General features: G+C 33.4%; 98 protein-coding genes and 2 tRNA genes (2 of these 100 cut by a window edge). 40 read left to right on the plus strand and 60 right to left on the minus strand.

The features are described from left to right. Window positions 1–78: the start of a bacillithiol biosynthesis cysteine-adding enzyme BshC gene (bshC, locus tag EDB96_RS06375; RefSeq protein WP_134139776.1), read on the minus strand. The gene continues 1,512 nt to the left of window position 1, outside the view; only the first 78 of its 1,590 coding nucleotides appear in the window; its start codon is at window positions 76–78; its stop codon lies beyond the left edge, outside the window. 271 nt (window positions 79–349) lie between these two features. Between bshC and EDB96_RS06380 the strand changes: the two genes are divergently transcribed. Next, window positions 350–1,627 carry an MFS transporter gene (locus EDB96_RS06380; RefSeq protein ID WP_134139778.1) on the plus strand — a complete coding sequence of 426 codons (1,278 nt, stop codon included), beginning with the start codon at window positions 350–352 and terminating at the stop codon, window positions 1,625–1,627. A gap of 71 nt (window positions 1,628–1,698) precedes the next feature. Here the strand turns inward: EDB96_RS06380 and EDB96_RS06385 are convergent, their stop codons facing one another. After that, window positions 1,699–3,768 (minus strand): T9SS type B sorting domain-containing protein, encoded by a 2,070-nt coding sequence (locus EDB96_RS06385; protein WP_134139779.1) that lies wholly within the window; start codon window positions 3,766–3,768, stop codon window positions 1,699–1,701. 135 nt (window positions 3,769–3,903) lie between these two features. On the opposite strand from EDB96_RS06385, the gene EDB96_RS06390 reads away from it, so the two are divergent. Then, entirely contained in the window at window positions 3,904–6,129 is a 2,226-nt protein-coding gene (locus EDB96_RS06390) for a B12-binding domain-containing radical SAM protein (RefSeq protein WP_134139781.1), read from the plus strand. Here EDB96_RS06390 and EDB96_RS06395 read toward each other — a convergent pair. Further along, on the minus strand, window positions 6,126–6,890 hold the full coding sequence (locus EDB96_RS06395; RefSeq protein WP_057116862.1) for an MBL fold metallo-hydrolase: 765 nt from the start codon (window positions 6,888–6,890) through the stop codon (window positions 6,126–6,128). The genes EDB96_RS06390 and EDB96_RS06395 overlap by 4 nt on opposite strands. A gap of 94 nt (window positions 6,891–6,984) precedes the next feature. On the opposite strand from EDB96_RS06395, the gene EDB96_RS06400 reads away from it, so the two are divergent. After that, entirely contained in the window at window positions 6,985–7,290 is a 306-nt protein-coding gene (locus EDB96_RS06400) for a GIY-YIG nuclease family protein (RefSeq protein WP_134139782.1), read from the plus strand. Window positions 7,291–7,574: 284 nt separating this feature from the next. Here EDB96_RS06400 and EDB96_RS06405 read toward each other — a convergent pair whose 3' ends face one another. Both EDB96_RS06405 and EDB96_RS06410 read right to left on the minus strand, forming a co-directional pair. Beyond that, window positions 7,575–8,261, minus strand: a complete 687-nt coding sequence (locus EDB96_RS06405; RefSeq protein ID WP_057116860.1) for a response regulator transcription factor — start codon at window positions 8,259–8,261, stop codon at window positions 7,575–7,577. Next, window positions 8,258–9,523: a sensor histidine kinase gene (locus EDB96_RS06410; protein WP_134139783.1), complete on the minus strand. Its 1,266-nt coding sequence runs from the start codon at window positions 9,521–9,523 to the stop codon at window positions 8,258–8,260. The genes EDB96_RS06405 and EDB96_RS06410 overlap by 4 nt, the downstream gene beginning before the upstream one ends. A 165-nt stretch (window positions 9,524–9,688) precedes the next feature. Here EDB96_RS06410 and EDB96_RS06415 point away from each other — a divergent pair, with 165 nt between their 5' ends. Together EDB96_RS06415 and EDB96_RS06420 are read left to right on the plus strand one after the other, a co-directional pair. Continuing rightward, window positions 9,689–10,105, plus strand: coding sequence for a DUF1573 domain-containing protein (locus tag EDB96_RS06415; protein ID WP_134139785.1), 417 nt, complete (start codon window positions 9,689–9,691; stop codon window positions 10,103–10,105). Window positions 10,106–10,271: 166 nt separating this feature from the next. Further along, entirely contained in the window at window positions 10,272–11,852 is a 1,581-nt protein-coding gene (locus EDB96_RS06420; RefSeq protein ID WP_134139787.1) for a murein L,D-transpeptidase, read from the plus strand. 162 nt (window positions 11,853–12,014) lie between these two features. Here EDB96_RS06420 and EDB96_RS06425 read toward each other — a convergent pair whose 3' ends face one another. Further along, window positions 12,015–12,524 carry a C40 family peptidase gene (locus EDB96_RS06425; RefSeq protein WP_134139789.1) on the minus strand — a complete coding sequence of 170 codons (510 nt, stop codon included), beginning with the start codon at window positions 12,522–12,524 and terminating at the stop codon, window positions 12,015–12,017. Window positions 12,525–12,740: 216 nt separating this feature from the next. On the opposite strand from EDB96_RS06425, the gene EDB96_RS06430 reads away from it, so the two are divergent. The 4 genes from EDB96_RS06430 to EDB96_RS06445 all read left to right on the plus strand — a co-directional run bounded on the left by EDB96_RS06430 (window position 12,741) and on the right by EDB96_RS06445 (window position 19,199). Further along, entirely contained in the window at window positions 12,741–13,841 is a 1,101-nt protein-coding gene (locus EDB96_RS06430; RefSeq protein WP_134139791.1) for an SGNH/GDSL hydrolase family protein, read from the plus strand. Beyond that, window positions 13,831–15,213: a sialate O-acetylesterase gene (locus EDB96_RS06435; protein ID WP_134139793.1), complete on the plus strand. Its 1,383-nt coding sequence runs from the start codon at window positions 13,831–13,833 to the stop codon at window positions 15,211–15,213. The genes EDB96_RS06430 and EDB96_RS06435 overlap by 11 nt, the downstream gene beginning before the upstream one ends. Window positions 15,214–15,571: 358 nt before the next feature. Further along, window positions 15,572–17,869, plus strand: coding sequence for a beta-glucosidase BglX (gene bglX, locus EDB96_RS06440; RefSeq protein ID WP_134139795.1), 2,298 nt, complete (start codon window positions 15,572–15,574; stop codon window positions 17,867–17,869). 373 nt (window positions 17,870–18,242) lie between these two features. Beyond that, the gene (locus EDB96_RS06445) at window positions 18,243–19,199 is read left to right on the plus strand and encodes an aldo/keto reductase (RefSeq protein WP_134139796.1); all 957 of its coding nucleotides are present in this window, start codon (window positions 18,243–18,245) and stop codon (window positions 19,197–19,199) included. Window positions 19,200–19,250: 51 nt separating this feature from the next. Here EDB96_RS06445 and EDB96_RS06450 read toward each other — a convergent pair whose 3' ends face one another. From EDB96_RS06450 to EDB96_RS06480, 7 genes are all read right to left on the minus strand, one after another. Beyond that, the gene (locus EDB96_RS06450) at window positions 19,251–21,233 is read right to left on the minus strand and encodes a glycoside hydrolase family 97 protein (RefSeq protein ID WP_134139798.1); all 1,983 of its coding nucleotides are present in this window, start codon (window positions 21,231–21,233) and stop codon (window positions 19,251–19,253) included. 129 nt (window positions 21,234–21,362) lie between these two features. Then, window positions 21,363–22,649 (minus strand): glycoside hydrolase 5 family protein, encoded by a 1,287-nt coding sequence (locus EDB96_RS06455; protein ID WP_134139800.1) that lies wholly within the window; start codon window positions 22,647–22,649, stop codon window positions 21,363–21,365. A 128-nt stretch (window positions 22,650–22,777) separates the two neighbouring features. Continuing rightward, the gene (locus EDB96_RS06460; protein WP_134139802.1) at window positions 22,778–23,284 is read right to left on the minus strand and encodes a hypothetical protein; all 507 of its coding nucleotides are present in this window, start codon (window positions 23,282–23,284) and stop codon (window positions 22,778–22,780) included. Window positions 23,285–23,351: 67 nt separating this feature from the next. After that, window positions 23,352–24,542, minus strand: a complete 1,191-nt coding sequence (locus EDB96_RS06465) for an AGE family epimerase/isomerase (protein ID WP_134139803.1) — start codon at window positions 24,540–24,542, stop codon at window positions 23,352–23,354. A 6-nt stretch (window positions 24,543–24,548) separates the two neighbouring features. Then, a complete protein-coding gene (locus EDB96_RS06470) occupies window positions 24,549–25,739 on the minus strand; it encodes a glycosidase (RefSeq protein ID WP_134139805.1) in 1,191 nt (396 codons plus the stop codon). Between the two features lie 28 nt (window positions 25,740–25,767). Continuing rightward, complete coding sequence (locus EDB96_RS06475; protein ID WP_134139806.1) at window positions 25,768–27,156, minus strand: MFS transporter; 1,389 nt, start codon at window positions 27,154–27,156, stop codon at window positions 25,768–25,770. Between the two features lie 38 nt (window positions 27,157–27,194). After that, window positions 27,195–28,331, minus strand: a complete 1,137-nt coding sequence (locus tag EDB96_RS06480; protein ID WP_134139808.1) for a glycoside hydrolase family 26 protein — start codon at window positions 28,329–28,331, stop codon at window positions 27,195–27,197. A 305-nt stretch (window positions 28,332–28,636) separates the two neighbouring features. On the opposite strand from EDB96_RS06480, the gene EDB96_RS06485 reads away from it, so the two are divergent. The 7 genes from EDB96_RS06485 (at window position 28,637) to EDB96_RS06515 (ending at window position 39,700) form a co-directional block, all read left to right on the plus strand. Next, the gene (locus EDB96_RS06485; RefSeq protein ID WP_134139809.1) at window positions 28,637–29,515 is read left to right on the plus strand and encodes a helix-turn-helix domain-containing protein; all 879 of its coding nucleotides are present in this window, start codon (window positions 28,637–28,639) and stop codon (window positions 29,513–29,515) included. Window positions 29,516–29,832: 317 nt separating this feature from the next. Further along, window positions 29,833–33,024, plus strand: a complete 3,192-nt coding sequence (locus EDB96_RS06490) for a SusC/RagA family TonB-linked outer membrane protein (protein WP_134139810.1) — start codon at window positions 29,833–29,835, stop codon at window positions 33,022–33,024. An 11-nt stretch (window positions 33,025–33,035) separates the two neighbouring features. Continuing rightward, a complete protein-coding gene (locus tag EDB96_RS06495; RefSeq protein ID WP_057116844.1) occupies window positions 33,036–34,634 on the plus strand; it encodes a RagB/SusD family nutrient uptake outer membrane protein in 1,599 nt (532 codons plus the stop codon). 17 nt (window positions 34,635–34,651) lie between these two features. Further along, window positions 34,652–35,707 carry a hypothetical protein gene (locus EDB96_RS06500; RefSeq protein WP_134139811.1) on the plus strand — a complete coding sequence of 352 codons (1,056 nt, stop codon included), beginning with the start codon at window positions 34,652–34,654 and terminating at the stop codon, window positions 35,705–35,707. An 88-nt stretch (window positions 35,708–35,795) separates the two neighbouring features. Further along, on the plus strand, window positions 35,796–37,028 hold the full coding sequence (locus EDB96_RS06505; protein WP_134139812.1) for a glycoside hydrolase family 27 protein: 1,233 nt from the start codon (window positions 35,796–35,798) through the stop codon (window positions 37,026–37,028). Between the two features lie 11 nt (window positions 37,029–37,039). Continuing rightward, window positions 37,040–38,005, plus strand: a complete 966-nt coding sequence (locus EDB96_RS06510; protein ID WP_134139813.1) for a glycoside hydrolase family 5 protein — start codon at window positions 37,040–37,042, stop codon at window positions 38,003–38,005. A 603-nt stretch (window positions 38,006–38,608) separates the two neighbouring features. After that, the gene (locus EDB96_RS06515) at window positions 38,609–39,700 is read left to right on the plus strand and encodes an outer membrane beta-barrel protein (RefSeq protein WP_134139814.1); all 1,092 of its coding nucleotides are present in this window, start codon (window positions 38,609–38,611) and stop codon (window positions 39,698–39,700) included. A gap of 340 nt (window positions 39,701–40,040) precedes the next feature. On the opposite strand, the gene EDB96_RS06520 is transcribed toward EDB96_RS06515, so the two are convergent. From EDB96_RS06520 to EDB96_RS06540, 5 genes are all read right to left on the minus strand, one after another. After that, window positions 40,041–40,943, minus strand: a complete 903-nt coding sequence (locus EDB96_RS06520) for an N-acetylmuramoyl-L-alanine amidase (RefSeq protein ID WP_134139816.1) — start codon at window positions 40,941–40,943, stop codon at window positions 40,041–40,043. Between the two features lie 26 nt (window positions 40,944–40,969). Further along, the gene (locus tag EDB96_RS06525) at window positions 40,970–41,530 is read right to left on the minus strand and encodes a hypothetical protein (RefSeq protein ID WP_057116838.1); all 561 of its coding nucleotides are present in this window, start codon (window positions 41,528–41,530) and stop codon (window positions 40,970–40,972) included. Window positions 41,531–41,573: 43 nt separating this feature from the next. Further along, window positions 41,574–42,887 carry a 30S ribosomal protein S12 methylthiotransferase RimO gene (gene rimO, locus EDB96_RS06530; protein WP_057116837.1) on the minus strand — a complete coding sequence of 438 codons (1,314 nt, stop codon included), beginning with the start codon at window positions 42,885–42,887 and terminating at the stop codon, window positions 41,574–41,576. Between the two features lie 205 nt (window positions 42,888–43,092). After that, complete coding sequence (locus tag EDB96_RS06535) at window positions 43,093–44,595, minus strand: OmpP1/FadL family transporter (protein WP_134139817.1); 1,503 nt, start codon at window positions 44,593–44,595, stop codon at window positions 43,093–43,095. 41 nt (window positions 44,596–44,636) lie between these two features. Beyond that, entirely contained in the window at window positions 44,637–45,629 is a 993-nt protein-coding gene (locus tag EDB96_RS06540) for a hypothetical protein (RefSeq protein WP_134139819.1), read from the minus strand. Window positions 45,630–45,730: 101 nt separating this feature from the next. Here EDB96_RS06540 and proS point away from each other — a divergent pair, with 101 nt between their 5' ends. The 4 genes from proS (at window position 45,731) to rpsT (ending at window position 47,882) form a co-directional block, all read left to right on the plus strand. After that, entirely contained in the window at window positions 45,731–47,209 is a 1,479-nt protein-coding gene (gene proS, locus EDB96_RS06545) for a proline--tRNA ligase (protein WP_134139820.1), read from the plus strand. A 78-nt stretch (window positions 47,210–47,287) separates the two neighbouring features. Continuing rightward, window positions 47,288–47,359 (plus strand) — tRNA-Glu (locus EDB96_RS06550). Between the two features lie 46 nt (window positions 47,360–47,405). Beyond that, window positions 47,406–47,477, plus strand: a tRNA-Glu gene (locus EDB96_RS06555). Window positions 47,478–47,630: 153 nt separating this feature from the next. Further along, on the plus strand, window positions 47,631–47,882 hold the full coding sequence (gene rpsT / locus EDB96_RS06560; RefSeq protein WP_012026903.1) for a 30S ribosomal protein S20: 252 nt from the start codon (window positions 47,631–47,633) through the stop codon (window positions 47,880–47,882). Between the two features lie 169 nt (window positions 47,883–48,051). Here the strand turns inward: rpsT and EDB96_RS06565 are convergent, their stop codons facing one another. Continuing rightward, the gene (locus EDB96_RS06565) at window positions 48,052–48,459 is read right to left on the minus strand and encodes a response regulator (protein WP_057116833.1); all 408 of its coding nucleotides are present in this window, start codon (window positions 48,457–48,459) and stop codon (window positions 48,052–48,054) included. A 4-nt stretch (window positions 48,460–48,463) separates the two neighbouring features. Further along, window positions 48,464–50,173: a PAS domain-containing protein gene (locus EDB96_RS06570; protein ID WP_057116832.1), complete on the minus strand. Its 1,710-nt coding sequence runs from the start codon at window positions 50,171–50,173 to the stop codon at window positions 48,464–48,466. Between the two features lie 168 nt (window positions 50,174–50,341). On the opposite strand from EDB96_RS06570, the gene typA reads away from it, so the two are divergent. After that, on the plus strand, window positions 50,342–52,138 hold the full coding sequence (gene typA, locus EDB96_RS06575; RefSeq protein WP_057116831.1) for a translational GTPase TypA: 1,797 nt from the start codon (window positions 50,342–50,344) through the stop codon (window positions 52,136–52,138). Window positions 52,139–52,224: 86 nt separating this feature from the next. Here typA and EDB96_RS06580 read toward each other — a convergent pair whose 3' ends face one another. The 4 genes from EDB96_RS06580 to EDB96_RS06595 all read right to left on the minus strand — a co-directional run bounded on the left by EDB96_RS06580 (window position 52,225) and on the right by EDB96_RS06595 (window position 58,900). Further along, window positions 52,225–54,672 carry a T9SS type B sorting domain-containing protein gene (locus EDB96_RS06580; RefSeq protein WP_134139822.1) on the minus strand — a complete coding sequence of 816 codons (2,448 nt, stop codon included), beginning with the start codon at window positions 54,670–54,672 and terminating at the stop codon, window positions 52,225–52,227. Between the two features lie 111 nt (window positions 54,673–54,783). Then, window positions 54,784–57,132 carry a T9SS type B sorting domain-containing protein gene (locus EDB96_RS06585; protein ID WP_166669275.1) on the minus strand — a complete coding sequence of 783 codons (2,349 nt, stop codon included), beginning with the start codon at window positions 57,130–57,132 and terminating at the stop codon, window positions 54,784–54,786. A gap of 15 nt (window positions 57,133–57,147) precedes the next feature. Continuing rightward, entirely contained in the window at window positions 57,148–57,984 is an 837-nt protein-coding gene (locus EDB96_RS06590; RefSeq protein WP_057116828.1) for an ABC transporter permease, read from the minus strand. A 7-nt stretch (window positions 57,985–57,991) separates the two neighbouring features. Further along, window positions 57,992–58,900, minus strand: a complete 909-nt coding sequence (locus EDB96_RS06595) for an ABC transporter ATP-binding protein (RefSeq protein WP_134139824.1) — start codon at window positions 58,898–58,900, stop codon at window positions 57,992–57,994. A gap of 105 nt (window positions 58,901–59,005) precedes the next feature. Between EDB96_RS06595 and EDB96_RS06600 the strand changes: the two genes are divergently transcribed. Together EDB96_RS06600 and EDB96_RS06605 are read left to right on the plus strand one after the other, a co-directional pair. Beyond that, window positions 59,006–60,058 (plus strand): hypothetical protein, encoded by a 1,053-nt coding sequence (locus EDB96_RS06600; protein ID WP_057116826.1) that lies wholly within the window; start codon window positions 59,006–59,008, stop codon window positions 60,056–60,058. Window positions 60,059–60,142: 84 nt separating this feature from the next. Next, on the plus strand, window positions 60,143–61,003 hold the full coding sequence (locus tag EDB96_RS06605; RefSeq protein ID WP_134139826.1) for a hypothetical protein: 861 nt from the start codon (window positions 60,143–60,145) through the stop codon (window positions 61,001–61,003). A 189-nt stretch (window positions 61,004–61,192) separates the two neighbouring features. On the opposite strand, the gene EDB96_RS06610 is transcribed toward EDB96_RS06605, so the two are convergent. Then, window positions 61,193–64,924, minus strand: coding sequence for a metallophosphoesterase (locus EDB96_RS06610; protein WP_134139827.1), 3,732 nt, complete (start codon window positions 64,922–64,924; stop codon window positions 61,193–61,195). Window positions 64,925–64,950: 26 nt separating this feature from the next. Between EDB96_RS06610 and EDB96_RS06615 the strand changes: the two genes are divergently transcribed. Next, entirely contained in the window at window positions 64,951–66,129 is a 1,179-nt protein-coding gene (locus EDB96_RS06615) for a Pycsar system effector family protein (protein ID WP_134139829.1), read from the plus strand. Between the two features lie 155 nt (window positions 66,130–66,284). On the opposite strand, the gene EDB96_RS06620 is transcribed toward EDB96_RS06615, so the two are convergent. The 10 genes from EDB96_RS06620 to EDB96_RS06665 all read right to left on the minus strand — a co-directional run bounded on the left by EDB96_RS06620 (window position 66,285) and on the right by EDB96_RS06665 (window position 75,345). Next, entirely contained in the window at window positions 66,285–68,654 is a 2,370-nt protein-coding gene (locus EDB96_RS06620; protein WP_134139830.1) for a GAF domain-containing protein, read from the minus strand. Window positions 68,655–68,815: 161 nt separating this feature from the next. Beyond that, complete coding sequence (locus tag EDB96_RS06625) at window positions 68,816–69,874, minus strand: nucleoid-associated protein (RefSeq protein ID WP_057116821.1); 1,059 nt, start codon at window positions 69,872–69,874, stop codon at window positions 68,816–68,818. A 44-nt stretch (window positions 69,875–69,918) separates the two neighbouring features. Then, the gene (locus tag EDB96_RS06630; protein WP_134139831.1) at window positions 69,919–70,278 is read right to left on the minus strand and encodes a four helix bundle protein; all 360 of its coding nucleotides are present in this window, start codon (window positions 70,276–70,278) and stop codon (window positions 69,919–69,921) included. Between the two features lie 95 nt (window positions 70,279–70,373). Then, window positions 70,374–70,913, minus strand: coding sequence for an IS1096 element passenger TnpR family protein (locus EDB96_RS06635; RefSeq protein ID WP_113679699.1), 540 nt, complete (start codon window positions 70,911–70,913; stop codon window positions 70,374–70,376). A gap of 212 nt (window positions 70,914–71,125) precedes the next feature. After that, window positions 71,126–71,725 (minus strand): HPP family protein, encoded by a 600-nt coding sequence (locus EDB96_RS06640; protein ID WP_057116818.1) that lies wholly within the window; start codon window positions 71,723–71,725, stop codon window positions 71,126–71,128. 105 nt (window positions 71,726–71,830) lie between these two features. Further along, window positions 71,831–73,105, minus strand: coding sequence for a chloride channel protein (locus tag EDB96_RS06645; protein ID WP_134139832.1), 1,275 nt, complete (start codon window positions 73,103–73,105; stop codon window positions 71,831–71,833). A 299-nt stretch (window positions 73,106–73,404) separates the two neighbouring features. Further along, a complete protein-coding gene (locus EDB96_RS06650) occupies window positions 73,405–73,794 on the minus strand; it encodes a VOC family protein (protein WP_134139834.1) in 390 nt (129 codons plus the stop codon). Next, window positions 73,794–74,369, minus strand: a complete 576-nt coding sequence (locus EDB96_RS06655; RefSeq protein ID WP_134139836.1) for a sugar O-acetyltransferase — start codon at window positions 74,367–74,369, stop codon at window positions 73,794–73,796. Before EDB96_RS06655 ends, EDB96_RS06650 begins: the two co-directional genes overlap by 1 nt. Window positions 74,370–74,372: 3 nt before the next feature. After that, on the minus strand, window positions 74,373–74,831 hold the full coding sequence (locus EDB96_RS06660; protein WP_057116814.1) for a YciI family protein: 459 nt from the start codon (window positions 74,829–74,831) through the stop codon (window positions 74,373–74,375). A 55-nt stretch (window positions 74,832–74,886) separates the two neighbouring features. After that, the gene (locus tag EDB96_RS06665) at window positions 74,887–75,345 is read right to left on the minus strand and encodes a DinB family protein (protein ID WP_057116813.1); all 459 of its coding nucleotides are present in this window, start codon (window positions 75,343–75,345) and stop codon (window positions 74,887–74,889) included. A 140-nt stretch (window positions 75,346–75,485) separates the two neighbouring features. Between EDB96_RS06665 and EDB96_RS06670 the strand changes: the two genes are divergently transcribed. From EDB96_RS06670 to EDB96_RS06705, 8 genes are all read left to right on the plus strand, one after another. Further along, window positions 75,486–77,651, plus strand: coding sequence for a TonB-dependent receptor domain-containing protein (locus EDB96_RS06670; RefSeq protein WP_134139837.1), 2,166 nt, complete (start codon window positions 75,486–75,488; stop codon window positions 77,649–77,651). 353 nt (window positions 77,652–78,004) lie between these two features. Continuing rightward, window positions 78,005–78,625 carry a hypothetical protein gene (locus EDB96_RS06675; protein WP_057116811.1) on the plus strand — a complete coding sequence of 207 codons (621 nt, stop codon included), beginning with the start codon at window positions 78,005–78,007 and terminating at the stop codon, window positions 78,623–78,625. A 26-nt stretch (window positions 78,626–78,651) separates the two neighbouring features. After that, window positions 78,652–80,010 carry a histidine kinase gene (locus EDB96_RS06680; protein WP_057116810.1) on the plus strand — a complete coding sequence of 453 codons (1,359 nt, stop codon included), beginning with the start codon at window positions 78,652–78,654 and terminating at the stop codon, window positions 80,008–80,010. A 2-nt stretch (window positions 80,011–80,012) separates the two neighbouring features. After that, entirely contained in the window at window positions 80,013–80,315 is a 303-nt protein-coding gene (locus EDB96_RS06685) for a 2TM domain-containing protein (protein ID WP_057116809.1), read from the plus strand. 1 nt (window position 80,316) lies between these two features. Beyond that, on the plus strand, window positions 80,317–80,646 hold the full coding sequence (locus tag EDB96_RS06690; protein WP_134139839.1) for a 2TM domain-containing protein: 330 nt from the start codon (window positions 80,317–80,319) through the stop codon (window positions 80,644–80,646). Beyond that, window positions 80,637–80,954, plus strand: coding sequence for a 2TM domain-containing protein (locus EDB96_RS06695; protein ID WP_057116807.1), 318 nt, complete (start codon window positions 80,637–80,639; stop codon window positions 80,952–80,954). The genes EDB96_RS06690 and EDB96_RS06695 overlap by 10 nt, the downstream gene beginning before the upstream one ends. Before the next feature lie 18 nt (window positions 80,955–80,972). Beyond that, window positions 80,973–81,341, plus strand: coding sequence for a 2TM domain-containing protein (locus EDB96_RS06700; RefSeq protein WP_057117014.1), 369 nt, complete (start codon window positions 80,973–80,975; stop codon window positions 81,339–81,341). Window positions 81,342–81,379: 38 nt separating this feature from the next. Further along, window positions 81,380–82,144, plus strand: coding sequence for a LytR/AlgR family response regulator transcription factor (locus EDB96_RS06705; protein WP_134139840.1), 765 nt, complete (start codon window positions 81,380–81,382; stop codon window positions 82,142–82,144). Between the two features lie 107 nt (window positions 82,145–82,251). Here the strand turns inward: EDB96_RS06705 and EDB96_RS06710 are convergent, their stop codons facing one another. Beyond that, window positions 82,252–83,277 (minus strand): COX15/CtaA family protein, encoded by a 1,026-nt coding sequence (locus EDB96_RS06710; protein ID WP_134139841.1) that lies wholly within the window; start codon window positions 83,275–83,277, stop codon window positions 82,252–82,254. A 14-nt stretch (window positions 83,278–83,291) separates the two neighbouring features. After that, the gene (locus EDB96_RS06715; RefSeq protein ID WP_134139842.1) at window positions 83,292–84,725 is read right to left on the minus strand and encodes a CCA tRNA nucleotidyltransferase; all 1,434 of its coding nucleotides are present in this window, start codon (window positions 84,723–84,725) and stop codon (window positions 83,292–83,294) included. Between the two features lie 564 nt (window positions 84,726–85,289). On the opposite strand from EDB96_RS06715, the gene yaaA reads away from it, so the two are divergent. Continuing rightward, window positions 85,290–86,048 carry a peroxide stress protein YaaA gene (yaaA, locus tag EDB96_RS06720; RefSeq protein WP_057116803.1) on the plus strand — a complete coding sequence of 253 codons (759 nt, stop codon included), beginning with the start codon at window positions 85,290–85,292 and terminating at the stop codon, window positions 86,046–86,048. A 166-nt stretch (window positions 86,049–86,214) separates the two neighbouring features. On the opposite strand, the gene EDB96_RS06725 is transcribed toward yaaA, so the two are convergent. From EDB96_RS06725 to EDB96_RS06825, 21 genes are all read right to left on the minus strand, one after another. Continuing rightward, entirely contained in the window at window positions 86,215–87,804 is a 1,590-nt protein-coding gene (locus EDB96_RS06725; RefSeq protein WP_057116802.1) for an MDR family MFS transporter, read from the minus strand. Window positions 87,805–87,808: 4 nt separating this feature from the next. Next, entirely contained in the window at window positions 87,809–88,888 is a 1,080-nt protein-coding gene (locus EDB96_RS06730; RefSeq protein ID WP_057116801.1) for an HlyD family secretion protein, read from the minus strand. 12 nt (window positions 88,889–88,900) lie between these two features. After that, window positions 88,901–90,220 (minus strand): TolC family protein, encoded by a 1,320-nt coding sequence (locus tag EDB96_RS06735; protein WP_057116800.1) that lies wholly within the window; start codon window positions 90,218–90,220, stop codon window positions 88,901–88,903. Further along, complete coding sequence (locus tag EDB96_RS06740; RefSeq protein WP_057116799.1) at window positions 90,210–90,839, minus strand: TetR/AcrR family transcriptional regulator; 630 nt, start codon at window positions 90,837–90,839, stop codon at window positions 90,210–90,212. Before EDB96_RS06740 ends, EDB96_RS06735 begins: the two co-directional genes overlap by 11 nt. A 279-nt stretch (window positions 90,840–91,118) precedes the next feature. Further along, the gene (gene trpA, locus EDB96_RS06745; RefSeq protein WP_134139844.1) at window positions 91,119–91,880 is read right to left on the minus strand and encodes a tryptophan synthase subunit alpha; all 762 of its coding nucleotides are present in this window, start codon (window positions 91,878–91,880) and stop codon (window positions 91,119–91,121) included. A gap of 70 nt (window positions 91,881–91,950) precedes the next feature. After that, complete coding sequence (locus tag EDB96_RS06750; RefSeq protein ID WP_057116797.1) at window positions 91,951–92,271, minus strand: gamma-glutamylcyclotransferase family protein; 321 nt, start codon at window positions 92,269–92,271, stop codon at window positions 91,951–91,953. A gap of 69 nt (window positions 92,272–92,340) precedes the next feature. Continuing rightward, the gene (gene trpB, locus EDB96_RS06755) at window positions 92,341–93,522 is read right to left on the minus strand and encodes a tryptophan synthase subunit beta (protein WP_057116796.1); all 1,182 of its coding nucleotides are present in this window, start codon (window positions 93,520–93,522) and stop codon (window positions 92,341–92,343) included. A gap of 12 nt (window positions 93,523–93,534) precedes the next feature. Next, window positions 93,535–94,146: a phosphoribosylanthranilate isomerase gene (locus EDB96_RS06760; RefSeq protein ID WP_243839313.1), complete on the minus strand. Its 612-nt coding sequence runs from the start codon at window positions 94,144–94,146 to the stop codon at window positions 93,535–93,537. A 182-nt stretch (window positions 94,147–94,328) separates the two neighbouring features. Next, on the minus strand, window positions 94,329–95,114 hold the full coding sequence (trpC, locus tag EDB96_RS06765) for an indole-3-glycerol phosphate synthase TrpC (RefSeq protein ID WP_134139847.1): 786 nt from the start codon (window positions 95,112–95,114) through the stop codon (window positions 94,329–94,331). Between the two features lie 20 nt (window positions 95,115–95,134). Then, window positions 95,135–96,127: an anthranilate phosphoribosyltransferase gene (trpD, locus tag EDB96_RS06770; RefSeq protein WP_134139849.1), complete on the minus strand. Its 993-nt coding sequence runs from the start codon at window positions 96,125–96,127 to the stop codon at window positions 95,135–95,137. A 76-nt stretch (window positions 96,128–96,203) separates the two neighbouring features. After that, a complete protein-coding gene (locus EDB96_RS06775; RefSeq protein ID WP_057116792.1) occupies window positions 96,204–96,770 on the minus strand; it encodes an anthranilate synthase component II in 567 nt (188 codons plus the stop codon). Window positions 96,771–96,853: 83 nt separating this feature from the next. Next, complete coding sequence (locus tag EDB96_RS06780; RefSeq protein WP_134139850.1) at window positions 96,854–97,297, minus strand: hypothetical protein; 444 nt, start codon at window positions 97,295–97,297, stop codon at window positions 96,854–96,856. Window positions 97,298–97,388: 91 nt separating this feature from the next. After that, a complete protein-coding gene (locus EDB96_RS06785; protein WP_134139851.1) occupies window positions 97,389–98,789 on the minus strand; it encodes an anthranilate synthase component I family protein in 1,401 nt (466 codons plus the stop codon). Between the two features lie 299 nt (window positions 98,790–99,088). After that, window positions 99,089–100,369 carry a hypothetical protein gene (locus tag EDB96_RS06790; RefSeq protein WP_134139853.1) on the minus strand — a complete coding sequence of 427 codons (1,281 nt, stop codon included), beginning with the start codon at window positions 100,367–100,369 and terminating at the stop codon, window positions 99,089–99,091. A 202-nt stretch (window positions 100,370–100,571) separates the two neighbouring features. Continuing rightward, window positions 100,572–101,138 carry a YceI family protein gene (locus EDB96_RS06795; protein ID WP_057116788.1) on the minus strand — a complete coding sequence of 189 codons (567 nt, stop codon included), beginning with the start codon at window positions 101,136–101,138 and terminating at the stop codon, window positions 100,572–100,574. Between the two features lie 39 nt (window positions 101,139–101,177). Beyond that, a complete protein-coding gene (locus EDB96_RS06800; protein ID WP_057116787.1) occupies window positions 101,178–101,810 on the minus strand; it encodes an NAD(P)H-dependent oxidoreductase in 633 nt (210 codons plus the stop codon). Window positions 101,811–101,819: 9 nt separating this feature from the next. Next, complete coding sequence (locus EDB96_RS06805) at window positions 101,820–102,278, minus strand: MarR family winged helix-turn-helix transcriptional regulator (RefSeq protein WP_057116786.1); 459 nt, start codon at window positions 102,276–102,278, stop codon at window positions 101,820–101,822. 288 nt (window positions 102,279–102,566) lie between these two features. Then, window positions 102,567–104,144, minus strand: a complete 1,578-nt coding sequence (locus EDB96_RS06810; RefSeq protein WP_134139854.1) for a glycerol-3-phosphate dehydrogenase/oxidase — start codon at window positions 104,142–104,144, stop codon at window positions 102,567–102,569. Window positions 104,145–104,635: 491 nt separating this feature from the next. Further along, entirely contained in the window at window positions 104,636–105,115 is a 480-nt protein-coding gene (locus tag EDB96_RS06815; RefSeq protein WP_134139856.1) for a DUF6691 family protein, read from the minus strand. Window positions 105,116–105,125: 10 nt separating this feature from the next. After that, complete coding sequence (locus tag EDB96_RS06820) at window positions 105,126–105,689, minus strand: YeeE/YedE family protein (RefSeq protein ID WP_057116783.1); 564 nt, start codon at window positions 105,687–105,689, stop codon at window positions 105,126–105,128. 93 nt (window positions 105,690–105,782) lie between these two features. Further along, the gene (locus EDB96_RS06825; protein ID WP_134139857.1) at window positions 105,783–107,198 is read right to left on the minus strand and encodes an MBL fold metallo-hydrolase; all 1,416 of its coding nucleotides are present in this window, start codon (window positions 107,196–107,198) and stop codon (window positions 105,783–105,785) included. Between the two features lie 212 nt (window positions 107,199–107,410). On the opposite strand from EDB96_RS06825, the gene EDB96_RS06830 reads away from it, so the two are divergent. The 5 genes from EDB96_RS06830 to EDB96_RS06850 all read left to right on the plus strand — a co-directional run bounded on the left by EDB96_RS06830 (window position 107,411) and on the right by EDB96_RS06850 (window position 112,187). After that, window positions 107,411–108,001, plus strand: coding sequence for an HD domain-containing protein (locus tag EDB96_RS06830; RefSeq protein WP_134139858.1), 591 nt, complete (start codon window positions 107,411–107,413; stop codon window positions 107,999–108,001). 224 nt (window positions 108,002–108,225) lie between these two features. Then, the gene (locus EDB96_RS06835) at window positions 108,226–109,572 is read left to right on the plus strand and encodes a cytochrome ubiquinol oxidase subunit I (protein WP_134139860.1); all 1,347 of its coding nucleotides are present in this window, start codon (window positions 108,226–108,228) and stop codon (window positions 109,570–109,572) included. Window positions 109,573–109,574: 2 nt separating this feature from the next. Next, window positions 109,575–110,651 carry a cytochrome d ubiquinol oxidase subunit II gene (gene cydB, locus EDB96_RS06840; protein WP_057116779.1) on the plus strand — a complete coding sequence of 359 codons (1,077 nt, stop codon included), beginning with the start codon at window positions 109,575–109,577 and terminating at the stop codon, window positions 110,649–110,651. Window positions 110,652–111,164: 513 nt separating this feature from the next. After that, on the plus strand, window positions 111,165–111,569 hold the full coding sequence (locus EDB96_RS06845) for a hypothetical protein (protein WP_057116778.1): 405 nt from the start codon (window positions 111,165–111,167) through the stop codon (window positions 111,567–111,569). Window positions 111,570–111,800: 231 nt separating this feature from the next. Further along, window positions 111,801–112,187 (plus strand): helix-turn-helix transcriptional regulator, encoded by a 387-nt coding sequence (locus EDB96_RS06850; protein WP_134139862.1) that lies wholly within the window; start codon window positions 111,801–111,803, stop codon window positions 112,185–112,187. Window positions 112,188–112,312: 125 nt separating this feature from the next. Here the strand turns inward: EDB96_RS06850 and EDB96_RS06855 are convergent, their stop codons facing one another. Continuing rightward, entirely contained in the window at window positions 112,313–113,104 is a 792-nt protein-coding gene (locus tag EDB96_RS06855) for a sulfite exporter TauE/SafE family protein (protein ID WP_134139864.1), read from the minus strand. Between the two features lie 314 nt (window positions 113,105–113,418). After that, the gene (locus tag EDB96_RS06860; RefSeq protein ID WP_134139865.1) at window positions 113,419–114,060 is read right to left on the minus strand and encodes a Crp/Fnr family transcriptional regulator; all 642 of its coding nucleotides are present in this window, start codon (window positions 114,058–114,060) and stop codon (window positions 113,419–113,421) included. Between the two features lie 375 nt (window positions 114,061–114,435). On the opposite strand from EDB96_RS06860, the gene EDB96_RS06865 reads away from it, so the two are divergent. Beyond that, window positions 114,436–114,747: a rhodanese-like domain-containing protein gene (locus EDB96_RS06865; RefSeq protein ID WP_057116775.1), complete on the plus strand. Its 312-nt coding sequence runs from the start codon at window positions 114,436–114,438 to the stop codon at window positions 114,745–114,747. A gap of 74 nt (window positions 114,748–114,821) precedes the next feature. Beyond that, window positions 114,822–115,343, plus strand: the start of a protein-coding gene (locus tag EDB96_RS06870) for an NADP-dependent glyceraldehyde-3-phosphate dehydrogenase (RefSeq protein WP_134139867.1). 1,059 nt of this gene lie beyond the right edge of the window; 522 of the gene's 1,581 nt are visible here — the first part of the coding sequence; its start codon is at window positions 114,822–114,824; the stop codon falls past the right edge of the window.

The raw sequence follows: 115,343 nt of genomic DNA on the forward strand, positions 1-115,343 counted from the left end.
TGTTTTTTGATCTAAATAATCTTGCATCAATTTAGAAAAATATCCAGAAGATTGAAAGCTGATACAGTCGGTAGGCATAATTTTAAATTTATTTTTGACAGCTGTAAATTTAATGAAAATATACAGTTAAAAACTCTTTTAACGATTGCTTAAGATTTGATTTTTGATTTTTCTTTTAAAGTTCCAGTAATCAAGATTTTAAAAACAGATCAAATGCTTATTTTTAAAATGTAAAATACATGAAATTTGTTAAAAAGCATAAGTGTTCTAAAACTAATTCTATTAAAGATGAATTATTGGTAATGAAACTATATTTTTGTAATCAAAAAAAAAGTTATATCTATTTTACATGAAAACGAACCCGAATCAAAAGAACTCCCTAAAACATGTTCTTTTTGGAAGCCTTATTGGCACGACAATCGAATTTTTTGATTTTTATATTTATGCCAACGCCGCGGTGTTGGTTTTCCCTCAGTTATTTTTTCCAAGTTCAGATTCTACAATGGCGACATTAGAATCTTTAGCTACTTTTTCAATTGCATTTTTATCCCGTCCGTTAGGTTCTGCTTTTTTTGGACATTATGGAGATAAAATCGGTCGTAAATTTACTTTGGTTGCAGCTTTGCTGACTATGGGAATTTCGACAGTTACAATCGGATTTTTGCCAAGTTACGCCAGTATTGGTGTTGCCGCTCCATTATTATTGATGCTATGCCGTTTCGGGCAGGGCGTTGGTTTAGGAGGCGAATGGGGAGGAGCTGTTTTATTAGCGATTGAGAATGCACCGCCAAATAAACGTGCTTGGTACGGAATGTTTCCACAATTGGGCGCTCCAATAGGTTTGTTACTCTCTGGTGGAACTTTTCTACTATTAACGGATTCTATGAGCAATGAGGATTTTATGGATTATGGGTGGAGAATTCCGTTTATTGCCAGTTCGCTTTTGGTAATAGTAGGGTTTTATATTAGAACCAAAATTACGGAAACCCCTTCTTTTGAAAATTCTAAAAAAGAACACGAAGAAGTAAAAGTCCCATTTTTAGAATTAGTTAAATCATACAAAAATCAACTTATTTTTGGAACCTTTGCAGCGATTACAACCTTTTTAGTTTTTTACTTAATGACAGTTTTTACATTAAGCTGGGCAACTTCGGACTTAGGAATTGTAAAAAGAGATGGTTTATTAATACAATTATTTTCGGTATTGTTTTTTGCTATTTTTATTCCAGTTTCGGCTGTAGTGGCTGATAGAATCGGACGTCGTAAAATGCTTATTATTGCGACGGCGGCAATCGCAATTTTCGGCTTTTTCTTTTCTTACTTTTTAAGCTCAGGAAATATTGTTTTAGTGACCACATTTGCCTGCATCGGAATGGCTTTAATGGGATTTACTTACGGCCCGCTTGGAACTTTTCTATCTGAGTTATTTCCAACAAACGTTCGTTATTCAGGTGCTTCACTAACTTTTAATATGGCAGGAATTCTAGGCGCTGCTTTCGCACCTATGATTGCGATTTGGCTGGCTTCAACTTACAGTGTGAGTTACGTAGGTTTGTATTTAACAGCTGCTGCGTTTATTTCTTTAATTTCATTTTTGGTAATTAGTAAAGACGAGCATAAATTTTAATTTATACCTAGACAATAAGATTTAAGCAAAGTCCGCAACGTATTAATTTACCTTGCGGACTTTCTGTTTATTTATCTTTTTAAACTAAAATGACCCCTAAATTCTGTTCCATTTAATCTTTTTACAATAAACCAATAATCTGCGACAGGTTCTTGATGACCGAGATAGGTTCCGTCCCAAGAAGCGCTTGGAGCTAATTCTTTAATGAATTTTCCATATCTGTCAAAAATTTTAATTCCTGTATTTGGTGCTAAATAATCTGGATCAATTGTCCAAAGGTCATTAAAGCCATCACCATTTGGAGTGAAAAATTTCGGAAAAGGAAGTTGCTCAACTAAATTGATACAATCACCAGTTGTTGCTTCTAAAATATTTATTGTAATTGGAATTCTATTACTTTCGCAATTGCTTATGGTTTGAGAAGCATAATAGGTAATTCCATTTTCTAGGAATATTTCTTCAGATAAAGTATTATTTGAGGAAGTACTTTCATACCATTTTATATTTTGTCCAATAATTTCAATATCATTAATGGTAGCATTTTTTTGAATGCAAAATTGCTGTGGAGAATTAGCAATTGGATTTGGTGTATCTTGAATTTTTACAGTAATTGCTAATCTTTCGCTTTCGCAGTTGTTTAGAGTTTGCGAAACATAATAAGTTCTATCGTTTTCCAGTACAGTTGTACTTGGTAAAGAATATGCGGAAAAGCCGGTGTCGTACCATTTTATATTTTGTCCAATAATTTGAACATCACTTAAAGTTGCATTTTGTTGTGTGCAGAAAGATTGTGAGAGATCGGCAATTGGTTCTGCGGTATTGCAAACATTAAATTTAAGAATCCAAAAATCTTGCAGACCACTTTTGTTTTCAGTTTTGTCTCCAGAAATATCAGATTGTGACCAGCCGGCAATAACATAAGAACCATCATTAGATTGAACTATAGACTGGGTCTGATCAACACTAGAACCTCCAAAAGCCTTATCCCATTCCAATATATTATTTGAATCTAGTTTTATAATCCAATAATCGCGGTTACCTTGAGAAGCTTCTGTTTTCATTCCAGAAATTCCTGAGTAAGACATTATTCCTAGAACCAAACCATTATCAGATGTTAATCTCATATTAGAAAAAATTTCAGTATCATCGCCTCCAAAATTCTTCTGCCAAATTAATTGTCCATTGTTATTTAATTTTACAAGCCAGACATCATTAGAGTTATTTATAGTGTTTTCTGTTTTATCACCTGATATTTTAGAAGAAGAATCTCCACCAATAAAATAGTTTCCATCAGCTGTTGCTATTATTGATTTTGCATAATCTCCATTATTTCCGCCAATAGTATTTTGCCAAATGATGGATCCGTCAAGATCAAGTTTTAAAATCCAGTAATCAAAAATTCCTTTGGAATTTTGAGTTTTGTCACCAGATATATTAGAACTTGAAGATGAGACTACAACATACTTATGATCATTTGTTTTACTGATAGATGAAATTAAATCGGCAGCATTTCCTCCAATTGTTTTTTGCCAGACTATTGTCCCTAGATTATCTATCTTGATAACCCAGATGTCAATACTGCCTTTCGAGTTTTCATTTTTATCGCCAGAAATATTAGAATCAGATTCTCCACCAATTAAATAACCTCCGTCTTCAGTTTCAATTATACATGTTAATCTATCTGTACCAGTTCCTCCATATGTTTTGTCCCAAACGATATTTCTATTAGAATCAAGCTTTACAACCCAATAGTCGTCACCTCCTTTAGTATTTTGAGTTTTTTCGCCAGAAATTCCAGACGAGCTATATCCGCCTAATATGTAACCTCCATCTGTGGTTTCTTTCGCAGAAACTAAGTGGTCGTTGCTAGTACCGCCAATAGTTTTTTGCCATAACAAATTACCAGTTAAATCATCAAGTTTAAAAAACCAAAAATCATTTTGTCCTCTTGAGTTTTCATTTTTATCTCCAGAAATATTTGAGTATGAATATCCTCCAGAAATGTAATTTCCGTCACTTGTTTTTTCTATGAAGTCACACCAATCATAATCATTACCACCAATAGTATTTTGCCATTGAATATTTTGTGCTGTAATTGATGCTGTGAAGAATATGAAATATAAAAGTAAAGTTTGTTTCATTTGATTATTTTGGATGTCGACAAATGTAGTTAAATATCCTACAATACAAAATCAGAAACTTAAAACAGAGCGGCTAAAAATCTTTAACTTAAAAGTCTCCAAATATCTCGTATTTTTGCAAAAAAATAATTCCTCTTGAAAACAAAACTTTTTGTAATTACGCCTCCATTTACCCAACTGAATACTCCGTATCCGGCAACGGCTTATATAAAAGGTTTTCTAAATACCAAAAATATCGAATCGGCTCAGGCTGATTTGGGGATTGATGTGATTTTAGAATTGTTTTCGAAAAAAGGATTAATTGATTTGTTTCAAGTTTCAAGTTTCAGATTTGAAGTTACAAATATTGAAGTTTCAGATAATTCCAAAAGAATTTTTGCTTTACAAGACGAATACATCAAGACGATTGATTCTGTAATCCAGTTTTTGCAGGGAAAAAATCCAACTTTGGCATTGCAGATTTGTCAGGAAGATTTTCTGCCAGAAGCTTCTCGTTTTGCACAGTTAGAAGAACTCGATTGGGCTTTTGGAACAATGGGAACACAGGATAAAGCCAAACACTTAGCAACTTTATACCTCGAAGACATTTCAGATTTTATTGTCGAATGTGTCGACGATAATTTTGGTTTCAGCAGATATGCCGAACGTTTAGGCCGAAGTGCAAATTCTTTTGATGAATTGTACGAAGCACTTCAACAGAAACCAACTTATATTGATTCGATTTTGATTTCGCTTTTGAAAGCAAAAATTGAAGCTGTAAAACCAACTTTGTTTTTAATTTCAGTTCCTTTTCCTGGAAATTTATACAGTGCTTTTCGTTGCGCACAATGGGTAAAACAGAATCATCCCGAAATTAAAATTTCGATGGGAGGTGGTTTCCCAAATACAGAATTACGCTCACTTTCTGATAAACGCGTTTTTGAATTTTTCGATTTTATTACGCTAGATGATGGAGAAGTTCCAATTGAAGAATTAATTTTCAACTTACAAAATCCAAATACTGTCACTTCGAGCGAAGTCGAGAAGCGATACAAAAGAACATTTTTATTAGAAAACGGAGAAGTTGTCTATAAAAATAATTCACTAAAACACGACTACAAACAAGCTTACGTAGGAACTCCGGATTATTCAGATCTGCCTTTGGATAAATATATTTCAGTAATTGAAATTGTAAATCCGATGCATAGAATGTGGAGTGACGGACGTTGGAATAAGCTTACAATGGCGCACGGCTGTTATTGGGGAAAATGTACATTCTGCGATATTTCATTAGATTATATAAAAGTCTACGAACCCGTTGCAGCAAGTCTGCTTTGTGATCGAATGGAAGAATTGATCGAACAAACTGGACAAAACGGATTCCATTTTGTTGATGAAGCTGCACCGCCGGCTTTAATGCGTGCTTTGGCGCTTGAAATTCTAAAAAGAAAACTGGCCGTAACCTGGTGGACGAATATTCGCTTTGAAAAAAGTTTTTCAAAAGATTTATGTTTATTGCTAAAAGCTTCTGGTTGTATTGCTGTTTCTGGTGGTTTGGAAGTAGCCTCAGATCGATTATTAAAATTAATTGATAAAGGTGTAACTGTAGAACAGGTCGCGAAAGTGACTCGAAATTTTACTGAAGCCGGAATTATGGTTCATGCGTATTTAATGTACGGATATCCAACGCAGACCATTCAGGAAACAGTTGACAGTCTCGAAATGGTGCGTCAATTGTTTGAAGCAGGAGTTTTACAATCTGGATTTTGGCATCAATTTGCTTTAACAGCTCATAGTCCTGTCGGATTATATCCTGAAAAATTTGGCGTAACCAAAAAAACAGAAGCAATTGGAACTTTTGCCAATAACGATATTGATTACACAGATTCTACAGGAATTAATCATGATAAATTCAGTTTCGGATTAAAGAAATCACTTTTTAATTTCATGCACGGAATCTGTTTTGATTATGAATTGCAAGACTGGTTTGATTTTAAAATTCCGAAAACCAAAATTCATCCCGATTTTATTTTTGATGCACTTCAGGAACAAAATGATTTCAATACAAAACCAAATGCAAAAGTGGTTTGGCTTGGCGGAAAACCATCTGCTGAAATTTTTATAAAATCGAAAAAAGGAAGAAGCTGGGAAATGATGTCTTTAACCTTTCACGATAAAAAAGAAAGTTTCAATATTCAAACCAGCAAAGAAGAAGGGGAGTGGCTGATTTCAATCTTGTCTAAAATTTCAATTTCAAGTGCTAAAAATTATACCTTTCAAGAAGTGAAAAATGATTTCGAAACTTCATTAGAAGATTTCGAATTATTTTGGTATTCTAAACCTATAAATACGCTTCGTGAATTTGGATTATTAGTGCTTTAATACTCCAAACATTCACCATCTTTAGGAATAGACGTTTTTGTTAAAAGCCCATGATCTGAAAGAGCAGATCGTAATTGAAATCTAGTTGTTGGGCAATGATTTAAAGCTTCTAAATGATTGGCAAGAACTTTTCCTGGAGCAAGGGTTGCAAATTTCAAAATGTCATCCATTCGCATTAATAATGGCTGTCCGATATCTAATCGCGCAGTACCGCAGGCGACAATCGAAATATCTGGTTTTAGCTGTGTTAGAACTTTTTCGACATGTTCGGTAAAAATAGTGTCAGAGCTTATATAAATTGATTTTTGATCTGCCAATTCGATAAGAAATCCCATTACATTTCCCATAAGTTTAGAGATAAAACCGTAACCATGAATGGCAGGAATTCCAGTTATTTTTCCGTCTAAAAATTTTTGAGGTTCCCAATATTCTAAAGTTTGAATAACAGTCAGTCCTCTTTGAAGAAGTGCTTTTTCGTCCTTTGAACTGCAGATTACAGGAACACTTTTTCTTCGTAAAAATACTTCGCCGGCTTTATCAATATGATCTGGATGCAAATGAGTAATTAAGCAATGTGTAACTCGGCTTAATATTTCTCGGCTGTTTTTTGGCAGTGCCACCAGCGGATTTCTTTTGGGCTTGTATCTAAAAATAGTAAAAGGCGGAATTGTTTTTCTTTTGCCTAACATTGGGTCCACTAAAATGACATGCTTTTCTGTTTCAATCACCAAAGTAGCATTTCGCAAATGATGTAATTTCATATCAAGGAAATTTAGATATTAAAAATACAAAGTTTTTCGAAAATCTATTTACAGATTTTTCTTTATTTTTAGCAAAATTGTTATCATTTTGTTTATGTATTTACAAGAAGGTTTTCATACCTATTTCATTTATATTCTTACAAATAAAGCGAGATCTGTTTTTTATGTTGGTGTTACAAATAACCTTAAAAATAGATTGTTGAAATATAAAGAAAATATTCTACTTGAGAATAAAACTTTTGTGTCTAACTATAAAGTTGAGTTTTTGCTTTACTATGAAAAATTTAATTGGATTCAGGAAGCAATAGCACGTGAAAAAGAAATTAAAGGATGGAGGAGAGAGAAGAAAATAGCATTAATAAAAACTATGAATCCTGACTTAGATTTTTTAAACTATTAATTTACGAAGAGATTTGATCAGAAAAGGTTTAATAGTTTAGTTTGTCATTCCGACGAAGGAGGAATCTCCATAAGTAACTCGCCAAAGATTTGTCATGACTGTGTATAAACCTTGCGTTAAGTTTTATTTATAGGTAAATTTGAACATTCTGTATGTCATTCCGACGAAGGAGGAATCTCCGCAAGTAGCTCCTCAAAGATTGGTCATAACTTTGCGGAATATTGTCGCGGAGATTCCTCCTTCGTCGGAATGACATACTGTACGATTATATTTCTTAAAACTGGTTATCCAATAGAAAATCGAAACCCAATGCCATGAAGGTTTTCAATTGAGATGCCTTGTTCATTTGCTAATATTTTGCGAAGACGCGAAATAAAAACGTCAAGACTTCTGCCCATAAAATAATCGTCTGTTCCCCACAAAGAGGTTAAGATTTGTTCGCGCTTTAAAACCGAATTTTTATGATCTAGAAAGAGTTTCAATAATTCGGCTTCACGCTGGGTAAGACCTACTTTTTCTTCTTCATTAAAAAGAATAAAATTTTTAGTGTCAAACTGATATTTCCCAACTTCATAAATAGTTTTTACAGGCGCAATATTTTTCTGCGAACGTTTTAAAAAAATCTCAATTTTCAAAAGTAATTCCTCAATACTAAAAGGTTTTACCAAATAATCATCGGCTCCCAGACGTAATCCTTTAATTCGGTCTTCTTTTAAAGTTTTTGCCGAAAGAAAAATGATAGGAATATCAAGATCGATTTTTCTAATAGCTTCTGCCAAATCAAAACCATCCATTTTTGGCATCATAATATCAAAAATGCAGATATCAAAATCTTCTTCTTCAAAAGTTTGCAACGCCGCTTTTCCGTCAGAACAATGAATTACTTCATAATTATTCTGCTCCAAATTATCTTTGGTTAAAAATGCAAGAGTTTCGTCGTCTTCGGCATAAAGTATTTTGAAATTTCTCATTTTTTATAAGGAATTGATAAGGTTATTGTTACTCCTTTTTCAACATTATTTTCGGCTTTTATTTTCCAATTCTGCAGTGAGCAGATTTCTTTTACGTAATATAAACCGAGACCAAATCCGTTGACTTCATTACTTTTCTCGTTCTGAACACGGTAAAATTTATCAAAGATAAAAGATATTTTTTTAGGAGTAATCCCGATTCCATTATCAATAAACTCAAGTTTTAAACAATTTTTATCTTCGGTAATTTTGATTATTACTTCTGGCTTTACGCTGCAGTATTTTACAGCATTATCCAATAAATTATAAACTAAATTAGCAAAATGAAAAGTATCAGTTTCTATTGAATAATCATTCGATGAAGTTTCAATGGTAAAAACAGCATCTGGATATTTTAAATTGATGTTTGAAATTGCTTCTTCAATTATAGGAACAATTAGGATATTCTCTTTTTTAAGTTCTAAAGGAGCATAATCTGCTTTTGCAACATTTAGAATTTTTTCAATATGGCTATTTAACTTATTTCCTTGACTAATAATAATATCGGTATAAGTATATAACTTTTTATCATCTTTAATTGGCTTTTGCTCAATTAGATATTTAGAAGCGATAAGAATAGATGCCAGAGGCGTTTTAAACTCATGCGTCATGTTATTGATGAAATCACGCTGTAATTCAGAGTATTTTTTTTGCTGTAAAAGTTTAAAAATAGAATAAACATAAATCAGTAAAATTAAAATTAACGCCGTTGAAAGGATAAACCAAAAACGCATAGAACTAAATAAATACGTAGTTTCATTAGGAAAACGTACTGCGAAATAATAAACCAGATTTTTATGCTTAGGGAAATAAACAGTTTTTTTGCATTCTGCTTTTTTCTTTGAAAGCGAAATATAATCACCATAAATCATTTCATCACTCTGGCAGTTGTACATCGCGTATTCAAAATCTGTAGTGATATTCATTTTTTTGAATTCCGTTTTTAGATAAAACTCTAAAATTTCAGGTTCAAATTCATTATCGACATTTACAATATAATAATCGTTGGATATTTTCTGTACGGGATTCTGTACCGGCAGTTCATGATTTGTTCCTTCATAGAGCTTTTTTGCCACTTCCAGTAAAGCAATATGTGCTTTCTGGCTAAGCTTTTTTTGTTCAATTGTAAAAGCCTCTTTTGTCCATAATAATTGTGCCACCAAAATACTAATGATGGCTACCAATCCTAAGAGAATGATGCTGTTGAGTTTATTAATTTTCAAGAATAAGGAATTTTAAAAGTGTAATATTAATCAATTTTACCCTGAAAATAAGCGATTAACAAGTCATTAACAAACATTTGAAAGTGGTTAACAGCGATTTGGTTTTGTCTGAAATACCTTTGTAATATCAAATTAGAACTATAAACCATTTTAAATATATCCGTTATGAAAATGATTAAAATTTCGATGTTAGCTTTGGCTTTAGGGCTAATGTCTTTTTCGGCGATTGCTCCAGTAAAATCTTTAGTTTCAGAGACTAAAATTTCAGAAACTTCGGCTTCTACAATTACTTGGAAAGCAGAAACAATAGATGTTGGACAAATTCCACAAGGAACTCCAAAGGCAATTGTTTACGAATTTAAAAATACTGGAAAAACAGCTGTTGTGATTACAAACGTTAAAGGATCTTGCGGTTGTACGGCTACAGATTACACCAAAGAACCAATTCAGGTTGGAAAATCTGGAAAAGTTACTGCAACTTACAATGCTGCAAACAAAGGTGCATTTACAAAAACAGTTACTGTAACAACTAGTGCAGAAACAGCACCAAAAATCCTTACTTTAAAAGGTACGGTTATCTAAGAATTTTAATAGGTTGGTTATATGGCAAGCTCCAGACAAGTAATTGTTTGGGGCTTTTTTTATGCAGTTTAATTACTTTTAAAATCAGAAAAAAAGATAAATAAGATTTATTTGCGAAGACTTTGATTTAATAGAATTTTTTCTACTTTTAATAAAAAATTCTGGTATGAAAATTTGGTATTCGCTTATTATTACGGTTGTACTTTTTACTGTTTTTTCGTGTAACTCTAAAGCAGATAAAAAAGAGGAAAATTCGATAAAAACAGTTGAGAAAATTCCAGAATTAAAACTTACAATTGACAGTACTCGCGTTGCTGCATTTTATGAAAGTTATCCGAAACTTTCAAAATTTAAAAGTGATGTAACTTCTTTATATCAAAAAAATAAATCAACTCAATTGTGGCAGGATAATAAAGGCGTTGTAGAATTTGGTAATACTTTATTCAACCAATACAAAAATCTGGATCAAGAAGGATTAAAAGCAAATTTTCCATACAGCGAACAATTGAATTTGGTTTTTGATAATAATGCTGCCAAGAAATTATCAAAGGAAGATACGGATTTACTTCTTTCTAATCTCTATTACTATTATGCCGAAAAAGTATATGGAGGATTTGATGAAAAAACGGTTATTTCTTTAGAATGGCTTTTACCTCGTAAAAAGTTCAATTATCAAGTACTTTCAGATTCTATCTTTAAAAAATCGACCATTTTAGACGATAAGAAAAGAAAGATGTTCAGCCAATATTATAAACTTCGTGATGCTCTAAAAGAATACAGAGAAATTGAGAAAAAAGGAGGCTGGAAAACCATTGAAATGGGAGACGATTTTAAAAGTTTAAAATTAGGCGATTCTTCAAATGTTATAGCTCAAATTAGAGAAAGACTTTTTGTAACCAAAGATCTTAAAGAAGATACTAAAAGTGCAGTTTGTGATACGGTTTTAATAAAAGCCATGAAAAACTACGAACTGCGTCATGGTTATGCTCCAAAAAATATCATTTTAGCAGAACATATAAATGATTTGAATATTCCAGTTTCTGACAGAATAAAAACCATAATCGCCAATATGGAACGCTGCAGATGGATTGATCCTGAATTGGAAAAAGGGAAAAAGTACATCGAAGTAAACATTCCTGAATTTAAATTGTATTTAATAGAGGATGGAAAAATTGCTTTTACTTCGCCTGTTGTTGTGGGTAAAGCGATGACAAAAACCGTAATTTTCAGCGGAATGATGAACAATATTGTTTTTAGTCCGTATTGGAATGTGCCGCCGAGTATTATTGCAAAAGAGATAAAACCAGGAATGGCGAAAGATAAAAACTATCTTCAAAAGAAAAATTTAGAGTGGAATAACGGGGCAGTTCGCCAGCTTCCAGGAAAAAATAATTCTTTAGGATTAGTGAAGTTTTTGTTTCCAAATTCAAGCAATATTTATCTGCATGATACACCTTCTAAAAGTTTGTTCGAAAGGGAAAGCAGAGCTTTTAGCCACGGCTGTGTGCGTGTTGCAAAACCTCGTGAATTGGCAATTGAATTATTAAAGACAGATCCATCGTGGAATCCTGCCAGAATCGATAAAGCCATGCACGCCGGAAAAGAAAGCTGGTATACACTTAAGAAAAAAGTTCCCGTTTATATCGGATATTTTACAGCGTGGGTAGACCGCGAAGGGCAGTTGAATTTCTATAAAGACATTTATCAAAGAGATGAAAGTCTGTTGAAACTATTGACGGAAGAATAAAATTTTAAATTCCAATTCCAATAATAAGCTGGATAAATTCCAAATTCCAAAAATGGTTTTTTAAATTTTGTTTTATTCAGAAGGGAAAAAACGAACCCAGAGATTAATGGATTAAAAAGAATTATATAAAATGGGTGCTAATCTTTTAATCTGTGGCAAAAACTATTTAGATAACACATCAATACATTTATAAAAACGTTTGGTGTAATGTTCTGTATCAAGAGCTGTAATCGTAACTTGCTGTGCTTTTCCAGATGAGGCGTGAATAAATTTAGAATGCATTCCGTTGGCTTCGCATATAATTCCAAGATGACCAACTATAGTTTTGTCTTTGTAACCGTAAAAAACTAAAATATCTCCAACCTTAAAATCTTCAGGTTTTAGAGCTTTTCCCAAATTCTTATAACCGCTAGAACTTCTAGGCAATGTCAATCCAAAATTGCTATACACATAACTTACAAAACCAGAGCAGTCAAAACCTTTTTTCGGATTACTGCCTGCGTACAAGTAAGGTGTTCCTAAATATTGTTTGGCATATGCAATAATAGAATCCCGATCAATTTCGGCTTCAATTTTAGGATATTGAGTTATTTTTTGTTTCTCTTCCCTTTTTACAGTGAAAGAAGAAAGCAAAAAAAGAGCAAGTAAAAAAATATAAAGGATTGATCTCATTTTTTTAGTCTAATATAAGTTGAAACGTTAAAGATAAACCGTTATTTTATTTTAAAAGAACAAAAACACCCTTTAAAAGTACAAATAGCATTCGTTATCCTTCAAATGATGTGTTTATGTGGTGTTTTTTTATTGCATTTTGACATTTTAGTATCTTTCTGTCTAGTTCATTTCAAATATATTTGTGAATCGTATTTATATTTTAACAAATAAATTATGTTTCCCAAAAAAATAGCTCTTTTAATTTCGTTTTTGCTGATTTCGATCGTTTCGACTTCGCAAACTCAAAATTCAAGTAAAACTTTTTTATACCAAGGCCGAATTGATAAACTTCAAAATGATCAAGTCATTTTGATAGGAACCGCTTCTTCGGTTTCGTTTAATTTTATTGGAAATGAATGTTCAATTGCACTTCAGAGTGTAGATTCTTACGAACATCATAATTATGTTCAGTTGGTTTTGGATGGAAAATATATTGGAAAAATCAGGATTGAAAAAGGTGATGTTCAAACATTTCCAATAAAAGTGACTTCAAACAAAAAAGAACATCGTTTAGAAATCTATAAAAATACAGAAGCACAAAGCGGTAATATTTTATTTGCTGGAACAACAGCAAAACTGACTACAATTTCTTTTAAAAAGAAAAAGAAAATCGAATTTATCGGCGATTCTATTACTTGTGGCGCTGCAAGTGATCCGTCTGATATTCCTTGTGATAAAGGAGAATATATGGATCATCACAACAGTTATTATGCATACGGACCAAGGCTTTCCAGAGCTATTGGTGTTGATTATTTAATGAGCTGTGTTTCTGGAATTGGAATGTATCGCAACTGGAATGATGAAAACAAAGACGAAGCGATAATGCCCGACGTTTATCAGAATTTGTATTTAACGAAAGATCCTTCGAAACCTAAATATGATTTTGCTTTTCAGCCAGATATTATCAGTATCGCTTTGGGAACCAATGATTTTTCTGGTGGAGACGGAAAGAAAGAACGTCTGCCTTTTAATCCAGAAAAGTATGTTTCGAACTACATAAACTTCATCAAAATGTTGTACAACCATAATCCGAATGTGCAGATTGTAATTACAAATAGTCCAATGGTTGGAGGAGAAAAAGGGGGTGTTTTTGAAGATTGTCTAAATAAAGTTAAAAACGCTTTCGCGAATGATAAAGCGCATAAGGCAATTCAGATTTTCAAATTTAAGCCGATGACGCCTAAAGGTTGTTCAGGGCACCCAGATGTGGCAGATCACAAAGTTTTGGCAGATGAATATGCTCCATTTTTAAAAAGCTTATTACATGAAAAATAATATTTATAAGTTTGTTTTCTTTCTATTGATTTCCAATACTATGATGGCAAACGTTTCGCTTCCGAATATTTTTAATGATAATATGGTTTTACAGCGCAATTCTCAAGTGAAAATTTGGGGTTGGGCAAATCCAAAAGAAGAAATAAAACTGGTTTCTGGCTGGAATAATCAGGAATATAAAACCGTTGCCAATAATCAGGCAAAATGGGAAATAACGATTAAAACTCCAGAGGCTGGCGGACCTTTTACGATTTCTATAAGAGGCTATAATGAAGTTATTCTAAAAAATATTTTGATTGGCGAAGTCTGGCTTTGTTCGGGACAGTCTAATATGGAAATGTCAGCAAGCTGGGGAATTGACCATGGCGAAGAAGAAATGAAAAATGCAACGAATCCGAATATTCGATTTTTTACCGTTCCGAAATTGACTGCAGAAAGTCCACAAAATAATCTTTTAGGAAACTGGACAGAATCTACTCCAGAAACCATGAAATATTTTAGTGCGGTTGGTTATTTTTTTGCCAAACGTCTTCGTGAAGATTTAAAAAATGTTCCAATAGGATTAATTTCTTCGAATTGGGGAGGAACTCCAGCTGAAATCTGGATGCCGGAAGATGTTGTAAATAATGATCCGCTTTTACTGGAAAATGCCAAAAAACTAAACGAACAAGAATACGGACCAAGACAGCCTGGCCGTGCGTATAATGCAATGATTTATCCAATTGTCGGATTTAAAATTGCTGGAACGCTTTGGTATCAGGGAGAATCGAATGTAGGTTCTTTGGTTTATGATAAAACTTTAGGCGCCTTAATTACCTCATGGAGAAAAGAATGGAAGGATGACTTTCCGTTTTATTACGTTCAAATTGCGCCTTTTAAAACGGGAAGTAATAATTTCTCAAATGTTACGGTTAGAGATTCTCAAAGAAAATTATTGAAAGAAGTTTCAAAAACCGGAATGGTCGTTATCAGTGACATTTCAGATACGATTGATATTCATCCCAAAAATAAAAAGGATGTTGGAATTCGCCTTGCTAATTTGGCTTTGGCTGAAACCTACAAAGCCAATTCCAATTTGGTTAACGGACCGCTATTTAAAGTAATTACAGTTGAGAAAAATAAAGTGGTAGTTTCTTTTGATTATGCTGATGGATTGTATTTTAAAGATAAAAAATCGAATCAATTTGAAGTAGCGGGAGGCGATGGCGTTTTCTATCCAGCCGAAGCTTCGATTAAAAATAACGAAGTGATTTTGACAAGTAAAAAAGTTGTGAATCCTGCAAAAGTGAGGTTTGCATGGGGAAATACAATACAGTCAGATTTGTTTAATAAAGCGAATTTACCGGCTTCTTGTTTTACGTCGGAATTTTAGATTTTAGATTTTTTTGTCAGGCTGAGCGACCCCAAGGCTTCGGGAGAAGCCTCGCAAAGTTAATACCCAAAGTTTGTCATTACGAGGAACGAAGCAACCACATTTGCAAAATCCAGTTTGTGGCTAATTGTTATTGAGGTTGCTTCGTTCCTCGCAATGACAAGATTGTGTCTTTTGAAAATGCTTGCGTGAGGGATAGTAGTGGAAAGCCCACAGCCTGACGAAGGAAGAGCGAGGACTTGAAACGGATAGCCCGACCCGCCTTTTTCGGCGGGACACGCCCAAAAAACTTAGTAGCTCAGAACCTTAGAATCTCAGAATCTCAGTATCTTAAAAAAAAACTAACTAAACCACACATATGAAAAATAAAAAAATAATAACTATTGGGGTTTTTGCCCTTTTTACTGTTGGAAATATGAATGCACAAAAAAAGCCGTATCTGGATAAAAATAAAACTATTGAGGAAAGAATTGATTTGCTTTTGCCGTTGATGACTTTGGAGGAAAAAGTGGGGCAAATGAATCAGTATAACGGTTTTTGGGATGTAACGGGACCAGCACCAAAAGGCGGAACAGCCGAATTAAAATATGAACACTTAAGAAAAGGATTGGTCGGATCGATGCTGACGGTTCGAGGCGTGAAAGAAGTTCGCGCTGTGCAGAAAATTGCGGTGGAAGAAACGAGATTGGGAATTCCGTTAATAATTGGTTTTGACGTTATACATGGTTATAAAACGTTAAGTCCGATTCCGTTGGCAGAAGCTGCAAGCTGGGATTTAGAAGCGATAAAAAAATCGGCAGCAATTGCGGCGGATGAAGCTTCGGCATCTGGAATTAACTGGACGTTTGGACCAAACGTAGATGTCGCAAATGATGCGCGTTGGGGACGTGTGATGGAAGGTGCAGGAGAAGATCCTTATTTAGGCAGTAAAGTAGGTTATGCAAGGGTAAAAGGTTTTCAGGGAGAAACGGTTGCAGATCTTCAAAAAGTAAATACAATCGTAGCTTGTGCGAAACATTTTGCAGCTTACGGTTATGTTGAAGCTGGATTGGAATATAATATTGTGGATATCAGCAATTCTAAATTGTACAACTCCGTTTTGCCTCCTTTTGAAGCTACGGTTCAAGCGGGAGTTCGTACGTTTATGAACTCGTTTAATACCTTAAATGGCGTTCCTGCAACGGGAAATGCTTTTCTGCAAAGAGATATTTTAAAAGGAAAATGGAAGTTTGACGGATTTGTAATTTCTGATTATGCTTCGATTCGCGAAATGATCGCGCACGGATATGCAAAAGATGAAGCTGATGCAACAGCAAAAGCCGTAATCGCTGGTTCTGATATGGATATGGAATCGTATTTATACGTGGCAAAATTGGTTGATTTGGTAAAATCTGGAAAGGTAAAAGAAGCTTTGGTTGATGATGCCGTTCGAAGAATTCTACGTGTGAAGTTTGAATTAGGATTATTTGATGATCCGTACAGATATTGTGATGAAAAACGCGAAAAAGAAGTTGTGGGAAGTAAAGCCAACAATGAAGACGTTTTGGATATGGCGAAAAAGTCTATTGTTTTATTGAAGAATGATAAAAACTTACTTCCGCTAAAAAAATCAGGGCAGAAAATTGCTTTGATCGGAGCTTTAGCAAATGATAAAAACAGTCCGTTGGGAAGCTGGAGAATTGCCGCTTCTGATGATACAGCAGTTTCGGTTTTAGAAGGAATGCAGCAATATAAAGACAATCAGCTGACTTTTGAAAAAGGAGTTGATTTATTAAAACAAAAAGCAACTTTCTTAACGGAAACGGTTTTCAACACCACAGATAAAAGCGGATTTGAAGCAGCGAAAAAAGCGGCAAAAAATGCCGATATTGTCGTAATGGTTTTAGGCGAATATGGTTTCCAAAGCGGTGAGGGAAGAAGCAGAACTGATTTGAATCTTCCAGGTTTACAACAGGAATTATTAGAAGAAATCTATAAAGTGAATCCGAATGTAGTTTTGGTTTTAAATAATGGTCGTCCCTTAAGTATTCCGTGGGCAGCGGAAAATGTTCCGGCAATTGTAGAAGCCTGGCATTTAGGAACACAGACAGGAAATGCCGTTGCGCAGGTTTTATATGGAGATTATAACCCAAGTGGAAAATTGCCAATTTCTTTCCCGAGAAATGTAGGGCAAGTGCCAATTTATTATAACAAATACAGCACAGGAAGACCAATTGACAGTGATAAAAATGTTTTTTGGTCGCATTATATGGATGTGGAGAAAACGCCTCAGTTTCCTTTCGGTTTTGGATTAAGCTATACCAAATTTGATTATAAAGACTTGAAATTGAACAAAACTGCTTTCGCAAAAGGAGAAAAAGTGGAGGTAAGTGTTGAAGTAACGAATTCAGGAAATTATGATGGAAAAGAAGTGGTGCAATTGTATATTCATGATGAGTTTGCAAGTATCATTCGCCCAATAAAAGAATTGAAAGGTTTTGAATTGGTAAGTCTTAAAAAAGGTGAAACAAAAACGGTAAAGTTTGCTTTAACGGATAAAGAACTTGGTTTTTATGATAACGAAGGAAATTATTTAGTTGAACCGGGAACTTTTAAAATTATGGTTGGAGGTAGCTCTGACAAAGGTTTACAGGGTGGTTTTGAAATTAAAGAATAGAAGTTTGCCGTATAAGGCTCTAAGATGTGAGGTTTTAATCTCGCAAAGTCGCAGAGTCGCAAAGTTTTTTGAATAGCCTCCAGTTTTAACTGGAGGTTTAAGATTTAAGTTTAAAGGGCTTTAGCCAAACTTAACAGGTTTGGCTAAAGCCCTTTCGTTTGTGTTTATATCTCCATCCAGCTAAAGCTGGATGCTATTTAATCTTGATGTTAAAATTAACTTTGCGACCCTGCGAGATTAATTACTCAGATAAGATTTTCTCTCGCAGATTTAGCGGATGCGGCAGATTTTTTTATCTCCTAAATCTGCAAAATCTGCGAGAGTTTTTTGTATTTTTAAAACCTATAAAAACTCCAACCCTTAAATTAAAATAATGAAATATAACAGATGCGGAAGAAGCGGGTTATTATTACCTGAAATTTCTTTAGGATTATGGCACAACTTCGGTTCGGTAGATAATTTTGATAATGCTGAAAGTATTGCTGTAGAGGCTTTTGACAAAGGGATTACTCATTTTGATTTAGCCAATAATTATGGACCAGTTCCGGGTTCTGCAGAAACTAATTTTGGTAAAATTCTATGGCATAATTTTCAAGGAAACCTGCGTGATGAAATCATTATTTCGACAAAAGCGGGATACACAATGTGGGACGGACCTTATGGCGATTGGGGTTCTCGTAAATATTTATTATCAAGCTTAGATCAGAGTTTGAAAAGAATGAAAGTCGATTATGTTGATATCTTTTATTCGCATCGTCCAGATCCTGAAACGCCAATTGAAGAAACAATGATGGCATTAGATCACGCCGTGAGAAGTGGAAAAGCTTTGTATGTTGGAATTAGTAATTATTCGGCAGAGCAGACTCGTGTTGCAGTTGATGTTTTAAAACAATTGGGAACACCATGTTTGATTCATCAGGCAAAATATTCAATGCTGGAACGCTGGGTTGAAAATGGTTTATTAGATGTTTTAGAAGAAAAAGGAGTAGGATGTATTGCATTTTCGCCTTTGGCACAAGGACTTCTAACAGACAAATATTTAAAAGGAATTCCTGAAAATTCTAGAGCACATAATCCGAACGGACATCTCAAAGAAGATGAGGTTACACAAGAAAGAATTCAGAAATTAATTCAGCTGAATGAAATTGCTCAGAGCAGAAATCAATCTCTGGCGCAAATGGCTTTGGCTTGGCTGCAAAAAGACAAACGAATTACATCGGTTTTAATTGGAGCTAGTTCTGTAAAGCAATTGTGTAATAATATTGATTGTCTTCAGAATACGGAATTTTCGAATGATGAGTTAAATGCGATTGAGAAGATTTTATCTTAACTATATCAAACCTAACAGGTTTTTAAAACCTGTTAGGTTTCTATATTTTTTTTATTTTATAATCATCGCCAATCCACCACCGCTTGCTAATCGATACGTTAATTTCGTTGCCGAATCAATTGTAATGATTTCTCTTTTATAATCCGTTGCAGCTTTATCTGCATTTAAACCGTCTGAGAAAATCTCGGCTTGGAATTTTTTGCCTTTTTCAAGGAAAGAAAAATCGATTGTAATATCTCTGGAATCCCAGTTTGTAATGGCGCCTAAATACCACGTATTGCCTTTTCTTCTGGCAATGGAAATGTATTTACCAACTTCACCATTTAAAGAAACCGTTTCATCAAAAGTTGTTGGAACTTTAGCAATAAAATCGGTACTTTCCTGCTCTTTCATAAAAGCTGTTGGACTGTCTGCCATCATTTGCAAAGGCGCTTCAAAAATGGTGTAAAGTGCCAGTTGATGACATCTTGTTCCCTGACTCATTGGGTTGGAATGACTTGGTTTGAATTCGCTTTTTGTAGCATTTCGCATTGCGCCAGGCGTATAATCCATTGGGCCGGCCATCATTCTGATAAATGGAATCGTACAATCATATAACGGAACATCGTCATTTGGTGTCCATTTATTATTTTCCAAACCTTTTACACCTTCAAAATTTAAGATATTTGGAAAAGTTCGCTGAATTCCGGTTGGTTTGTACATTCCGTGAAAATCAATAATCAATTTATGATTGGCTGCTCTTTGAGCAATATCGTAAACGGAACTGACCATTTTAGCATCGTCACGATCTATAAAATCAACTTTAAAACCTTTTATGCCTAGCTTTGCATAATTATCGAAAACGGCTTCTGTTTTATCATGTATGGCCATCCAAGAAGCCCACAAAATAATTCCAACGTTTCTGTCTTTCGCGTAGGCGATTAAAGCTTCGAGATCGACATTCGGATTGTGTTTCATAATATCGGTTTCTACGCTCCAGCCTTCGTCTAAAACCACATATTCCACTTTGTTTTGAGAAGCAAAATCAATATAATATTTATAAGTCTGCGTATTAATTCCAGCTTTAAAATCTACATTGTAAATATTCCAATCATTCCACCAGTCCCACGCTACTTTTCCGGGTTTTATCCACGAAACATCTTTTATTTTGGATGGCTCGGCCAATTTCTGAACCATATCATTATTGGCTAAATCCGCATCATTTTCAGAAATCACAATTGCTCTCCACGGAAAAGTTCTTGTTCCTTTGGTTTTTACCAAATAATCGGCTCTTTCTGTAATTAATTTGTTGAGGTAATTAAATCCGCCGTTGGTTTCCTTTAACGGATATTTAGAAAATCGAGATTCAAAACCAGAATTGTTTTTATTATTGGTTACAAACAGTCCCGCGTAATCTTCCAGATTTGCTTCTAAAAAAACGGCTTTTTTATGATTTTTATAATCAATTAAAAAAGGTAAAAAGGCTAAAGTATCTTTTTTGAACTCGCTGATTTTTTTGTTTTCATAATGCGATTCAAACGATGAAATAAATGGATCTTTCGGATTTCGTAAATCGCGGACGTAAGGCATTAAAGTATTGTAATCCTGATCAAAGTTTAAAACCACTTCTTCAGATTTAATAGTAATATCTTTTTTGTTTTTTGTACTAAATCGGTACGCAGCGCCATCATCAAAAACGCGATATTCGATGCTGAAATCATTTTTGAAGTTTAAAATCAATTGATTGTAATTGTTTTGAACTGATTTCTTTTTGTATAAAGGTGTTTCAAATGAAGTATTTACAGTTTCCTTTTTTGAATTTAAAACAACAGCATTTTTCCCTAAAACAATATTTCCTTCCAAAGTCATAGACATTTCCGATGGAGTCAAAATCACATCGTTTTCATGCAAAATTGTCCAGCTGATTTTATCATCAACATTAATTTTAACTTCAATTTTTCCGTTTGGAGATTTTACAGTAAAATCCTGTTTCTTCTGCGAAAAAGATAGGTTTAAGAAAAATAAAAGCAGCAATATTGTTATAGCGTTTTTCATCAATTTTTGATTTGTTTTTTCTGTAGAGAAGCACCGCAGTGGGTCTACGCCCAGTTTACGTTCCATATATTCGTTGCACATAAGACGCACTGCGGTGCGTCTCTACAGAAAATAGGGTTGAATAATTTTTTAATTCTTCAATTCTAGGTTGTATTTCTTAACGATTTCTAAAGTCGATTTATCGCCGTTAAAAACAGAATTTAATCCTTGTGGTTCTTGCGGAGGATCTGTTGTAAGTGGTTCGCCTGGATTCCATTTTCCCGTTTCATTAACGGCTTTTCCTTCACCGCCGTATCCCCAAAAATTCGCAGCCTGCAACGGACCTCCGTTTTTATGACTTTCTAGAACTCTTCCAAAAATATAACTGTAAAATTTATCTCTGTAGATCGACGAAGCTCCAGCATTTAAGTTTTCATTTTCCCTCGGAAGACCAAATTCTTCTATAATAATTGGTCTTTTTAAATTATTTGCCACTTTAATATGATCGTCAATATATTTTCCAGCGTTTTCGATTGTTTTTGGCATTGTAGCTTCGGCATTATCGGCTTTAAACCAATTCCAGTTTTTTGGCCAGATATGCATGGTCAAATAATCAATGTTCGGATTTTGGTGCGTTCTTTCGAAAATTTCCATGCTGTCGTTCGAACTGTTTTTTCCTTCAGAACCCGTAGAAACCAAGTGATTTTTATCTAAACTATCAATTAAATCCACAATGTTGTTTAACCATTTTGTGAATTTAGCTTCATTTTCTACTGTAAAAAGTCTTGGTTCATTTCCAACCTGCCATGCCATAATGGTGTTGTCTTCGTTGTATTTCTTTTTAGAATAAGCATTTGTTCTTCCAATAATAAACTTTACATGATTATTTAAAGCTTCCATGCAAGGTTCGCAGCTGTGAAACTGTTCTGTATACGACATAAATTGAGGCCAAGTGTTTGGCGGAATATTCGGAACCGGAATTGCACCTTTACCGTTCCATTCTAGATATTGCGACATTCCGCCCGACCATTCCCAGTTATTTGTCAAGTACAAAACGGCATACATATTACGTTTGCTCATTTCATTGATTAAAAAATCTAAACCATCCAAAAGATCTTCATCATATTTTCCCTGCTCATATTGCAAAGCCGGGCGAACCGTAAAATCGTATTTTCCTCCATCCGCACCAACCAAAACACGAAGGTTATCAATTCCGTTTTTCTTCATTAAATCCAACTCGCGTAAAAGTCTTTTTCTGTCCCCAATTTTTTTAGAAGCAAGCATACTGCCGTACCAATAATTGGTTCCGATGTAGGCATAAGGTTTATCACCTTTATAAAACTGCGTGCCTTTTACCGTTATTTTTTCCTGCGCCTGACAAGCAATTGTCGACAAAAGCAGTGTTAGAGAAAGTGTTTTGAGAAATCTGTTTTTCATGATTTATATTTTAAGGAGCTGTTTCCCGCTATCCGCTGTATCTTTTATGGTGAACCCCACCATAAAAGGATGCCGCTTCTATCAGGGCTAGGACTTTACGTTACTTTAGACCTTTTTATTTATATCGTTTAAGGATTTCGTTTTAAAAATTCTTCTTCAGAAAGCGTTGTTATTTTAATATCATCAAAAAATACAGTACCGTTAGTTTGGGCAAGAGCGAGCATTATCCTAATCTTTTTAGCATCTGCAGGAACCTTTATGGCTTTTTTGTAATTGATCCAGCTTGTGGTACCTTTTGCATTGCCAATTAATTCAGAGCTGATTTTCTTTTCAGCATCAGTGGTAAATTCGATAATTATTGCGGCAGCTTTGTAATCTTCTTTTTGGATTTCTACACCGTCGGTTTTCATCCATGCACTGCATTCGATTGCAAAAGTATTTCGCGGAATTGAAACAACTTGATCAAAAGCCCTCCATTCTGCACCAGTATATTGATTAATCAGCGCACCATTTTTCCCAGATTTTTTATCATACGTAGAAAGAGCACCATTTTCTTCGCCTCTCCAATTTACAAACTCGTATTCGAAACCTGCATTTTTTATAAGATTTGTTTGCGCGGTTATTATTGTGGTCATAAATAATAAACTAAAAAGAAAAAAATGTTTCATAAGCGACTGTAAATTAGAGTTAAAATCAATAAAGTTATTCTTTAATACGCTGTATAAGTTCCAAACAGGCTCGGCCATTATGATAAGGACATTTCCAGAATCCGGCTTTGTCTTTTTCGATTAAAGAATAGTCGTGGTAAATTCCCCAAACCCATTCTCCGTTTTTCTGATCGAGAATATGTTTTTTTATGAATTTCCAATTTTTGTAAACAATTTCCAGATATTCTTCTTTTTCAGTTAATTGGTAAGCGTTGTAAAAACCAATTAAAGACTCCGCTTGCGGCCACCAATGTTTTTCCGCAATTAATTTGTTTTTCTCCGGATCAAATTCGTACCACAAACCTCCATCAGAATCAAGTCCTTCTTTTGTAACTTCAGCAATTTGAACGGCGTATTTTTTATAATTTTCGATCAGTTTTTCATTGCCCGAAATTTCCGCACACTGCTGTAAAAGCCAAGCTGCTTCAATGTCGTGGCCATATGAAATAACATCTGGTTTTTCGACCCAATTTTCGTTGAAAAATAAACGTAAATGAGCAGTTTCAGTATTAATGAAATATTTCTCGATTGTTTCTAATAATTCAATAATATCTTCAAGCAGTTTTTCATCTTTCCAGACTTTGTATAAATTTACATAACCTTCAATAATATGAAGATGCGTATTCATAGTTTTCTTTTCATTCGCATCTTTTGCACTCAAACGTAAATCTTCAATTGGCTGCCAATCTCTTGTAAAAGCTTCAAAATAGCCTTTGTTTACAGGATCGTAACTGTGTTCTTGAATTTTTAGATATAAATTTTTAGCAATTTCTAAAGCTTTTTCATTTTTTGAAATCACATAATATTCAGACAATCCGTAGATTGCAAATGCTAAAGCATAAATTTGATTTTTGGTGTCTTTTGGAGTTTTATCCTCATTAATGCTCCAAAAAAGACCGCCAAATTTTGTGTCATAAAAATAAGCACTGAGAAATTCAAATGCTCTTTCTGCCAATTTTTTGTGGTTTTCGTTTTTTGTGGTTTGATAACTGGCAGAGAAAGTCCAAAGAATTCGGGCGTTTAAAACCGAACCTTTTTCTGCATTTTCAATTCTTTGATCATTAAAATCGATCTGACCTGCAAAACCGCCATTTTGCTCATCAACAGTATGTTCTGACCAATATTTTAAAATGGAATCAAGTTCTGAGGTGAGTTCAGATTTTAAAAGCTTTCTTTGTAATGACACGATATATTAAATTGCGTTGTTTCTTTCGATTTGATCAATAATAGTCTGTACAGAACCTGCAGAAATAAAAGTGTCTGCTGGTGCATTGGTAACATAATCAACTAATTTCTCTACGGTTGAAACTGCTACGTGCATTCTGGTGTCTGAAGAGGCATAATAGACATAAACAGTTCCGTCATTATCTTCAATCCATCCGTTAGAAAATAAAACATTCGAAACGTCGCCGACTCTTTCAGTTCCTTCTGGTCCCATAAAATGTCCGGCAGGAACGTGTGTGACTTTTGTAATATCATTCAAATCTGTCATGAACATATACAAAGTGTAACGTAAACCTGCAGCAGTATTACGGACTCCGTGTGCCAAATGCAGCCAGCCTTTTGATGTTTTGATAGGAGCAGGGCCAAGACCATTTTTCAATTCATAAATAGTATGATATTGTTTTCCAAAGATGATTTTTTCTTCTTTAACAACAGGGTTTGTCATGTCTTCCACATAACCTAAACCAATTCCACCGCCACTTCCAACATCAATGAAACCATCTTGAGGGCGTGTGTATAAAGCGTATTTTCCGTTTACAAATTCTGGATGTAAAACAACATTTCGCTGTTGTCCCGTATTAGAAATTAAATCCGGAAGCCTTTCCCAGTTTACTAAATCTTTTGTACGGACTATTCCAGCATTGGCTACAGCCGAACTTGTGTCGCCTTTTGGTGCTTTTGGATCTTTTCTTTCAGTACAAAAAATGCCGTACACATAACCATCTTCGTGATGAATCAAACGCATATCGTATACATTTGTGTCTGGTTCTTCGGTTTGCGGAATTACGCAGGGTTTGTCCCAAAACTTGAAATTGTCAATTCCGTTTGGACTTTCGGCAATGGCAAAAAATGATTTTCTGTCGATTCCTTCTACACGAACTGCCAATAAATATTTGCCGTTCCATTTCATTGCACCAGCATTAAAAGCAGCATTTATTCCGATTCTTTCTTGCAGGAAAGGATTTGTTTTTTCGTTAAAATCAAAACGCCAGTTCAACGGAATGTGCGCAGCAGTTACTACAGGGTTTTTGTAACGGTCATAAATTCCGTTTCCAGCAGCTTCCTGAGGTGCATTTTTTTGTTCAAGAAGTGTTTTATGTTCTTTTTCTAATGCCGATTTTCTTTCTTGAAAAATGGCTGAAGATGTTATCGTTGTCATATTAATTGATTTCGGTATCTGTACTAATTTATTTTTGGTCTCGTTTTTGGTTTAAATCTTGTTCAATTGTTTGAAGTTTTTCTTCAGATAATGGATAAAATGCTATAAAAGCTACCGATATTCCAGCTGCTATTGCCGGAAGTATACTCAGCATTAATTGAATTCCGTTTTGAGCGGTTGCAGTTTGTTCTACATTTGCCTGAAAACCGTAATAACCTAAAAGCCATCCAGCTCCAGCACCGCCAATTGTCCATCCAAATTTTTGCGACATGGAAGATGCAGAAAATACCAGTCCTGTAGCTCTTCGTCCTTGTTTCCATTCAGAATAATCGGCACTGTCTGCGTACATTGACCAGATTAATGGAAAAATACAGCCTGCACAAATACTTATTAAAACTTGGAAAATCATGATTAAGAAAATATCTTCTTTTCCGAATAAATAGAAAATCAAACTAAGAATTGCTGCCAGTGCCATTGCACCAAAAAAGGTTTTCTTTTTACCAATTCTATTTGCAATTGGCGTCGCTGCGATCACTCCGATGATGTTGGCGGCTTGTCCTAAAACTAAATATATTGATGTTGGAGTCATATGAAAATCGGTTCCGAAAAGCGAAAAATCGAAGTTTATACTGCTGCTTACATAATATTTGAAATAGTAAACCGCAGCACCATCTCGAATTGAATTGAAAACTAATGCGCCAATTCCAGCTCCCAATAAAATCCACCAAGGTCTATTTTTTAAGAGGTCTTTTAAATCCTCTTTTAGATTGTTTTGTTCGTCTCCAATTGGTTGTACTCTTTCTTTTGTAAATGCAAAACAGGCCCAGAAGAATATAGTTGTAATTAATCCGAAAACGGCAATTGTTGTCAGCCAGCCTATTTTTGAATTTAAGTTTCCTCCAAAATAATTTACCAAAGGTTCAATCAGCCAAAGTGCCAAAAGACTTCCTCCAAAAGCAAAAACCATTCGATAAGAAGAAAGTGTGTTTCTTTCTTTTCTATCAGACGACATTACCCCCAAAAGTGAGGCATAAGGAACATTGATTAAAGAATAAATCATCATCATTAAAGAATAAGTGACGTAGGCGTAAATTATTTTTCCTTTTTCGTCAAAATCTGGAGTATAAAAAGTCAAAACTCCAATCACGGCAAATGGTATGGCGACCCAAAGTAGGTAGGGTCTGAATTTTCCCCATTTACTTTTTGTTCTATCAGCTAAAATTCCAACAATTGGGTCAAAGCAGGAATCCCAGATTCGGGTAATTAAAAACATGGTTCCGACTATAGCAGGCGCTAATCCGAAAACATCGGTGTAGAAAAACAACAGATACATGCTGAAAATTTTCCAGAACATAGATGAAGCAGCGTCTCCAAGACCGTAACCTATTTTTTCTTTTAAACTAATTTTGTCGTGCATTAGATTTTTTTTAAAGGTTGTAATTTAAATTTGGGCAGTTATTTTAATTTTTTTTGAATATCTTTTTCAAATATAGTTTGATCTAGATTATAAAAATCGACAAAATCTTTTTCACTTACTTGTCCTGAGAAAGGTGCGTAATAATGCATTTTTTGCTCTTTTTCCTGCCAGCCGTGATTTCTCCAAAGTAACACATAAGAAATTTTATAATCTCCAATTGCTTTTAGTAAAGTTCCTGTCCACCATTTTGGGTCTGGAACAGCTTCATAACCAGCTTCGGCCAAAGCTATTATTTTATGTTTTTTAATGTTGATTTCATTTAAGATTTTAAACTGATTTTGAACTTCGGCAATAAATTTTTCTCCATTTGGATCGTTGCTATTTTGGTAAGAGTCAAAACTTAAAATATCGGCGTAATTATCTCCAGGATAGTTAGCTAAAAAATCTGCTTCACTTCCAAAACCACCTGTATTGTAAACGTAAATTAAATTGTGGACACCTTTCTTTTGTAGATAATCAAAGGTAAATTTCCAAGCCGTTTTAAATTCTTCTGGGGTACAATTTCCTTTTCCCCACCAAAACCATCCGCCGGTAAGTTCATGAAAAGGTCTGAAAAGTATTGGAATGTTTTTGCCGTTTTTATCTCTTAATGACAGAAAAAATGTAGCCGCTTTATCTAACCAAGAAGTAAATTTTTTGTGGTTTTCGGCTCCTGGTAAAATTGTTTTTAAAGAGTTTGGAGTGTGATCCCAAGCATCTTTTCCTGTTGCGGGATTGTCAAAATGCCAGCTTATAGTTGAAATTCCGCCTCTTGCATTGGCTTCAATAATGTATTGTTTCATTTTGGCAAAAGGAACGCCGTCAATATTATTAGGTTTTTCATTTTCCAAACCTGCAATATCCCAGCCATATAAAGCTGGATAATCGCCCGCTACATCTTTTACATCACTTCGACCGTCTTCATATTTCCATTTCACGCCGTAAGCCAAATCATCTTGATGTCCGAATAGAAAACCTTTTTGAGATAAAGTATTTAGGTTTTTATAAAGTGTCTTAGTTTCTGTAGTTGCTTTTTTATCTGAAAGTGACAAATTAGTATTATCTATACTTTTTTGCGCTATGCATGAACTGGTAAGTATTGTTACTGTCAAAAGTGTTAAAAAGTGTTTTTTCATTGCAGATTAGTTAGTTTGTTTTTCGGCTAAAAGCAAAATAAACAAGTGGTTATGGTTTGGAAATAGTATTGTTTTGTCTATCGTAAAATCATTATGATTTTATTGCTAAAATTATTAAAACTATAAAAACATATTCAATTAAAAATGATTAATGTTTATTATTAATGTTCTTTTTAAAGAAATGATAATTTATTTTTTCAAAGATAATTGGATGATTATAGTAGAATTAATATTATTTTATCAATTATATATCATATTATTGCAGTCAAAAAACAAAATAGTAAGTTACTGATAATAATTCTGAGATGAGCACTACGAAAAATTTTTATAGAGAAATTGCACCGCTTGCTGCTAGCGACAGCTTTTTAGTTTTTGACCGAGTTAAAGACAGCTTTGATTTTCCTGTTCATTATCATCCGGAATTTGAAATTAATTTTATTTTAAACGGAAAAGGTGTCAAGAGAGTTGTGGGAGATAATATTGAAGAAATTGATAATATCGAACTCGTTTTAATTGGCCCAAATTTATATCACGGCTGGGAGTTGAGTAAATGTACCAGTAAAAAAATTCATGAAATAACGATTCAGTTTCATAATGATTTATTTCATGAATCCTTATTGTCAAGAAGAATTATGAATCCGATACGAGATATGTTTAACAGATCTATTCACGGAATTCTTTTTTCGAAAAAAACAGCAGAAGAATTGACGCCAAGACTTGTAAGGCTTTCGAAACTAGACGGAATGGATTATTTTTTAGAAATTACCTCTTTATTATATGATCTGGCAAATTCTAGAAATCAGCGTCTGCTTTCGACTTATACAGTTGACTATGATACTTTTGATGACTACGATAAAATGAAATTGGTCTACGAATATGTGCAGAAACATTTTGCTGAAAAAATTACTTTAGAAGACGTGGCAAATGTAGCGAGTATGTCTATTATTTCTTTTAATAGATTCATTAAAAAACGTACAGGTAAAACTTTTGTCAATTATATAAATGATATTAGAATTGGTTACGCTGCTCGCTGGCTGGTAGAAAAAGATATGAGCGTTTCTGAAGTTGCGTTTAAATCTGGGTTTAATAATATTGCCAATTTTAACCGCAGTTTTAAAGCGACAAAAAATTGTACTCCGAGTCAATACAGAGAAGATTTTTCTGGATTGAAACGTATTTTATAGTGATACTTTTTTGTCACTACTAAATATTATTTTTAACGAAATCGTTTGATTTTACGCTTTTTGTTGATTTTTATATAGGTGTTAGGTTCTTTTTGAGGATTGTTGTTGCGAATAATTTAATTTTTATATGGTTTTATTTTCATATGTGTTTTTTTAATCGCTTAAAGTAAAAATATTATCATTAAATGATATAATATTATCGATTTGATAATTCTCTCTGTTATAGATTTGTTAAATAATTTAAGAGTTTGATATACCAGGCTTTTTGATCTCTTAGATTGGCAATAAAACAAATTTAAACTAACCAAACACTTATTATGAAAAAACTAATGACTAGCTTCATTCATTGGAAGGCCGACCACAGAGCTGTTCCTTTGATATTATTTTTGTTACTGACCAGTAATTTTATTACTGCGCAGGTAAAGGTTTCGGGGACGGTATCTGATGAAAAGGGATTATCTATCCCAGGGGCAAACGTATCAGTTGCAGGTTCTAAAGCAACGGTTTCAACTGATTTTGACGGTAAATATTCTATCGATGTTCCTGCAAATTCAACTTTATTATTTTCTTTTATTGGATTTGCTACGCAGAAGGTTGCTGTAGATGGTAAATCGACTATAAATGTAATTTTAAAATCAAATGCTGAAGATTTAAAAGATGTAGTTGTAATTGGTTACGGTACTCAAAGGAGAAAAGATGTAAATAGTGCTATTTCTAGTGTTGCGGCAAAAGATATTGAGAACCTAAAAGTAGCCTCATTTGACCAAATGCTTCAGGGTAAAGCTGCGGGGGTAGTTGTAAATAGTAACTCTGGAGAGCCGGGAAGTAATGTTTCTGTAAGGATTCGTGGAGTTTCTTCTTTAACAGGTACTAATGAACCTTTGTATGTAATTGATGGTGTGCCTATTTCTGGTGATGCGAGAAACTCTTCTACTTCTGGAAGAAATGCAGCTGGAGATTCTAACTTTTCAAACAACGGAAATATTACTGTAAGTCCATTAGCGCTTATTAACCCAAGCGATATTGAGTCTATTGATATCTTGAAAGATGCTTCTGCTACTGCAATTTATGGTTCACGCGGAGCAAATGGAGTTATCATTGTAACTACTAAATCAGGGAAAAAAGGTACTGGGAAATTGTCTTTTGAAAATTCATATTCAATCAGTAATCTTCCTAAGAAACTGCATTCTATGAATTTGCAGCAATATGCTACTCATCAAAATGCTTTGGCAGATGTTTATGATCCGTCATCAAAACGTCCAGAATTTGCTCATCCTGAACTATTAGGAAAAGGTACAGACTGGCAGGATGCTATTTATGAAACAGGATTAATGAGTTCTAATCAGTTGTCTTTTTCAGGCGGAAAAGAAGGGATTAACTATTATATCTCTGGAGGTGTTTTGAATCAAGAAGGTATCGTAATCGAATCTGGATTTAAAAGATACAATGTTAGAGCTAATATCGATGCTAAGGTAAACAGCTTTATTAAAGTTGGTATCAATGTAAGTGGTGCAATTACAGATGAAAAACTTACACTGAACGGACAGTTTAATGGAGTTGTAGCTACTTCTCTTTTGGCGACTCCAGATGTGGCAGTAAGAGAATTGGATGGTGCATTTGCTGGACCAACAAGTGGTATTTCATTTGTTAATCCTGTTGCAACCTCTTTATTAGGTTCAAATACATTAGTAAGAAAAAATTATTCTGGAAATTTTTATACTCAGGTTGATATTCTTAAAGGTTTAGAATATCGTTTTGAAGCGGGAGGATATATCTACGACAACTTAGGACAACGATTTGATCCAATGTATTCTTTGGGTAATGCGGTGAAAAATTACGCTAATCTATATTATAATCCGTCTTCTGGTAATTCATGGAACTTAAAAAACATGCTTACGTACAGAAAAACGATTGATAAACACAATTTTACAATTTTAGCTGTTCAAGAGTCAAACAGAGCACATTGGGAAGGATATTCTATGGAAGGAAATGGTTATAAAGATAATAGTAACCAGACGCTTGCCGGCGGTGATTTAGCAAAAGCAGTCCTTAAAAGTACTTATTCTGGAACTCAAACTTTATCATCTTATTTAGGAAGGGTGGTTTATGATTACGCAGATAAATATGGTATTTCTGCTGCAGTAAGAACAGATGGATCTTCTAAATTTTTCGTAGGAAATAAATGGGGTGTTTTTAGTTCTGCCAGCGGTTCTTGGAAAATTTCGAATGAATCTTTCATGGAAAGCACTAGAAAATATGTTGATAATATCAAGTTAAGATTTGGATGGGGACAAACTGGAAACAATCAAATCGGAAATAACTTATACGATTCTAATCTTCACGTAGTGGTAAGTTCTATGGGAACTTCTTATCTTCCTTCAAATACTCCAAATAAAGATTTGAAATGGGAGACGCAGGATCAAACGAACTTAGGTTTAGATTTTACTTTGTTTCAATCCAAATTTACAGCATCGGTTGATGTTTATAAAAAAGTGTCTAAAAATTTCTTGTATCAGGTTCCGTTGCCAAATTATCTTTCTGGAGGCGGTGATTATGAAGGTGGTGTAAATCCTCCATATTTTAACCTTGGAAGTATGCAGAATAAAGGTATCGAGGTAACTCTTGGCTATCATAATAAATTCTCAGAAAACTTCTCTTGGGATTCTAGTTTGAACTTTACCAAGTATGAAAATAAAGTTACAGACATGGCAGGTTTAAATATTATAAAAACAACAAATACACTTGCTTATAGTACTGTAAGTGTTTCAAGAACGCAGGAAGGTCTGCCAATAGGTTCGTTTTTAGGATATGAAGCTGTAGGGATTTACAGAACTGATGAAGATTTATTAAAATACGGACATGTTGATGGTTCAGGAAATAGAGTAGTCTTAAAAAACGGAACAAACTCTTTACTGCCAGACTTTGTAAAAGGTGATGTTATTTATAAAGATTTAAATAATGATGGTAAAATCGATCAAAACGATTTAACGAATATTGGAAATCCAAATCCAAAATTCACTTACGGTTTTACAAATAACTTTAAATATAAAAATGTCGATTTATCGATTTTCCTTCAAGGAACTGCAGGAAATAAATTGCTGAATTTAACTCGTGCATCGGGAACGATGAATAGTAACTTGGGAACTAATTATTTAACAGAAGCTGCCGATTTCTATTCTGCGAATAACTTAGATGCTTCGCTTCCGAAACCTTCTAGTTACGATCATATCAATAATGCCGTTTCTACCCGTATGATAGAAAATGGTTCTTATTTAAGAATTCAGAACGTAACTTTAGGATATTCGTTGCCATCGGATATAATTTCAAAAATCAAACTAACAAGATTGAGAATTTATGCTTCTGGACAAAACTTATTCACTTTTACAAAATACAAAGGTTATGATCCTGAGGTGGGTGCTTATAATCAAGATGCATTAATGTCTGGAATTGATAACGGACGTTATCCTGTGCCAAGACTAATTTCTTTTGGTTTTAATGTTGAATTTTAATAAAAAATAATATGAAAAATATATATAAAAGAGGCAGCGTAGGTTTTATGGCGTTATTGATGTTGTTCTCATCCTCTTGCTCTCAAGATTTTATAGATGTTCCTGCAGAAGGAAATCCTACAATAGGAAGTTACTATGATTCTGACGAAAAACTAGACAATGCGACCAACGGACTTTATGGTTTAGTTTGGTTTAATATGAATAAAGAGGGTTTTTACGGTATTACAGATGTCATCTCTGGTAATATGTATGCCGATATTTATAATGACTTTGGAAAATTTACAGATTTGAGTTTTACAAATACATCAAGATATATTTCAGATTCTTGGAGATCTTGTTTTGGAGCTATTGCAAATTCTAATGCTTATATCAGTAATTTACCGCAGAGTGTTGGTCCAAATGTTAGTAAGGAGGCTTTGAATAATACATTAGGAGAATGCCATTTTATTAGAGCATTTTCTTATTTCTTCTTGGTAAGATTATGGGGAAATGTGCCTATTATCGAAAATAATGCAGACTATTCTAAAAACTACGTTATTCCGAGTAATCCAACTGAAGATGTTTACAAATTCATCGAAAATGATTTAAAATTTGCGATTGCTAATTTAAGAACAAAAAACAGAGGTTCAGATTATGCTGCGAATGCGCATGTATCAAGCGGTTCTGCAAAAGCAATGCTTGCAAAAGTTTATTTATACCAAAAGAAATATGACTTGGCGAGACAAATGGCTCAGGAAGTAATTAACAGTGGTGAATTTAAATTATTAGGAGGTGATGAATTACCGACTAAGTCTTTTGCCGACTTGTTTTTACAAAAAAACAATAATAACGAAGAATCTATTTTTGCTTGGCAATGGACAGGAACTGGAGGGTATTTTGATGGTAATTTCACCAATACATTATTTGCTCCAGAAAACAGATTGGTAGAAACAACGTATTCAGGACAAATTGCACCATCTCAAGATTTAATTAAAAATGTTTTTGAAAATGGAGACAGAAGAAGAATTGAGACTTTTATGCTTCCTGGAGATTTCTATCCAAATTTGACTTACGCCAAAACACTTGATCTAGGTGCTCCAAAAATTCTGGGTTATACTTTTGAACTTCAGTACGAAGCTCAAAAATCTGGTGCAGGATTGAAAAAATATGTTATAGGGAAAGAAAATCTCCCAATAACGGGAGCGTTTAATCCTGTAAATAATGGAGAAAGCAGCATGAACAGCTACATGATGCGTTATGCAGAATTACTATTAATTCATGCTGAAGCAATTTTGGGCGGACAAACAGGCAGTACATCAGATGCACAAGCTCTTCAATCTTATAATGCAGTTCGTAAAAGAGCAGGGCTTGCACCAAAATCAGTTATAACATTCGATGATATTTTTAAAGAAAGACGTGCTGAGCTGGCGTGCGAAGGAGATTATTATTTTGATTTAGGTCGTTTACCTTTTGAAAAAGCAAAAGCGATTCTAGAAGCACAAAATAGAGGAAACAGAGAAGCTGAAAAACATATTACAATCTCGGCAACAAATCTTTTATTACCTTATCCAGCTGACGACTTGACTAAAAATCCAAAATTGACAGAAGTAGTACCATATACTTTTAAATAATTTTAAAAATATAAAACATGAAAAATTTAAAAATTGTTTCATTAGCAGCATGCCTCGCATTAATAATATCATTATTGCTTTTTACTTCATGCTCTAACGATGATAATGCAGATGCTTCCAGCGGAGGACCTGTAATAGAATCAGTAATGCCTTCGGGATATAATCTTGACGGAACTCTTAAGCCGCTAGAGCCAGTAACATTAGTAGATCCGAAAAACTATTATGTTATTCACGGAAAAGGACTTTTGGGTACTACAAAAGTATATTTTAATGATTTTGATACTTATTTTAGACCAACTTTTGTAACCGATACTGACATAATTGTTTTGGTAGATGAAGCGACTCCTTTTGCGAATGCTTCGAATAAACTAAAAGTTGTTACAAAAAATGGAACAGCAGAGTTTGATTTAATGGTTGCGCCTCCAGTGCCAACATTTAGCGGTTTTAATTATATAAATTGTGCAGAAGGTGACGAAGTAATTATAAAAGGTAAGTATTTTCTAGATCCTATTGTTACGCTTTCAGCAACTCCAACACAGCCTGCTGTTCCAGTTGAAGTAATATCATCAACTTTAGAGCAGGTAGTAGTTAAAATTCCTGCCAATGCAGATCATAGATATTTGGCTGTAACCAATATTTCAGGAACAGCAGTTTCAAAAGAAGCAATTGGCACAGCGCTGTATGATGATAAACTATATGGAATGCAATGGGGTGGACCTTGGGCAGGCAAAGGAGTTAATTTTGATTTTGGAGGAGATTCCTATCAAGGAGAAAAATCTTGGCAGTGGGAATTTGCTGGCTGGGACGGTGGAAACTGGGGCTTTAATTTTGATATGACGCCATATAAAGCCTTTAGAATTGCTGTAAAAGGAGCTAAAAATGGACAAGTGAACTTTAATTTAAATGGAGGGCCAAACTATGTAATTCCAGTTACAACAAGTTGGGTTTATATGGAAATTCCGCTGGATAAATTAGGAAATCCATCAAGTGTTACAATGATTACATTCCAAGAGTCTAATAATGACGGTGGTAATACTGTATTGTTTGACGATTTAGGATTTGTATTAAAATAAACATTTCTGTTTTTTGAGTTAGTTTTGTGATATTCCCTAATTTTCAATTAGGGAATATCTTTTTTGTATATCTTTTAATTCATTGAGAATGAAGAAAATAATTTTAATGCTGACTTTGAGTGTTTCCAGTTTTGCTTTAGCTCAAGGCAATACACATAAACAACAAGCTGGAAAATTTGAAGGCCTTGCAATGACTCCGCCAATGGGCTGGAATTCGTGGAATACGTTTGCAACGAATATTGACGAAAAATTAGTAAAAGAAACTGCTGATATAATGGTTTCTTCTGGTTTAGCGGCTGCCGGTTACAATTACATTGTCTTAGACGATGGCTGGATGACACACGAACGTGATGCAAATGGCGATTTAGTTCCTGATCCACAAAAATTTCCAAACGGAATGAAATCACTGATTGATTATGTGCATGGTAAAGGATTAAAATTCGGATTGTATAATTGTGCAGGAACAAAAACCTGTGCAGGATATCCAGGAACAAGAGGTTATGAATATCAAGATGCTCGATTTTATGCCAAGCTTGGAATCGATTTCTTAAAATACGATTGGTGTAATACCGAAGGAATTACCGCTAAAGAAGCCTATACAACAATGAGCAATGCATTAAAAACAGCTGGAAGACCAATTGTTTTTAGTCTTTGCGAATGGGGCGATAATCAGCCTTGGGAATGGGGAAAACCAGTTGGAAACCTGTGGAGAATTTCGGGAGATATCTATCCTTGTTTCGACTGCGAATTCAAGCATCCAGAAAATTGGTCGTCTTGGGGATTTATGAAAATTGCCGATATGCGAAAAGACATTCGTAAATATTCTGGCCCAGATCATTGGAATGATTTTGATATGATGGAAGTTGGAAACGAAATGAATGATATAGAAGATAAATCGCATTTTGCAATGTGGTGTATGTTGTCGTCTCCATTATTTACAGGAAATGATTATCGAAAAATGTCTAAAGAAACACTGGCAATTTTGACCAATAGGGAGTTACTGTCTGTTAATCAAGATAAGCTTGGAATTCAAGGATTCAAATACACTGTTTTAGATGGAGTAGAAGTTTGGGTAAAACCGCTTTCTGATGGAGCTTGGGCAGTTAGTTTTATCAATAGAACTGAAACTTCAAAGAAAGTTAATTTTGATTGGAATAAAAACAATTTCAAAGATGCCGATTTCGGATATGAAGCGGATTTTAATAAGACGACATTCAAAATAAAAGATCTTTGGAAAAATAAAGAAGCAGGAAATACTAAGAAATCTTTTAGTGCAGCAATTGCTTCACATGATGTTATAACTTTAAAACTAATTCCTTAAAACCTAATATTATGAAGTTGAAGCTTTGGTATGTCACTTTTTTTCTTGCAATGTTTAGCAGTATTTCGAATGCACAATTCGTAAAAAAGCACGGTCAATTAAGTGTTCAGGGAACGCAGCTTGTAGATAAGAACAATAATCCTGTTGTTCTTCGCGGACTAAGTTTTGGCTGGCATAGTTTATGGCCTCGATTTTATAATGAAAAAGCAGTAAGCTGGTTAAAAAAAGATTTTAATTGTAATGTGGTTCGCGCTGCAATGGGTGTAGAACTCGGAGATCTTTCCTATATTAATAATCCGCAGTTTTCTAAAGAAAAAATAGAAGCAGTTGTAAATGGCGCCATAAAATCGGATATCTATGTAATAATAGATTGGCACAGTCACAATATCAACTTAAAAGAGGCGAAAGTATTTTTTGAAGAGATGTCAAAAAAATATGCTAAGTATCCTAATATTATATATGAAGTATTTAATGAGCCAGATCATGAAACTTGGTGGGAAGTAAAAAATTATGCGGAAGAGGTAATTAAAGTCATCAGAGAGAACGATCCTAATAATATTATACTCGTTGGCTGTCCGCATTGGGATCAAGATATTGATCTTCCTGCCCAAGACCCAATTACAGGTTATACTAATATAATGTATACCATGCATTTTTATGCTGCCACACACGGAAAAGAATTAAGAGACAGAACAGACGCGGCAATCAAAAGCGGACTCCCCGTTTTTGTTTCAGAATCAGCAGGAATGGAAGCATCAGGAGATGGACCTTTAAACTATCAAGCTTGGCAGGAATATATAGATTGGATGGAATCTAGAAAGATAAGCTGGATTACTTGGTCGGTATCTGATAAAGATGAAACTTGTTCAATCCTAAAGAAATCAGCTAAATCTGAAGGGAAATGGCAAGACGAAGATTTAAAAGAATCTGGACTTAAAGTTCGAGAATATTTAAGAAAGTATAATAAGGTAGACTAGAAAATAATTGTCTGTTTAAAAAAGAGCCTGTTCAAACTTGAGCAGGCTTTTTTGTTTTTATGAACTTTTTATTTAAGCATTTGAGCTTGTAAAAGTGATGATAAAGGTGGTTTTCCTGATTTTATTTTTGTAAGAATTAGTTTCGCTGGTTTTTAACTGTTTTTTAATTGATACGAGAATATGACTTTTGTTCTTTTTTGTATTGTTTTTGATTAACACCCCCTTTTATTTTGGGGTTGTTTTTGTTTTAAGGTTATTTTATAATCGTTTTATGTCAGTTTTTAGCTTTGTTTTTTAATCAAACCCTGTTTTTTTAATTGTTTTACTTGAAATTCTGTTGTTGAATTTTCAAAAAAAAATATCGATAAATGTCAAATAACGATTATTGTTAATTTAATTTTTGTAATCCGTAATTCTTCGTCTAAAACGTCAAAAAAGTACTTTTGAATTATTCTACTCATACAAAAGTTAATAAATTCGCTAATGAAAATGATGATGTTTTAGAGGGCGGAAATAGGTTTTAGAAATGACTTATACTATTAAATAGATATATAAAAGATTAACTAACCAGAATCAATTAATAACTAAAAACCAATTTAAAACATGAAAAAAGTATTTCACATTTTAGCCGCGATGTTAACAAGTTCTTTTGCTTTTGCCCAAGAAGATGAAGCAGCCGCTCCACCAGCAACCACCTGGGGAGGCTCTGCAGATGCGTACTATAAATATGATTTTTCAAAACAGATGAATGGATTAACGAGCTTCACCAACTCGCAAAATTCATTCGAACTAGGAATGGCGTCGATCGAGGCAGGTCATACTTTTGGAAAAGCTTCTGTTTTTGTAGACTTAGGTTTCGGAAAAAGAGCAGCAGAGTTTTCATATAATGAAACACCAGATAAAGATGTAAGTGCAAAATTTTTAATTAAACAATTATTCTTTACATACAATTTGACTGATGAATTTAAAGTAGTAGCAGGTAGTTTTGGAACTCATATTGGATATGAAGTTTTGGATGCCGTAGATAACAAAAACTACAGTATGTCTTATGCTTTTTCTTATGGGCCATTTTTTAATACAGGGGTTAAAGCGCAATATACTGCTGGTAAATTTACAGCTATGTTAGGAGTAACAAATCCAACAGATTTTAAATCAGCGATGGATGCGGGTTCTTATCAAAAAACGTTCATAGGGCAGGTAGGATATATAGGAGATACAGGAAGTGCTTATTTGAATTTTACAACAGGAAGTACTAATCCAATACCAGGAAGTGTAATTCCAGTATCAGACGAAAATAAAACTCAGTTTGACTTGACTGCTTCTAAAACAATTAGTGATAGTTTTGGTCTTGGGTTAAATGCAACTTACGCTAAAACTACAAACGATTTTGATAGTGCTTTAGATGGTGAGTGGTTTTCAATAGTTGGATATGCTAATTATTCATTCAGCCCATCATTGCTTTTAGCTTACAGAATGGAATATTTTGATGCTAAAGATGCAGCGCCAAGTATGGGAACATTAACAGGATCTAGTGTATTTGCAAACACAGTTTCTTTAAATTACAAAGTTGGAAAGCTTACAATTATTCCTGAGCTTAGATACGATGCGGCGTCTGAAGATATATTCTTAGATAAAGATGCATTGCCAACAGGAGGAAGCTTCTATGGTTTAATTGCTACAACATACTCTTTCTAGAGATAAAGATTGATATTTTTTTTTTTTTTTTTGGAGCTGTCGAAACATACTAATGTTTTGGCAGCTTTTTTATTGGAAGAGGTTTGTGAATTGTGAATTGTAAATTGTGAATTGTGAATTGTGAACTGTGAATTGTTAGTTGTTAGTTGTTAGTTGTTAGTTGTTAGTTGTGTCACTTAAAGCTCTTAGTGGGTCTATTCTAACAATATTTTGTAGAGACGCGCTGCAGTGTGTCTTCTTTTTATAAATCAATTTCTTGTATATTCTTTCGCTATTTAAATAAAAAAAACGCATTTCTAAAACTTAGAAATGCGTTGCTTATTTTAAAATTGAATCTTATTTATTGAACTTGTTTTTTGTAAATCGAATAAATAGTATCAATTGTCTTTCTGTCTAAGGTTGAGGTTGCGTCGGTTTGAATATAATGTAATTTAAATGCCTGAATTGCTGCAGTTAAATTTTTAGTATTATATCCAATTATTCGTAGCGCAGGTTCGATTTTAAAATCGAATGGTGCAGGTTCTAGAATTTCATCCGGCCAGATTCCGAAACCTTTTTCGGCAAGTGTTTTCCAAGGAAATAAAGCACTTGGGTCTTGTTTTCTCCCTGGAGCAATATCGGCGTGACCTAAAAAGTTTTGAGTCGGAATGTTATAGTCTTTTTTCAGCTTAGTCAGCAAAGCAACAAGACTGTTGATTTGTGCCTCTGTAAAAGGTTTGAAACCATTATTGTCTAATTCAATTCCGATAGAGCAGGAGTTTAAATCTGTTGTTTTTCCCCAAGTAGAATTTCCGGCATGCCAAGCTCTAAGGTAATCGTTAAGCATTTGTACTACTTTTCCATTTTCAGAAATCACATAATGTGCACTAACCTGAGTTTTTGTTTTTGTAAAAGTATTAATAGTCTGCTGAAGCGAATCTTGAGCAGTATGGTGAATAATAACGAAACTTGGTTTTCTTAAATTAAAGTTTACGGTACCAATCCACTCTGTATTAATTCCATTTACTAAATAGGTAGAACCAGTTTTAGATAAAGTATCTTTTATAATTCCTAATTGTTGTGCATAAGAAGTATCAATTACAACAGGAGTTGCAGGAATTGGTTTTGCTTCTTTGTTGGTAATCTGGTTTTCTAAAGTTTTTAACTGCTGGTCATATGCTTTTTCCGTATTCTTATACGGATTTGTAGAGCAAGAGCTGATTATAACAGCTAAAATAAGATAACAAAAATGTTTTTTTGTCATAATTCGTTGTTTATGGTTTTAAACGATTATTCTTCGATTTTCGTATCTGTGTTTTCTTTTACTTCTGTATTTTCTTTAGATTTTTTTGAGTCTTTGTCTTTTTTCTTTTTAGATTTTCCTGTTTTGCCTTCTTTTAGTTTCTCCATGAAAGTCTTGTACTTCTCTATTTGATCTGGATTTAAAAAAGAGCCAATTTTTTTATCAGTACTTTCTCTTAAAGCTTTTATCTGCTCAATTTTTTGCTCTTGACTGCTGCTTTCATTTTTCAATAAAATACCTTGTTCTCTTAAACTGTCTGTCAAAACATTTGTAATAGCAATCGCTTGTAAGTCATCAAGATTTACATCAGGTTTCATTTGTTCGACAATTTTACCAGCCGTTTCTTCAACAGGAATTTCTTTAGGTTTACTTTGTGAACCTTGCTGCTGTCCTGCCATCATACTTCTGTCCATTCCGCCGCCTCTTCCGTAACCGTTGCCATAGCCATTACCGTAACCATTGTTGTATCCGTTTCCATATTGTGCAGAGGCACTATCGAAAAAGAATAGGCTTAAAACTAAAATAAATAAAGTTTGAATTGGTTTCATAAAAGTATCTTTTATCTAATGTTAACTATTGTTCAGCGTAAATTTAAGCAGGTTCTCCGTATAAATCAAATTCTGTAGCTTCAATTATTTTTATATTAACAAATTCACCTGTTTTTACGTAATGTTTAGAAGCATCAATTAATACTTCATTGTCAACATCAGGGCTGTCAAACTCTGTACGTCCAACAAAATGTGCTCCTTCTTTTCTGTCGATAATACATTTGAAAGTCTTTCCTACTTTTTCTTGGTTTAAATCCCAAGAAATTTGAGACTGTAATTCCATAATCTCATTTGCTCTAGCTTGTTTTACATCATCTGGAACATTGTCTTCCAATAAATAAGCATGAGTATTTTCTTCGTGAGAATAAGCAAAACATCCCATTCTGTCAAATTTCATTTCTTGAACAAAATCTTTCAAAATTTCAAAATCCTCTTGAGTTTCACCTGGATAACCAACAATTAAAGTAGTTCTAATTGCCATTCCTGGAACTGCAGCACGGAAATCTTTTAACAACTGAGTTGTTTTAGCTTGAGTAGTACCACGACGCATCGATTTTAAAATCGAATCCGAAATATGCTGTAACGGAATATCAATATAATTACAGATTTTTGGTTCGCGTTTCATTAATTCCAAAACATCCATTGGGAAACCAGTTGGATAAGCATAATGAAGACGAATCCATTCTATGCCTTCAACTTTTGCTAATTCTTCTAAAAGTTCCGCAAGATTTCTTTTTTTATAAAGATCAAGTCCGTAATAAGTTAAATCTTGAGCAATCAAGATTAACTCTTTAACGCCGTTTTTAGCCAAACCTTGAGCTTCTTTAACTAATTTTTCAATTGGCTGAGAAACGTGCGAACCTCTCATTAAAGGAATTGCACAAAAACTACACGGTCTGTCGCAGCCCTCTGCAATTTTTAGGTAAGCATAATTTTTTGGAGTCGTAGTCAAACGCTCTCCAAGTAATTCATGTTTATAATCTGCTCCTAGAGCTTTTAATAATTGAGGTAATTCTGTAGTTCCAAAATATTGATCCACATTTGGAATTTCTTTTTCTAAATCTGGTCTGTAACGTTCAGATAAACATCCTGTAACGAAAACTTTATCTACAAGTCCTCTGTCTTTTTTATCGGCATATTCCAAAATCATGTTTACCGATTCTGCTTTTGCATTATCAATAAAACCACAAGTGTTGATTACAATAATGTTTCCTTCTTTTTCTGCTGGAGCTTCATGTTCAACTTCTTTTCCATTGGCACGCAGCTGACCCATAAGGACTTCACTGTCATAAACATTTTTTGAACACCCAAGAGTGATTACGTTAATTTTGTTCTTTTTTAAAGACTTGGTTCTCATACTTTTATAAATTGGAGTGCAAAATTACACTTTTTTTATTCAAACACACTAGTTTCAACATGTTTTAGGTGTTTTTTATGAAGCGGATTTTGCTTTTAGGATATTATTTTGAGATTAAAAATAAAAATGATCTTAAATTAGGAGTAAAAAAAAATCCGTTCAGTAAATACCAAACGGAAATTTTCATTCATCTATTTATTCTTAATTACAATTCAAATAATAAAGTAAGTGTTACATTGTTTAGTTTTGAAGACAGGTTAGCCCCATCTGTAAAACCTGTAGCAAAAAATCCTTGATTCGATTTTCTTTCTAAATAAGAGTAAGCTAAATCTAATTTAGTGCCTCCAAAATTGTAACCCAAACCACCAGAATAGCTGGTTAAATCTCCCACAGTAGTTCCATTTTTGTACGGACTTCCTTCGAAACGATATCCAGCTCGTAAACTTAATTGATTAATTTTATATTCACCACCAATACGAAGCTCTCCTGTACTAGTTAGATTATTATTGATATCGCTGTTGATTCCTCTGAAACCAGCATCATTTGTAGGTTTGAATTTTGCATTTCCGTAATTTTTTACAGCATAATCAACACTTAATAAACCTGATTTTCCAAAAACATACGCAGCGCTAAAAGTCCATTTGTCTGGAGTTTGTAAAGTGTATGATTCGTATACATTTACAATATTAGGATTCACATTCGCATTTAAAGGTTGTCCGCCATCTGCTTGTCTTGTCGTGTAAATGCTTTGTGAAGTTTCATCATATAGCTCGTACCAAGTATTCGATTCGTAAGCAACCCCTAGTCTAAAAGCATCAGTTACTTTTCCTATAGCTCCAAGCTGGAAAGAAAAACCATTTCCGTAAGTATACAATTCATTATTGAAACGTAAATTTGAAATAGTTTCATAAGGTTGTAATGGATTGCTGTTGTCTTCGTAAAAACTTGTGGATCTTCTATAGTCAGTTACGTGAACATTTAAGTTGGCTCCTAAATAAAGTCTATCTCGGTATGAAGTTGCAATATTAAAACCTACTTTACTGTTGTAACCTCTAGTATGGATTTCGTTTTCTTGATAATAATTTCCTCCGGCAGGAACATTACTAATGTATTGAGTATTTCCTGGTGTATTGGTAACAGGATCAATAACATGTCCCCAATATCCCATATAAGCTTGTTGCTCCCTATAGTTTAAGTCTCTATAATCTAATCCATCAATATCTTGTAAAGGAATTCCATTTGCAAACTCCAAGAAATAACCATCTACAGAATTAGTTGGGTTTGTTCCAGCAGAGAAAATATCATTATTAAAATTATTTGTATTCTCGTATGTCGCTCCAATAGCAATTTTATTCCAACCGTTGTTAGGATTACGATCTTTAAAAACAAAAACACCTCCCGCTTGATTCAAAATAAAAGAGTTTTCTTTATCTGAAGTTTGAGTTCCAAAGTACTCAGAATTATTTTTAATGTTTTGATTGCTAAAGGATATTCCGACTTGATTGGTATTAAAAACTGCAGAACCAGCTGGGTTGACGCTTAAAGATGATAAATCTCCTCCAACAGCACCGAAAGCACCGCTCATCGCTCTAAATCTTGCAGTTCCTGTTAGATTGTCTTGAGAATAACGCAAAGCATCTGAAACTTCTTGAGAATATGACGCGCTGGCAGTTAGTCCTGTTATAAGTAGGAAAAGTATTTTTTTCATTTGGATAAGTTTTAGTTTGAATTTAGTTTAGTGAGAAAAAATTATCTTCTTCCTCCGCCACCGCCAGATCTCATACCGCCGCCACCGCCGCCGCCAGAAGATCTCATGCTTCCACCGCCACCGCTGTTCATTGAACGTGATGGACTGCTAGGAGTGTAGCTTCTTGATGAACTGCTGTTGTTGCTATTGTTGTAATTATAGCTTCTGTTTGTCGTAGTGTTACTATTGTTGTAAGATCTTCTAGAGTTACTGTAATCTACACTATTGGTATTAGCTCTTCTATTTGTAAATGACGGACTAGTTCCTGCATTCATATTAGATCTTCTAAAGTCAGTATAACCATTAGATCTGTTTGTTGTGTAGTTTCTATTGGTTGTGTAACTTCCTCTGTTAGTAGTGTAGTTTCTATTTGTTGTAAAACCTCTGTTAGAAGTATAGCTTCGGTTGTATGCATAATTTCTGTTTCCATAATATGCGGCAGAACCTCTTCTTCCGTAAGTATAGTTATAGTTGTTGTAGCCGTAGTAACCGCCTCCCCAATATCCTGGATAGCCCCAGCCTGGTCCCCAGTATCCTGGATAACCCCAGCCTCCCCAGTAACCTGGGTATCCCCAGCCCCAGTATCCGCCATAGCCCCATCCGTAATAAGGATAGCCCATTCCAAAGCCAAATGACCATGATGGGTTTGAGTATAAGTTTACAGAAACGTCAGAGCTACTGCTTCCCCATGCAGGATAAGCTACAGAAGCTGTTTGAGTACTGTCATTTTCTGAATAATTGGTATAATTGTCAACGTCAGTAAAAATTTCTGTCGGTTGGTTATCATCTTGCAGTGATCTGAAATAATCTTTGTATTGATTGTTTGTGCCATTAGACTGCTGCACATATCTGTTTGATGAAGAATTACCGTATACACCATCATTGTCATGATAAGATGAATTTTGGTAAGAACCACACGACGCAAGTAATAAACTCAATAATCCAATTAAGTAAAAATGATTAGAGTTTTGGCGAAGAGAAATGTTAGTTTTCATATCTGTGGTGTTTTTTATTGTTGCACATTACAAAAATAGTTAGTTTTGTCAAACTATTTAGTTAAAATTATTAAAACAAAATTTGTGCCAAACTATATAATATGAGTAAGAACCTCACTACAAGATCAGAAGATTATTCGAAATGGTATAACGAGCTGGTTGTAAAAGCAGATCTAGCTGAAAATTCAGGAGTTAGAGGCTGTATGGTAATTAAACCATACGGATATGCTATTTGGGAAAAAATGCAGGCTGAATTAGATCGCATGTTCAAAGAAACTGGACATCAAAACGCGTATTTTCCTTTGTTCGTACCGAAAAGCATGTTTGAGGCTGAGGAGAAGAATGCTGAAGGATTTGCAAAAGAATGTGCTGTTGTAACACATTATAGATTAAAAAACGATCCAGAAAAACCTGGAAAATTAATGGTTGATCCTAATGCAAAGTTAGAAGAGGAGCTTATTGTTCGTCCTACTAGTGAGGCAATTATTTGGTCTACCTATAAGGGATGGGTACAATCATATAGAGATTTGCCTTTGTTGATAAACCAATGGGCTAATGTCGTTCGATGGGAAATGCGTACGCGTTTGTTTTTGAGAACAGCTGAGTTTTTATGGCAGGAAGGGCATACTGCTCATGCTACTAAAGCAGAAGCTATTGAGGAATCTGAAAAAATGATGAATGTTTATGCTGATTTTGCAGAAAGTTTTATGGCAATTCCGGTAGTAAAAGGTTTTAAAACTGAAACAGAACGTTTTGCAGGTGCAGATGAAACTTATTGTATTGAAGCTTTAATGCAGGATGGAAAAGCATTGCAGGCTGGTACTTCTCACTTTTTAGGTCAGAACTTTGCCAAAGCTTTTGATGTTAAGTTTGCTAATGCAGAAGGAAAACAGGAACATGTGTGGGGAACGTCATGGGGAGTTTCTACTCGTTTGATGGGAGCTTTGATTATGACGCATTCTGACGATCAAGGATTAGTACTGCCTCCAAATTTAGCGCCAATACAAGTTGTTATTGTGCCGATTCATAAAACAGACGAACAATTAGCACAGATTTCGGCAGCGGTTAATGAATTGACTGCGAAATTGAAAAAGCTTAAGATTTCGGTTAAATACGATGACAGAACAACTCAAAAACCAGGATTCAAATTTGCTGAATGGGAATTGAAAGGTGTTCCTGTTAGAATTGCTGTTGGTCCAAAAGATCTAGAAAACGGAACTTTTGAGGTCGCAAGACGTGATAATTTGACTAAAGAAGTTGTTGAAGGTGAAAAAATTGTTGAATATATTAATGACTTGTTAGAACAAATTCAAAAAGATTTATTTGACAGAGCATTAAACTACCGCAATACCCATATTACAGAAGTAAATAATTTTGAGGAGTTTAAAGAAGTTCTTGAAGGTAAAGGAGGCTTTTTGTCTGCTCACTGGGACGGAACTGCTGCAACAGAAGAGAAGATAAAAGAATTGACAAAAGCAACAATTAGATGTATCCCTTTAGATGCTGTTGAAGAGGCGGGAACCTGTGTGTTTACTGGGAATCCTTCTTCTAAAAGAGTGCTTTTTGCTAAGGCATATTAAAAAAATATATTTTTTTTTGTGTTAACTATTGTGCAACTAAAAAATAGATGTATCTTTGCATCCGCAATACAGAAGCACGGTCCGTTCGTCTATCGGTTAGGACGCCAGGTTTTCATCCTGGTAAGGGGGGTTCGATTCCCCCACGGACTACAAGTTATATTACATATTGAAAAGTTTCCAAACTTAGGAGAATTATGGTCCGTTCGTCTAGGGGTTAGGACGCCAGGTTTTCATCCTGGTAACAGGGGTTCGATTCCCCTACGGACTACAAATTAGTTGTAAATAAGTTTTGTAAAATAAAAATTGGTGTCTCGGTTTTTATTTTATTAGTTAAAACCAAAGTGATTGTTTTACAATTGTGGGAGGTTTTTCTTTTTTAACTAGTATTTATAATAAATTATTACATCTAAAATTAAAGAAAATGGCAAATCATAAGTCAGCATTAAAAAGAATCAGAAGTAACGAAAAAAGAAGAGTTCTTAACAGATATCAACATAAAACTACTCGTAATGCAATTAAAGCATTAAGATTAGCTACTGATAAGTCTGATGCTGCTGCAAAATTATCAACTGTAATCTCTATGATTGATAAATTAGCTAAAAAGAACATCATTCATGATAATAAAGCTTCTAACTTGAAGTCTAAATTAACTAAACATGTTGCTAAATTGTAATTAAATACAATTTGAAAGATATATAAAAGTCCTCATTCGAGGACTTTTTTGTTTCTGCTAAAAATGAAAGTTTAAGTAAACGCTTTGTTTATTAGATCAAAATCAAAAAATCCAGATTCTAATTTTAAAAGATTGGAATTTGGATTTTTTGATTTGAAATTTTTTAAGTTTAAAGATCTATTTTCTTTTTAAGATATTCCAGCATTGGCTGTGTAATGGGTTTAGAAAGAAAATCGATTATAATAGGATATTGTTTTGCTTTAGCTAAATCTTCTGGGTCAATTGTAGAGGACAATACAATTACAGGAGCAGAGTTGAATTCGTCATAATCTGAAGAAGTAAAATGATCTAAAAACTCCCATCCGCCCATTATTGGCATGTTTAAATCTAAGAAAATCAATTCTGGTTTTCTTTTATTTTTATCGTTTGTGTATTTTAAGGTGTTGAAATGATGGAGGGCTTCTTCACCGTTTTGAGCTGTAATAACTTCATGTGAAAATGAAGATTTCGAAATTACCTTTTTGCATAGCATCAATGTGATTGGATCATCGTCAACGCATAAGATCTGCTCAAGCATAATATTAATTTTTAAATGTTATTGTAAATGTGGTTCCTTTGTTAACTTCGCTGTCTATAGAAATAGTTCCTCCCATTGTTTCTACCTGCGATTTCACGAGATAAAGACCTAATCCTTTGCTATCTGGATAATTGTGAAATCTTTGATAAAGACCAAATACTTTGTCTCGGTTTCTTTCTAAATCAATTCCAATTCCGTTGTCCTTGAAAGTTAGTATCGTTTTGTTATCAATTTTTTCTGCAGTTATAGATATCTTTAGTTTTCTATTTTCCGATTTATATTTTATGGAATTGGTTAGTAAGTTTAATAAAATGCTTTCAATATATGCTTTATTGGTAATGAGCTCTGGTACTTTGTCGAACTTAAGTTTGATTATAGGTTTGTGCAATTCTATTTGGAATGACAGCTGACTGAATACATTTTCAAAAACTTCTTCTAAAGATGCTTCTTCTTTTTGCATCGAAGGATTGTCTTTGATGATAATGACTTTTACTAAGTCATTAATTGTTTCGTTTAATAAATGTGTTGATTTTGTAAAACCAGTAAGGATTTCCTGAAGTTCTTCATTTTCTACAGGGATGTCTTCAATTAAATTTAAAAGTCCGATTAAATTAGATAATGGAGCTCTAAGGTTATGAGATGTAATGTAAGAGAATTGTTTTAAATCTTTATTGTTTTGGGTTAATTCTCGAATAAGATGCTCTTTTTCTGTTTCCAGTTTTTTCTCGTCAGTAATATCTCTTTGTATTGAAATCCAGTGTGAAATAGCTCCTTCGTTGCTGAAAATTGGAATCATGGAAAAGCGCACCCAAAATTCTTCTTTATTTTTCGTATAGCTGATGGTTTCAATTAGACATTCTTCTTCATTTTTTATAGCACGTAAAAGTTTCTTTAATTCTTCAGAATCAGAATTCGGCCCCTTAAAGATGTTAGGTGACTTTCCAATTATTTCATTGGATTGATATCCGGACATTTGAGAAAATGCTGGGTTAACATAAACAATTTTAGGAATTTTTCCGTCAGGCGAATTGGCTTCTGTGATCAAAATAGAATCTCTAGATTGAGTAATTACAGTTTCTAAAAGCTTTAAACGTTGTTCTTCTTCTTTTTGTTTAGTAATGTCTTGAATAGCACCAATCATTCTAATGGCTCTTCCGCTTTCATCTTTCAATAAAAAACCTCTGTCCAAAACATATTTATAAGTCCCGTCAGCGCATCTAAAACGGTATTGATCCTGCCATTTTTCTGTTTTTTGCTCAATAAAAGAATATAATTTTATTGACATTCGGATACTGTCTTCTGGGTGAATTTTGTCAAACCACCATTTAGAAGTTTTTCCAACTTCTTCAGGGTTGTAACCAAAAACACTTTCAATTCCTTTGTTCCAATTAATACTATCCTCTTGAATTTTCCAATCCCAGATAGTATCGCTTGTTGCTTTTGCTACGATGTCATATTTCTCATTAGATTCCTTTATTTCTTCATTGGTTTTGTTTAGCTTTTCAAAAATGGTAATACTCCTTTTTTCATTTTTTGCCAGTATAAACCTGAAAACCAATCCTGTAATTAGAATAAAGATAATGTCTTTTATAAGTGATAAATATTGATATTCTGATGAAGAAAAGTAACTTATGAGTAATATATGACACAAAACTGCCATAATTATCGAGATGATTGAATAAATAAGAGTAATTTGGAGAGTTTTACTTTTCATTACCTCAAATATAGTTAAATTAACTATAACTAAACATATGTTAATATTATTTTGAAGGCGATATTTTGGTGTTTTATATTAACTAATTGATTGTATATACGCAAACTATGTCAGAAACGTTTTTTATTAAAAAATAAAGTGTACCTTTGCGCCCATTAAAAATCACAGATGGAATCTATTAGAAACATTGCAATTATTGCCCACGTCGATCACGGTAAAACCACTTTGGTTGATAAAATTATGTATCACTGTCAATTATTTCGTGAAAACGAAAATACAGGTGATTTAATCCTAGATAATAACGATTTAGAGCGTGAGAGAGGTATTACAATTACTTCTAAGAACGTATCGGTTCAATATAAAGGAACAAAAATCAATATTATTGACACCCCAGGCCACGCCGATTTTGGTGGTGAAGTAGAACGTGTATTGAACATGGCCGATGGTGTATGTTTGCTAGTTGATGCTTTTGAAGGACCAATGCCTCAAACTCGTTTCGTTTTGCAAAAAGCGATCGATTTAGGATTGAAACCTTGCGTAGTTATCAATAAAGTTGATAAAGAAAACTGTACTCCAGAAGAAGTTCACGAGAAAGTTTTTGATCTAATGTTTGAATTAGGTGCAACTGAAGAGCAATTAGATTTCCCAGCGGTTTATGGTTCTGCTAAGAACAACTGGATGTCTGATGATTGGAGAAATCAAACAGAAAACATTGAACCATTATTAGACATGGTTATCGCTAATGTTCCTGCTCCAAAAGTATCTGAAGGTACTCCTCAAATGTTGATTACATCTTTAGATTTCTCTTCTTTTACAGGACGTATCGCAATTGGTCGTCTTGAAAGAGGTGTATTGAAAGAAGGAATGCCAATCTCTTTAGTAAAAAGAGACGGTAAAGTAATCAAATCTAGAATTAAAGAATTACACACTTTTGAAGGTTTAGGCCGTAGAAAAGTAGATCAAGTTATTGCTGGAGATATTTGTGCTGTTGTAGGTATTGAAGGATTTGAAATTGGTGATACTATCGCTGACTTCGAAAACCCAGAAGCTTTACAAACTATCGCTATCGATGAGCCAACAATGAGTATGTTGTTTACAATTAACGATTCTCCTTTCTTTGGTAAAGAAGGTAAATTTGTTACTTCTAGACATATTCGTGAAAGATTGACAAAAGAGCTTGAGAAAAACTTAGCAATGAAAGTTGGAGAAACTGATTCTGCTGATAAATTCATGGTTTTTGGTCGTGGTGTATTACACTTATCTGTTCTTATTGAAACAATGAGAAGAGAAGGGTATGAGCTTCAAATTGGTCAGCCGCAAGTTATCATCAAAGAAGTTGATGGTGTGAAATGTGAGCCAATTGAGGAATTAACTATTGACTTGCCAGAAAACCTTTCAGGTAGAGCAGTTGAATTCGTAACTATCCGTAAAGGTGAAATGCTTTCTATGGAAGGTAAAGGAGAGCGTATGATTATTAAATTTAATATTCCATCTCGTGGAATCATTGGATTAAGAAATCAATTGCTTACTGCTACTGCTGGTGAAGCTATCATGGCACACCGTTTCATTGGATATGAGCCTTACAAAGGAGAAATTCCTGGACGTAACAACGGTTCATTAATCTCTATGGAAAACGGAAAAGCAATTCCTTACTCTATCGATAAATTACAAGATCGTGGTAAATTCTTTGTTGATCCTAACGAAGATATTTATGAAGGTCAGGTTATTGGAGAAAACACTCGTAGCGACGATATGACTGTTAACGTTACTAAAACGAAAAAACTTTCTAACGTACGTTCTTCTGGAGCTGATGATAAAGCTAGAATTATTCCAGCTGTCAAATTCTCATTAGAAGAAGCTTTAGAGTATATTCAAAAAGATGAGTATGTTGAAGTTACTCCAAAATCTCTTCGTTTAAGAAAGATTTATTTAAGTGAAACTGATAGAAAAAGATATAAAATCTAATTAGTTTTCAATTTTAATATAAAAATCCCAAATTCCGTATGGAGTTTGGGATTCTTTTTTTATTATAAAATTGAGTTACTTGGAATTTACCTTTTCAACGAAAAATGACCTTTACTTTCTCGCTGGTCGCTTAATTTTAAAGTATACCAATAATCATCTGATGGTAATGGAATTCCTTGAAATGTTCCATCCCAGCCGTTGTCAAATGTGGTTAATTGTTTTAGTAATTTTCCATATCTGTCATAAATATAAATTTTGGAATTTTTATATTCATTGCCATTCAATCCAATGATATTCCAATAATCATTAAAACCATCATTATTGGGTGTGAAAAATTGTGGAACACCAATTACGGCTACTGTTTTACTGACCAGTCCACAATTCTTTTTATCATTAATATAGACTTCATAAATTCCAGATTTTATATTTTCAAATACATTTGAATCTTGAAAAGGACCGTTTGGAGTATTTAAACTAAATTCATAATCTCCGCTTCCAGAAACATTTATCTTAATTTTATTAGAATTATCAATTTGTAAGTCGACAACTTCAACGCTTTCTATAGTTGCAATGTTTGAAGATACAACCTGAATTGTTCTTGTTTTAGAACAATTATTTTTATTGAAAACTGTTACAGTATAAATACCGCTGGTATTGGCTTCGATATTTGATGTTGTTTTGTCCAATATTTCAACACCGTTTTTTTTCCAGACGTATACAAAGTCACTTAATGTATTAATGTCTTTTATTCCAGCATCTAATTGGGCAAAATAAGAAGAATCATTATCGCAGACATTTGTTGTTGTACCAATAATTTCTATATCGGGTAATCGGATGACTTCTAATTTAATTTTACTGATTCCAAAACATTCATTTCCTTCTTCAATCCTTGCATAGGCAAAATCATTGTAAGGGACTTTGTTATTATATTGTGAAGGTATCTGAATCTGATTTTGTTCTAATAAAGCATCATTTTCTGTAGCGTAATATTTTAATTCTTGAGTGTTTGTGAAAGGAATATTTGCGTTGGTTAAATTAAAGGTATTAATACCATCTTCATTTTCATCATCATCACAAGCAATATCTAATAGATAAGTTTGTACCGAAATTACATTGGTTTTTAAATTTACGGTAGAGATGCTGCTACATTTAGTTTGTAAATTAGTGATTCTGGCAAACACAGTTTGAGGATTGCTACTATTGGTATACTCTGTAGACAATTGATCTGTATTGCTTTCAGCATCGGTCTTACTTATAAAAAAAGAAGTTTCAAGATCAGGATTATTATTGGTCAAAGCTGCATTTGCTTCTTTTAAATTGAACAACACAAAACCATTAGCATTTTCACCAGAATCACATTGTACAAGACTGACATTGTTTACTGGCGGTAAAGGATTTATAGTAATTTTTACTTCTGCTACAGATGCGCTGAGCTGGCTATTAAAGGCTTTTATAAATACCGATTGCTCAAATGGTGTAATGCTGTTAAAAAGATTTGGCAATTGATTGCTGTTATTATCAGCATCGCTTTGAGTTAAATAATAATTGATAGTTAAACCAGAAACATCAGCATTATCAAAAACTACTTTTGTTACTTGATCAAAATCAATTTTCGTTTTTCCATCGAATGGATTTGCATCATTTTCATCACAAACTTCAACCTTGTTATTCGGAAAAACAACTTTGTCATTTATTTTAATTGTAAAAGAAGCAGTATTATAACATTGTGTAATCGTGTTTGTTGCTCTCACAAAAATAGTTTCGGGACTTGTAGTGTTTCTGTAAGCAGTTGGATCTGCTATTGGATTGCTATTAATAATAGCATCATTTTCAGAAGTATGATAAGTAATTTTTACTCCTGTTTGAGATCCTGTTATTTTTGGAGAATTTGCTGTCAAATCAAAAATTAATGAAGAATTTGCCTGTCCAGAAAAGTCAGATTTTGTAATATTCAAATCACTTAATACAGGAACACTGATACTTGGTGCGTCATCAAATGTTGCTGTGCCCAGCCATTCTAAAGAAAAATTACTAATTCCGACAGGCCTGTCAATTACAATAAAATAAGATTCTCCAGCATTTGCGTTAATCCATTTGATGTACCCGTCTCCAAGTTCAGCAGGACCTTCAGAGGTGTCAAAATAATCAGCTGTCATTCCCGTATGGTTGTAGGTGAGTTTTGCCATATTAGGATTTGTGGTAGAACAGCGAATGGGAGATGTTAATGAAGTACATTTTGCATCTGGACCAAATACAAAAAAATCAAAATCTTCGTTAAGATCAGAACTTTCAGGTTTTATAATAAAACCAAACGTTCCAGAAGTTTTAATTGAAATTTTTAACCATACGCTATTATTTTCTCTAGAACCACAGCTGTTTTCTCCTGTAATTTCTTGAACGTTTCCGGCGCCTTGTATACTTAAACCTTTAAAACCAGAATTGCCGCAAACTACAATTGCATCGATGCAATCATTTTGCGAATAAATATTTGTAGAAAGTAAAAAAAGAAAGAGTAAAGTTTTACATAAATTCATCTTATAAGAATTTAAAGTAAATATAAGATAAATTTGATGTTTTGTATTTTTTTATGCTTTACTTTTTAAATTGTTTTAAGCTTTTAGTAAAGAATTAGTTAAAATTCTACTTTACCTTTTCAAGCTGAAATGACCTTTAACATTTTTTCCATTAATGAATTGAAGGGTAAACCAATAATCATCTGACGGCAATTGTTGTCCGTTGAAGATTCCGTTCCAGCCCAAACTCTTTTGAGTCATTTGTTTTAACAATTTACCATAACGGTCAAAAATTGAAATACTATAATCAGGCATTTCTTCAATATTTTTGATTGCCCATAAGTCGTTATATCCGTCGCCATTGGGAGTAAAAAATCTAGGATAATCTAATACATAGACTACAAACGAATTAGATATTCCACAGCCATTTTTGTCTCGGGCAATTGCATTATAAATACCTGGAGTTACTTGTGTAAATGTTGGATCATCTTGAAAAACAGAGCCTTCTAGAGAGAATTCATAATTTCCAACTCCAGTATATTGAATTAATACCGTATTATCAACCCCAGAAAAATCTTTTACGTCGGCTCCTGTAATTACTGCAGGCTCAGATAGAATGACTTTGAATTTTTTAATTTTTTGACAATTGTTAATATCAGTCACTATAACAGAATAATCTCCAGCAGTGTCAATTTGTGTTGAATTTGTAGTGTTTCCATTTGACCAAGTATAGCTTTGAAAACCCGCCTCAACCGTTAATGTTATCTGATCTCCTTTGCATAAATACAGTGTTTCATCTTCAAAATTAGGTGGATCAAAAGTGTGAACAATTAATTCTATTGGAGCTATATCATAACAATCAGGACCATTTGCTGCTCGAGCATAAATTGTCTGACTATTTGGTGTTGTATTTTTAAAAATATTCGGCAGTACGTTTGTTTCTGTTATCGCCTCATTTGCTGTCAAATAATAATTGATAATCAATCCTGCTGGTAATCCTGTCAAAACTTGGGGTGTTACTTCAGAATTTAAATCAAATTGGTACAAACCGTCTTGAGTATCGTCACCATCACAAGTTGCAATTGGAGATTGATCGGGAATAATTGAATTAGAAATGTTTAAAGCAATTTGTGGAGTAGTATAACAACCAAAGGAATTCTCTATTCTTGCATAAAGAATTTGATTTGGAGCTTTATTGGTGTAACTCTCTGGATTTACAATTGGATTTGTTTTGGTTTGTGCATTTGCTAAGTTCTCATAGTATCCTTGATTGATAATTTGCGTATTATTGTTTTTCACAATATTAGCGGTCTTCGTCAAATTAAAAATTGAAATTCCATCTGTATTATCATCACATTGCAATAAAGAAGTATTTGTTGAGGCAATTTCTGGCGTAAATTCGATTGTTATCTCCCCAACTGAAACGCAAGTTGTGCCGTTTAATGTAGCTTCTACTTTATAAGTTCCCGATGTAATTACAGCATATGTAGAAGTTATGGCGCCAGATAGTTGTATATAATTATTAGAATCGTCTTTTTTAAACCATTTAAAATTGTAATCAGAAGTGCTTAATTTGGTGTCTAAAACGAAATTTTCTCCAAAACATACAGGATTATTATTAGCAGCCGTTCTATCTTGTCCAAAATTTATTCGGGTTACAAAACTTCCGGCTTGTATAAAAACAGCCGAGTTATATTGTCTGGTTTCATCATCTGCAATAACCAATTTTAGATGATATTTTTTATTAGGAACTACATCTGTATAAGCATTCATTACAACGGTTTGCCCCGCATAATTTATTGGACTTACTGCAGAATTATAACCATTAAAATAAGTTTCATTTTCAGCATCACATCCTTTTACTATTCCATCTGGAGTAGTAATAGGATTTATTTTAGGATGTACAGTTGTCGCAGAAACTGCAGTAGTTAAATTTGGCAGAACTGCTAAATTTTTATAATCTTCGGAACTTCCAACTTCTTTAATTAAAAAGGCAAAACCATCTGAATAAATGCATGGATAATTGAACTGATATTCATTTGAAGCAAACAGATAATTAAAGCTGATAGAATTCGTCAAAGCAGTAAAGTCAAATTCTAATACTGTTGCTTGTCTGCTATTGTTTATGCCCAATGCTCTATTTAAGTCATTATCACCGTTCCACGATTGTACTTGTACACCTTTAGAATCTGCTTGGTTGTAAGGACCTTCTGCATTTTGACTTGGCGAAGTACTTAGAACAAGTCCGCCCGAAAAAGGAAAATTAGTTCCTGCGGTGAAGGAAGCATAACTTTGACCATTTGCAGACGGATTTCCTGAAGCGCTTACATTTTCAATAGCAATACAAGAACTATTGATTAAAATATTTTGAACTAAATCTGCAGGCGTGATATTTGGATTAACAGTAATATTTTGAGCACTGGTCTTATGCGTGACACAGGACAGCAGAAATAAAACAATTAAGATTTTAAAATGCTTCATAGTATAACAAATATACTATAAATCTCTATTTTTTAATAGTTTGTAAGAAAAATATACAAATAGGAAAGTCCATGTTAAAACGATTAAAACTGTAAAGTAATTTACGCTGTAATCCATATCTGTATCGATTCCCATTTGTGAACCGATATTCTTAATAACAGATAATCTAGGTCCTGGATTAACAATTAAATTTGACATAGATTCTAACGGAAAAAACTGCATAACTTTTTCGCCAGTATTACTGTCTGGGAAAATTTTAAAAGCCAATACACCTTTTGCAATTCCTTCAATTATACTCCAGACCAAAAGAAATCCTAATGCAAATGCGGAGCGTTTTACCAGAATTCCAAGAAATAAACAGAAAGAAAAGAATCCTGTTAATTTTACAAAAAAGGCTAAAAGGTAATCTAAATCACTAAAAATTATATCAAATTCAGTATAAGAAGAAAAAAACAATCCTAGAATTAAACTCATGATAAAAACGAAAACTGTCGAACCGAAAGCAAATAAAACCACGGTTAAAAATTTAGACAGAATAAATTCTTTTTTGCTTAAACCGTCAATCAAGTTTTGTTTTAAAGTTCCGTAACTGTATTCATTAGCCATCATAGAAACAATTACAATAGCCAGGAAAAATTTAAGAATAGCTGCAACATAGGTATTAAAATGCCAGATAAAAGGGAAGTTAAAAATTCCCATTTCTGCTAAATGAAATTTAAAAACGCCAATGTCAAATTTTATGGCTGCAATTAGTGCTATAAAAGAAAGTAATATAAAATAAGTTAGTGTTAATATACGGCTGGCTTTATTCATCCAGATTTTTTGTAATTCTATAGAGATAAGTCTTTTCATGGCTTGGTTAGTTTTTTGGATGAGTGTTTTTGGTTAATTCTAAAAATTGCGCTTCCAAACTATTTTTACGTTTTACCAAGTGACTTAAAATTATATTTTTGGAAAATAAAAATTGGTTTAATTCTGAAGCAGACAAATCTGATTTTAAATACACTAAAACTTTTCCGTCTTCATCCTTAATTTGACTTACGGCATTGTGATCTTTTAAAGCGGATTTTAATAGCTCATTATCATTCGAAGAAATTTCAAAGAAACCTTCATTAGATGACATTCCATCGACGGAACCTGAGTATAAAACTTCGCCTTTTCTTAAAACAATTACCTGCGAACAAACTTTTTCGACTTCATCTAATAAATGTGATGCCAGTAAAATAGTAGTTCCCTGCGAAGCAATTTTTTTAATAATATCTCGAATCTGATGAATTCCCTGCGGATCTAATCCGTTAGTTGGTTCATCTAAAATTAAAATTTCCGGATCATTTAAAAGTGCAGATGCAATGGCCAGACGCTGTTTCATTCCCAACGAAAAAGTACTGAATTTGCTATCCTTTCTTTCATCCAAACCAACCAATTCCAGCTTTTCATTAACTTTAGAATAATTGATATTTTTGATTTTGCAGACCAATTTCAGGTTTTGCTCAGCAGTCATATAAGGATAAAAATTTGGTCGTTCTATAATTGCGCCAACTTTTTTTAAAGCTTCATGCGTTTCTACATTGCCGTCAAACCAGCGGTAATTACCAGAAGATTTATTAACAACATTCAATACAATTCCTAATGTAGTTGATTTTCCGCTTCCGTTAGGGCCAAGAATGCCATAAACACGGCCTTTTTGTATAGTAAAAGATACATTTTTTAAAGCCTGAATTCGGCCGTATCTTTTGTTCAGATTCTCAATGGTTAATATGGTTTCCAAATTTTTCTGGTTTTAGTTTTTAGTATGACGAGCCAAATTGATTTTTGTTACTTTAAATTCAAACTTTAATCGTATTGACGTAAATTTGTAATAAAGATATTCAAAATGAGCGAGCCATTAATGGTTTTAAAAAAACCGTCCTATCCTTTAACACTGCAACTTTTAAACTATTTAGAGCGATACGAACGTATTTCTAAAGTTTCTGTGTTTTATGATGACTTGCTTCGTTTTTCGGGCTCGATAAATGTTTACGATAAAAATGATAATGATACTCTTTGGATTCGTGTATATTACAGCGAATTTGAGCGCAATGAAATTGATTTAAACCTAAAAAGAATTTATTCTCTTCTTCATTCTGATGGTAACAGCGAGATTATCCAGTTCCTGAATATTGATGCGATTGATTATTGTACATTCGGAAATTCGAAACCTTTTAGAATTAAAGTTCGAAATATCCTTAATGATAATTATGTTCATTTTTATATTAAAAAAGCAGATGCTTCTCGAATTTATGGTTTAGAATTGGAAGATATTCTTTCGCCAGATAAAATCAATTTTTTGGTTTATAAAGATACTTTGATCGAAGAACACATTATCGGAATTCCAGGTGATGTTTTTATGGATACTTTGTTGGATAGTTGTTCTGAAACCGAAAAAGCGCAGATTGCAAAAGAATTTGTGAAGTTTAACGAACGTTGTATGATTCGTCTTTTGGGTGATATGCGTGCGTACAATTATGTAATTGTCCCAATTCACGATTTTGATCAAGTAGTATATAAAATTCGCCCAATCGATTTTGACCAGCAATGTTATGAGGGAAATTTCAAAGTATATCGCCCGCAGTTTTTCAAAGAAAATTATCCAATGATTCAGCTTATCAAAGAAAAGTTGGAAGAGCGTTCTATAATTCAGTACAAAGATGAAGAAAGAGCGATTTTGGCCAAACGTATTCATTCAGCAGAAAATCGAATTAAAAAGCTCTTGAATATAATGTGTCACGATACCATTTCGACAGAAGAACATCTGAATCAATTAAAAATGGAATTGTACCGATATACTAATGATATGAAATTTAAAAATGCCAAATCGATGGGACATATCATGCACGCGGCATTTGAGTTTATTATCCGTAATTTTAAAAACACAAACTTAGTTTAGAATTTAACATCCAATTTAAGTTCTTAAATCAACTCTTAAATTGACTGATATAACTTATATGGTTTAAGAAGAAAATATAATCTTATGAAAAAATCTTTTTTAGTATTCGCGTCTTTAGTTTTATTGGCTTGTCAGCAACAGTCAGGGAATGATTTGAAGACACTTTATTCGCTTCCGAAAAAATTAAAAGAAGTTTCAGGAATAACTTATTTCCCCGAAACAAGTACAATTTATACCTTAGAAGACAGCGGTAATAAAAATGCAATTTATGCGATTAATTCTAAAGGAAAATTAGATAAAACAATTACAATCTCTAATGCAGAAAATATCGATTGGGAAGATATCACAAGAGATAAAACTGGAAATATTTATATTGGTGATTTTGGAAATAATGATAATGAACGTAAAGATTTATGTATTTATAAAGTTGCTAAAAGCGAATTAAACAAAGATTTGGCTAAAGCCGAATATAAAATCTCATTTTCGTATCCAGAACAAACCGAATTTCCTCCAAAGAAAAAAGAAATGTTTTACGATGTTGAAGGCTTTTTTGAACAGGGCGGTTACTTTTATCTTTTTACAAAAAACAGAAGCAAAGGTTTCGATGGAACTGCTTTTATTTACAAAATCAAAAATGCATCTGGAACTCAAAAAGCAGTAAAAATTGGCGAATTTAAAACTTGCAATAATTACAATCATTGTGTTTTAACGAGTGCCACAATTAGCCCTGACGTAAAAAAAGTAGCGTTGTTGAGCCATGATAAAGTTCTTTTATTTAAAGGTTTCAAAGGAGATTTATTCCACAAAGGAACTCATACAGAAATAAACCTAAACCATTTTTCTCAAAAAGAAGCCATCGTTTTTAAAGACAACAACACCTTACTTATTGCCGACGAAAAAACGAATAAAGTAGGAGGGAATGTTTATGAGTTTAAATTAAAATGATAAAAGGTTCTGAGAGGCTAAGATTCTAAGGTTCTGAGTTTTTCTTAGAAATCAAAAATGATAATAAAAAGTTAGCCACGAATTACACCAATTTCCACGAATAATATTAAAAAAAATCAGTGAAAATGAATGTAATTCGTGGCTAAAAAAATCTTAGAACCTCAGTATCTCAGAAACTTAGAACCTATCTTAAAAGCTATATGCCGCGCCAAAAATAACTCTTCCTATTTCATCTGGAGATTTAAAATAAGAGATTCTGGCAGTTAAAACATTAATGGCATTTAACCAAAGTCCGCCGCCGTAATCGTGATGCCATTTTTTAGAATCTTCTCCGTCCAGCCAAACTCTTCCGTAGTCGAAACCGCCTAAAATTCCGTAGGTAAATGGAGCAATTGTTTTTCTAATTCTGCCCAAACTTAAACGTAAATCAGAACTTTGAGAAAAATACGAACTTCCTAAAAAGCGTTCATTTCTAAAACCACGTAAATCAGTGTCACCGCCTAAAGCAGCACCTTGATAGAATTCGAAATTATTATTCAAAATTGCTTTTCCTTTGAAATAAGTTGCTAAAACCAATTTTCCGTTGTGATCAATTTTATGCGTGAATCCTAAGAAACTTTCAATAGTTGGAAAATTTTGTTTTGTTTCAGATAAATTTGTGGTCCAAGTCGCAGCGACCATAAAAGCCATTCCTAAAGTTGGTTTCGCTGCAAAATCAGAATTTTTGAAAAGATATTTTACTTTCAGTCCACCATAATTCTGAGTGTCAAAAACATTTGGATTCACAATATTTGGAATGTCAATGTATCTATCTTCAGTTTGCTCAACCGTCATTCTTTGAAACATCGGCTGTATGCTAAATTCGCTTCCATATCTTCCAACATGTCTTATGGCTCCCGAAGCATTAAATTTTCTGATTCTAACACGGTTATAATCTAAGCTAACGTCATCATCATATTGCGATTCATTTCCGTATCCAAAATAATTCATAGCAAAATTTGGAGTTGTATACAACGATTCAACATCAATAACCCATTTTCCTAATAAACCTGGGAAATGTGCTGCATAATTAAATTCTAAACCGCCTGTCGCAAAGTAGTAAAAAGCATTTAAAACATGTCTTTGTGTATAAGGATTCTGTTTGAAATTGTTAACAGTATAATTTAAATTGATACCCACTTTTACACCGTCATCTGGATTAAAACCAATGTTAGGAAGACCAGAAACGACATTATATTTCGGTTTTTCATAATTATATAAGTTAACATCATAATCGTCAGTTAACTGCGTTTGAGTTTTTGAATCTAAATTATAAGTGTTTTCTTTTGATTTAAAATCGTAAACAATAACCTTTCTTCCGTTTTCGATATTATAAGTATCATTGTTTTGGCCGCCTATTAAACGAACTTTAATTTTCGATTTATAATCTCCTTTTACTTCAAAAATATCATTATCATCTAAACCATAAATCCATAAATTTTTGGTTTTAGTATCTGTTACGGTTTTCGAATATTGTAATTCGTCACCTTCTTTTTTAACTCTGTAAACTTGAATTTCAATACTTTTTTTAGCATCGTGATTCAATACAAATTTGTCTTTCTTATCAGTACCAGCAATCATAACTGTTTTGCTTAAAACATCAGAATAACGTGCTGCATATTTTTGAAGATCTCTTTTTCTGTTTTTTAGTTTGGCTATAATTTCATCAACAGTTCCATCCTGAACTTCTTTTGGCATTTTTTTGAAAGCATTTTCAATTTCGGTGTCAGATAAATTTTCCTGAATAAATTTTGCCTGCTCAATCCATTCTTTTTCTCCAGAAGTTCTTAAAAAAGCCAGATCCATTGGATAAGGTTCCCTGCTTAACCATTTTACATTGTCAATTTTATACTTAAAAGTACGCATGTGTCGAAGCGCAGGAATGTTCATTAATAAAGAAAGCAAAGTCCCGTCATATTTCGCAAAAGCCTGATCACGATCTCTTGGAATTGGTCTGTAAATTACTTTGCCATCTTTTTTATATTCAGCCCAGCGCCATTGATCGCTGTGTCTGTCCCAATCGCCAATAAGCATATCAAACAAACGGGCTTTTATATATTCTTTTTCATCAACCGAATATTTTTCATCCTTATGAAGATTGGTCATCAGATCATCTGTACCAATTATATTACTTGGATTTCCGAAATTTTTTCCATCCAGATGATTATCAGCAGGTCTTTCTTCAACCATATATAGTTGATCTCCAAAACCTGCATTAAATTCACCTAAACCTTTCTGTCTCGGGATATAATATAAAACTGGATTAGTGTGCAAAAGACCAATTTGATCAGACATGCTTCCAATTACAAACGGAGCGTAAGGATGAGAAGTGGTGTAAAAATCAAACAAGAAATTTTCTGCGTATGTGTCTTCAAAATCATTTACTACATATTGATCTTTAAAAGCAACAGATTGTAAAAATACAGTTGCACTTTTTTTCATGCCTCGCATGACATATTCACGACCTTTAGGATCAGACATTCTTAAAGAAACAGATTGATGTCCGCCGCCTTCGCGAATAGGTTTTAGACCGCCCATTAAAGTGTCTACAGTTGCAACTTTCGCCTCAATTGGCATGCTGTAATATTTTCTGTAATGCTGCCCAAATAAAAATTTATGAAACAAACTTTTATTGGTCATTTTCTGTGAATAGATAGAAGTTGTAATTTTTGCAGGGTAACTATTTGGAATATCTGAAGCCCAATTAATTTCTTTTGCCTTTATAATTTCACGCTCAAACAGCAGTTTTTCTCTATTGTTGTCATTTCCGTAGAAAGAAACTTTGGCATCGCCGCTTTTAAATAAAGTTAAGGTTGCATAACCATTTCCTCCATAAGAAAAATCATTTTCGTTTATCGCTCGTGCTGCTTCAGATTTTGAGCCAGCACCACTAATAATCTGCTGAATATTTTCTTTGCTGATGAATTGAAGGTTATGATCATGCCCAGAAACTACAATTACATTTTTCTGCTTTTGCAAAAGCGTTTTTATCCTTTTGGCATAAATTGTATATTGTTTATTCTGAATATCCTGCGGACTTACACCAGATGTCTTTCGGAGTAAATTAATAAAAGATCCAATTATTGGAAGTGGGATTTTTTTCTCCAGCGGAAATAATTGTTTTTCTAATGAAAATTGTCCGCCGTGAGTTCCATTGCTTAACAATGGGTGATGAATTGCCAGAACAACTGTCTTTTCTTGATTTTTATTTAAAATATTTTCCAATTCATCAAAAAACGCTTCTCTGGTTTTAATATCACAATTATCATTTATTGTCGGGTGATTATCCCAATCTTCTAGAAACCATTCGCTGTCAATAGTTACTAACGTTGTAGTACTGTCAATTTTTACATCTTCAATTGGACATGACTTTCTGGGCATAAATGCTTTTTTGTCATTGAGATGCTTCGTTACAAAATCAGCCTGAAGTTCCAGCCCTTTTATACCGCTGTACCAATCATGATTTCCAGGAATAAAAATAGTTTTTCCCTTAAAACCATCTGCTAATTTTAACTGATTGGTAAGTTTTGTTTCTGCTAAAGCTTTGTCTCCCGATTTATTATCGCTGGGAAAACCTTTCGGATAAATGTTATCGCCTAAAAAGAGTAAGGTCGATTTCTTGTTAGCTTTCTTCAGCCTTTTGTGTAAAAGTTCAAGCGTTTGCTGCGCTTGTGCTTCATCGGCATTTCCAGCATCGCCGACAAGATAAAATGTTTGCGCAATTTTTATGGTATCTGTTGCGTTTTCATTTTCGTTTGCGCTTACATTTTTGCCATATTGCGGCTTATGCGTAGCACAAGAATTGATCAATGATATAGTAATAATTGCTAATGAATAGTTTTTAATCTTAGCAATAAAATGATTATCCAAAAACAATTTCATAATTTAGTGGTATAAAAATATTCTTTATGAATCTAATAGAACAATCCGAAGATTTCGTCAGTAATTTACTCAAAGATAAACTTTCTAATTTATATTCTTATCATAATTTTAACCATACTTTCACCGTAGTTTCTGCGGTAAAAGAACTGTGTAAAAAAGAAGATGTGGAAGGTGATGATAAAGAAGCACTTCTGGTTGCAGCATGGTTTCACGATGCTGGATATGTTGAAGGATATGACAATCATGAAAAAACGAGTGCTAAAATAGCGGCCGACTTTTTACGCGAAAAAGGAAAATCAGAGGATTTTATTGCGCTAGTTTCGAGTTTGATTTTGGCAACAGTTAAAGAGTACGTACCCAAAACTCATTTAGAAAAGATCATTAGAGACGCAGATTATGCTCATTTAATGGGAGAAGAATACGCTACAACTTGTGAATTATTGCGTTTGGAGCTAAAAAATACTGGAATAGTAAATTTTTCTAATGCCGAATGGACCAGAGAAAATTTGAATTTTTTATTGAATAAGCACCGCTTTTATACTGATTATGCATTGAAAAAATGGCAGCCTTTAAAAGAAAAAAACCTGCTTCTAATTCAGAAAAAAATAAATAAACAGGAGTTGAAGGCGGCAGCGGCGATTGAAGAAGAAAATAAAAAGAAAGAAAAATTAGAAAAACCAGATCGTGGTATTGATACTTTATTTCGTGTTACACTTGGGAATCATACTCGTTTAAGCGGAATCGCCGATAGTAAGGCTAATATTTTATTGTCTGTAAATGCGATTATAATTTCAATTGCATTATCCTCTATAATTCCAAAATTAGATAGTCCGAAAAATGCCCATTTGGTTATTCCGACATTTATAATGCTGATGTCTAGTGTTATTACAATTATTTTTGCGATTCTATCCACACGTCCAAAAGTAACTTCTGGATTTTTTACACGTAATGACGTAGAAGCAAAAAAAGTGAATTTAATGTTCTTTGGAAATTTCTATAAAATGCCTCTTGAAGATTACGATTGGGCAATGAACGAAATGATGAAGGATAGAGATTACTTATATTCTACAATGATCAAAGATTTGTATTATCTCGGATTGGTTTTACAGCGAAAATATAATTTACTTCGAATTGCCTACAATTTTTTCATGTTCGGATTAATTATCACGGTAATCGCGTTTGTGATCGCTTTTAAATCTATTTAAAATTTAAAAATATAGACGCTCATTTTACGGATTTGCTATCGCGAAAACGCTGATAAAACGGATTTTTAATTTAACCTAAAAAATCAATCTGCGTCCATCAGCGTTTTCGCCATAGCGAATCAGTTTCATCTGTATTGCAAAAAAAAGCTCAACTTTTAGTTGAGCTCATCTAATAAATCTTGATAAGTAATCTTTTTTACTCCTGGATTTGAATTGTTATTGATCACTTTGACACGAATAGCTCTCAAACCAGAAACACCTTGAAGATCTTCAACTTCAAATTGTTCTATCGAAGGTTCTAGAATTTTCTTGTGCTGTAAGTATTTAATATATTTTAAATATTCTGCTTCTTCGCTGTTTTGAGAATAAACAATTGTGATTTTTTCTTTTTCAGTAATTCTTTCGTTTGTTCCTTTAATGTTCGATTTGTCAATTCGTTTTTTTACGACTTCATATCTTGCATTATAAGTCCCGTCCACATCAAAGCGTTTTTCATCCATCCTAAAACGAATTGAAAGCGGAGAACTGAAAACCAGAATCAATGACGTCACATCTAATTCATAAGGAAGTGATTCCTTAAGTTCATGATGCTCCAATTCCATTTCGCATAAAGTCTGCAACTGCCACAAACGAAGATTATGCAGGTACATAATATCAAATGGTTTGGTGGGCGAAATTGAAGCTCCGATGTACAAATTGTGTTCCACACCATCCGTTTTAAAACGCTCGTAATAATGCGGATAAATTTGCTGCGCTTCAACTTGTTTTTTATCTAAAACCGTTGCCAGTCTTTTATTAATGATTGACATTGCATTGTCAAATTTCTTTCTTTCCTGATAAAACATTCCTGTTTTTTCGTCCAGACTTTCAAAGTAAAGTTTTTCTAATTTTTCGTTTTTAGCGTTGCTTTTTGTGTTTTTAAGGATCGGGTGAATTTCTTCTTCGATATAACGTTGGATATGCTGTTCCGTATCAGCTTTTAGAGGGAAATCTAGTTCACTTCGAAGGGATTCTAATTCAAATTTTCTTTGTTCCAAAAGAACCAAATTAGAATTCGGATCCTGATTTTCGAAAATTTCTAAAAGAGCTGTAAGCTGGCTTTTTAAATCAGTTTTTACCGTTTCGTTTCGATGTTCTGAAGAACTTTTAATATCAATTTGTCCATAAAGCGGAAACACATTTTTAAATACAATCTCTTTAAAAATATAATCTTTTGTATGATTTAAATTTTGAAAATAGTTCTGCGATTCTTTTTTGAATTTCCAGTAAACACTTGGGTGAATTGTAGTGTACTCACGTTGAATAATTGCTTCAACCTGATGCTGCATGTCTGTATTGTAGCGATCAATTGTATCAGTTAAATACGGAAGTACTAATTCTAGTTTTGTAGCATTCACACTATTTAAATCTCTTGGATTTTCAGAAACCAATTCGACAACACCCAGTAAATGTCCGTTTCTAATAACGGGAGCAAAAATACAGCTGTTAATGTTTTGCGATAAAAGATGCTCTCCCAGTCTTTTATTGGTCGATTCTTCTGTAAATTTAGTAACATTAGAAATCACAAAAGGTTCTTTATTATCTAATAAATTTTCAAATGAACATCCAAAAAAAGCATTTTTACAATCGACTTCCTGATCGGCAGAAAGTAAAAAGCTTTTAAGCTGGTTTTCGTATTTTGCAGGTCTAATAAATTTTTCTTCTTCAGGATTGTAAATAATAAACCCAACTTTTAATTTTGGAAGATTAAAAATAGACTGGAAAATATTAGAAACTTCCTGATCTGTTGTAACTGTTTTAGCTCCAGGTTTCAACAAATTACTTTTCAATGTAGAAATGGCACTTTCTGTTGTAGCATCAAATAAAGAAACAATTCCGAAACCTCTTAAGATCCAGCTTCCTTTTGGGAATTTAGATTTCCACAAATTAATATCGCCGTAATTATCAATCAGCTGATCGATATCTTCCTGAGTTAACGCAATAGCATTTTCAGTCGGAATAATTTCCATGAAATCTGCATTGTACAAAATACGATAATGTTTTTCGACACCGCTTTCGTCTGGAATATCATAGAAAAATGGTTTGTTGAAATCGATATGCTGTTTATAGTAACTGCTCAAAATCAAACAGCAGTTATTAATGTAAAATTGATGTTCGTCGAAATCACGAATTTCCATATAAAATTCGTCTCCAGCGTTTTTTAGAATTTTTTTGAAACGTTCTGTATAATTGAAGGAGATGTTTTGAAATGGAATTGTAACTGCTTTTATTTCGTTTTGCGTTAAAGCTGTTGGGAATAAATCGGCTAAAATATTTTTAATTAAAGCTTCATTATCTTTAATAACCGAATAATCTTGAATCCCAGTTCTTAATTCCGGGATAGATTCAATTTGTTTTAAAATAGCTTTTGCGTAATTCGATCTGTAATCAACGTCTGATAAAGCAATTTCTTCAAAAGATTCAATCAGCTTATGAAATGATATAATGGTAGTGAAGGGACTTTCTTTAAAAAACTGAATATCCATCTTAGTTTATTTTTAATGCAAAATTAATGATAAATTAAGAATGATCGACATTTTATGATTTCTTTCGTCTATGAAAGTATAAAATTTATCTTTAAGCAAAAAAACCTCAAAGCCAAAGCTTTGAGGTTTTTTATCAGTAAGTAATAGAAAATGAAAACTTCTTAGCTTTTTTCTTCTTTGTTGAAGTAAACTAAGTAGTAATACATTTGTTTTTCTTCATCCCATCCTTTTTCAACAAATTTTTCTGCGCTTTCAGGATTAATAAAATCCATTTTAATCTGAATATGAGTATCCAAATTAATAACGTTTTTAATCGATTTTCTTGCGTCAGAAACTGCTGCGTTGGCAATTGGGAATGAGGTTACATCTTCGATGCTGTATTTTTCTCCTTTATCAACTTTATAATTTTTGAATTCAGGAATTAAGTCTGGATTATCTAATACTTCATTCAAGAAATTCTGCTCTTCAAACTGATCATTTTTAGCGAAATAATTCACAGATCGGTTCATAAACATTACTTCCTCTTTCTTATCTTCTGCTGGCAAAACCACATCTTTTGCGAAGTTTTGACAGAATTTTAAATATTTTTTAGTGATGAAATTTTCATCTTCAAAAGCATCAACAGATAAAAAGTGCTCTAACCAGTAACGAGCATCATAACGGTTACTGTCGACAGTTAGAATTTTATAACCTTCTTCTTTTTTATAATTGAAAATCAAACAGCCTTTATCCAATTTATTCAAGTTGATTCCCTGCTGTAAAATCATTTCAAGATTGCTGTTTTTTTCTTCAAACTGTAAAAAGTCTGCCTGCAATTCGCTTTTAAAAATCCCAATTGCATCAACAACATTGTTATCGATACTAAGATTAGTCAAATACGTCACATAAACCTCTCCGTTTTTAATATGCGGATGATTTGACTGCTCGTACAAATGCTTTGTGATGTTTTTAGAAACCTCATGCACATTTGCCGGATTAGCAAAAATCTCAGTTGCATATTTAAACATATCGTTGTAGTCCAAGTCCACTTCGTGTGCAAACTGATAATAGTTTTCTTCTTTTTCTCTAAAAGGCTTAAAAAAGAATTCTTTTATAAGAGGCACAATTTCATCATTTAAATTAAATGGCTGCTCTGATAAAAAAATCGCTTCGTTACGGCTTTTGTTTCCTACACGGTGTATAGAAAGCGTCTCGATGTGGGTGTTGAATAGGTTGATCATTTTTTTTGAGTTGCTGAGGTTCTAAGATGCTAAGTTACTAAGGTTTAGTTTCTGTCTTTTATTTTTTTAATAAAAGAAACTAACATTCTTTCTACTTCGCGGCTGTCCTCATATAAGTTGTTAAAATCTTGTTCTTTTAGATAAGATATATTTTTTGCAATTTCTAACTGCGTCTGCATTTCGAATAATGATCCGACTGAAATGTTTAAAAAACGTAAAAGATCTTTATCGCTTTCTCTTCCAAATCCTTCTGCAATATTACTAGGGATAGAAATTGAACAGCGTCTAATTTGTGAAGTTAATCCGAAAATTTCTTCTTTTGGAAAATTGTTTGTTGAAAAATAAATTTTGGTTGTCAAGGCCATTGATTTCTGCCATATAAGGAGACTTCTAAAATTACTCATATTTATATTTTTTAATTCAAAGAATTAAAAATAAGAAAAAACTTTCAAAATAAAAACCTCAGAACCTTAGCCTCTCAGAATCTTAGAACCTCAAATTAATTCCAATTCTCCTCAAATCCATAATCTTCGAAGCTGTCGTCGCCTTCGAACATGTCAAGATCGTCTTCGTCTAGGTCGTCTTCAAATTCTCCGTAGATATCGTCGTGCATATCAGCTTCAAAGTTTTTTTCGACAGCCTCGTCTGGCATTTCACCGTGAGAGAACAAAGTTTCAGGATAAACAGCTCCAACGGCTTCCTCTTCGATAGCTGCTAATTCAACTAAGAAAGTCCACATACTGATGAAATCATAAACGTAGATAATTTTAGTGTTTTCACGATCTAAGATACTAGACAAGGGATAATCATTCATGGTTCTTATTTCGCCAGGAACATCTCCAGTATCAAAAAGCGGAATTTCATCTTCTTGATTCCAAGTTTCATCACAAGTATAAAATGAAGCGACTTCTGATCCGTCAAAGCCAAAAGCGTTGAAGATTGCATTATGTAAATCCTCAAGAGTATCATCTTCAAGAATTGCAATGTCTCTAAAAATATCTTCTTCGGCGTCTAGAATTACTCTAAATTTATAAACCATAACATTTGTTTTTATTGAGAGGTCAAAGGTAAAATATAAAAAACGAAATACGAATTGTGAATTGAGATTTGTTGAAAAGATTTTAATGTTTTGATTTACGGTAGTTTATTTAGTTGGCGCTCCTGCAAGGTTTTCAAAACCTTATAGGTTTGTAATCGTATTAAAGCTATACCTACAAGGTTTTGAAAACCTTGCAGGAATAGGAATGAGAATTACCTTCCAGTCAATCTTTTTCTAATTTTATGATAATGTTTATGATAAGTACTATGACTAGGATAACTTCTGCTGGAAGTCAAATTATTAAAAACTAAAGCCGTTAAAAGTAAAATAAGCACACCAACTAAAACTGGCGAAATCACATACATATATCCTAAAGCTTTTATTTGTGTTGAACCTGTAACTGCAATCAAAGCAGTAGCACCTCCCGGCGGATGAAGCGTTTTTGTAATCTGCATGAAAATGATAGAGAGTGAAACTGCCAGAGGAGCAGAGATCCAAACAATATCGGGTACAAGCTTATTTATAGTGACACCTATAAAAGCCGAAATAACATGACCGCCAACTAAATTTCTCGGCTGCGAAAATGGACTTTGAATAATTCCGTAAATCAAAACACTCGAGGCACCAAAAGAACCAATTAAATACACAACATCACTCCCCGAAAAATGAGAAGATTCAAGATAAGCTAGAATTCCGATACCAACAAATGAACCTAAAAAGGACCAAAAATGTTCTTTATAATCAATTAAAGTTTCTTTATAAAGAATGTAACGTGTTTTTCTGTAGCTTCTTCTAATTTTTTGAGTGGGCATTTATGTGGTATTTATTGTAAAACTTTGATATTTTTTGCAATAGATTTCAACGATTCATAAAGATTTTTTAATCGTTTTAATCTGTGAAATCTGTGGCTAAATAATTTATTTAGTCAAGCTTGGCGCGTAACTATATACAGTGTATGGATATATTGTTTTCGCAGTGTATTTTGAAATTAAGCAAACTATAAGAATTGGTAAAAAGAGAGTATAATCGTTTGTTAATCCGCAGACTAAAAATATTGCTGTAAACGGAGCATGAATACTGGCGCTTAAAACAGCTGCCATTCCGATGATCATGAAATTTACTGGAATTACATTTACATGAAAAAAGCTGTTTAATATTGATGCTAATAACAATCCTAAAAATGCACCAATAAATAAACTTGGAGCAAATACGCCGCCGTCACCTCCAGAGGCAAGAGTCACAGAAGTTACAATTGGTTTTAAAATCAATATTCCGATAAATGTCAGCGCTAAAGTTATGGTTAGCGGAAGCTGGCTGGTGCTAAAAATCCCTTTTATAGCATGATATCCTTCTCCGTATAATTGAGGGAAAATAAAAAGTGAGATACTCAAAACAGCAGATCCGATAATAATTTTATAATAATGGGTATTTATTTTTCCGAATTGAGATTTGAAAAATAAAACGCATTTAGTCAAATAAACAGAATTCATTCCAGCTAAAATTCCTAAAAGAATAAAATACGGAATCGCTTTTAAATGCCAGGTTGTAATAGATACAGCAAATAGAGGTTCTTCTTTTAAAATATTAAGTAAGCCAAAAGCAATTGAAACAGCAATTACATTTGAAATTATAAATGCACGTGTTACTTTTCTGGAAATAACTTCAAAAGCAAACAATATTCCCGCAATCGGACTGCTGAAAAGTGCCGTTACACCAGCAGCAACTCCGGCGCAGATTAACTCTGTTTTGTATTGGCGGAAAACATTTTCTTTTTCGTGTGCAACAGAACCAATTGTTGCTGTGGCTACAACTGTAGAAACTTCTATTCCTGTTGAACCTCCAAAAATTACAGTTAATAATCCGTTTATGAAGTGAGATGGAATTTTATATGAAGGAAGATTTTTTTCAGTTTTTGTGCTTTCAAAAACCTCTTTGATTCCTTTGTTTTCTTTTTTCTTAAAAAGATATTGTCTCAGGAAATAAATTACAGATAATCCGAAAACTGGAAATACAATGTAAAATAGAGGATGAACCGATACTTGGTGAAAGAAGATTTCTTCGTAATATTCGGTTATTTTTTTTAGAGAAATTCCAAGAAAGGCAGAAAGGAAGCCAATTAAAATAGAAACAATAACTAATTTTCGGAATTTTATAAATTGATGATTTTTTTTGATTTGCGCCGTTTTGTTCATCAGAAGTAAATTTGAAATCGCATTTTTTTTATGCGGATCACAAAATTAAGCATCAAAATTGGTTTTTTATAAGAAATAATCAATTTAGTGTGTTAAAACCGATATAAACAAGAAAATTCGTTCGGTTAAACATGTTGCCACAAAGTCGACAAGGCGCAAAGTTTTTGTTTGCTTTATTTGGAAAGTTCTCGCATTTATGTCATTTCGTAGCCTCGGGATCGAAATGACAAATTGAAGGTGTATTCTAAAAGAAAAACCTCTGAAACTTTGCAACTTTGAGCCTTTGCACCTCTCATTATCTATCTCTCATAAAACTCGATCGGCAATAAATCAGGATCTGCAATAAAAGTAAAACGTTTATCGGTGGTTTCATCGATTCTGATTGGTTCTGATTCGATATTTTTTGAAGTTAAAAAAGCAATAGTTTCCTCTAAATTAATTACTTCAAATGCTAAATGTCTTAAACCCACAGCTTCAGGTCTTGAAGGTCTTTGCGGCGGATTCGGGAATGAAAACAATTCAACAACATAGGAACCATTTAAAGCCAAATCTAATTTATAAGATTGACGCTCTTCGCGATAAATTTCTCGAATAATTGTTAACCCTAAAATCTGGGTATAGAAGTATTTAGATTTTTCGTAATTTGAGCATAAAATGGCAATATGATGAACTTTATTAAGGGTAAGCATTATTTTTTTGATTCAGGTTCTTGATTTAATTTTCTAATCACTTTTGCTGGGTTTCCAACCGCTAATGAATTGTCTGGAATATCTTTTGTCACAACCGATCCGGCGCCAATAACACAGCCTTTTCCAATTGTAACACCTGGACAAATAACTGAATTTCCGCCAATCCAGCAATCGTCTCCAATGGTAACTGGGTAAGCATTTTCAAGCGTTTTTCTTAATTCAGCGTCAAGCGGATGCGAAGCTGTGTAGATTTGAACATTTGGTGCAATAAATACATTTGATCCGATATTTACAGGAGCACAGTCTAGAACGACACAATTCACATTGAAATAAACGTTGTCGCCGCAAAAGATATTATATCCGTAATCGCAGTGAAAGGGAGGCTCTATGTAAAAACCATCTCCAGTATTTGGAATAAGTTCTTTTAGAATTTCTTTTGCTTTTTTGGTTACTCTATATTCTTTTACATTAAGAGTATGCAAAAGATTTTTGGCTGTTCTACGTCCTTTTACAAGTTCTGGATCAAACGCATTATAGTATTCGCCAGAGATCATTTTTTCTTTTTCTGTTTTCATTTATTACATTTTCGTCTTGGCGATTTTTTCATGTATTTTTAAAGTTTCCAATAAAGCGGCAGTGGCATACCAAGGCGTTAATTCGGCTTCCAGTAAATTGGCTTTTATGGCAGGATCTGTTGCAACAAGCGCCTTTGCTTCTTCTATAGTTTCTACATTAAAAATATAAATGCCCCTATAATTTCTGTCGTTTTTCATAAAAGGGCCAGCAACAACCAGTTTTCCTTCTTTTGCTAATTTATTGATGTTGGCCATATGTCCCTCAAAAAGTTTTTTGGTTTCTTCTTTTGAAGCTGTTGTATTGGTTCCAGATTTTAAAAGACAAAAAACATATTTTTTCATTCCGTATTCGTCGGCATGAAGAGATTTTGCAAGATTTTCATCGTATTTGGCTTCAGTTTCCTGCGAAAAACCGATTACATTCATAAATAAAAAAAATAATAATAGTGTTGATTTTTTCATATGAACATATGTTAGATTTCGTTTTTTATTTTTCGTTAATTCTTTATGAATTAAATTAAACCAATTTCTTCAAAATAACGATCTGACCTAAATGATACACATCATGCTGAATAATTCCGTGAATGTGTTCGTAATAGGTATGGCCATTATTTACGTAAATTTTAGCCAAATCTTCGTCATTAAAATCTTCGAAAAAAGTATTCCATGATTCTTGAGATTTTGCCAATGTTTGAAGCGATTGTTCCCAAGCAGCTTCTGAAGGGTCTAAAACAGGTACAAAATAATTATGGTCAGGAGTTATAATTACTTCTCCCTGCATGCGTTCTAAAATGTTTCTTCTCCATTGTATTAAATGATTCACAATTTCCCAAATCGTGTTAAGATTTGGATTTGCTTTTTTGTAAGCCTGCTCTGCTGTTACATTTTGTAAAGTATCGGCAAGATTTACTTCCAGCCAAGGATTACCATTATAAATGGATTGATATAGATTTGAAATTCGTTTACTTTCTGACATAAAATGATGATTTTGGATTTCATAGCTAAGATACAAATTAGTAATTTACAACTCATCCTCGAAATTCTACAATTGGGTTATTATATATTTTTTAACAGAAAATGTTAAAATACATTTGCTTCATCAAAACCAAAGATGATATGAAAACCAAATTATTTTTTACCATTAGCTTTTTATTTTTTACAGCTTTAATTTTTGCACAAAATACTATTTCTGGAAAAGTTGTAGATCAAAAAGGAAAACCAGTTGCCGGTGCTAATATTTATATTGACGGCACTTATGACGGAGCAACAAGCTCTGAAACCGGAGATTTTTCTTTTGAAACAACTGCTGAAGCAAATCAATTTATAGTAGTTAGTTTTTTACTTTTCGAAACTTTTAAAACCGAAATTGATGTTACTAATTATAAAAATCAAACGGTAAAATTAAGAGAAAACGTAAATGCTCTTGATGCCGTTGTAATTACAGCTGGAACCTTAGAGTCTGGAGACAAAGCAAGGGTTTCTGTTTTAAAACCATTAGATATTGTAACAACTGCGGGTTCTGCAGGAAATATCGTGGCAGCTTTACAAACTTTACCTGGCACACAAACTGTTGGCGAAGACGGACGTTTGTTTGTTCGTGGAGGTGAGGCCAATGAAACACAGACTTTTATTGACGGAATTAGAGTTGCGCAGCCTTACGGAGCGACAACCAATAACTTACCAACTCGAAGCAGATTTTCTCCTTTCTTGTTCAGCGGAATTGCATTTTCTACTGGAGGTTATTCTGCTGAATATGGCGAAGCTCTATCTAGTGTTTTACTTTTAAACACGCAAGACGAAGAAGATCACGAAAAAACAGATATCGGATTAATGACAGTTGGTTTGAGTGTAGGAAATACTCAAAAATGGGAAAAAAGTTCTTTAAGTGTCAATATGGCTTATATTAATTTGGCGCCTTATCAAGCAGTAATTCCACAAAATGTAGATTGGAATAATCCCTATCAATCTCTTGGAGGTGAAACGGTTTACCGATATAAATTCACAAATGGAATCTTTAAATTATACGCTTCTTTCGACTCAGAGAAATTCGATTTGAATCAGAAAAATATCAATTTCGAAAATCCGATCAGAACCGATATGAACAATAATAACTTTTATTTGAATTCTTCATACAAAGGAAGTTTTGGAACAGGATGGCAGTTAACTTCAGGAATTAGTTACGGTTACAGTAAAAATAAATTGAAATATAATATCACAGATGTTGACAGCAACGAAAATGCAGCACAGTTGAAATTGAAACTTGCCAAAAAGGTTTCCAACCATTTTAGATTGTCTTTTGGTACAGATTATTTCATTACCAAATACAACGAAAATTTCGATGATAATGTTTCTATTAACGGTTCAAATGGCTACGATTCTAATATTTTTGCAGCTTACACAGAAGCAGATCTTTCGATCTCTAAAAATCTAGCTTTAAAAGTTGGTTTGAGATATTCAAATAACAGTTTGTTAAACGAAAATAATTTTGCTCCAAGAGCTTCATTAGGTTATAAAGTTTCAAAAAGCAGCCAGTTCTCGTTTGCTTACGGAGATTTTTCTCAAACGCCTGTTGTAGATTATATTAAATATTCAAAATACCATCAGTTTGAGAGTGAAAAAGCCAGACATTATATCTTAAATTATACGTTTACAAAACCTGGACAACTGCTTAGAACAGAATTATATTATAAAGATTACAGCAATTTAGTTCAATACGATACAAGAGATATTCAGTACAATTCGGTTTTCAATAATAACGGATCGGGTTATGCAAAAGGATTGGATGTACTTTGGAGAGACAGCAATTTGTACAAAAACTTAGAATATTGGATTTCATATTCATACATCGATTCAGAAAGACAATATAAAAACTTTCCAAACATGGCTACTCCAAGTTTTATTGCTAATCATAGTTTGTCTGTTGTAACCAAATATTTTATTACAGACTGGAAATCGCAAGTAGGTTTTACAAATAGCTACAGCTCAGGACGTCCTTACAATGATCCGAACCAAACGCAATTTATGAGCGGAAAAACAAAATCTTACAATAGTTTAAGTTTCAACTGGGCCTATTTATTAACCACACAAAAAATTCTTTACTTCTCTGTTTCGAATATTTTAGGAACACAAAATGTTTTTGGATATGATTATGCCAAAACAGCAGATCCAAGCGGAGTTTATCAAAGACAAGCTGTAACACCAACCGCAGATAGATTTTTCTTCGTTGGTTTCTTCTGGACAATCAGCCAGAATAAAAATGAGAATCAGTTGAAGAATCTTTAAAAGATTCTAAAGTTCTGAGATTCTAAGTTGCTGAGAAAAACTTAGAATCTTAGTCACTTAGAACCTCAGAATCTCCAAAAAAACAATTCATCATCAAAAATCAACAACTCAGTATCATTTAATTTTAAAAGAGTAAAAAGCGTAATACTTTTGAAGTATAAATTAGAAAGGACCAAAGAAGCAAAGTGACAAAGGTTCAAAGTTTTAAAAATAGTAACAATATAAAAAAACAAACCTTTGTCCCTTTGCAACTCAAAACCTTTGAACCTTAAAAAAAAGAGTTTTAATCATCAATAAAAAAACCTTAGAATACCAGAATCTTAATAACTTATAAACTTTAAAAAAAAGAAATCATGACCAAAATTATCACCGTTATTACATTATTTATCTGCAGTTTATTATCTGCACAAACACAATTTGAACAAGGAATGACTAAAGCTTTCGGGCTTTGGAAAGAAGGAAAAAATGCAGATGCTTCTGCAATGTTTGAAAGAATCGCAGCGGCTGAAAAAACAAGCTGGCTTCCTAATTACTATGTAGGTTTGGTAAACACATTATCTGTTTTTACAGAAAAAGATAAAACAAAAATCGATTTGTTATTAACCAAAGCTCAGGATGCATTAGATATTGAATTGATAAAAGATCAAAGTAACTCAGAATTATATGTATTGCAAGCGCTAATTTATACAGGATATGTTGTAGCAGACCCAATGACAAACGGAATGAAATATTCTGGAAAAGTTATGGAAGCTTACGCGAAAGCTAAAGCACTTAACCCAAATAATCCAAGAGCAGTTTTTGGAGAAGCTGACTATCAATTAGGAGGCGCAAAATGGACAGGAGTTGACACAAAACCTTTATGTGTACAAGTTGATAAAGCTATTGAACTTTTTGGTACTTTTAAACCAGAAACTCCTTTTTCTCCAAAATGGGGATTAGAAAGAGCTCTTGAAGTTCAAAAAACTTGTAAATAATAAAAATATTAAACTAAGCTGATTATATGAAAGATGATGGAACTGTTTTTTCTGATTTAAAAGGTGGAACTATAGCATGTTTCAAGATTGCAATGGTATTTGCGATAATATTTTCAGCTTGTTTAGGAGATGATCTAAATATTAGAAACGTTCTTTTAACCTTTTTTATAAGCTGTCTTTATTCTTTTGGATTGGGTTTCGGTAACGGATTTATCAATGTTTTTCTAGATAAAAAATGGGATTGGCTGGAACAAACCAATCTGAGAGTTTATTACGGAATCTTAATAACCGTTTTATATACGGTTCCAGTTGTTTTAGGAATAAACTATTTTATTTTCGTTGTCGTGCAACATGTAACTTTAGATGTGTTTTTTGGAGCAAGAATGTTATGGGTGCATCTTTTCTACATCATTTTATCATTAGGAGTTTCGACTTTTATGCAGGCCAGAAGTTTTATGGTAAAATGGAAAAGGGCTTCAAAATTTGAAATAACACAACAGAAAATCATTGCAGGAACAGCAAATGCTAAATTCGAAAGCTTAAAAAATCAAATTGATCCGCATTTTCTTTTTAACAGCTTGAATGTTTTAAGTTCATTGATCGAAGAAAATCCAGATAATGCACAGCGGTTTACCACTTCTTTATCTAAAATTTACAGATATGTTTTAGAACAAAAAGATAAAGAATTGGTTTCGGTTGAAGACGAATTATCATTTGCGAAAACCTATATGAATTTGTTGAAAATGCGTTTCGAAAACAGCTTGTTTTACGAATTGCCAACAGAAGACATAAATCCAGATGCTAAAGTGGTGCCGCTTTCCTTACAGCTTTTGCTTGAAAATACAGTTAAGCATAATGTGGTAAGCGAACAGAAACCACTTCATATTAGAATATTTATTGATAAAGATTATTTGGCTATTCAAAATGATCTTCAGAAGAAAGAAGTGCTGCAGGACAGACAAGGTGTTGGACTGCAGAATATCGTAAACCGTTACGGAATTATAACCGATAGGAAAGTGAAGGTGGAGCAGGACGAGAAAAATTTTACGGTTAAGATTCCAATTTTAACAAAACAAGTTAGTGTTATGGAAACAAATGCAGATTATAATGATGAAGCGAAAGCTTATTATAGAGCCAAAAAAAGAGTTGAGGAATTAAAGGGATTTTATGCAAATATAATTTCATACTGTTGTGTGATTCCGCTTTTAGTTTTTATCAATCTAAGATTTTCACCTGGATTTCAATGGTTTTGGTTTTCTGCTTTAGGCTGGGGATTTGGAATTACGATGCACGCTTTTAAGGTATTTGGTTATAGTTCAGATTGGGAGGAAAGAAAAATTAGAGAGATTCTAGAAAGAGAAAACAAACAAAAAACATGGAAATAATCATGGAAAAAGATTTTACAGAAGCAGAACGTTATTATGATGCTCAGAAAAGAGTAAAAGAAATAAAAGAGTTTTACGAGCATTTGACAGTTTATCTTCTAACTAATCCAATTGTGATTGTGGTAAATCTGATGACTTCTCCAGGATATTTGTGGTTTTTATGGTGCTTGATGGGATGGGGAATGGCTCTTATTATGCACGGATTAAAAGTTTTCAGCCTGCCGCCTTTTTTCAATAAAAAATGGGAAGAAAGAAAAATTAGAGAAATTCTAGAGAAAGAAAAAATTAGAAAAACTTGGGAGTAATATGGAAACAAAATTTGATTTTGATAAAGAACAATCTGAATTACAGAAATTAGCAAGTCGGAAAGTTATTAAACTTAAATCCTTTTACAAACAGTTATTTATTTACACCATCATTCTAATACTTTACCTTTTAAAAGAATACACCAAACTGCCGCTAAATGTATTCCCGATTAATTTGTTAAATGGTGTAATTATGATTTTGTGGGCTGCGGTAGTCATTGGCTCAGCAATAGATGTATTTGCTTCTTTTAAGATTTTTGATGAAGATTGGGAAGCACGTAAAGTAAAAAGTATTTTAGAGAGAAGAAATAAAAAACAAAAATGGGAGTAGTCATGGAAATGAATTATAACGAAGAAGAAAGATATATTCAAGCAAGAAAAAAAGTTGAGAATATCAAAGGATTTTATGGAAATCTTGTTGCCTATGTATTGGTAAATGCGATTCTGATTTTCATCAATTTATATACATCACCCCAGTATTTATGGTTTTTCTGGCCTTTATTATGGTGGGGAGTAGGGGTTGTTTTTCACGGATTGAAAGTTTTTGAAGTTTTCCCAACTTTAGGAAAAGAATGGGAAGAAAGAAAAATCAAAGAATTTATGGAGAAGGAAAAACAGAACAAAAATAAGTGGAAATAATATTAAAAGATAAAAAAAATGGGACGATTAAGAAGACATATGTACGAAGAATACGGGCAGGATTTTAACACTGATGAGCGTTATAATAAGGCGTATAGGAAAGTAAAGAAAATCAAAGGCTTTTACTCACATTTAAAAGTTTACATTATTGTTAATGTAATTATTATATTTTTAAGTTTGAATAAAAATTTTATAGGCAGCGAATTTAGACAAAGTGGTCTATTTGAGTGGCATACTTACTCAACAGCATTTTCATGGGGAATAGCACTTTTAATTCACGCTTTCCTTGTTTTTAGCGGCGATTATTTTTTTAGTGATAACTGGGAGGAAAAGAAAATTCGAAAATACATGGAAGAAGACGCTGCGAATAAAAAAAAATGGGAGTAACTTTGAATTAATTTTTTTCAAATTTTACATTATAGTAAATGATCACATTAATTATAGAAGACGAAAAACCAGCGGCAAGATTACTGCAAAGAAAACTTGAAAAGTTAGATGTAAAAGTAGAAACGATGCTTCATTCGGTTGAAGAATCAGTTGAATGGTTTGAAAATAACCCTCATCCAGATTTAATTTTTCTGGATATCCAATTATCAGATGGTTTGTCTTTTGAAATTTTTGAAAAAATTGACATCAAAAGTGCTATTATTTTTACTACTGCATATGATGAATATGCTTTAAAGGCTTTTAAATTAAACAGCATTGATTATCTTTTAAAACCAATTGATGAAGATGATCTTGAAGTGGCCGTTTCGAAGTTTAAAACCCGTATGCCAAAAGCAGCAGAAACTTCAAATCTGCAATTAGATTTTGAGCAGATTCGCCAAATGCTTTCCAATCCTTTTGAGAAAACGTACAAAAAGAGGTTTACAGTTAAAATTGGACAGCATTTAAAAGTCATTACTACAGAAGAAATAGAATGCTTTTTTAGTGAAAATAAAGGAACATACATTCATACTTACGAAAATCGTGATTATTTAATCGATTCGACTTTAGAAATCCTGGAGCAGGAATTAGACAAGAAAGATTTCTTTCGCGTAAGCAGAAAATTTATTGTGCCGTTAAAAGCTATTAAAGAAATTCAGGTGTATACCAATTCTCGTCTAAAAGTTATTTTACCAACTTACAGAGAAGATGAGGTTATTGTAAGCCGAGAAAAAGTGCAGGATTTTAAATCTTGGCTGGCATAAAACTTTTACTTTAAAATAGATTTCAACAGATTATAATTCGTTCGAATTAAATCTATTCCATAAAAGAGAGCCGTAAATTCGGCTCTTTTTAGTTTACATAAAATGAGTTATTTGCTCAGTCGGTGCAGCGTAAAAGTCATAGCGCTTAAAAGGAAAAATGCCATAATCTGGTGAATTAATCCTAAAGCCAATGGAACGCTGTATAATAATGTGAAAACTCCAAGTAAAAATTGGATGAAAACAAAAACTACAAGAGTTTTGATTCCGTTAGATTGTGTGTTTGTCAGCGAAATTTTGGTACTTCTGTAATATAAGAACAAAATAAAAGCTACTACTATATAAGCAAAAGTTCTATGCACAAACTGAACACCGCTTTTTCCTTCAATAAGATTTTTAATTAATGTTGGCTGTTCGATGTAAACCGAATCATGAATAAATTGCCCGTCGCTCATTAAGGGCCAGTGATTGTGAATTAATCCGGCATTTAATCCTGCAACAAATCCGCCATAAATAATTTGGATTAGTAAAGCCACTAAAGCAAATCGTCCAATGTTTCTTAGCGGAATATTGATTCTGCTGTTTTTTTCAGTATAGATTAAATCTAAAGCGACCCAAAGTGTATAAGCAAAAGTGATGAAAGCAAAAGTTAAGTGTAATGAAAGTCTAAAATGACTCACATCTGGATTATCAATCAAACCGCTTCTCACCATAAACCATCCTAAAAATCCTTGGAAACCTCCCATCGCCAAAAGAATAACACATTTTTTGATGGTTGCGCGATCCAGTTTTTTTCTAATTAAGAAATAAACAAATGGGACAAAGAAAACCAATCCAATAATACGACCGATGAAACGGTGAAACCATTCCCAGAAATAAATGAATTTATAATCTGCTAATTGAAAATCGTTATGAATATTGATTTTTTGATACTCAGGAAACTTTTTATATTCATCAAATGCGGCCTGCCATTTGGCTTCAGTTAAAGGTGGAAATGTATCGGTTACCAAATGCCAGTCAGTCATTGATAAACCTGAATTGGTCAAACGTGTGATTCCGCCCACGACAACCATTAAAAACAATAAAACACAGCCCGATAGTAACCAAATGATTACTGATTTATTCTCTTTTTTCATTTTATAAATAGTACTTATTTCTCTACTTTTTTTAAGCCCAATTTAGCTGCCCTTTTAATTACAAAATCATAAGCTGCCTGATATTCATTCGGAATATCTCCTTCTAAAATGGCTTCTTTCACTGCTTCTTTTAAAATTCCGATTTCTCTTGAAGGTTTTAAATCAAACATTTCCATAATTTCTTCGCCAGAAATTGGCGGCTGAAAATTACGAACATGATCGCGTTCTTCAACTTCAACAATTTTCTTGCGGACGATTTCAAAGTTCTTGTGATATTTTTTGAATTTCGATGGATTTTTGGTTGTAATATCTGCCTCACACAAAGTCATTAAATTTTCGACATCTTCACCAGCATCAAAAACCAAACGACGAACTGCGCTATCGGTCACAATATCCTGCGCCAAAACAATCGGGCGCGAACTCATAATAACCATTTTCTGCACAAATTTCATTTTGTGGTTCAAAGGCATGTGTAAACGTTCGAATATTTTCTTAGCCATTTTTCCGCCTAGAAATTCATGTCCATGAAAAGTCCATCCTTGTTTTTTAGTGAAACGTTTTGTTGGCGCTTTTCCAATATCATGCAATAAAGCCGACCAGCGTAACCAAACATCATCTGTATTTGGGCAAATATTATCGACAACTTCAAGCGTGTGGTAAAAGTTGTTTTTATGCGTATGACCTTCAATTTCCTCTACCTGATTCAACGCTGTTAATTCAGGTAAAATAATATCCAAAAGTCCAGTTTTGTATAAAAGTAAAAATCCGACTGAAGGTTTATCTGTAGAAAGAATTTTATTTAATTCGTCTACTATTCTTTCCCCAGAAATTATTTTAATGCGTTCAGCATTTTTTGTGATAGCATTTAATGAATTTTCTTCAATCTCAAAATTTAATTGTGTGGCAAAACGAATCGCGCGCAGCATTCGCAAAGGATCATCAGAATAGGTAATATCTGGATCCAAAGGCGTTTTTATTGTTTTGTTTTCTAAATCTGCCAAACCATCAAACGGATCTAAAAGATCTCCAAAATTACTTTCGTTTAACGATAAAGCCAAAGCATTTATGGTAAAATCACGACGGTTTTGATCGTCTTGAAGTGTTCCGTTTTCTACAATCGGATTTCGGCTGTCAAAATTATAAGATTCTTTTCGGGCTCCAACAAATTCGATATCCGTATCTTCAAAACGCAGCATTGCTGTTCCGTAAGTTTTAAAAACCTGAACCTTTGGTTTTTTAGGAAGTAGTTCAGACACTTTCAAAGCCAGTTCAATACCGCTTCCAACTGCTACAACATCAATATCCTTTTTAGAACCTCGGTTTAAAAGCAAATCGCGAACAAATCCGCCAATAACGTAACTGTCAACATTAAGTTCTTTTGATGCTTTCGAAATTATATCGAAAATTTTGTTTTGTAAAGCAGTTTTATAATTTGTTTGTGTAGCCACGAATTCAGTGATTTTTGAGTAAAATGCATTTTATATTTTAATAGAAATAGTTTCTATTAAAATAGAATAAAAATGCATGCAAATTTACAACATAGAAAATGCCTATTATAATCTACAGCTCACTTTTTTGAAGAAATTAATAGTTTTTGATATCGATTTTTATGAATTGAGAAAAAGGTTTGCCACGAATTATACAAATTACCACGAATTTATTTTTTTCTGCCACAGATTACAGGATTAAAAGGATTAAAAAATCTGTGTAAATCTTTTAAGTCTGTGAAAAAAAATGGAAACAATCAGAGTAAAACAAAAATTATTGAAAATTTGTGTAATTCGAGACGAAAAGAGAATAGCCGCAGATTACAGGATTAAAAGGATTAAAAATCTGTATGAATTTTTTAATCTGAGGCAAAAAATCTTCGCAACCTGCTTGAAAGAAAAATTCGTGCTAATTTGTGTAATTTGTGGCGGAAGAAAAAACTATAGAGCAATAAAACAAATCAATTAGGATAATCTGTTTTTAAAAATGCAATTTGTATTTTTGAGTCATAGAAAAAAGCACAAATGAAAATAGTTATATCGCCAGCAAAGTCTTTAAATTTCGAAAAAGAATTACCAACTACAAAACATACAGAGCCTTCATTTTTAAAAGAAGCAAGAGTGGTTCATAAAGTGGTTAAACAAAAAAAGCCATCTGAATTATCTGAATTAATGTCAATCTCAGATAAATTGGCAGATTTAAACTGGAAAAGAAATCAAGATTGGAAAACTCCTTTTACGCCTCAGAATGCACGTCCAGCAGTTTATACTTTTGATGGTGATGTTTATACAGGCTTGGACGCATATACTATTCCGTTAGAGAAATTAGAAGCGCTTCAAGATAAATTAAGAATTTTATCTGGTCTTTATGGTCTTTTGAAACCGCTTGATTTAATGCAGGCATATCGTTTAGAAATGGGAACCAAAATGCCAGTTGGTGAATATAAAAACCTTCACGAATTTTGGAAACCAACAGTTACAAAAGCGCTAAATAAAGAATTGAAAAAAGGCGAATTATTCGTGAATTTAGCCAGTAACGAATATTTTTCTGCTGTTGATGTGAAAGCTTTAAAAGTTCCTGTCATTACTCCAGACTTTAAAGATTATAAAGACGGAAAATTAAAAATGATCAGTTTTTTTGCCAAAAAGGCGAGAGGTATGATGGTTCGTTATATCATCGATACCAATGCTGAAACGGTAGATGATTTAAAAGGATTTAATTATGATGGATATCAGTTTGATGCTAATCTTTCAAAAGGAAATCATTTGGTTTTTACAAGATAATTTTTAAGATGCTAAGATTCTAAGTAGCTGAGGTTCTAAGTTTTTTACAGAATTATTTAAAAAATTCAATAAAATTATCCTCTTAGAAAAGAAATAATAGTAAAATAAAAAGCCGAGTTACAGGAAAGTGAACTCGGCTTTTTCGTATTATAAATAATTATTAACATTAATGCATCGCATCTGCGGGATTAATTTTATTCTTCCCTTTTTTGATAAAGAGAATAATCGGTATACAACATAAAAACATAATTCCTAAGTACATGAAAATATCCATGTAAGCCATTACTGTACTTTGTTTCATGACTGAACCTTCTATTGCCTGATATGCTTTTTTCAAAGCAACATCTGCACTATATCCTTTTGACATAAAGGCGTGCTGCATTCCTGCAATTCGCTGCTGCACTTCAAATTTGGCAGGATCTAGGTTATTAATTAAATCTACTCGGTGTGACTGGCTGAAACGTGTGATGAAAGTGGTAATAATCGCAATACCAAATGATCCTCCTAACTGACGCATCATTCCTGTAAAAGCTGCACCTTCACCAATTTGTTTTCCTTTTAATGTAGAAAGCGAAAGGGTGGTAATAGGTACGAAAAGTAATCCAAGACCAATTCCTCTTAAAATTAAAGGCCAGTACATATGTTCAACTCCTGTATCAGGTGTCATACGGCTGTACATCATGAATGTGAAGAAGAAGAAAACTAAAAATCCTACTCCAACCATATATCCTTGAGGCACACCTTTCTGAATCATATTTCCAACAAATGGCATCATAATCGCCGTTGTGATAGATCCTGGAATTAATAATAATCCAGCATCAGTTGCGGTCCACCCTAAAATGGATTGTGTATAAATTGGGATAATTAATGTCGAGCCATATAAACCGAAACCAAGTATGAAACACATAATAGTTCCGATTCGTAAATTTCCATCTTTTAAAACACTCAAGTTTACAATTGGATATTTGTAGGTCAGCTCTCTCCAAATAAAAAGAACTAATCCTAAAACAGTTATGACACTTAGAGTTACAATAAGTGAGTCGTTAAACCAATCGTCCTGCTGACCGTGTTCTAGTACGAATTGTAAAGAACCAATAAAGGTGCTCAACAAAACAATTCCCCACCAGTCAACCTGATTTGCTTTTAATTTTTCTCCATATTTTGGACTTCTAACAAAAGTTAAAGCCAAGATAGTTGCAATAATTCCTAACGGAATGTTGATATAGAAAATGTACGGCCAAGAATAATTATCTACTAAATATCCTCCTAAAGGCGGACCTAAAGTTGGACCAACAATTACACCCATTCCGTAAATAGCCTGCGCCATTCCACGTTTTGCAACTGGGTAACTTTCTGTAATAATTGTTTGGGCTGTTACCAGAAGCGCTCCACCACCCATACCTTGTACGAATCGAAAGGCTACAAGTTCCCAAATATTTGTGGCATTACCACACAAAAAAGAACAGACCGTAAATATTATGATGGAAGCCACAAAATAATTACGTCTTCCAAATTGCTGTGATAGCCAGCTCGTCATCGGAATTACAATAACATTCGCAATTGCGTATGCTGTAATTACCCACGCCACATCGGTCAAGGTAGCACCAAGACTTCCGCGCATGTCTGTTAGAGCTACGTTTACGATCGTGGTATCAACAATTTCCAGCAATGCACAAAGTACAGCTGTAATTGTAATTACAACACGTCTGAAGCCGTATTCTACTAAATCGTCGTCTGCTTGTATTGCTGTTGCCATTTATTTATTTTAAATGTACGTCTACATCAACATTCATTCCTGGTCTTAAAAGTTTTACTTTCTCAGGATCGTTTGATTGGTCTAAACTAATTTTTACTGGTAATCTTTGAATTGTTTTTACGAAGTTTCCTGTTGCATTATCAGGAGGTAACAATGAAAAACGAGATCCTGTAGCAGGAGAGAATGAAGTTACAGTTCCTTTAAACTCATAATTTGGATACGCATCAACTTTTAAGCTTACTTTTTGTCCCACAACCATTTTGTTTAATTGTGTTTCTTTAAAATTAGCTACAACCCAAGCTTCATTATTATTGATAATGTAGAATAAAGATTGTCCTGGCTGAACCAATTGTCCTGGCTGGATATCAACTTTAGAAACTTGACCATCAATAGCTGCAGTTACCACTGTATAAGAAAGATTTAAGTGAGCAACATCTAACATTGTTTTAGCTTTTTTGATGTTTGCTGCCGCAACTTCTGTTTGTTTGTCAGAAACTTTAGATTTTGACTGAATAACTGATTTTTGGTAAGAACTTGCTCTTTGTTGTTGTTCTAAAACACGTACTTGGTTTTCAGCCTCTTCTTTTGCAGTTAAAGCCTGCTCATATTGTTGTTTTGTAATAGTATGAGTTTTGTACAAGTTATTGTAACGGTTGTAATCGTTTGTAAGCTGTCTCAATCTAATTTTTGCACTTTCGATAGAACCACCTGCAGATCTCATTTGAGCATCAGAAACTGAAATACTTGCGTATGCACTTCCGATATCAGCTTTTGCAGCTTCGTATTGACCTTCAGCACCTAATAAAGCAGCATTAGCTTCATCAATTTTTAACTGATAATCTCTCTTGTCGATAGTAAATAAAGTATCTCCTTTTTTTACATAATCATTATCTTTCACATATACTTTGCTGATATACCCAGAAACTCTTGGGATAATCGGGTTCATTTTTTTCTCAATTTGAGCATCATCTGTTTCTTCGTGAGCCAATGAGTGCATGTATTTTGATATTCCGTAAGTTCCTCCCACTAAAACCAAAACGGTTAGTATGATGATGAATTTTTTATTTGTCTTTTTCTTTTCCATGAGAGATATCGATTATATTTTAGAAAGATTGAATGATTGTGATAATTGTCCTGATACTGAAAGTAGTTCGTAATATTTTTGAATAATTGTCGCTTTTGATACAGCTGTATTTATTTTTGCGCTTAATTGCTCAACATCAGCTTCTACCAAGTCATTGGTATCTGCCAACCCATTATCGAATTTATCTTTTACAAGTCTGTAATTTTCAGCTGCTTGTTGAAGTGCTTCGTCATAAACTACACTTTGATTGATTGCCAAGTCATAGTCTTCAAGAGATTTTTGAACTTCAACTTTAATGCGATCCGTCATAATAGCTTCGGTATTTTTAACTTCTAAAGCTCTGCTTTCTGCTTCTTTAACATGTGCGCTGTTTTTTAGAATTCCAGATAAATCATAAGATAAACCTAAACCAAAATTCATAGCATATTTTACAGTTATAATATCTTTAAGATCTAAAGCGGTATAACCTCCCAACAATGAAAGAGTTGGGTAATAAGCTGCTTTTGCAATCTTGATATTAGCTTCTGAAGCTTTTTGCTGTAAACGAATTGCTTCAAGATCTTTTCTGTTTTCAAGAGCCATAGCATCAGATGTAGGTGCGTTGGTTGTTTTCAAGTTGAAGAAATCTTCTTCATTTACCTCAATCTTTACAGATGGATCTAATTTAAGTATTGTCGTTAAATAATAATTAATGTTAGTGATATTATTATTAGCTTCATCGATTGATAATTGTGTCTTTGAAACTAATAATTGCGCTTTCAATAAATCATTTCTCGGAATAATTCCGTTTTTTTCCAATTCAATGAAATCAGTAACACGTTGTTTAGCGCTTTTTTGATTCTCATTTAGAGCATCTAAAGTTTTTTGTGCTTTGTATAGAGCAGTATAATAGGTAATAACCCTTAAAGCAACATCTTCTTTTGTTTTCTCAGCGTTAGCACTTTCAGCTTCGTACAATTTATCGTAAGCTTCAATGCTGTTTTGAATTTTAAATCCAGCAAAAAGAGGTAAGCTTAAATTCGCCATTCCTATCATTGCGCGGTCTGGAGAAGCCAAAGAAGCACCTTCACCTTGATTTGGCAAATCAATCGAAGCTTTTGTAAGACGTTGATATTGCCCAGAAATTTTTAAATCTGGATATTGGTTATTCTTAACCGTTTGTAATTCATACTTTTTTGTGTTTACCTTAGTATTGGCAAGCGTAACTTCGTTACTCTTTTCCCAGGCCATTTTCACGGCTTCGTCTAAGGTTAAACTTGTTTTTTCTTGTGCTTCAATTGAAGATATTCCTATAAAGAAAACTCCAAAGAGCATTAATTGACTAATTTTCATAAACAAGTAGCGCTTTTATAGTTTGTTGAATGTGCTTTGTGAGATCGTTTTTAATGTAATTGTTAAACATTTCTTCTGTTTTTAAATCCAATAATTCTTCGAAGAAAGATCGGTTCATATGGAAGTGAAAGAAGGTTCCAATAATAGTTGGTGTAATTAGTTGAATATTAATATCTTTTCTAAAAACACCCTGAGTCTGACCCTGTTTGATAATACTTTCAACAGATTTTAAATTTCCTTTTTTAAGTTCTGTAAACGCATTTAGGCTCTTTTCTCTTTTTTTATTATTAAGTTCAAAATGTAAAACTCTGTAAATCCCTTTGTTAAGGCAAATTCTGTTAATGTAAATTTCGATTAATTTATTGACTTTTTCAAGAGGTTCAAGGTTTTCCTGTAATAAATTTTCGAGTTGTAATTTTAAATCAACAGTTTTGTAAAAAATCAAAGCTTCTAGAAGTCTTTCTTTTGAACCAAAATAATACGAAACCATGGCAATATTAATTTTTGCCTCTTTGGAAATATCCCGTATTGATGTCCCCTCAAATCCTTTCTCAGAAAATAGCTTTTCAGCAACATTAAGAATCTGAATTTTTTTATCGTTTAATTCGATCTGTGACATGATATTGTTTCTAATCGGATGCAAAATTAAACAGTTGTTTAATTTAAACGCTTGTTTAATTTTATTTTAACATAACATTAACATAAAACGGTTTCGATAAATTTGAGCAAAAAAAAAAGCTGAAATACCAAGTATTTCAGCTGTATTAGTTTTATTTTTCATTCTGCCGATGGAGGAATCTTACTCGTAATGTGACAAAAATTGGCGACTTTAGAACTGGAATTTCTAATGAAATTACTCCTTCATCGGAATGACAAACAGAATTTTTAGTTTAGATAATTATCGAATCGCTCCAACAAAATCTTCAATTTTCCCACTACCTTTTTCACTCAGATGTTTAATAAAAGCACTTCCAATAATAGCGCCTTTTGCATATTTTGTGGCCTGATTAAAAGTTTCTTTATTTGAAATTCCGAAACCTACAATTTGAGGGTTTTTCAAATTTAGATTTGCGATTCTTTCGAAATAATCTTCCTGAACATTTCCAAAACCAGATTGTGATCCTGTAACGCTTGCAGAACTTACCATATAAATAAATCCGTTCGAAACACTGTCAATAAAACGAATGCGTTCATCTGAAGTCTGAGGCGTAATTAAAAACACATTAATTAATCCGTATTTTTCAAAAATAGCTTTGTATTCATCTGCATAAACATCTACTGGAAGATCTGGAATAATTAAACCATCTATTCCAATTTCAGCACATTTTTTACAAAAAGCTTCAACACCATATTGTAACATAGGATTAAAATATCCCATAATAATCAATGGAATTTTTACGCTTTCGCGGATGTTTTTCAGCTGATCGAATAGAATTTGAGTAGTCATTCCGTTATGAAGAGCCTGTGTAGAACTTGCCTGAATGGTTGGTCCATCTGCCAAAGGATCACTGAAGGGAAGTCCAATTTCAATTAAGTCAACTCCATTTTTTTCTAAATCTTCAATAATCTGCACGGTATCATTTAAGTTCGGATATCCTGCAGAAAAATAGATCGAGAGTATTTTTTTATCTTCTTGTAATTTCTGATTTATTCTGTTCATTAGTGTGTGTTTTTGTCCTAACAGGTTTGCAAAAAACCGGTTACGTATTTTTTATCGTAATATTTATCGATTATTTATTTTCTGTATAAACCCATGCCATTCTTCCTGACTTTAGTTTGACTTGGACTCTTTTATATGAATTAGATTCGAATTGATCAACTTTTAATAATTCTGTATTAGTAACCTCAAAGACAGCACCATGGATAATGTCTTCCAGATTTTCACTTGGCACTGCAACGACATAATCTGCCATTCCAAATTCTTCTTCTATCTGCAAACTTTTTAATTTGAAACCCAGTATTTGATCTTGAGTTCCGTTTAAAACTTTATTGAAAATCTGCATTTGAATTTGTTTCGATCTTAATGTTCCGTATGAGAATAATAGTTCCATAATTATGATTTTTCTCTTTATTTGTTTGAGTTTGGATATCGGATTGGAACGTCCAAATTACAATTTTTATTACAATTTAAAGTAATCTATATAATTATCTAAATCTTTGTCACCACGTCCAGAAAGGCTGATAACCACAATATCTGTAGGTTTAAATTTTTTCTGATCTAAAACTGCAAAGGCATGCGCACTTTCGATTGCCGGAATAATTCCCTCTAATTTTGTCAGTTGTAAACCTGCATTCATCGCATCATCATCGGTTACCGAGAAAAATTCACCACGTCCGCTTTTGGCTAAGTGTGCATGCATTGGCCCCACTCCAGGATAATCTAATCCTGCTGAAATAGAATAAGGTTCAGTAATTTGTCCGTCTGCAGTCTGCATTAGCAAAGTTTTACAGCCGTGAATAACGCCTACTTTTCCTAATTTACTCGTTGCAGCGCTATGTCCGCTGTCAACACCTTTCCCAGCAGCTTCAACAGCAATAATGCCAACTTCTGGTTCGTGTAAAAAGTGATAATACGTTCCCGCTGCGTTACTTCCGCCGCCAATACAAGCTACTACGTAATCAGGGTTTTCGCGGCCTTCTTTTTCTTTTAACTGCCATTTAATTTCTTCTGAGATAATACTCTGAAAACGCGTTACCATATCTGGATAAGGATGAGGTCCAATCGCAGATCCGATAATATAATGTGTATCTACAGGATTATTGATCCAGTCACGAATGGCTTCGTTTGTAGCGTCTTTAAGTGTTCTTGAGCCCGAAAGTGCTGGGCGAACTTCAGCGCCTAACATTTTCATACGGGCAACGTTTGGTGCCTGGCGCGCAATGTCAATTTCACCCATATAAACGATACATTCAATTCCCATTAAGGCACAAACAGTTGCTGTTGCTACACCGTGCTGGCCAGCACCAGTTTCGGCAATAATTCTTTTTTTGCCCAAACGTTTTGCCAGTAAAATCTGCCCGATTGTATTGTTGACTTTGTGTGCTCCGGTATGATTTAAATCTTCTCTTTTTAAGTAGACTTTGGTGTTGTATTTTTCAGATAAACGTTTTGCAAAATACAACGGACTTGGTCTCCCAACATAATCTTTTAGCAATTGGTTGAATTCGGCTTTAAAATCCGGTTCGTCCATTATACTAAGGTATTTTTGACGTAATTCTTCTACATTTGGATAGAGCATTTCAGGAATATAGGCTCCTCCAAATTCTCCGTAATATCCTTTTTCGTTGACGTTAAAACTCATTTTATTTAAAGTTTAAAAGTTGGCAATATCAAATTTGCGTTTGAAGTTGCTAAATAGATTTCTGTTTTTCAGCCCTGGTTCGATTTCAAATTTACTATTTACATCAACAGCATAAATAGGTAATTTACTTTTTGAAATTTCTTCAATGGCTTTTAATTCGTTAATTCCAATTCCGCCACTCAAAAAGAAAGGTTTATCAGAATTGTATTTTTTTAATATAGTCCAGTCGAAAGTGGTGCCGTTGCCGCCTGGTAATTTGCCTTTGGTATCAAAAAGAAAATAATCGCAGACACTTTCAAAAGGTTTAATAATTTCAAAATCAAAGTTTTCATCAGCCGAAAATACTTTTATAATTTCGATTTTTTTTGGCAGTTGTTTTTTTAATTCTGATAAAAATTCAACAGATTCATTTCCGTGTAATTGAACGGCTTGTAAATTGTATTTTGTTACTTTTTCCAGAATTTCTTCTTGGCTTTGATTGACAAAAACGCCTACTTTTTTAATTGTTTTTATCAGTTCCGGAATTTCTCCGTTAAAGTATCGTGCGGATTTTTCCCAGAAAATAAATCCCATATAATCGGGTAGGAGTGCGCCTACTTCGAGGATGTTTTCGGGGTATTTCATGCCGCATATTTTGAGTTTCATTACAGTTGTGTGTTTTTTACCGCAAAGTGCGCTAAGGTTTTTTAATTTTGATTATGCTTAAAGCGATAAGTTCGCAAAGGCTTTTTATTATTTTTTGCCACGAATTACACGAATTTTCACTAATAAAATTCGTGCTAATTAGTATAATTTGTGGCAAACCTTCATATATTTAATTGTTTAATAAATTCTGTTGCAGCCACTCCAGCGTTGTCGGTTTTCATGAAGTTTTCTCCAATTAAAAAACCTTTGTAGCCATAAGGCTTTAATTCTTGGATGGCTTCGATTGATGAAATACCGCTTTCTGAAACTTTTACAAAATCGTTTGGAATTTGCGATGCCAATTCTTTACTGAAATCTAAACTTACTTCAAATGTTTTTAGATTTCGGTTATTTACACCAATCATGTCTAAAGTTGGCATAATCGATTTTTCCAGTTCTTCTTGATTGTGAACTTCTAGTAAAACTTCTAAATCTAATTTTTTGGCAAATTCAGATAATGATTTGATTTCTTCTCTGGTTAAAACAGCAGCGATCAAAAGAATTAAATCTGCCCCGTGAGCTTTTGCTTCTAAAATCTGATATTCGTCTACAATAAATTCTTTTCGCAAAAGCGGAATACTTACCGATGCTCTAGCCAAAAGCAAATCGTCTAGAGAACCACCAAAGTATTTTCCGTCTGTTAAAACTGAAATTCCGCAAGCGCCTGCATTTTCGTAGCCTTTTACTACTTCTTCAACAGTAAAATTATTGTTAATGATTGATTTTGAAGGAGAACGGCGTTTGTGTTCGGCAATAATTCCAGAATTGCTTTCTTTTAATTTCTGACTCAGAGAAATAGTTTGTTTTCCAAAAAATACAGAAGCTTCCAATTGAGAAACTGGTATGATTGATTTTTTTAGAATGACTTCTCTTTTTTTGTCTACTATTATTTTATCTAAAATGTTCATTTTTAAAGATGCTAAGTTTTTTAAAGAGATAGTTGTTGTAATTTTTTAAGAGCTTGATGTCCTTTTCCGGATAACAAACTTTCTTTTGCCAGTTCAAAACCTTCTTTTGGAGAGCATTTTGTAACCGTTGCGATTGCCATTGCAGCATTCGCTAAAACTACATTGTTTTGTGCTTCAGTTCCTTTTCCTGAAATGATATTGATAAACATATCAGCTGATTCCTCGATGGTTTTTCCGCCTTCAATTTCACTTTGTGATAAAAGGTGAACACCAAAATCTTCTGGTTTCAGCATTCCTTCCATGTGGTTAGAAATGGTTTTGGTAGGGCCAGTTAAGGAGATTTCATCATATCCGTCAAGGGAATGCAGAATCGTAAAATTCACATCGGTGTTTTGATATAAATATGCATACATTCTTGCCAGCTCTAAATTGAAAACCCCAACCAATTGATTTTTTGGAAATGAAGGATTTACCATTGGCCCTAGCATATTAAAAAATGTTTTTACGGCCAGTTCTTTTCTAATTGGTCCAACATTTTTCATCGCTGGGTGAAATAGGGGAGCGTGCAAAACACAAATTCCGGCTTGATCGATACATTTCTCTAAAAACGAAGGATCGTTGCTGAATTTAATTCCCATTTTTTCCATCACATTGCTTGATCCTGAGATCGATGAAACTCCGTAATTTCCGTGTTTGGCAATTTTAATTCCAGCTCCAGCAGAAACAAAAGAGGCTAGAGTTGAAATGTTGAAAGTGTCTTTTCCGTCACCGCCCGTTCCGCATAAATCTATTGTATTATAGGCTGATAAATCGACACGAATACATAATTCTAATAAAGCTTCACGAAAGCCTGAAAGCTCATCGATTGTTATGCTTCGCATCATAAAAACTGTCAAAAATGCCGAAATCTGGCTTGGATTGTATTGACCGCTTGAGATATTAATCAATACGTTTTTTGCTTCTTCTTTAGAAAGCACTTCATGATTGATTAATTTGTTTAATATAGTTTTCATTTTTTTTAAGATTCTAAGTTGCTAAGGGATTAAGGTTCTACGTTGTAAACTGGGACTGAATACTGAGGCTGAAAAACTAACTCTTAATCCAATTCTCTAAAATCCTTTTTCCGTTTGGTGTTAAAACACTCTCTGGATGAAACTGAACACCTCTTACATCATAGTTTTTGTGTCTAAGAGACATAATTTGTCCATTTTCGTCTACTGAAGTTGCTTCTAAATCTTCTGGTAAATTGCTGTCTACAACCCAAGAATGATATCTTCCTACTTCAAATTCGTTACCTAAACCTTCAAACAAAATTTCGTCTGAAACGACTGTTTTTACATTTGTTGCAACGCCGTGATATACTTTGTCAAGATTTGAAAGTGTTCCGCCAAATACTTCTCCAATTGCCTGTTGTCCTAAACAAACGCCAAGGATACTTTTCGTTGGACTGTATTTTTCGATTACAGCTTTTAGTAAACCCGCTTCATCTGGAATTCCAGGTCCTGGAGAAAGTAAAATTTTATCAAAAGATGCGATTTCATCAATATCAAATTCGTCGTTTCTGTAAACCGTTACTTCGCAGTTTAAATCTTCTAAATAGTGCACTAAATTGTAAGTGAAACTATCGTAATTGTCTATAACTAGTATTTTTTTCATGTCTTTTTTGTTTCAGGTTTTCTATGTTTCAAGTTTCACGTTCCAATAACTTGAAACTTGAAACCTGAAACTTGAAACCAATTTTATTTTTCTCGAACGTATTTTTCTGTAATAATTCGATTGATTCCTAATTTTTCTACTTTCTCAACACCTTTTTGTATTAAAGTGTCGTTTTGAATTTTTACTACAAATTCAAATTTGCCATTTTCCCAATCACGGTTATTAAAATATTCTAGGTTTTCGGTATAAATACTGTCTTTCAAAGTATATTTTCCTCCTCCTGCAAAATATACGGCTGTTGTAGAATCTTTTCCGTTTTTCAAATCATGATTTAAAAAAGCAAAATGACTGTCATTTATAATTTTAATCATTTTTGTGTTTGCATTGAAAGTCGAAAAAGTAGAATCTTTCTCTGTCGTTTCAGCAGAAATAAGACGCCAGGTTCCTTCAATAGAATTTTGCTTTTTTTCGGAATTACAAGCTGTAATGCTAATGATTAAAATTAAAATTGAAATTACTTTTTTCATGGATTATTGATAGTTTATGGTTTGTGGTTTGTTGTTAATTGTTTAAAGTTTCAGGTTTCAAGTTCTGCGACTGAAAACTGAACACTGATGACTAAATTTTCTCTGCCATTTCCAACGCCGTATTTAAAGCTCTTAATTTATTATAAACTTCCTGCATTTCACTTTCTTCGTCTGAACTTGCCACAATTCCAGCACCAGCTTGACAATGCAGTTGGTGATTTTTAGAAAGGAAAGTTCTAATCATAATTGCGTGGTTAAAATTTCCGTCAAAATCCATAACACCTATTGCGCCTCCGTAAAAATTACGATTGGTTTTTTCGCAGTCTTCAATTAACTGCATAGCTCTGTGTTTTGGAGCACCGCTTAATGTTCCTGCTGGAAAAGTATCAGCAACGACCTGCATTGTTGTTGCTTTGTCGTGTAAATGTCCAGTAACTTTTGAAACTAAGTGAATTACATGCGAGAAGAACTGAACTTCTCTATATTTTTCAACATTTACGTCGTGTCCGTTTCGGCTTAAATCATTTCTAGCCAAATCGACTAACATTACGTGTTCGCTGTTTTCTTTTTTATCTTCAGAAAGTTCTTTGGCCAAAAGAGCATCACGTTCATCATCTCCCGTTCTTTTGAAAGTTCCAGCGATTGGATGAATCTCAGCTTTTCTGTCTTTTACGATAATCTGTGCTTCTGGCGAAGAACCGAATATTTTGAAATCTCCATAGTCAAAGAAAAATAAATATGGAGAAGGGTTAATGCTTCTTAAAGCTCTGTAAACGTTGAATTCATCACCTTTAAAACCTTGTGTAAATCGGCGAGATAAAACCAATTGAAATACATCACCTCTGTAACAGTGCTTTTTTGCTAAAGCAACATTTTCTTTAAATTCTTCATCAGTTAAATTTGAAAATCCTTCGCCTTCTTTTGCAAATTTGTATGAAGCAATATTTCTAGATTGTAATAATTGTTCGATTTCGGCAATGTTATTTTTCCCGTCTAAACTGTGGCAGAAAATATATGCTTCATTTTTAAAGTGGTTGATCGCAATGATGTTTTGATAAACGGCATAAAAAATATCTGGAATTGCAGTTGCATTGTCTTTTTTCGCAATAGAAACCTTTTCAAAATAACGAACAGCATCATAAGAAATGTATCCAAATAAACCATTGTTGATGAATTTAAAATCGTTTTTTTCAGATTTAAACTGACTTGAAAATTCCTGAATGACCTGCGGAATATTTGTAGAAGCATCAATATTGATTTTTTCTGAAGTTCCGTCAGGAAAAGTTTTAGAGATAACTTCGTTTTCAATTTTTATAGTAGCAATCGGATTACAGCAGATGTAAGAGAAACTGTTGTCATTTCCGTGATAATCACTACTTTCCAATAGTAAACTGTTCGGGAATTTATCTCTAATTTTAAAATAAATACTTACTGGAGTAACCGTATCTGCCAGAATTTGTTTGTAATGTGTATTAAGAATAAAAGGTTTCAAAATGTATAGTTTTATTTAGTTCGTTGTTTTTTTATTTTAAATTTTGACCAAAAAAAAAGGCTTGTCGTGATGACAAGCCTTTTATATTTTATAGTTTTACAATACCATAGGAAGCTTTGTTCACGACGTCTGACGTAAATTGTTCCACCACCAAGTATTGTTTAATATTGTTCTCATTTCTGTTTTTGTTGTGACAAAGATATAAATGTAATTTGAATTGAAGTACATAAAATTTGAAAAAAATCTTTTCGAAAATGCAAATTTTGTTAAATTTTGATCAAATATACTATGGTAACTCTTTAATTCCCAATTGCTATTGTGTTGTTTACATTTAACCTAAAATCTGGATTTCCTTTGATATTAGGAAGCGCAAATAAGTCATTAAGCTTAATTTTAGTAAATTCAATTCCGTTTGCAGGATTGCTGTAATAGCTTTTTATGCCAGAATTGTTACTTGTAGATTCACTTTCAATTTCACCAGTACAATTATTAGCAACAACATTTTTAAAAGTAATTTTAGCCAAATTAGCTTCCCCATTTCCGATATTTCCTTCCAATAAAACAAAAGGGGAAAATCCAGAAATGACACTATTGGTTAAATTAAAAAATGTATTTTCTTTAATGTATGCAGATTCTCTTACCAAGCCTTGATTGTTTTCTTCTAAATTAACCAATGTAATGTTGGTTGCATTAATTTTGGTCATTTTCTTAGTCATATCAGTATTAGCGACCTTCTCATAAGAATCTACCTCAAAACATCTTGAACCTGAAATATCCGAAGAAAACGGATGACGAATTGCAATACTATTGCTGATATTAATTTGAGCACCTTGTGTAAAATCAAAATCATCATCAGTCGTTCTGTATGAAATTAAATTGCTCATATTCAAATCACCGCCATAACATTCGAAAGAATCATCGTTTGAAAAACTAATTTGTATATTACTAACAATTGTTTTTCTTCCAACACCTGCAAGAGAAAGTCCGTTTAATTCTTTTGAAGCACTCAGTTTTCTTCCCGCATATTCGATTCTCACATATTTTAAAATTCCAGAATTATCTTCAGCATCGGTACCTCCATAATGATTCAAATTTGCTTCTAGATCAAAAGGCAGAGTATGCATGCCTCCTAAAGAATTTATTGGAGCTTTTCCTAATACAATGATTCCGCCCCAATCTCCTGGTTTTCTATTGTTTATTTCTTTTTCTGATGTAAAAATAATGGGATCTGTTTCCAGACCTTCTGCGATAATTTTTGAACCAGTTGTAATAACAAGAGTCCCGCAGGTTTTGTCGTCGCCTCGAATTACAGTTCCAGGTTCAATTGTCAAAGTTGCATTATTGGTAACGTAAACCACACCTACTAAATGGTAAGTATTACGCTTTAATAATTTGGTGTCTTTATCAATGTTTCCAGCGATTATATTAGTAGCTTCATTGTAGTCGTTAGCAGCAGGTTTAAAGTTCGTCCAATTGTTCATCCAGTTTGTATTTCCGATAATTCCTTTTGGCTGTTGCTGCGCTTGTGCGAAAAAGCTGATAGTGAATAGAATACAGGCAATACGTAATTTTGTTTTCATAACTATGATTTAAATTTCTAGTTGTTGATTTTTTTAATTTCCCCAAAATTAGAAGCCAAATGTTAATCAAAGTCCTGATACTTATTACGAAAGCGTTATTATACCATTAAGAACGTTAAGATTTTGAAAAGAAAAAAGAAACCCCAGCAGTATCAAACTGCTGGGGTTTATTACAATTTTTGAATTAGTAAGTTTTAAAATATTAGAATTTTAAAGCTACAGTCAATTCAAATTCGTCATTGATAGTTTTGTCTCCTAAACCTTCGAAGAAACTACCTGAACCGTATTTAATGTCGTATTTAGTTCTGTCAACTTTGAAAGCAGTTGTAGCAGTGTTTCCTTTTACAGTAATATCAAAAGTTACTGGTTTAGTGATTCCTTTGATAGTTAAATCTGCCGTTACAGTGTAAACGTCAGTAGATTTAGCACCAATAGTTTTGAAAACTAATTTTGAAGTTGGGAATTTTTCAGTTCCGAAGAAATCATCAGCTTTTAAGTGACCGTTTAATTTTCCTTGGTATTCTCCAGTTAAATCTGTTGAAGTTAATGAAGTCATGTCAACAGTAAAACTACCACCAACTAATTTTTTTCCTTTGAAAACTACAGCTCCATCTTTGAAGTTTACAGTTCCAGAGTGCTCTCCAGTTACTTTTTTACCTACCCATTTAATAGTAGACGCTTTTACGTCGATTTTTTTAGTTTGAGCGTTTACTGAAATACCAGCTGCTGCTACGAATAATGCTATTGCAATAGTTTTTAAATTTTTCATGTTTTTTAAAATTAAAATTTGAATTTGATTAATAAATAATTATAGTGTGATAAATAATTCTTCGTGAGATTTTCTAACTTTTTTAAAGTGCTGTGTATTGTCTTCTTCGTGTCTGTAACCTACAGTTGCAATTACAGAAGCGTTTAAACCTAATTTATCGAAACCTAAAATTTCGTTGAATTTAGCAGCATTGAAACCTTCCATTGGAGTAGCATCAATTTTTAATTCAGCAGCAGCATTTAATAAGTTTCCTAAAGCTAAATACGTTTGTTTTGCTGTCCAAATATGTTTTGCTTCTACAGGTAAATTTGAGATTACACCTTTCATCATATCGCTGAATCCTCCTAATGCATCTGCAGGAACACCTCTTGTTTCGCTGATAGTGTTGATATATTTGTCAACAGAAGCTGCATCAAGGTTTAAATCGTTAGCAAAAATAAATAGGTGAGAAGCATCAGTAATTTGTGCCTGCCCGTAAGCTGCGCCTTTTAATTGCTCTCTTAATTCTGGATTTTCAACGATAATTACTTTGTAAGGTTGTAATCCGTAAGAAGAAGCGCTTAATCTAACTGCTTCTTTCAGGGTGTTTAAATCATCAGATGATATTTTTTTTGAAGCATCAAATTGTTTTGTTGCATAACGCCAATTTTGATTTTCTAAGAAATTGCTCATAGTATTAATTTATTTATTGGTTCTGTATTTTTCTAATAATTGATTTAAGAAAGTTAATTCCTCTGGCTTTAAATTGTCAGCAAACGTTTTCTCATGTTCGTCTACTTTCGGATCTAATTCTTTTAAAACATCTAATCCTTTTTGAGTAATCAAAACTTCAATTTTTCTTCGATTATCCGGACAAACATTTCTAGTTACAAACTCTTTCAATAATAATTTGTCTACCAGCCGCGTTGTGTTGCTTGTTTTAGCAAGCATTCGCTCTTGTATTACGCACATATTGGCAGGTTTTCCTTTTTGCCCTCTTAATATACGTAACACATTATATTGTTCTCCAGATAAATCATACGGTTTAATTAACTCGTTGAAATGATCCTGAATCACATTCTGCGTGTACATGATATTCAGAATAACTTTTTTCGCATTATCCATCTTAACCGTACTCTTAATAACCTCTTCAATTGTCATAGTCGTAAGTGTATAATTTGTATATACAAATGTAGAACTTTTAATAGTTGTATATACAAATGTTGTGTTAATTTTTTGTTAATGTGTTTAAATGCGGTTTTCGAAGAACGTATTGTATAATTTTCAGAGAATAAAAGTACTATAATTTTTTAGTGTAAACTATTGATATAATGTTGTTTAATGATTTTTTAAAATCAAAAAGTAATTATGGCTCGAAAAAACATCAAATAATCTTTTGTAAGATAGTTTTTAAGCAAGCAGATTTTCAAATTCATCAGAGTTTACGATTTATTGGAATTCAGACAAAAGAAAACCTTTTGCAATTTGTTTGAAATTAGCAATTTCTGTCGTAATCCAAGTTTCATCATGACCAAGTTCTTTGGCAATTATTCTTGCCGTTTTTTCTGCAGCTTCAATTGCAGCTCTGGCATCTAAGAATAATAATCGTACTCGTCTTGCCAATATATCATCAGTAGTTCTTGCCATTTCATAGCGAATCGCCCAAACGACTTCTGCCATTGTAAATTCGTAATCAGGATGCAGTTTTTCTTTTAACTCCAGCTCGTTTTCTTGTAATTCGAGTATTTTTGGAATATCAGAACCATATATATAAAGGTGATTTTCTCTATCGAGAGACGTTGTAGGTTTATTTCCGTGAATAGAAAGATACTCAGTAACGCATTCCTTTTTTGTTAATTTTCCCGTTTTAATAGCTTTGTCTATTAGGTCTTCGGCAATTTTTCTGTAAGTTGTCCATTTTCCTCCAGTAATGGTAATAAGCCCAGTTTCAGAAACAATTATTTTATGGCTTCTAGAAACTTCTTTGGTGCTTTTTCCTTCTTCTTTTAGGGCGGCCAACGGGCGCAAACCTGCAAAAACCGATAATACATCTGTTCGTGTTGGTTTTTTGGCTAAGAATCGTTGTGCTGTTTCTAAAACAAATTGAATTTCAGTTTCTAAAGCAATTGGTTCTAAACTTTGTTTTTTTATTAAAGTATCCGTCGTTCCCACAACAACATGATTGTGCCACGGAACAGCAAACAAAACTCGTCCATCTTTTGTTTTCGGAATCATTAAGGCATTTTCACCTGGCAAGAAAGATTTATCAAATACTAAATGGATTCCCTGACTTGGAACAATATATTTTTTGTAAACTGTATCATTGAGTTTCATGATAGCGTTTGTAAAAACTCCAGTTGCGTTTATAATGGCAGCACCTTTGAGACTATATTTAATTCCGGTTTCTAGATCTTGAGCTTGAACACCAATTATTTGATTTTTATCGTCCTTTAGTAAATTGACAACTTTTACATAATTTAAAACGCAGGCTCCATTCTCCACAGCAGTCTGAGCCATGTTAACTGCTAGACGAGAATCATCAAATTGACCATCGTGATAAATAACACCATTTTTCAATCCGATTTCTTCGACGTTTGGAAGCAATTCAATTGTTTTCTTTTTCGAAAGATATTTAGAACCTCCTAAACTCAGGCGCCCCGATAATAAATCGTAAATTTTTAAACCGAAAGTGTAAAAATATCCGCCAAACCAATGGTAATTTGGAATAACAAAAGATTGATTTTTGACCAAATGATTGGCATTTTGAAGCATTAAACCTCTTTCCTTTAAAGCTTCTCTTACCAAATGAATATTTCCCTGTTCCAAATAACGCACCCCGCCATGAACCAGTTTTGTACTTCTGCTTGAAGTTCCTTTTGCAAAATCTACAGCTTCTAATAAAATTGTTTTATAACCTCGGCTGGCAGCATCAATTGCAGTTCCTAAACCGCTAGCTCCACCGCCAATTATGATTACGTCCCATTTTTGTGTATTTTGTAATTGAGATAACTGTTCGGAACGATTCATGTTTTTATTTTCTAGGAAATGTTGTTCGAAAGCAAACTTAACGAAATGAAATTAATAATCGATGAAGAAAAGTTTTTTGGTTTTTATTTGTTTCGGGTTTCAAGTTTTAAGTTTCAGGTTTCAGGTTTTCAAGTTTCAAGTTTCGCGTGATAGTGAAAGCTATAACGAAATGGGAAGTTCTATGAAGAAACGAATCTTTTTATTCCGTAGGAATATTTCGTCGGTAACAAATGATAATATGGTTTTGCATTGTGTCCTGTAGGGACACATGATTTATGAAAATAATGCATTTGAAATAACGTATCAAACGTTCCTACGGAACGTGAAATAGCAATCACATTTAATTTTCTATCAACGAGACATTCCTACGGAATGAATCTTTTCTTAAAGAATAAACCCGACAGGTTTTTAAAACCTGTCGGGTTTGTGTTATGTTAAGTTAACTTGAAACTTGAAACTTGAAACATGAAACCTGAAAAAAAAACAAAATCTTAATGAGGCAATTTATCTTTAATCAAACCATAAAACCAAGTTCCTGCAATAGCACTTAATAAAGTAACGATGATTACAGTTGCGCCAGTTCCAATCTGAGCGAAAAGAGGACCTGGGCAAGCGCCAGTAATCGCCCATCCAAAGCCGAACATAAGTCCGCCGTAGATTTGTCCTTTGTTGAAAATTTTAGGCTGAATCTCGATTTTTTCGCCTTGAAGCGTTTTGATATTGAATTTTTTAATGATGAAAACAGAAACAACGCCTACTGCAACCGCGCTTCCAATTACGCCATACATAAAGAAAGACTGCAGATGAAACATTTCCTGAATACGAAACCAGCTGATAATCTCTGCTTTTACAAATACAATCCCGAAAAAGATTCCGACGATTAAATATTTAAGGTTTGATAGACCGCTTTCTTTTTTCTGACTTGCGTTGATTCCTTCGCTATCTATATTTTTATTTTCTAAATTATTCATTTTTGAAATTTTAAAGTGAAAGAATATAAGGTAAAATCAAAAGAGACATTACAAAGCCGCCAATCATAAAACAGATTGTGGCTACCAGTGAAGGCCATTGTAAGTTTGATAATCCCATAATTGCGTGTCCGCTCGTACATCCGCCCGCATAACGAGTTCCGAAACCAACTAAAAATCCACCTACGACAATCATAATAAATCCGCGAAGCGTTAATAAACTCTCCCAAGAAAATAATTGCGAAGGAACTAGACCAGTATGATCTGTAATTCCATAACCTGCCAATTGTTCTGAAAGCTCTGGAGTAATTACAACCGCATTCGGATTCGATAAAAAGTAAGCTGCAATTACACCGCCAAGAAATATTCCGAAAACAAAAAATAAATTCCAGCTTTCTTTTTTCCAGTCATACTTAAAAAACGAAATATTTGACGGAATACAAGCCGCGCAAATATGACGAAGAGAAGAACTAATCCCGAAAGATTTATTTCCGATAATTAATAAAATTGGAACAGTCAATCCAATCAATGGCCCTGCAACATACCAAGGCCATGGTTCTTTGATGATTTCTAACATTTTTTTAGGTTCTAAGTTGCTAAGATTCTAAGGTACTAAGTTAAAGGTTGAAAATCTTAGAACCTTAGAATCTTAGTAGCTCAGCATCTTAAATTATTTTAATACTTTACTCTGACAAACAAAATCTGATTTTGGAAGATTTGTTTTTGAAATGGCTCCAAAACCGCCTTCAACTTCAGAAAAATTTCTAAATCCGCGTGCCTGTAAAATAGAAGCAGCAATCATACTGCGGTAACCGCCGGCGCAATGCAGATAAAAATGCTCATTGGGATTAATGTCTTTTACCCAGTCATTAATATAAGCCAAAGGTTTGCTGTAAGCATCTTCAATATGTTCGGCTGCGTATTCTGTTTCTTTACGAATATCGATTATTTTATCTGTCTCGATATTTACTTCGTTTGCAAACTGTTCAGCTGTAATTCGGTTTACGGTATCTGTTTCAAAACCTGCATTTTGCCAAGCTTCAAATCCACCTTCTAAATGTCCAATAATCGTGTCAAAACCTACACGGCTTAAACGTGTTACGGTTTCTTCTTCCATTCCATTAGCTGTAACCAATACGATTGGCTGCTTTACATTAGCAATTAAAGTTCCAACCCACGGCGCAAAATCACCGTTGATTCCAATATTAATAGACTGCGGAATAAATCCTTTGCTAAAATCGGCAGCACTTCTGGTATCCAAAATTAAAGCGCCAGTTTCTTCTGCAACAGCTTCAAAATCTTTTACATTTATAGCTTTCATTCCGTTGTTTAAAACCGATTCAAAACTTTCGTAACCTTGCTTGTTCATGGCAACGTTCATGCTGAAATAGGCAGGAGGAGGCAATAATCCATCCGTTACTTCTTCAATAAATTCAGCTTCGGTCATATTGGCACGCAAAGCATAATTTGTTGCTTTTTGGTTCCCGATTGTCGAAACAGTTTCTTTACTCATGTTTTTTCCGCAGGCACTTCCAGCGCCATGTGCAGGATAAACAATTACATCATCAGCCAGAGTCATAATTTTATTTCTTAAAGAATGAAATAAAATTCCAGCCAATTGATCTTGTGTCATTCCCGCAGCTTTTTGTGCTAAATCTGGACGGCCTACATCTCCAATAAATAAAGTATCTCCAGAGAAAATTGCGTGATCTTTTCCGTTTTCATCAATCAATAAAAAAGTGGTGCTTTCCATAGTATGCCCAGGAGTGTGCAATACCTTAATAGTCACTTTTCCGATTTTAAATTCTTGTCCGTCTTTTGCAGAAATGCAGTCAAATTCGCAGGCCGCGTTTGGTCCGTAAACGATTGGAGCTCCAGTTTCTTTACTTAAATCGACGTGGCCCGAAACGAAATCGGCGTGAAAATGTGTTTCAAAAATGTATTTCAATTTTACGGCATCGCGTTCTAAACGATCTAAGTAAGGCTGTATTTCTCTAAGCGGATCGATAATGGCCGCTTCGCCATCTGAAGTAATATAATAAGCACCTTGTGCTAGACATCCGGTGTAAATTTGTTCTATTTTCATGATATGAAATCTAAAATATGTGGGATACAAATGTACTGCTGTTTTCTCAGAAAATAGGTGACTAATGTTACAGAAATTTGATTTCTGTTAAAAAATAATATTGATTTTATCATACAGGTTATATAAAGTGATTTAAAGTTGAGTAATTAAGCTTTTACTTCTAATTTTGCATATTACGAATGTCATTTTAAGAAAAAAAATATTCAGTTACTATGAACACAAAAGACTTATTAGATCAAATTGCTTTTATAAAAGAAATTGATAAAGTAAAATATATTCAGCGTAAAACAAAGTTATTTAACAGCGACCGATGCGAAAATGATGCTGAACACAGCTGGCATTTGGCATTGATGGCAATTGTTTTGGCAGAACATTCAGATGAGCCGATTGATGTTTTAAAAGTCGTTAAAATGGTTCTCATTCATGACATTGTCGAAATTGATGCTGGAGACGTTTTTATGTACGACACCGTAAAAAATCATTTAAATACAGATGAAGAACGATTAGCTGCTAATCGAATCTTTGGTTTACTGCCTAAAAACCAAGCTGAAGAATTTATTGCTATTTGGGAAGAATTTGAAGCTGGTGAAACCAATGAAGCTAAATTTGCAAAATCGATGGATCGTCTAGAACCTTTATTGCAAAATACCTCTAACAATGGCGGAACTTGGAGAGAATTTGATGTGAAGTATGATAAGGTTTATGAGAAAAAGAGCGTAATTAAAAATGGTTCAAAATCATTGTGGAATTATGCTGAAGGTTTGATTAACGATAGTGTAGAAAAAGGGATTTTGAAGAAATGATTTTTTTAAAACCATATAAGTGATATAAGTAATATAAATTGAAGGGAAAAACTTTGACAAAGATGCTGCGTTTTACTTATGAGTTTAAAAAAATTTACCGCAAAAACTAAATCAAACTTATATCACTTATATGGTTCAAAAATTTAGAAATAAACTCTTGTTTTAGGGGGTAATTCGGGTTTTAATGGGTAAATTTGTGGAACTTCATAAACAAATTACCTATTATGGAAGAAATGCTCTTTTATGATCGAATGCAATTTGCCTTCACCATTACTTTTCATTATCTTTTTCCACAGCTTACAATGGGTCTTTCGCTCATCATTGTTTACTTCAAATGGAAATACTTAAAAACCAATAACGAACAATACAATCACGCCACCCATTTCTGGATGAAAATCTTCGCCTTGAATTTTGCAATGGGCGTTGTAACGGGAATTCCGATGGAGTTTCAATTTGGAACCAACTGGGCAAAATTCTCTGAATTAACGGGCGGAATTATTGGTCAGACGCTCGCGATGGAAGGAATGTTTTCTTTCTTTCTCGAATCTTCATTTCTCGGAATATTTTTATTTGGAGAAAAACTCCTCGGACATAAATGGCATTTTGTAACTGGAGTATTAATCATGATTGGTTCTTGGGCAAGTGGTTATCTTATTATTGCCACACATTCTTGGATGCAGAACCCTGTGGGTTATGAAATTCTAGAAAACGGAAAATTTGTATTAACCAATTTCAAAGCTTTATTTTTAAATCCTTGGCTTTGGCCGTCTTATCTGCATAATCAAGCCGCTTCTTTGGTTACAAGTTCTTTTGTTGTGGCTGGAATCGGGGCTTTTTATATTTTGAGTAAAAAGAATGTTTCTTTTGGGAAATTGTTCTTGAAAACAGGAGTAATTTTCGGATTGATTTCGAGTATTATTGTGGCTGTGCCAACTGGAGATTTACTGGCAAAAAATGTGGTAAAATACCAGCCGGTGACTTTTGCAGGAATGGAAGGAATTTTTCATACCGAGAAAAGAGGTTCTGAAATTGTCTTAATTGGTCAGCCCGACGTAAAAGATAAAAAACTAGATAATAAAATTGCGGTTCCTAATATTTTGAGTTTCCTGACTTACGGAAATTGGGATCAGGAAATTAAAGGTTTAGATCAGTTTGAAGAAGATCTGCATCCAACAAATATTTCAGGATTGTATTATGCCTATCATATTATGGTTGGACTTGGAACAGTTTTTATCGGTTTAATGGTAATTTCTCTTTTTCAATTGGTTAGAGGAAAATTATTTCAAACCAAATGGATTTTATGGTCCTTAATGTTCATGATGCCATTTCCCTATATAGCAAACACAACAGGATGGTACACGGCTGAATTAGGAAGACAGCCTTGGCTGGTTTATAATTTACTGAGAACAACAGCGGGAGCTTCGCCAACTGTTTCTTCTGGAAATACTTTGTTTACATTGCTTGGATTTATAGGATTGTATTTATTGCTCGGAATGTTGTTTTTACTTCTAATTGGAAAAATTATCAATAAAGGACCGCATCATGTGGAACTTTCAACAGAAAAAATATAAGTATGGAATTTTTTTGGTACGTAGTTTTAATGGGAATTCTGGCTGTTTATCTGGTTTTAGACGGCTACGATTTTGGTGCAGGAATTATTCATTTATTTTTTGCAGATACAGAGCGAGATAAAAAAGTAATTACAAACTCAATTGGACCGTTTTGGGATGCTAATGAAGTTTGGCTGATTGCGGCTGGAGGTGTTTTGTTTTTTGCTTTTCCAACACTTTACGCATCATCTTTCAGTGGATTTTATCTGCCTTTGATTATGATTTTATGGCTCTTGATTTTTCGTGCAATTGGGTTAGAAATGCGCGGACAGGTGCATCATCCCATGTGGGAAAGTATTTGGGATAAAGCTTTCGGAATTGCCAGTTTGCTTTTGGCTTTGTTTTTTGGAATTGCTTTAGGAAATATCGTTCGCGGGGTCAATCTTGGAATGGTGCAGAATGGCGTTTCTACACAAGAAGCACATTTTTTCTTTCTGCCTTTGTGGAATCCAACTTTTAGTCCGCAGGCCAATGAGCTGGGAATTATTGATTGGTTTACGCTTTTCTTAGGAATTGTAAGTACTGTAGCTTTAACTATTCACGGGGCAAACTGGATTATTTATAAAACAAATTCATCTCTGAATCCGAAATTGAAAAAAGTAGTTTTTGCCTTGAATATTGTTTTGCTGGTTTTAGTTTGTATTTCATTGCAGATTTGGCATTTTATCGAGCCTAAACCATTTCATAATTTTGTTGAAAATCCGATTTTATGGTTTTTTCCTTTAATGACTTTTGTTGGAATTTTAGGATTATTCAAAGTTCGTTCGTTTAAAAAAGATGGTCACGGATTTCTGTTTTCGACTTTGTTTTTAGTCGGCGGATTTGCTTCAACAGCGGTTTCTATTTTCCCAAATGTGCTGCCTTCAACCAACAAAGTAAATCCGTCCTTAACGATTTATAACACTGCCGCTCACGAATACGGATTAAATGCTGGTTTGAGCTGGTTTTTTATCGCTCTATTTTTAGTGATTGTTTATTTTGTTATTCAATATCGTGTTTTCAGCGGAAAGATGGATGATATTGGGTATGGAGAGCATTGATTTTTATAAATACGGATTCACGAATTTTAATTATTTGATTATATGAATTGCCTCCAGTTTTAACTGGAGGTTTTTTTATTGAAAGGTGAGATGGCTTTAGCCAAATAAAAAGTTTGGCTAAAACCTAGACTCAAATTTGTTTATCTCCAGATGGAGACAATTGTTAAGAATCTTTAAAACCAAAAAAAATCATTCAATCAAGTCTGCGTTAGGGATAGGAGCGGTATCCTTTTTCTTGTTTCTTTAACAAGGAAAAGATACAAGCGGATAGCCCGGCCGGAGGAAACGCCCAAAATATAAATCTCCTAAATCAGGACATTTTATAAGTAATAAAAGGGGTAAATTATTATTAAAGATTTAATTACAACTTATAGTTATATTCTATAATTTTCTATTGTAGGAAAAAAAAGAAGTTAATGCTTAATATTGCGTATCTAAGAATTATTCCCCTAATATTCTTTAAAAATGATTTCTACTATAACTTTTAAATCTATTTTTACCTACTAATTAATTATGTCTTTAACAATTTTTCGCGACAAGATTAGATTTCATTACAAATCTAAAAATTGGCAGTATCAATTTGATGAAATAAAAGAGATTGGACTGCTGAAAAAAAAGAAAAAATACTTTTTAGAAAATAGTGTTTTTATTGCCGTTACAGCTGTTACTTATTATTGCATGATTTTCTCTGATATAATAGATGTGTATTACATTATTCCCGCAGTTTTGTGTTACAGTCTTGTTATAATCGCTTGGTTTAGAGAAAAAACGGAGTTTAACTATTTTGTGTTTGTAAAGGATGTTTACAAAAATAAAATAAGAACCAAAATCAAGGCAGAGGATCGGGTTTTGATAAGTAGACAAATAGATCATTTTTTAGATCTTCAGTTTGAGCGAAGTATTGGAAGAACCGCTTAAATTTAAAATTCAAGGATGTTTGTATTTGATGTTTTCCATTATGATTTTGTTTTCATAATGGGAGCTTTGATGTGTAGTTATTTATTGCAAAAAGGAAAAATTAACGAAAAAACAATGCTTCATAAATTAGTAGTATGAAGCAATACTAGAATACCCAAAAATAAGTATAGTTACGCTGTTTAACCAACGGCTGGCTGTTTTAACTATACATGACCCCAAATCAGAAAAATTATGGCCGCAACAATTAAAAACAAAATTAAAAACATTAGAGAGTTAAAGAATTATACTCAGGAATATATGGCAGAAAGATTAGGTGTAACACAAGCAGGTTACAGTAAAATTGAAAAAGGGAAGACTTCTTTGAGTTACGAGAAATTGGTTGAAATTGGAAGAATTTTAGATGTCAGTGTAGAGGATATAATTAGTTTTGATTACGATAAATACTTTAACAATTTTAATAAAATAACAGGAAACAACAACGGAAGCATTTTGATAAATGCTGATAATTCTTCGGTTTTAAAAGAGCTTTACGAAGATAAAATCAAACTTCTGGAAAAACTTCTCAACCGAACAGAACATGAGCTTGAGCGCTATAAAGAGAGGTTTGGAGAGATTTAAGAAATACACTTTTTAGTTTCATCTTTGTCAAAGTGTATAACTTTGACAAAGATTACTCTACAAGTAAAACTAAATTCAAAATATTTAAATAAAAATCTAAACAGATTGGCAATCCGTTTTAAATTTTAAAAGTTAAAACAAACTTCTTTTGCAATAATGTAAATTCCCATTACAAGTACAAACCATCCAAAAAGAGGTTTGAGTTTTGCACCATCGATTTTTTTAGAAAGCTGGCTTCCAATAATCATTCCGATTAAAGCCATTGCCGAAACGCTTAATAGAAAAGTATAATTGATTGGTGTTCCGATATATAAATCGCCTGCAAAGCCTATTGATGAATTAATTGTGATAATTAATAATGAAGTGCCGACTGCCTGCTTCATTGGTAAGTTGGCAAAGAAAAGAAGCGCAGGAATAATTAAAAATCCACCGCCAGCGCCAAGAAATCCCGTGACGATTCCCACTAAAAAGCCAATTAAACTAAGCTGCAAATAATTGGTTTCTGTTGTTTTTATTTCAGGCTGATTTTTTTTAATCATCGAAATTGCTGCCGTAATCATTAATATGGAAAAGATTATCATGATCAGAAAATCTTTTGAAACCGTATAAGAGGCTACAGAAAATAATGTCGCAGCAATTTGAGGAAAAATTACTTCGCGGATAATTAATATGGAAATTACAGAGGGAACTGCAAAATAAAACGCCGATTTCAGTTTGAGATTTCCCATTTTGTAATGGCTGAAACTTCCTGATAAAGCCGTTAATCCGACAATAAATAGGGAATATGAAGTTGCCTGATCTGGATTTACTTGAAATAAATAAACGAGAATAGGAATAGTCAAAATAGAACCGCCGCCGCCAATTAAGCCAAGCGAAATTCCGATTATGATTGAAGCAAAATAGCCTAAATATTCCATTGCATTTCTTTTAATGCAAAGTTGCTTCGGAAATTAGAATCCTACAGTAACATTTATCACAGAAGGAATTTTAAAGACGCAATTTCACAAATTTTCACGGATTATTCTGTCTGCATAAATTTTAAATCCTATGTGCAGTAATGAAAGTGAAAAACCTTTTTTTAAAATTACTAAAGCTATGTTTCTATGTGTTTAATAATAATAAAATATTTTGTCACATTGAGTGAAGTCGAAATGCGATGTGCAATCTCTCCCGAAGCCTCGGGATGCTCGAACTGACAATCGTTTTAAGAAATAAATTATTGGAATTAGTGTTAATTCGTGAAATTAGGGTTTAATAACTCAATCTGGTTTCGGTTTAGTTTCACCAGACCGCGTTGTTCCATTTTTTTTAATAATCGAGAAATCACTTCACGCGAAGTATTTAATTCGGTTGCGATTTCTTGGTGTGAAAGATTGACTTCAGAACAGCCGCAGGCATCAGAATGTCTTTTTAGGTAGAACTCCAAACGTTCGTCCATAGAACGGAAAGCGATATTATCAACCACTTCCAGCACTTCTTCAAAACGGCTTCTATAGGTTTCAATTACAAATTCGTACCAGCTTCTGTGTTCCATCATCCATTTGTCCATTAACTGCAGCGGAATCATCATTACAGAAACGTCTTCTACAACTTTCGCCATAATCTGGCTTTTCTCACTTTTTGCGGTGCAGATCATAGAAATGGCGCAGGCTTGGCCAGGTTGTAAATAATACATTAGGAATTCGCCGCCATCTTCGCCTTGACGATAAATCTTTATTTTTCCTTTGGTTATTAAAGCGGTATTTTTGATATACTGCCCCATACGCATTAATATTGTTCCAGCTTCAAAATCCTGCAGGCTTCCGTTTTCTTCTATAGTAGCGATAAGTTCGTTGGAGAAATTGGGAAATATGGTTTTTAAGGAATTTTGCATTGCTATAATAATTTTGGCACCTCGATCGGAGTCGAGATGTTTGCGGTTTTCGACTCTGCTCAAACTGACAGATGATACTTTTGGTTTCTAAATTTTTATCAAAAAGAGATTAAAAATTGTAATTGTTTGCAAAGATAATAGTTTGATTTGGGATTCATTGTCATAAAATTAGATTTAAGATGTATTTAGCGGAAATGAAAAAATCCTATTTTCTACCGATTTTGTAGACTGAATTTTTAAAAATAGTAAGTAAATTTGTAAATCACTGATTATAATACTTTCTCTAAAACGTTTTCTGAGAATAATAATCGAAATCGCATTTGGTACGTTTTTTATAAATAGAAACGTCGTAATTTTACAAAAACACATTTTATTATGAATTTATCACAAGAAGATTGGGTTGCTCAGTTAGAAGCTGACGAAAATGCAGTTATACTTGACGTAAGAACTGAAGACGAATTTAATGACGGCTATATTGAAAATGCTTTAAACATTGACATCAATAAGGGTCAGGGGTTCATTTACGAAATCGAAGAATTAGACAAAAATAAAAATTACTATGTATACTGCCGTTCTGGAGCTAGAAGTGCAAAAGCATGTCAGATCATGAACGAACTAGGTATCGAAAATGCCTACAATCTGCTTGGCGGAATCCTGGATTGGGAAGGCGAAACAGTACAACCATAAAAGAAGAAGAGGCATATAAAGGCCTCTTTTTTCTTTTGAAAATAGAATTACCAGACCATTAAACAAACCAAATTATGAGTTTTATACCAGAAGAATATCAGATTAATACGCTGATAAATCAAGATACTTATCTTGTAAACGGAGAATTGAAACAATGGACAGGGCAAACCACACCTGTGTTTTCTACTATTTCTTCAACAGAAAAATATTCGCCGACTTTATTAGGATCTATTCCTTTTATGGGAGAAAAAGAAGCGGCGGAAGTTGTCGAAGCTGCAACCAATGCATACGATATGGGTCAGGGCTTATGGCCGACTATGAAAGTAGCAGATCGCATTAAGTGCATGGAAAATTTTGTGAAACAAATGAAGGAAACCCGCGAAGAAGTGGTTAAACTTTTGATGTGGGAAATTGGAAAAAATCTTGGAGATTCACAAAAAGAATTCGACAGAACGGTAGAATATATTTACGATACTATTGCCAGTTATAAAGAATTAAATGGACGCAGTTCGCACTTCGAAAAAGTACAGGGTGTAAACGCCATGATTCGCCGCGGACCTCTTGGAGTTGTATTGTGTCTTGGACCTTACAATTAT

This window comes from Flavobacterium sp. S87F.05.LMB.W.Kidney.N (assembly GCF_004366435.1).
In the GTDB taxonomy this organism is placed as follows: domain Bacteria; phylum Bacteroidota; class Bacteroidia; order Flavobacteriales; family Flavobacteriaceae; genus Flavobacterium.

Coding starts and splice junctions, on each gene's coding strand:
- EDB96_RS06380 (WP_134139778.1), top strand. CDS start 350: ATGAAAACGAACCCGAATCAAAAGAACTCCCTAAAACATGTTCTTTTT.
- EDB96_RS06385 (WP_134139779.1), bottom strand. CDS start 3,768: ATGAAACAAACTTTACTTTTATATTTCATATTCTTCACAGCATCAATT.
- EDB96_RS06395 (WP_057116862.1), bottom strand. CDS start 6,890: ATGAAATTACATCATTTGCGAAATGCTACTTTGGTGATTGAAACAGAA.
- EDB96_RS06400 (WP_134139782.1), top strand. CDS start 6,985: ATGTATTTACAAGAAGGTTTTCATACCTATTTCATTTATATTCTTACA.
- EDB96_RS06405 (WP_057116860.1), bottom strand. CDS start 8,261: ATGAGAAATTTCAAAATACTTTATGCCGAAGACGACGAAACTCTTGCA.
- EDB96_RS06415 (WP_134139785.1), top strand. CDS start 9,689: ATGAAAATGATTAAAATTTCGATGTTAGCTTTGGCTTTAGGGCTAATG.
- EDB96_RS06420 (WP_134139787.1), top strand. CDS start 10,272: ATGAAAATTTGGTATTCGCTTATTATTACGGTTGTACTTTTTACTGTT.
- EDB96_RS06425 (WP_134139789.1), bottom strand. CDS start 12,524: ATGAGATCAATCCTTTATATTTTTTTACTTGCTCTTTTTTTGCTTTCT.
- EDB96_RS06430 (WP_134139791.1), top strand. CDS start 12,741: ATGTTTCCCAAAAAAATAGCTCTTTTAATTTCGTTTTTGCTGATTTCG.
- EDB96_RS06435 (WP_134139793.1), top strand. CDS start 13,831: ATGAAAAATAATATTTATAAGTTTGTTTTCTTTCTATTGATTTCCAAT.
- bglX (WP_134139795.1), top strand. CDS start 15,572: ATGAAAAATAAAAAAATAATAACTATTGGGGTTTTTGCCCTTTTTACT.
- EDB96_RS06445 (WP_134139796.1), top strand. CDS start 18,243: ATGAAATATAACAGATGCGGAAGAAGCGGGTTATTATTACCTGAAATT.
- EDB96_RS06450 (WP_134139798.1), bottom strand. CDS start 21,233: ATGAAAAACGCTATAACAATATTGCTGCTTTTATTTTTCTTAAACCTA.
- EDB96_RS06455 (WP_134139800.1), bottom strand. CDS start 22,649: ATGAAAAACAGATTTCTCAAAACACTTTCTCTAACACTGCTTTTGTCG.
- EDB96_RS06460 (WP_134139802.1), bottom strand. CDS start 23,284: ATGACCACAATAATAACCGCGCAAACAAATCTTATAAAAAATGCAGGT.
- EDB96_RS06470 (WP_134139805.1), bottom strand. CDS start 25,739: ATGACAACGATAACATCTTCAGCCATTTTTCAAGAAAGAAAATCGGCA.
- EDB96_RS06475 (WP_134139806.1), bottom strand. CDS start 27,156: ATGCACGACAAAATTAGTTTAAAAGAAAAAATAGGTTACGGTCTTGGA.
- EDB96_RS06480 (WP_134139808.1), bottom strand. CDS start 28,331: ATGAAAAAACACTTTTTAACACTTTTGACAGTAACAATACTTACCAGT.
- EDB96_RS06485 (WP_134139809.1), top strand. CDS start 28,637: ATGAGCACTACGAAAAATTTTTATAGAGAAATTGCACCGCTTGCTGCT.
- EDB96_RS06490 (WP_134139810.1), top strand. CDS start 29,833: ATGAAAAAACTAATGACTAGCTTCATTCATTGGAAGGCCGACCACAGA.
- EDB96_RS06495 (WP_057116844.1), top strand. CDS start 33,036: ATGAAAAATATATATAAAAGAGGCAGCGTAGGTTTTATGGCGTTATTG.
- EDB96_RS06500 (WP_134139811.1), top strand. CDS start 34,652: ATGAAAAATTTAAAAATTGTTTCATTAGCAGCATGCCTCGCATTAATA.
- EDB96_RS06505 (WP_134139812.1), top strand. CDS start 35,796: ATGAAGAAAATAATTTTAATGCTGACTTTGAGTGTTTCCAGTTTTGCT.
- EDB96_RS06510 (WP_134139813.1), top strand. CDS start 37,040: ATGAAGTTGAAGCTTTGGTATGTCACTTTTTTTCTTGCAATGTTTAGC.
- EDB96_RS06515 (WP_134139814.1), top strand. CDS start 38,609: ATGAAAAAAGTATTTCACATTTTAGCCGCGATGTTAACAAGTTCTTTT.
- EDB96_RS06520 (WP_134139816.1), bottom strand. CDS start 40,943: ATGACAAAAAAACATTTTTGTTATCTTATTTTAGCTGTTATAATCAGC.
- EDB96_RS06525 (WP_057116838.1), bottom strand. CDS start 41,530: ATGAAACCAATTCAAACTTTATTTATTTTAGTTTTAAGCCTATTCTTT.
- rimO (WP_057116837.1), bottom strand. CDS start 42,887: ATGAGAACCAAGTCTTTAAAAAAGAACAAAATTAACGTAATCACTCTT.
- EDB96_RS06535 (WP_134139817.1), bottom strand. CDS start 44,595: ATGAAAAAAATACTTTTCCTACTTATAACAGGACTAACTGCCAGCGCG.
- EDB96_RS06540 (WP_134139819.1), bottom strand. CDS start 45,629: ATGAAAACTAACATTTCTCTTCGCCAAAACTCTAATCATTTTTACTTA.
- proS (WP_134139820.1), top strand. CDS start 45,731: ATGAGTAAGAACCTCACTACAAGATCAGAAGATTATTCGAAATGGTAT.
- rpsT (WP_012026903.1), top strand. CDS start 47,631: ATGGCAAATCATAAGTCAGCATTAAAAAGAATCAGAAGTAACGAAAAA.
- EDB96_RS06565 (WP_057116833.1), bottom strand. CDS start 48,459: ATGCTTGAGCAGATCTTATGCGTTGACGATGATCCAATCACATTGATG.
- EDB96_RS06570 (WP_057116832.1), bottom strand. CDS start 50,173: ATGAAAAGTAAAACTCTCCAAATTACTCTTATTTATTCAATCATCTCG.
- typA (WP_057116831.1), top strand. CDS start 50,342: ATGGAATCTATTAGAAACATTGCAATTATTGCCCACGTCGATCACGGT.
- EDB96_RS06580 (WP_134139822.1), bottom strand. CDS start 54,672: ATGAATTTATGTAAAACTTTACTCTTTCTTTTTTTACTTTCTACAAAT.
- EDB96_RS06585 (WP_166669275.1), bottom strand. CDS start 57,132: ATGAAGCATTTTAAAATCTTAATTGTTTTATTTCTGCTGTCCTGTGTC.
- EDB96_RS06590 (WP_057116828.1), bottom strand. CDS start 57,984: ATGAAAAGACTTATCTCTATAGAATTACAAAAAATCTGGATGAATAAA.
- EDB96_RS06600 (WP_057116826.1), top strand. CDS start 59,006: ATGAGCGAGCCATTAATGGTTTTAAAAAAACCGTCCTATCCTTTAACA.
- EDB96_RS06605 (WP_134139826.1), top strand. CDS start 60,143: ATGAAAAAATCTTTTTTAGTATTCGCGTCTTTAGTTTTATTGGCTTGT.
- EDB96_RS06610 (WP_134139827.1), bottom strand. CDS start 64,924: ATGAAATTGTTTTTGGATAATCATTTTATTGCTAAGATTAAAAACTAT.
- EDB96_RS06615 (WP_134139829.1), top strand. CDS start 64,951: ATGAATCTAATAGAACAATCCGAAGATTTCGTCAGTAATTTACTCAAA.
- EDB96_RS06620 (WP_134139830.1), bottom strand. CDS start 68,654: ATGGATATTCAGTTTTTTAAAGAAAGTCCCTTCACTACCATTATATCA.
- EDB96_RS06625 (WP_057116821.1), bottom strand. CDS start 69,874: ATGATCAACCTATTCAACACCCACATCGAGACGCTTTCTATACACCGT.
- EDB96_RS06630 (WP_134139831.1), bottom strand. CDS start 70,278: ATGAGTAATTTTAGAAGTCTCCTTATATGGCAGAAATCAATGGCCTTG.
- EDB96_RS06635 (WP_113679699.1), bottom strand. CDS start 70,913: ATGGTTTATAAATTTAGAGTAATTCTAGACGCCGAAGAAGATATTTTT.
- EDB96_RS06640 (WP_057116818.1), bottom strand. CDS start 71,725: ATGCCCACTCAAAAAATTAGAAGAAGCTACAGAAAAACACGTTACATT.
- EDB96_RS06645 (WP_134139832.1), bottom strand. CDS start 73,105: ATGAACAAAACGGCGCAAATCAAAAAAAATCATCAATTTATAAAATTC.
- EDB96_RS06650 (WP_134139834.1), bottom strand. CDS start 73,794: ATGCTTACCCTTAATAAAGTTCATCATATTGCCATTTTATGCTCAAAT.
- EDB96_RS06655 (WP_134139836.1), bottom strand. CDS start 74,369: ATGAAAACAGAAAAAGAAAAAATGATCTCTGGCGAATACTATAATGCG.
- EDB96_RS06660 (WP_057116814.1), bottom strand. CDS start 74,831: ATGAAAAAATCAACACTATTATTATTTTTTTTATTTATGAATGTAATC.
- EDB96_RS06665 (WP_057116813.1), bottom strand. CDS start 75,345: ATGTCAGAAAGTAAACGAATTTCAAATCTATATCAATCCATTTATAAT.
- EDB96_RS06670 (WP_134139837.1), top strand. CDS start 75,486: ATGAAAACCAAATTATTTTTTACCATTAGCTTTTTATTTTTTACAGCT.
- EDB96_RS06675 (WP_057116811.1), top strand. CDS start 78,005: ATGACCAAAATTATCACCGTTATTACATTATTTATCTGCAGTTTATTA.
- EDB96_RS06680 (WP_057116810.1), top strand. CDS start 78,652: ATGAAAGATGATGGAACTGTTTTTTCTGATTTAAAAGGTGGAACTATA.
- EDB96_RS06685 (WP_057116809.1), top strand. CDS start 80,013: ATGGAAAAAGATTTTACAGAAGCAGAACGTTATTATGATGCTCAGAAA.
- EDB96_RS06690 (WP_134139839.1), top strand. CDS start 80,317: ATGGAAACAAAATTTGATTTTGATAAAGAACAATCTGAATTACAGAAA.
- EDB96_RS06695 (WP_057116807.1), top strand. CDS start 80,637: ATGGGAGTAGTCATGGAAATGAATTATAACGAAGAAGAAAGATATATT.
- EDB96_RS06700 (WP_057117014.1), top strand. CDS start 80,973: ATGGGACGATTAAGAAGACATATGTACGAAGAATACGGGCAGGATTTT.
- EDB96_RS06705 (WP_134139840.1), top strand. CDS start 81,380: ATGATCACATTAATTATAGAAGACGAAAAACCAGCGGCAAGATTACTG.
- EDB96_RS06710 (WP_134139841.1), bottom strand. CDS start 83,277: ATGAAAAAAGAGAATAAATCAGTAATCATTTGGTTACTATCGGGCTGT.
- yaaA (WP_057116803.1), top strand. CDS start 85,290: ATGAAAATAGTTATATCGCCAGCAAAGTCTTTAAATTTCGAAAAAGAA.
- EDB96_RS06725 (WP_057116802.1), bottom strand. CDS start 87,804: ATGGCAACAGCAATACAAGCAGACGACGATTTAGTAGAATACGGCTTC.
- EDB96_RS06730 (WP_057116801.1), bottom strand. CDS start 88,888: ATGGAAAAGAAAAAGACAAATAAAAAATTCATCATCATACTAACCGTT.
- EDB96_RS06735 (WP_057116800.1), bottom strand. CDS start 90,220: ATGAAAATTAGTCAATTAATGCTCTTTGGAGTTTTCTTTATAGGAATA.
- EDB96_RS06740 (WP_057116799.1), bottom strand. CDS start 90,839: ATGTCACAGATCGAATTAAACGATAAAAAAATTCAGATTCTTAATGTT.
- trpA (WP_134139844.1), bottom strand. CDS start 91,880: ATGAACAGAATAAATCAGAAATTACAAGAAGATAAAAAAATACTCTCG.
- EDB96_RS06750 (WP_057116797.1), bottom strand. CDS start 92,271: ATGGAACTATTATTCTCATACGGAACATTAAGATCGAAACAAATTCAA.
- trpB (WP_057116796.1), bottom strand. CDS start 93,522: ATGAGTTTTAACGTCAACGAAAAAGGATATTACGGAGAATTTGGAGGA.
- EDB96_RS06760 (WP_243839313.1), bottom strand. CDS start 94,146: ATGAAATACCCCGAAAACATCCTCGAAGTAGGCGCACTCCTACCCGAT.
- trpC (WP_134139847.1), bottom strand. CDS start 95,114: ATGAACATTTTAGATAAAATAATAGTAGACAAAAAAAGAGAAGTCATT.
- trpD (WP_134139849.1), bottom strand. CDS start 96,127: ATGAAAACTATATTAAACAAATTAATCAATCATGAAGTGCTTTCTAAA.
- EDB96_RS06775 (WP_057116792.1), bottom strand. CDS start 96,770: ATGAAAAAAATACTAGTTATAGACAATTACGATAGTTTCACTTACAAT.
- EDB96_RS06780 (WP_134139850.1), bottom strand. CDS start 97,297: ATGAAAAAAGTAATTTCAATTTTAATTTTAATCATTAGCATTACAGCT.
- EDB96_RS06790 (WP_134139853.1), bottom strand. CDS start 100,369: ATGAAAACAAAATTACGTATTGCCTGTATTCTATTCACTATCAGCTTT.
- EDB96_RS06795 (WP_057116788.1), bottom strand. CDS start 101,138: ATGAAAAATTTAAAAACTATTGCAATAGCATTATTCGTAGCAGCAGCT.
- EDB96_RS06800 (WP_057116787.1), bottom strand. CDS start 101,810: ATGAGCAATTTCTTAGAAAATCAAAATTGGCGTTATGCAACAAAACAA.
- EDB96_RS06805 (WP_057116786.1), bottom strand. CDS start 102,278: ATGACAATTGAAGAGGTTATTAAGAGTACGGTTAAGATGGATAATGCG.
- EDB96_RS06810 (WP_134139854.1), bottom strand. CDS start 104,144: ATGAATCGTTCCGAACAGTTATCTCAATTACAAAATACACAAAAATGG.
- EDB96_RS06815 (WP_134139856.1), bottom strand. CDS start 105,115: ATGAATAATTTAGAAAATAAAAATATAGATAGCGAAGGAATCAACGCA.
- EDB96_RS06820 (WP_057116783.1), bottom strand. CDS start 105,689: ATGTTAGAAATCATCAAAGAACCATGGCCTTGGTATGTTGCAGGGCCA.
- EDB96_RS06825 (WP_134139857.1), bottom strand. CDS start 107,198: ATGAAAATAGAACAAATTTACACCGGATGTCTAGCACAAGGTGCTTAT.
- EDB96_RS06830 (WP_134139858.1), top strand. CDS start 107,411: ATGAACACAAAAGACTTATTAGATCAAATTGCTTTTATAAAAGAAATT.
- EDB96_RS06835 (WP_134139860.1), top strand. CDS start 108,226: ATGGAAGAAATGCTCTTTTATGATCGAATGCAATTTGCCTTCACCATT.
- cydB (WP_057116779.1), top strand. CDS start 109,575: ATGGAATTTTTTTGGTACGTAGTTTTAATGGGAATTCTGGCTGTTTAT.
- EDB96_RS06845 (WP_057116778.1), top strand. CDS start 111,165: ATGTCTTTAACAATTTTTCGCGACAAGATTAGATTTCATTACAAATCT.
- EDB96_RS06850 (WP_134139862.1), top strand. CDS start 111,801: ATGGCCGCAACAATTAAAAACAAAATTAAAAACATTAGAGAGTTAAAG.
- EDB96_RS06855 (WP_134139864.1), bottom strand. CDS start 113,104: ATGGAATATTTAGGCTATTTTGCTTCAATCATAATCGGAATTTCGCTT.
- EDB96_RS06860 (WP_134139865.1), bottom strand. CDS start 114,060: ATGCAAAATTCCTTAAAAACCATATTTCCCAATTTCTCCAACGAACTT.
- EDB96_RS06865 (WP_057116775.1), top strand. CDS start 114,436: ATGAATTTATCACAAGAAGATTGGGTTGCTCAGTTAGAAGCTGACGAA.